The organism is Acinetobacter sp. ANC 4636, assembly GCF_054454555.1.
Genome location: NZ_JBTKVD010000005.1, coordinates 1 through 115343 on the forward strand (window position 1 = coordinate 1; position 115343 = coordinate 115343).

101 protein-coding genes, 4 tRNA genes and 2 riboswitches (1 of these 107 running past the window's edge) are annotated in these 115343 nt (G+C 42.8%); of the genes, 34 read left to right on the plus strand and 71 right to left on the minus strand.

The features are described 5' to 3' along the window. Window positions 1-207: 207 nt before the first annotated feature. From ACX1N5_RS06670 to ACX1N5_RS06755, 18 genes are all read right to left on the minus strand, one after another. Window positions 208-282 (minus strand) — tRNA-Thr (locus tag ACX1N5_RS06670). A 12-nt stretch (window positions 283-294) separates the two neighbouring features. Further along, window positions 295-370: transfer RNA gene (locus ACX1N5_RS06675), tRNA-Gly, on the minus strand. 37 nt (window positions 371-407) lie between these two features. Beyond that, window positions 408-491 (minus strand) — tRNA-Tyr (locus ACX1N5_RS06680). Window positions 492-545: 54 nt separating this feature from the next. Continuing rightward, window positions 546-621 (minus strand) — tRNA-Thr (locus ACX1N5_RS06685). A gap of 98 nt (window positions 622-719) precedes the next feature. Next, on the minus strand, window positions 720-2213 hold the full coding sequence (trpE, locus tag ACX1N5_RS06690) for an anthranilate synthase component I (RefSeq protein WP_458801313.1): 1494 nt from the start codon (window positions 2211-2213) through the stop codon (window positions 720-722). A 129-nt stretch (window positions 2214-2342) separates the two neighbouring features. After that, entirely contained in the window at window positions 2343-3014 is a 672-nt protein-coding gene (locus ACX1N5_RS06695; RefSeq protein WP_458801312.1) for a phosphoglycolate phosphatase, read from the minus strand. Between the two features lie 50 nt (window positions 3015-3064). Continuing rightward, window positions 3065-3709, minus strand: coding sequence for an FHA domain-containing protein (locus ACX1N5_RS06700; protein ID WP_458801310.1), 645 nt, complete (start codon window positions 3707-3709; stop codon window positions 3065-3067). Window positions 3710-3994: 285 nt separating this feature from the next. After that, window positions 3995-4429, minus strand: coding sequence for a RidA family protein (locus tag ACX1N5_RS06705; protein ID WP_458801308.1), 435 nt, complete (start codon window positions 4427-4429; stop codon window positions 3995-3997). A 55-nt stretch (window positions 4430-4484) separates the two neighbouring features. Further along, on the minus strand, window positions 4485-5984 hold the full coding sequence (locus ACX1N5_RS06710) for an efflux transporter outer membrane subunit (protein ID WP_458801306.1): 1500 nt from the start codon (window positions 5982-5984) through the stop codon (window positions 4485-4487). Next, a complete protein-coding gene (locus tag ACX1N5_RS06715; RefSeq protein WP_458801305.1) occupies window positions 5984-9079 on the minus strand; it encodes an efflux RND transporter permease subunit in 3096 nt (1031 codons plus the stop codon). The genes ACX1N5_RS06710 and ACX1N5_RS06715 overlap by 1 nt, the downstream gene beginning before the upstream one ends. Then, window positions 9072-10151 (minus strand): efflux RND transporter periplasmic adaptor subunit, encoded by a 1080-nt coding sequence (locus ACX1N5_RS06720; protein WP_458801303.1) that lies wholly within the window; start codon window positions 10149-10151, stop codon window positions 9072-9074. Before ACX1N5_RS06720 ends, ACX1N5_RS06715 begins: the two co-directional genes overlap by 8 nt. A gap of 620 nt (window positions 10152-10771) precedes the next feature. After that, complete coding sequence (locus ACX1N5_RS06725) at window positions 10772-11095, minus strand: H-NS histone family protein (protein WP_004902511.1); 324 nt, start codon at window positions 11093-11095, stop codon at window positions 10772-10774. Between the two features lie 203 nt (window positions 11096-11298). Beyond that, entirely contained in the window at window positions 11299-12495 is a 1197-nt protein-coding gene (locus ACX1N5_RS06730) for a heme biosynthesis protein HemY (protein ID WP_458801301.1), read from the minus strand. 9 nt (window positions 12496-12504) lie between these two features. Then, the gene (locus ACX1N5_RS06735; protein ID WP_458801299.1) at window positions 12505-13341 is read right to left on the minus strand and encodes a hypothetical protein; all 837 of its coding nucleotides are present in this window, start codon (window positions 13339-13341) and stop codon (window positions 12505-12507) included. After that, window positions 13338-14102 carry a uroporphyrinogen-III synthase gene (locus ACX1N5_RS06740; RefSeq protein ID WP_458801297.1) on the minus strand — a complete coding sequence of 255 codons (765 nt, stop codon included), beginning with the start codon at window positions 14100-14102 and terminating at the stop codon, window positions 13338-13340. The genes ACX1N5_RS06735 and ACX1N5_RS06740 overlap by 4 nt, the downstream gene beginning before the upstream one ends. Window position 14103: 1 nt before the next feature. Further along, window positions 14104-15024 carry a hydroxymethylbilane synthase gene (gene hemC / locus ACX1N5_RS06745; protein ID WP_458801295.1) on the minus strand — a complete coding sequence of 307 codons (921 nt, stop codon included), beginning with the start codon at window positions 15022-15024 and terminating at the stop codon, window positions 14104-14106. Between the two features lie 84 nt (window positions 15025-15108). After that, on the minus strand, window positions 15109-15846 hold the full coding sequence (locus ACX1N5_RS06750; RefSeq protein ID WP_004749903.1) for a LytR/AlgR family response regulator transcription factor: 738 nt from the start codon (window positions 15844-15846) through the stop codon (window positions 15109-15111). Between the two features lie 44 nt (window positions 15847-15890). Beyond that, entirely contained in the window at window positions 15891-17033 is a 1143-nt protein-coding gene (locus ACX1N5_RS06755) for a sensor histidine kinase (RefSeq protein ID WP_458801293.1), read from the minus strand. Here ACX1N5_RS06755 and argH point away from each other — a divergent pair. Continuing rightward, on the plus strand, window positions 17024-18457 hold the full coding sequence (gene argH, locus ACX1N5_RS06760) for an argininosuccinate lyase (RefSeq protein WP_116728011.1): 1434 nt from the start codon (window positions 17024-17026) through the stop codon (window positions 18455-18457). The two genes, ACX1N5_RS06755 and argH, sit on opposite strands and share 10 nt — an antisense overlap. Window positions 18458-18470: 13 nt before the next feature. Beyond that, window positions 18471-18743, plus strand: coding sequence for an oxidative damage protection protein (locus ACX1N5_RS06765; RefSeq protein ID WP_004749906.1), 273 nt, complete (start codon window positions 18471-18473; stop codon window positions 18741-18743). A 332-nt stretch (window positions 18744-19075) separates the two neighbouring features. Here the strand turns inward: ACX1N5_RS06765 and phoU are convergent, their stop codons facing one another. After that, a complete protein-coding gene (phoU, locus tag ACX1N5_RS06770) occupies window positions 19076-19798 on the minus strand; it encodes a phosphate signaling complex protein PhoU (protein WP_131388405.1) in 723 nt (240 codons plus the stop codon). 307 nt (window positions 19799-20105) lie between these two features. Between phoU and ACX1N5_RS06775 the strand changes: the two genes are divergently transcribed. From ACX1N5_RS06775 to gluQRS, 7 genes are all read left to right on the plus strand, one after another. Continuing rightward, on the plus strand, window positions 20106-21200 hold the full coding sequence (locus ACX1N5_RS06775) for a hypothetical protein (protein WP_458801290.1): 1095 nt from the start codon (window positions 20106-20108) through the stop codon (window positions 21198-21200). 76 nt (window positions 21201-21276) lie between these two features. After that, window positions 21277-22152: a DMT family transporter gene (locus ACX1N5_RS06780; protein WP_458801288.1), complete on the plus strand. Its 876-nt coding sequence runs from the start codon at window positions 21277-21279 to the stop codon at window positions 22150-22152. A gap of 83 nt (window positions 22153-22235) precedes the next feature. Further along, window positions 22236-22356: riboswitch (TPP riboswitch) on the plus strand. Window positions 22357-22450: 94 nt separating this feature from the next. Then, window positions 22451-24346 carry a phosphomethylpyrimidine synthase ThiC gene (gene thiC, locus ACX1N5_RS06785; RefSeq protein ID WP_458801286.1) on the plus strand — a complete coding sequence of 632 codons (1896 nt, stop codon included), beginning with the start codon at window positions 22451-22453 and terminating at the stop codon, window positions 24344-24346. Between the two features lie 76 nt (window positions 24347-24422). Then, a complete protein-coding gene (locus tag ACX1N5_RS06790; RefSeq protein WP_458801333.1) occupies window positions 24423-25031 on the plus strand; it encodes an NUDIX domain-containing protein in 609 nt (202 codons plus the stop codon). A gap of 25 nt (window positions 25032-25056) precedes the next feature. Next, window positions 25057-25845: a metallophosphoesterase gene (locus ACX1N5_RS06795; protein WP_458801284.1), complete on the plus strand. Its 789-nt coding sequence runs from the start codon at window positions 25057-25059 to the stop codon at window positions 25843-25845. 206 nt (window positions 25846-26051) lie between these two features. Continuing rightward, the gene (gene dksA, locus ACX1N5_RS06800) at window positions 26052-26567 is read left to right on the plus strand and encodes an RNA polymerase-binding protein DksA (protein WP_131382003.1); all 516 of its coding nucleotides are present in this window, start codon (window positions 26052-26054) and stop codon (window positions 26565-26567) included. A gap of 4 nt (window positions 26568-26571) precedes the next feature. Continuing rightward, window positions 26572-27459 (plus strand): tRNA glutamyl-Q(34) synthetase GluQRS, encoded by an 888-nt coding sequence (gene gluQRS / locus ACX1N5_RS06805; RefSeq protein WP_458801282.1) that lies wholly within the window; start codon window positions 26572-26574, stop codon window positions 27457-27459. Between the two features lie 28 nt (window positions 27460-27487). Here gluQRS and ftsW read toward each other — a convergent pair whose 3' ends face one another. The 5 genes from ftsW to ACX1N5_RS06830 all read right to left on the minus strand — a co-directional run bounded on the left by ftsW (window position 27488) and on the right by ACX1N5_RS06830 (window position 32588). After that, entirely contained in the window at window positions 27488-28660 is a 1173-nt protein-coding gene (gene ftsW / locus ACX1N5_RS06810; protein ID WP_458801331.1) for a putative lipid II flippase FtsW, read from the minus strand. 41 nt (window positions 28661-28701) lie between these two features. After that, complete coding sequence (gene murD, locus ACX1N5_RS06815; protein WP_458801280.1) at window positions 28702-30051, minus strand: UDP-N-acetylmuramoyl-L-alanine--D-glutamate ligase; 1350 nt, start codon at window positions 30049-30051, stop codon at window positions 28702-28704. Window positions 30052-30204: 153 nt separating this feature from the next. Beyond that, window positions 30205-30459, minus strand: coding sequence for a DUF6587 family protein (locus ACX1N5_RS06820; protein WP_458801279.1), 255 nt, complete (start codon window positions 30457-30459; stop codon window positions 30205-30207). Window positions 30460-30477: 18 nt separating this feature from the next. Continuing rightward, window positions 30478-32331, minus strand: a complete 1854-nt coding sequence (gene feoB / locus ACX1N5_RS06825) for a ferrous iron transporter B (RefSeq protein ID WP_131382006.1) — start codon at window positions 32329-32331, stop codon at window positions 30478-30480. Continuing rightward, a complete protein-coding gene (locus ACX1N5_RS06830) occupies window positions 32328-32588 on the minus strand; it encodes a FeoA family protein (RefSeq protein WP_004749922.1) in 261 nt (86 codons plus the stop codon). The genes feoB and ACX1N5_RS06830 overlap by 4 nt, the downstream gene beginning before the upstream one ends. 153 nt (window positions 32589-32741) lie before the next feature. Here ACX1N5_RS06830 and xerD point away from each other — a divergent pair, with 153 nt between their 5' ends. From xerD to thrC, 4 genes are all read left to right on the plus strand, one after another. After that, window positions 32742-33659: a site-specific tyrosine recombinase XerD gene (xerD, locus tag ACX1N5_RS06835; RefSeq protein ID WP_458801277.1), complete on the plus strand. Its 918-nt coding sequence runs from the start codon at window positions 32742-32744 to the stop codon at window positions 33657-33659. Between the two features lie 114 nt (window positions 33660-33773). After that, window positions 33774-34589 carry a DsbC family protein gene (locus tag ACX1N5_RS06840; RefSeq protein ID WP_458801275.1) on the plus strand — a complete coding sequence of 272 codons (816 nt, stop codon included), beginning with the start codon at window positions 33774-33776 and terminating at the stop codon, window positions 34587-34589. Between the two features lie 98 nt (window positions 34590-34687). Further along, complete coding sequence (locus tag ACX1N5_RS06845; protein ID WP_004749925.1) at window positions 34688-35989, plus strand: homoserine dehydrogenase; 1302 nt, start codon at window positions 34688-34690, stop codon at window positions 35987-35989. 56 nt (window positions 35990-36045) lie between these two features. Continuing rightward, window positions 36046-37185, plus strand: coding sequence for a threonine synthase (thrC, locus tag ACX1N5_RS06850; protein ID WP_131382009.1), 1140 nt, complete (start codon window positions 36046-36048; stop codon window positions 37183-37185). Window positions 37186-37406: 221 nt separating this feature from the next. On the opposite strand, the gene ACX1N5_RS06855 is transcribed toward thrC, so the two are convergent. Continuing rightward, on the minus strand, window positions 37407-38411 hold the full coding sequence (locus ACX1N5_RS06855; RefSeq protein WP_458801329.1) for a D-alanyl-D-alanine carboxypeptidase family protein: 1005 nt from the start codon (window positions 38409-38411) through the stop codon (window positions 37407-37409). Between the two features lie 214 nt (window positions 38412-38625). Between ACX1N5_RS06855 and gacA the strand changes: the two genes are divergently transcribed. The 3 genes from gacA to ACX1N5_RS06870 are packed head-to-tail and all read left to right on the plus strand — an operon-like array spanning window position 38626 to window position 42322. Continuing rightward, the gene (gene gacA / locus ACX1N5_RS06860) at window positions 38626-39261 is read left to right on the plus strand and encodes a response regulator transcription factor GacA (RefSeq protein ID WP_004749929.1); all 636 of its coding nucleotides are present in this window, start codon (window positions 38626-38628) and stop codon (window positions 39259-39261) included. A gap of 13 nt (window positions 39262-39274) precedes the next feature. After that, window positions 39275-40849, plus strand: coding sequence for a sensor histidine kinase (locus ACX1N5_RS06865; RefSeq protein WP_458801272.1), 1575 nt, complete (start codon window positions 39275-39277; stop codon window positions 40847-40849). Window positions 40850-40867: 18 nt separating this feature from the next. Beyond that, entirely contained in the window at window positions 40868-42322 is a 1455-nt protein-coding gene (locus ACX1N5_RS06870; RefSeq protein ID WP_458801270.1) for a sigma-54-dependent transcriptional regulator, read from the plus strand. A gap of 31 nt (window positions 42323-42353) precedes the next feature. Here ACX1N5_RS06870 and ACX1N5_RS06875 read toward each other — a convergent pair whose 3' ends face one another. From ACX1N5_RS06875 to lptF, 4 genes are all read right to left on the minus strand, one after another. Then, entirely contained in the window at window positions 42354-43547 is a 1194-nt protein-coding gene (locus ACX1N5_RS06875) for a S41 family peptidase (RefSeq protein ID WP_458801268.1), read from the minus strand. Window positions 43548-43561: 14 nt separating this feature from the next. Next, a complete protein-coding gene (gene gpmI, locus ACX1N5_RS06880; protein WP_131382013.1) occupies window positions 43562-45109 on the minus strand; it encodes a 2,3-bisphosphoglycerate-independent phosphoglycerate mutase in 1548 nt (515 codons plus the stop codon). A 100-nt stretch (window positions 45110-45209) separates the two neighbouring features. Next, window positions 45210-46283, minus strand: coding sequence for an LPS export ABC transporter permease LptG (lptG, locus tag ACX1N5_RS06885; protein WP_458801266.1), 1074 nt, complete (start codon window positions 46281-46283; stop codon window positions 45210-45212). A gap of 10 nt (window positions 46284-46293) precedes the next feature. Continuing rightward, complete coding sequence (lptF, locus tag ACX1N5_RS06890) at window positions 46294-47385, minus strand: LPS export ABC transporter permease LptF (protein WP_458801264.1); 1092 nt, start codon at window positions 47383-47385, stop codon at window positions 46294-46296. Window positions 47386-47541: 156 nt separating this feature from the next. Between lptF and ACX1N5_RS06895 the strand changes: the two genes are divergently transcribed. The 3 genes from ACX1N5_RS06895 to ACX1N5_RS06905 are packed head-to-tail and all read left to right on the plus strand — an operon-like array spanning window position 47542 to window position 50029. Beyond that, window positions 47542-48975 (plus strand): leucyl aminopeptidase, encoded by a 1434-nt coding sequence (locus ACX1N5_RS06895; protein ID WP_458801262.1) that lies wholly within the window; start codon window positions 47542-47544, stop codon window positions 48973-48975. Then, the gene (locus ACX1N5_RS06900; protein WP_458801260.1) at window positions 48968-49375 is read left to right on the plus strand and encodes a DNA polymerase III subunit chi; all 408 of its coding nucleotides are present in this window, start codon (window positions 48968-48970) and stop codon (window positions 49373-49375) included. The genes ACX1N5_RS06895 and ACX1N5_RS06900 overlap by 8 nt, the downstream gene beginning before the upstream one ends. Window positions 49376-49408: 33 nt before the next feature. Further along, window positions 49409-50029: a hypothetical protein gene (locus tag ACX1N5_RS06905; protein ID WP_458801258.1), complete on the plus strand. Its 621-nt coding sequence runs from the start codon at window positions 49409-49411 to the stop codon at window positions 50027-50029. A 28-nt stretch (window positions 50030-50057) separates the two neighbouring features. Here the strand turns inward: ACX1N5_RS06905 and ACX1N5_RS06910 are convergent, their stop codons facing one another. The 6 genes from ACX1N5_RS06910 to glnK all read right to left on the minus strand — a co-directional run bounded on the left by ACX1N5_RS06910 (window position 50058) and on the right by glnK (window position 55510). Continuing rightward, window positions 50058-50717, minus strand: coding sequence for a riboflavin synthase (locus tag ACX1N5_RS06910; protein ID WP_004749940.1), 660 nt, complete (start codon window positions 50715-50717; stop codon window positions 50058-50060). 21 nt (window positions 50718-50738) lie between these two features. Then, window positions 50739-52031: a DNA adenine methylase gene (locus ACX1N5_RS06915; RefSeq protein WP_004749941.1), complete on the minus strand. Its 1293-nt coding sequence runs from the start codon at window positions 52029-52031 to the stop codon at window positions 50739-50741. A gap of 2 nt (window positions 52032-52033) precedes the next feature. Then, window positions 52034-53113, minus strand: coding sequence for a bifunctional diaminohydroxyphosphoribosylaminopyrimidine deaminase/5-amino-6-(5-phosphoribosylamino)uracil reductase RibD (ribD, locus tag ACX1N5_RS06920; RefSeq protein WP_458801327.1), 1080 nt, complete (start codon window positions 53111-53113; stop codon window positions 52034-52036). A 6-nt stretch (window positions 53114-53119) separates the two neighbouring features. Next, entirely contained in the window at window positions 53120-53578 is a 459-nt protein-coding gene (nrdR, locus tag ACX1N5_RS06925) for a transcriptional regulator NrdR (RefSeq protein WP_004749945.1), read from the minus strand. Between the two features lie 123 nt (window positions 53579-53701). Further along, on the minus strand, window positions 53702-55105 hold the full coding sequence (locus tag ACX1N5_RS06930) for an ammonium transporter (protein ID WP_458801255.1): 1404 nt from the start codon (window positions 55103-55105) through the stop codon (window positions 53702-53704). Window positions 55106-55171: 66 nt separating this feature from the next. Then, window positions 55172-55510 carry a P-II family nitrogen regulator gene (gene glnK, locus ACX1N5_RS06935; protein ID WP_004749947.1) on the minus strand — a complete coding sequence of 113 codons (339 nt, stop codon included), beginning with the start codon at window positions 55508-55510 and terminating at the stop codon, window positions 55172-55174. A gap of 243 nt (window positions 55511-55753) precedes the next feature. Between glnK and ACX1N5_RS06940 the strand changes: the two genes are divergently transcribed. Both ACX1N5_RS06940 and ACX1N5_RS06945 read left to right on the plus strand, forming a co-directional pair. Beyond that, complete coding sequence (locus ACX1N5_RS06940) at window positions 55754-55981, plus strand: accessory factor UbiK family protein (protein WP_004749948.1); 228 nt, start codon at window positions 55754-55756, stop codon at window positions 55979-55981. A 68-nt stretch (window positions 55982-56049) separates the two neighbouring features. Continuing rightward, the gene (locus tag ACX1N5_RS06945) at window positions 56050-57540 is read left to right on the plus strand and encodes a YifB family Mg chelatase-like AAA ATPase (protein WP_458801253.1); all 1491 of its coding nucleotides are present in this window, start codon (window positions 56050-56052) and stop codon (window positions 57538-57540) included. A gap of 60 nt (window positions 57541-57600) precedes the next feature. Here the strand turns inward: ACX1N5_RS06945 and ACX1N5_RS06950 are convergent, their stop codons facing one another. Beyond that, the gene (locus ACX1N5_RS06950; RefSeq protein ID WP_458801251.1) at window positions 57601-58380 is read right to left on the minus strand and encodes a TorF family putative porin; all 780 of its coding nucleotides are present in this window, start codon (window positions 58378-58380) and stop codon (window positions 57601-57603) included. Between the two features lie 498 nt (window positions 58381-58878). Between ACX1N5_RS06950 and ACX1N5_RS06955 the strand changes: the two genes are divergently transcribed. Then, the gene (locus ACX1N5_RS06955; RefSeq protein WP_458801249.1) at window positions 58879-60165 is read left to right on the plus strand and encodes an OprD family outer membrane porin; all 1287 of its coding nucleotides are present in this window, start codon (window positions 58879-58881) and stop codon (window positions 60163-60165) included. Between the two features lie 98 nt (window positions 60166-60263). Here the strand turns inward: ACX1N5_RS06955 and ppa are convergent, their stop codons facing one another. After that, window positions 60264-60791, minus strand: coding sequence for an inorganic diphosphatase (ppa, locus tag ACX1N5_RS06960; RefSeq protein WP_004902608.1), 528 nt, complete (start codon window positions 60789-60791; stop codon window positions 60264-60266). A gap of 114 nt (window positions 60792-60905) precedes the next feature. After that, the gene (locus ACX1N5_RS06965; protein ID WP_004749953.1) at window positions 60906-61304 is read right to left on the minus strand and encodes an MAPEG family protein; all 399 of its coding nucleotides are present in this window, start codon (window positions 61302-61304) and stop codon (window positions 60906-60908) included. A gap of 108 nt (window positions 61305-61412) precedes the next feature. On the opposite strand from ACX1N5_RS06965, the gene ACX1N5_RS06970 reads away from it, so the two are divergent. Beyond that, a complete protein-coding gene (locus tag ACX1N5_RS06970; protein WP_131382025.1) occupies window positions 61413-61799 on the plus strand; it encodes a hypothetical protein in 387 nt (128 codons plus the stop codon). A gap of 37 nt (window positions 61800-61836) precedes the next feature. Here the strand turns inward: ACX1N5_RS06970 and ACX1N5_RS06975 are convergent, their stop codons facing one another. Both ACX1N5_RS06975 and parC read right to left on the minus strand, forming a co-directional pair. Beyond that, the gene (locus ACX1N5_RS06975; protein WP_458801247.1) at window positions 61837-63516 is read right to left on the minus strand and encodes an AMP-binding protein; all 1680 of its coding nucleotides are present in this window, start codon (window positions 63514-63516) and stop codon (window positions 61837-61839) included. A 132-nt stretch (window positions 63517-63648) separates the two neighbouring features. Then, complete coding sequence (gene parC, locus ACX1N5_RS06980) at window positions 63649-65874, minus strand: DNA topoisomerase IV subunit A (RefSeq protein WP_458801245.1); 2226 nt, start codon at window positions 65872-65874, stop codon at window positions 63649-63651. 276 nt (window positions 65875-66150) lie between these two features. Between parC and ACX1N5_RS06985 the strand changes: the two genes are divergently transcribed. Genes ACX1N5_RS06985 through ACX1N5_RS06995 form a run of 3 tightly spaced genes read left to right on the plus strand, consistent with a single transcriptional unit; the run spans window position 66151 to window position 67862 of the window. Further along, window positions 66151-66816 (plus strand): CsgG/HfaB family protein, encoded by a 666-nt coding sequence (locus ACX1N5_RS06985; RefSeq protein ID WP_458801325.1) that lies wholly within the window; start codon window positions 66151-66153, stop codon window positions 66814-66816. 18 nt (window positions 66817-66834) lie between these two features. Then, window positions 66835-67188 (plus strand): DUF4810 domain-containing protein, encoded by a 354-nt coding sequence (locus tag ACX1N5_RS06990; RefSeq protein ID WP_458801243.1) that lies wholly within the window; start codon window positions 66835-66837, stop codon window positions 67186-67188. An 8-nt stretch (window positions 67189-67196) separates the two neighbouring features. Further along, window positions 67197-67862, plus strand: coding sequence for a DUF799 domain-containing protein (locus tag ACX1N5_RS06995; RefSeq protein ID WP_458801323.1), 666 nt, complete (start codon window positions 67197-67199; stop codon window positions 67860-67862). A 44-nt stretch (window positions 67863-67906) separates the two neighbouring features. Here ACX1N5_RS06995 and niaP read toward each other — a convergent pair whose 3' ends face one another. From niaP to ACX1N5_RS07015, 4 genes are read right to left on the minus strand one after another with little or no spacing between them, the layout of a single operon-like run. Next, window positions 67907-69226 carry a niacin transporter NiaP gene (gene niaP, locus ACX1N5_RS07000; protein ID WP_458801241.1) on the minus strand — a complete coding sequence of 440 codons (1320 nt, stop codon included), beginning with the start codon at window positions 69224-69226 and terminating at the stop codon, window positions 67907-67909. Window positions 69227-69286: 60 nt separating this feature from the next. Then, a complete protein-coding gene (locus ACX1N5_RS07005; protein WP_116727969.1) occupies window positions 69287-69928 on the minus strand; it encodes a trimeric intracellular cation channel family protein in 642 nt (213 codons plus the stop codon). A gap of 41 nt (window positions 69929-69969) precedes the next feature. After that, entirely contained in the window at window positions 69970-70437 is a 468-nt protein-coding gene (locus ACX1N5_RS07010) for a YchJ family protein (protein ID WP_458801239.1), read from the minus strand. Window positions 70438-70478: 41 nt separating this feature from the next. Further along, window positions 70479-72065 (minus strand): TerC family protein, encoded by a 1587-nt coding sequence (locus tag ACX1N5_RS07015; RefSeq protein WP_458801237.1) that lies wholly within the window; start codon window positions 72063-72065, stop codon window positions 70479-70481. Window positions 72066-72447: 382 nt separating this feature from the next. Here ACX1N5_RS07015 and ACX1N5_RS07020 point away from each other — a divergent pair, with 382 nt between their 5' ends. Then, on the plus strand, window positions 72448-73059 hold the full coding sequence (locus tag ACX1N5_RS07020) for an LOG family protein (protein WP_458801235.1): 612 nt from the start codon (window positions 72448-72450) through the stop codon (window positions 73057-73059). Between the two features lie 126 nt (window positions 73060-73185). On the opposite strand, the gene guaA is transcribed toward ACX1N5_RS07020, so the two are convergent. From guaA to ACX1N5_RS07035, 3 genes are all read right to left on the minus strand, one after another. After that, window positions 73186-74754, minus strand: a complete 1569-nt coding sequence (guaA, locus tag ACX1N5_RS07025) for a glutamine-hydrolyzing GMP synthase (protein WP_131382035.1) — start codon at window positions 74752-74754, stop codon at window positions 73186-73188. A 138-nt stretch (window positions 74755-74892) separates the two neighbouring features. After that, a complete protein-coding gene (locus ACX1N5_RS07030; protein ID WP_458801233.1) occupies window positions 74893-76608 on the minus strand; it encodes a cation acetate symporter in 1716 nt (571 codons plus the stop codon). A gap of 10 nt (window positions 76609-76618) precedes the next feature. Beyond that, on the minus strand, window positions 76619-76975 hold the full coding sequence (locus ACX1N5_RS07035) for a DUF485 domain-containing protein (RefSeq protein ID WP_004749970.1): 357 nt from the start codon (window positions 76973-76975) through the stop codon (window positions 76619-76621). Window positions 76976-77159: 184 nt separating this feature from the next. Between ACX1N5_RS07035 and ACX1N5_RS07040 the strand changes: the two genes are divergently transcribed. After that, complete coding sequence (locus ACX1N5_RS07040; protein ID WP_131382037.1) at window positions 77160-80648, plus strand: hybrid sensor histidine kinase/response regulator; 3489 nt, start codon at window positions 77160-77162, stop codon at window positions 80646-80648. Between the two features lie 60 nt (window positions 80649-80708). On the opposite strand, the gene ACX1N5_RS07045 is transcribed toward ACX1N5_RS07040, so the two are convergent. Both ACX1N5_RS07045 and acs read right to left on the minus strand, forming a co-directional pair. Continuing rightward, window positions 80709-81359: a response regulator gene (locus tag ACX1N5_RS07045; RefSeq protein ID WP_004749972.1), complete on the minus strand. Its 651-nt coding sequence runs from the start codon at window positions 81357-81359 to the stop codon at window positions 80709-80711. A 361-nt stretch (window positions 81360-81720) separates the two neighbouring features. Beyond that, window positions 81721-83670 (minus strand): acetate--CoA ligase, encoded by a 1950-nt coding sequence (gene acs / locus ACX1N5_RS07050; RefSeq protein WP_458801230.1) that lies wholly within the window; start codon window positions 83668-83670, stop codon window positions 81721-81723. 164 nt (window positions 83671-83834) lie between these two features. Between acs and ACX1N5_RS07055 the strand changes: the two genes are divergently transcribed. Both ACX1N5_RS07055 and ACX1N5_RS07060 read left to right on the plus strand, forming a co-directional pair. Beyond that, a complete protein-coding gene (locus ACX1N5_RS07055) occupies window positions 83835-84416 on the plus strand; it encodes a DUF805 domain-containing protein (protein ID WP_458801228.1) in 582 nt (193 codons plus the stop codon). Window positions 84417-84518: 102 nt separating this feature from the next. Further along, complete coding sequence (locus ACX1N5_RS07060) at window positions 84519-85478, plus strand: mechanosensitive ion channel family protein (RefSeq protein ID WP_416201879.1); 960 nt, start codon at window positions 84519-84521, stop codon at window positions 85476-85478. Here ACX1N5_RS07060 and ACX1N5_RS07065 read toward each other — a convergent pair. The 3 genes from ACX1N5_RS07065 to prfB form a co-directional block, all read right to left on the minus strand. Then, complete coding sequence (locus tag ACX1N5_RS07065; protein ID WP_458801227.1) at window positions 85467-86171, minus strand: 16S rRNA (uracil(1498)-N(3))-methyltransferase; 705 nt, start codon at window positions 86169-86171, stop codon at window positions 85467-85469. The two genes, ACX1N5_RS07060 and ACX1N5_RS07065, sit on opposite strands and share 12 nt — an antisense overlap. Further along, the gene (locus ACX1N5_RS07070) at window positions 86168-87475 is read right to left on the minus strand and encodes a 3-deoxy-D-manno-octulosonic acid transferase (protein ID WP_458801225.1); all 1308 of its coding nucleotides are present in this window, start codon (window positions 87473-87475) and stop codon (window positions 86168-86170) included. The genes ACX1N5_RS07065 and ACX1N5_RS07070 overlap by 4 nt, the downstream gene beginning before the upstream one ends. A gap of 131 nt (window positions 87476-87606) precedes the next feature. After that, window positions 87607-88702, minus strand: a protein-coding gene (gene prfB / locus ACX1N5_RS07075) for a peptide chain release factor 2 (RefSeq protein ID WP_165493023.1) whose coding sequence is annotated in 2 segments (ribosomal slippage) — window positions 87607-88629 and window positions 88631-88702 — 1095 coding nt in all. Because the reading frame shifts where the segments join, the coding sequence is not laid out codon by codon here. A gap of 370 nt (window positions 88703-89072) precedes the next feature. On the opposite strand from prfB, the gene ACX1N5_RS07080 reads away from it, so the two are divergent. Further along, entirely contained in the window at window positions 89073-89849 is a 777-nt protein-coding gene (locus ACX1N5_RS07080) for a putative porin (protein ID WP_131388455.1), read from the plus strand. A gap of 40 nt (window positions 89850-89889) precedes the next feature. On the opposite strand, the gene recJ is transcribed toward ACX1N5_RS07080, so the two are convergent. The 10 genes from recJ to ACX1N5_RS07130 all read right to left on the minus strand — a co-directional run bounded on the left by recJ (window position 89890) and on the right by ACX1N5_RS07130 (window position 103325). Beyond that, window positions 89890-91593 (minus strand): single-stranded-DNA-specific exonuclease RecJ, encoded by a 1704-nt coding sequence (gene recJ, locus ACX1N5_RS07085; RefSeq protein ID WP_458801223.1) that lies wholly within the window; start codon window positions 91591-91593, stop codon window positions 89890-89892. After that, window positions 91594-92250, minus strand: coding sequence for a pyridoxamine 5'-phosphate oxidase (pdxH, locus tag ACX1N5_RS07090; protein ID WP_034425661.1), 657 nt, complete (start codon window positions 92248-92250; stop codon window positions 91594-91596). A gap of 11 nt (window positions 92251-92261) precedes the next feature. Continuing rightward, window positions 92262-93590, minus strand: a complete 1329-nt coding sequence (gene glmM, locus ACX1N5_RS07095) for a phosphoglucosamine mutase (RefSeq protein WP_458801221.1) — start codon at window positions 93588-93590, stop codon at window positions 92262-92264. A gap of 138 nt (window positions 93591-93728) precedes the next feature. Continuing rightward, the gene (gene guaB, locus ACX1N5_RS07100; protein ID WP_004749984.1) at window positions 93729-95195 is read right to left on the minus strand and encodes an IMP dehydrogenase; all 1467 of its coding nucleotides are present in this window, start codon (window positions 95193-95195) and stop codon (window positions 93729-93731) included. A 124-nt stretch (window positions 95196-95319) separates the two neighbouring features. Further along, window positions 95320-96114, minus strand: coding sequence for an oxygen-binding di-iron domain-containing protein (locus ACX1N5_RS07105; RefSeq protein WP_458801218.1), 795 nt, complete (start codon window positions 96112-96114; stop codon window positions 95320-95322). 151 nt (window positions 96115-96265) lie between these two features. After that, on the minus strand, window positions 96266-96850 hold the full coding sequence (locus tag ACX1N5_RS07110) for a TMEM165/GDT1 family protein (protein ID WP_131382046.1): 585 nt from the start codon (window positions 96848-96850) through the stop codon (window positions 96266-96268). A gap of 82 nt (window positions 96851-96932) precedes the next feature. Continuing rightward, window positions 96933-97077: riboswitch (yybP-ykoY riboswitch) on the minus strand. Window positions 97078-97272: 195 nt separating this feature from the next. Then, window positions 97273-97581 (minus strand): hypothetical protein, encoded by a 309-nt coding sequence (locus ACX1N5_RS07115; protein ID WP_458801216.1) that lies wholly within the window; start codon window positions 97579-97581, stop codon window positions 97273-97275. Between the two features lie 142 nt (window positions 97582-97723). Beyond that, window positions 97724-99685 carry a 2-oxo acid dehydrogenase subunit E2 gene (locus ACX1N5_RS07120; RefSeq protein ID WP_458801214.1) on the minus strand — a complete coding sequence of 654 codons (1962 nt, stop codon included), beginning with the start codon at window positions 99683-99685 and terminating at the stop codon, window positions 97724-97726. 2 nt (window positions 99686-99687) lie between these two features. Then, on the minus strand, window positions 99688-102390 hold the full coding sequence (aceE, locus tag ACX1N5_RS07125) for a pyruvate dehydrogenase (acetyl-transferring), homodimeric type (protein WP_458801213.1): 2703 nt from the start codon (window positions 102388-102390) through the stop codon (window positions 99688-99690). A gap of 248 nt (window positions 102391-102638) precedes the next feature. Further along, window positions 102639-103325, minus strand: coding sequence for a M23 family metallopeptidase (locus tag ACX1N5_RS07130; RefSeq protein WP_458801211.1), 687 nt, complete (start codon window positions 103323-103325; stop codon window positions 102639-102641). A 114-nt stretch (window positions 103326-103439) separates the two neighbouring features. On the opposite strand from ACX1N5_RS07130, the gene ACX1N5_RS07135 reads away from it, so the two are divergent. After that, window positions 103440-103877, plus strand: coding sequence for a DUF721 domain-containing protein (locus tag ACX1N5_RS07135; RefSeq protein WP_458801209.1), 438 nt, complete (start codon window positions 103440-103442; stop codon window positions 103875-103877). Window positions 103878-103974: 97 nt separating this feature from the next. On the opposite strand, the gene lpxC is transcribed toward ACX1N5_RS07135, so the two are convergent. The 8 genes from lpxC to gshB all read right to left on the minus strand — a co-directional run bounded on the left by lpxC (window position 103975) and on the right by gshB (window position 113418). Then, window positions 103975-104877 (minus strand): UDP-3-O-acyl-N-acetylglucosamine deacetylase, encoded by a 903-nt coding sequence (gene lpxC / locus ACX1N5_RS07140; protein ID WP_131388460.1) that lies wholly within the window; start codon window positions 104875-104877, stop codon window positions 103975-103977. A 123-nt stretch (window positions 104878-105000) separates the two neighbouring features. Continuing rightward, entirely contained in the window at window positions 105001-106197 is a 1197-nt protein-coding gene (ftsZ, locus tag ACX1N5_RS07145) for a cell division protein FtsZ (protein WP_004749994.1), read from the minus strand. Window positions 106198-106363: 166 nt separating this feature from the next. Next, a complete protein-coding gene (ftsA, locus tag ACX1N5_RS07150) occupies window positions 106364-107626 on the minus strand; it encodes a cell division protein FtsA (protein WP_004749995.1) in 1263 nt (420 codons plus the stop codon). Window positions 107627-107692: 66 nt separating this feature from the next. Beyond that, on the minus strand, window positions 107693-108553 hold the full coding sequence (locus ACX1N5_RS07155) for a cell division protein FtsQ/DivIB (RefSeq protein ID WP_458801206.1): 861 nt from the start codon (window positions 108551-108553) through the stop codon (window positions 107693-107695). Window positions 108554-108556: 3 nt separating this feature from the next. Next, entirely contained in the window at window positions 108557-109486 is a 930-nt protein-coding gene (locus ACX1N5_RS07160) for a D-alanine--D-alanine ligase (RefSeq protein ID WP_131382053.1), read from the minus strand. A gap of 40 nt (window positions 109487-109526) precedes the next feature. Next, window positions 109527-110975, minus strand: coding sequence for a UDP-N-acetylmuramate--L-alanine ligase (gene murC, locus ACX1N5_RS07165; RefSeq protein ID WP_458801204.1), 1449 nt, complete (start codon window positions 110973-110975; stop codon window positions 109527-109529). A gap of 12 nt (window positions 110976-110987) precedes the next feature. Continuing rightward, window positions 110988-112085 (minus strand): undecaprenyldiphospho-muramoylpentapeptide beta-N-acetylglucosaminyltransferase, encoded by a 1098-nt coding sequence (gene murG / locus ACX1N5_RS07170; RefSeq protein ID WP_131382055.1) that lies wholly within the window; start codon window positions 112083-112085, stop codon window positions 110988-110990. Between the two features lie 394 nt (window positions 112086-112479). Beyond that, complete coding sequence (gene gshB / locus ACX1N5_RS07175) at window positions 112480-113418, minus strand: glutathione synthase (RefSeq protein WP_458801202.1); 939 nt, start codon at window positions 113416-113418, stop codon at window positions 112480-112482. 117 nt (window positions 113419-113535) lie between these two features. Here gshB and ACX1N5_RS07180 point away from each other — a divergent pair, with 117 nt between their 5' ends. Both ACX1N5_RS07180 and ACX1N5_RS07185 read left to right on the plus strand, forming a co-directional pair. Next, entirely contained in the window at window positions 113536-113733 is a 198-nt protein-coding gene (locus ACX1N5_RS07180; protein WP_458801200.1) for a DUF3565 domain-containing protein, read from the plus strand. Between the two features lie 209 nt (window positions 113734-113942). Further along, window positions 113943-114464, plus strand: a complete 522-nt coding sequence (locus ACX1N5_RS07185; RefSeq protein WP_458801198.1) for an SMI1/KNR4 family protein — start codon at window positions 113943-113945, stop codon at window positions 114462-114464. A 233-nt stretch (window positions 114465-114697) separates the two neighbouring features. On the opposite strand, the gene pyrE is transcribed toward ACX1N5_RS07185, so the two are convergent. Then, window positions 114698-115343: the 3' portion of an orotate phosphoribosyltransferase gene (gene pyrE, locus ACX1N5_RS07190; protein WP_458801196.1), read on the minus strand. The gene runs 5 nt beyond the window's last position; 646 of the gene's 651 nt are visible here — the last part of the coding sequence; its start codon lies beyond the right edge, outside the window — the gene reads right to left on this strand; the stop codon is at window positions 114698-114700.

Sequence of the window (115343 nt, forward strand, 5' to 3'; positions counted from 1 at the left end):
GTGTGGCTTATTACGTTCAAACTTGGCTTTAGCCATGATGATCTTCCTCGTTTACGTCGAAAGCAAGCTACAAGAGGCTACAAAAGACACCGAAGCTACACAACACATCGACATATAGTCAAAAAAAACAGACGCCCAATACTTTAAAAGCAGACTAATAAGCCTGCTTCTTTAAAAATTTGTAGATATTTCTACTAAACTGTAATCTGGAGCTCTTATCGAGATTTGAACTCGAGACCTCTCCCTTACCAAGGGAGTGCTCTACCACTGAGCTATAAGAGCGATAAGCTTCGATGGAGCGGGAGACGAGGGTCGAACTCGCGACATGCAGCTTGGAAGGCTGCCGCTCTACCAACTGAGCTACTCCCGCGTGTTGGTATTTATACCACCTCATTCGAAGTTAAATATGGTGGTGAGAGAAGGATTCGAACCTTCGAAGCTTTCGCGACAGAGTTACAGTCTGTTCCCTTTGACCGCTCGGGAATCTCACCAGATCACACTTATTTCAGTGCTGTTCTTACTCAACTAAACTTCACACTTTTAAATGGTGCCGGCACACGGATTCGAACTGTGGACCTACTGATTACAAGTCAGTTGCTCTACCAACTGAGCTATGCCGGCGTTTCTTAGTGTTTCGTACGTTTCGTATCGGAACGGTGTGCAGTTTAGCAAAACTCAGAAATGATGCAAGCGGTTTTTTTAAAAAAACCGCGAAAAACTCATAAAATCAATCCATTTGATGATAATTCAACCGCTTTGATCACTGCGCGAGCTTTTATTTGGGTTTCATTCCATTCAGATTCAGGATTTGAGTCTGCAACCAGCCCTGCTCCAGCCTGTACATAGACTTTATTATCACGAATAACACAGGTACGAATCGCAATCGACATGTCCATTTCACCATGCCAACCCAAATATCCGACTGCACCACCAAAAATACCGCGTTTTACTGGCTCTACTTCATCAATAATTTCCATTGCACGGATTTTTGGCGCACCAGATAGCGTTCCCGCCGGGAATGTTGCTTTAAAAACATCCAAAGCATCGACATCATCCCGTACTTCACCTTGTACATTCGAAACAATATGCATTACGTGCGAGTAACGTTCGATTACCATGCGGTCAGTCACTTGCACTTTTCCAATTTTAGACACGCGCCCAACATCATTACGCCCCAGATCGATCAGCATAAGATGCTCAGCAATTTCTTTTTCATCAGAAAGTAGGTCTTTTTCCAGTGCCAAGTCTTCTTCTTTAGTTTTACCACGTGGGCGCGTACCAGCAAGTGGGCGCACAGTGGCTATTCCATTTTCTAAACGGGAAAGAATTTCAGGCGATGAACCCACAATATGAAATGGTTTGTGATCGGTTAAGGTATGCCCTTGCACCAAGAATAGATACGGCGATGGGTTGAGATGGCGTAGCGCACGATACACTTGCAAAGGTTCACCATCGAAATCTGACACCATGCGATGCCCAGGCACCACCTGCATCACATCGCCCGCACGAATGTATTCTTTGACTTTCTCAACCGTTTGTAAAAACTTCTCTTTACCTGTAAGCGATTCAAAATGTGGTGCTGTATGCGGTTTGGCTTCTAGGCTAATTGGTGTATTGAGCTGTTTTTCAATCTCATCAAGTTGCTGCTGTGCTTTTTGGTAAGCATCGGCATCTTGTGTATCTGCATGCACAATAATAAATAAGGTATCTTTCAAGTTATCAAAAACAATCACGGTTTTTGACAACATCATCCAGATATCAGGTAAGCCAACAGGGTCTTGATTTGGAATATGGTTCAGACGCGGCTCAATATAACGCACAGCATCATAACCAAAGTAACCTACTAGACCACCTGTAAAACTCGGTAGCTCTGGTAATTGTTGCTGTGTCGGGACTTTAAACTGAGCCTGAAAGTCACGAATATATTGAAATGGGTCACTACATGACTGTTGAGTGATCTGCCCATCAGGTTGTTGAATCGTAAGCTGACCTTCATTACAAGAAAAGATCGTTGATTCACCCAATCCAATAATTGAATAACGCGCCCAGTTTTCCCCACCCTCTACCGACTCAAATAAATAAGCTTGTGCATGCTGTTTCAGGCGAGCAAACACCGACAACGGCGTATCGGTATCTGCCAGACGGCGACGGTAAACGGGAATGGTGTTAAAACCTTGTTGTTGCAGTTGTTGAAAGCGTTCAGGAGTCATCATTTGTGGAATGCCTTTTATTTTAAAAATAGGGTTGATCAGTCAAAACTCGGTTAAGCGTGGTTATGAGCGACGCCATCGAAAAAAGGTGATCATATTCATTCCAAGATTCCTGTACTTATTAAACAAACATTAAACGATTAAGGTTTCGAGAGTATCAATCACTTGCTGCGGTTGGCAAGCAGAAATATCTTCACCATGATTATAGCCATAACTCATTACCACACAGTCAATCCCTGCACGACGTGCAGCCTCAACATCATTGCTTGAGTCGCCAATCATCAGGGTCTTTTCAGGTTGTACCTGAAAGAAATCCATAGCATGCAACAGTGGCATCGGGTCAGGTTTACGTTTCGGCAAACTATCCCCTCCAACAACCAAACTAAAGAAGTTCCCGACTTCAAGTTTATTGAGCAGGATTTTTGCCAGATGCTCAGGTTTGTTGGTCACACATGCCATATTTAACTGCTGTGACTGGCAATACTGTAGAAAAGGCAACACCCCTTCAAATAACTGGCTTTCTACACACAATTCAAGTTCATAAACTTCGAGATATTTTTCCAATAGCTGCCGATGTTGCTCAGGGTCAATCTGCCCTTGTAAATGCATCAGCACCCGATCACAGAGCTTGGACGTCCCCTGCCCAACCCATTCACGGATTTGCGCTTCAGTGACAAGTGAATAGCCAAGCTGTTGCAGGGTCAGATTCATGGCGCGAAACATATCTGCTGCGGTATCGATTAAGGTGCCATCTAAATCAAATAAAATGACATTTCGCTGCTGTAATCGGCTGACCGATGACATGGATTTCTCCTTTTAAGTATGAGGTTGTGTTGCAACCTCACCACTTCGTCTTATTTAAAGAATACAAATGCCAAAACAACCAAAATAATAATCGCAATGATGGTCATCAACCCAACTGATACATTTTTCTGTTGTTCAACTTCCTGTTCAACACGAGATGCAGGCGGTTCAATCGGCACTGGAGTAGGTTCAACTTTGGCATGAAGGTCAATACCTTCAGGAATTGGTGCAGGTTTTGGTACAGAAACCTGTTGCGGCATGCCTTCACGGCTGACAGTCGTTTCTGCTGCACGCTCTGTTAAGCTTGGCATACCCTGCTCACTCATTTTCTGAGCATGATTGTCTAATTCTATTTGGCTCGCTGCTTTAGGTAATTCAAGATTTTCATCAATGGCCAAATCTGCATTTTCAGCCAACAGCGCGAATTTTAAATTCGCAAATTGAACAATATCACCTTGCGTTAACAGCGTCTCTTGAGCAATACGCAAATCATTCACAAACGTGCCATTGGATGAATTTAAATCAGTTAACCACAATTGATCATCACGAACGTTCAATGCTGCATGGCGGCGGGAAATCGCCGAAGATTGCAAAACCAGGTCACAGTCTTGATGACGTCCAACCAGCATATCTTGTTTTACTTCGATTTCCTGACCCTGTAATTCATCAGAAATCGCCTGTAGTGTCCAACTCATATTGATTTCCCATTTTCTCGTTTCACATAGAATAACATGTTTAGCCGATCATGCTGCCCCTGTCAGCCCAATGATTCAATTCACTTTATCTTTGAACAGAGCTGTATTACACGAACCTGCCTAGATGGTTTATTGAACAATATCCATGATCTGAATTGTATTTCCAGCAGCATCATATGAAGTGTGATTCAATTTTTAAATACGTCCCAATAAAATCACCAAGATTTAAATTCAAAAAAAACCTGCTATTAAGCAGGCTTGTTGATTCATCATCACATTCATTTTTTAACGCTTATGCTCAGATTGATGCTTTAAACTCGCACCCGTTAAACAATTTTCATCTTCAAGAACATGTTGTTCTGCAACTGCTTGAACTTCAATTTCAATTTTATATTCCGAGTCAATCAGTTTCACGCCTAAAGCCGCACGAGCAGGTGGGCAGCCTTCTGGCACCCAATCCTCCCAGACAGCATTCATTTGTGCATAATCCCCCACAGAAGCTAAATAAATTCGGGCGCAAACAATATCTTTTTTGCTGGCACCCGCATGTGCAAGCAAGCGATCTATAAATTTCAGAACTTCCTTGGTCTGGCCTTCAACATCTAAAATTGTATTTTCAGCCACCTGCCCTGAAATATAAATAAAATTTGCTGAACCTACATGAGCAATGGTCATTTCACTAAATCGTGGACCGATTTCATGCCGTGTAATTGTCACCATTTGAATTCTCCTTATTCTTTATTTCACAATATCTAATTACATGGCGCAGATGTTGTTATTTTGTTATCTCTTGATTTTGCTGAGTTGACCACCATCCCCCGCCTAAAGCTTGAAATAATGCAGCCGTATCTTGTAAGCGATTGCCTTGAGCCTGTGCTAATGCCAATTGCATTTGTAAATCATTTTGCTCAAGTGGTAGTAAAGCTATACGACTAATATCACCTAAACGGTATTGTTTGCGTGCCAAATTTAAACTTTTTGAACTGGCCTGTGTAGCCTGTAAAGCTGTGCCATAGGCATTTTGATCTGACTGGATCGATTGCATCACGTCACCAACATTTTGAAATGCAGCAATAATCGTGCTTTTATATTGTGCGACTGCACCATCATAAGCAGCACGTGCTAGTTTTTCTTTATGTTTTAATGCACCACCATCAAAAATAGGGGCAGTTATGTTTGCGCCAAGCCCCCAAAAACTTGAACCCGATGCAAATAAGTTTGAGATTTTATCGGCAGATGACCCCAAATCCGCACTTAAGGCAATATTTGGCAATCTATTTGCAACTGCAACGCCGATATTGGCGCTCGCAGAATGTAACATGGCTTCAGATAAGCGAATATCGGGACGGCGTTGCAATAAACTTGAAGGTAGTGCTGCTGGTAGTTCATATGGCAACTTAAAGTGAGTTAAATTAAACTCGGCAGCCAAACGATCACTCGGGTATTCACCTGCTAAAGCCTTGATTAAATCACGTTGAATTGCCAGTTGTTTTTGTAAAGGAGGTAACGTCGCTTCCACCGCCAATTGCGCCGATTCTTGTGTCATCACATCTGCATCTGACACCTGTCCGAGTACTCTCGCTTTATGCAGAATCGAGGTTAATTCACGTTGTTTTTGAATTGCATTTTGCGTAATTCGAATTTGATCACGAATAATCGCTTCTTGAATTGCCGCATTGACAACATTGCTAATCAAAGTGAGATAAGTCACTTCTACATTGTAGCGACTTGCATCTGCTTCAGCTTTGAGCATTTCAACCTGACGTTTATTTGCTCCCCATACATCTAGGCTATAGGACGCATTTAATTGTGCTGTATGCAAATTATAGATATAGCTGTTCGAAGCTAAGGGGCTAGCCAATGACTTCGCAACTCTTTGTCTAGTTGGGTTAAAGTTTGCAGATACGGAAGGGAAAAATGCAGCCTGCTGGATTTTCACATTTTCCAAAGCCTGATTTAGATTCGCTTGGGCAATTGCCACAGAAGGATTATTTTTCAGGCACTTTTCGATCAGTAAATTCAGTTCTTGTGAATGAAAGGCTTGCCACCATGCTGTAGGAATATCTTGTAAAACATATTTCTGTGCTGTTGAAGGAGCCTGAGATAATGCCAAATTAGGTTGCTCAACGAGCGCCTTAGGTAAATGAACATCGGGCCGTTGATAATTGGGGCCAACCGTACATCCTGATAGGATTGCCAGCAAACCTATCCCGCTCCAGAATGTGCCTTTTCTTAAAACATTTACCGACAAAGTATATGGTCTCAAGTTTTTCATTAACGATGACTCCGACGTCCAGGCATATTCCATTTTTTATTTTCAGCAAATCTTTCAATCACATAATAAAATACTGGAACAATAAATAAGGTCAATAAAGTCGATACAATGAGACCACCGACCACAACTGTAGCCAAATTACGCTGTACATCTGTGCCGACTCCTGTTGCCAGTGCTGCTGGTAGCATCCCAATAGAAGCCACCGTAGCCGTCATTAAAACAGGGCGTAAACGTTCACTTGCTGCGGTAATGATACTTTGATCTAGATCAAGCCCATCCCCGCGCGCACGCCTGAAATTGGCGACCATAATGATCCCGTTCTGGACAGAAACACCGAACAACGCAATAAAGCCGACTGCACTCGCGACATTTAAGGTATTCCCCGTCACATTCAGCGCAATAAGCCCCCCTAAAGTCGCCAGTGGCACAACACCTAAAATCAGTAATACCTGACGGAAGCGTCCAAACTGGAAAAATAACAAAGCGCCCATCATGCCGATCACTAAAATCATAATAAACCCTAGGCGTTTTTCGGCACGATCTTGGCTTTGGAACTGTCCTGCCCACTCCATATGATATTTACTTGGATCGAGTTTGACTTGAGCATTAATTTTTTGCTGCGCCTCAGCCAAATATGATGTTAAATCACGACCACGGTTATCAATACGAACGGTAATTTGTCGTTCGCCCTGCTCATGCGAAATGGTGCTTTCACCTGTTTTGAGTGAAATATTTGCCACCTGAGCCAATGGAATTTTTGCACCACTTGCGCTGTTTAATTGCAAAGCACCCAATTCGGCAGGGCTATTCTTCGCATTTTTAGGGAAACTGACTGTCACGTTATATTGGCGGGCATCAACGTACACAGGAATAATCGGCGTGCTTCCGACACCTGTTTGGATCAGCGCAGAAATATCGGCAATGCTAATACCATATCTTGCTGCCGCTTCACGATTCACCTTGATCATAACTTGCGGGATAGGCGGCTCCTGAAATAATGAAGCTGAAGCTGTTCCTCGGATTCCTTTTAAAATATCGACCACTTGATCACCAATACGGCGACCTTCTTTTAAATCTGGCCCATAAATACGTAAAACCAATGGGCTGTGCGCACCACCTACCGCATCGTTTACGCCATCAATAATCGGCTGGCTAATCCCGATATCGTAACCCGGCATTTGGCTAAATTCTTGCCCCAACTTTTTAATAAATTGAGCCTTGGTTTCGCCATTTGGCCACTCACTATAAGGTTTCAACCCAACTGGCATTTCGATATGCGAGGGTGTCCACGGGTCTGTGCCGTCATCACTGCGTCCAACCTGACTCACCGCATAAGACACTTCAGGGTGCTTGAGTAAAACACGGCGCAGATTTGTGGCCATTTCACTGGATTTATCTAGTGAAATACCTGTTGGCAACTGCACTTGTAGCCACAATGCACCTTCATCCAACTCAGGCAAGAATTCACGCCCTGTACGCGCGCCAAGTAAGACCACAGCCACTAAAGACAAAATCGTAATGCTATAAACAATCACTGGGCGGAATAATAAAGTGGTTAAAACCTTTCTATATTTTTCAGTAAGCCAGATTAAGGGTTTATTTTCAAAAACCTTTCTGGGCTTTTTCAAAGCGACGTAAGCCAATCCCGGAATCAATGCGATCGCACAGACTAAAGCACCGAGTAATGCATAGCTCACTGTAATCGCCATCGGTGTAAACAACTTACCTTCAGCACGTTCAAAGGCAAATAATGGTAAATAGGCAGTAATAATAATCAGTGTTGCAAAGAAAATCGGACGACCAACATAACTTAAAGTTTCCAAGATATCTTGCTCGCCTAAAACCACATCTGGTTCTTCTTCTCGCCGTCTTAAAATGGCCTCCATGACCACAATTGCCCCATCGACAATAATCCCGAAGTCGATTGCCCCAAGCGAAAATAAATTGGCAGGCATATTGGTAAAATTCATCAGAATAAATACCGTCACCAACGCCGCTGGAATGGCAACCGCCGCAATAATGGCACTGCGCGGGCTTCCCAAAAACAAGATCAGAACAATCAAGACAAGCCCGACGCCTTCCATTACCGTATGTGTCACTTTATCGACAGTGAGTTTGACCAAGCTATCTCGGTCGATATAAGGCACAATTTTAACCCCTTGCGGAGCAAGTTGTTTATTCAGTTGATCAACTTTGGCATGTACACCATCTAGAACGGTTGAAGGGTTTTGATATTTTGTCATCAAAACAATCCCTTCTAGCGTGTCTGGGTTATAGTCTTTACCTACAATCCCTTCACGCTCTTGATGCCCAATCACCAGCTTGCCTAAATCTTTTAAATAAATAGGCATGCCATTTTTTTGCGTCACAACAACTGAAGATAAATCTTCAAGGGAATGAACCTGACCAACGCCACGCACGACATAGCTTTGTTCACCTCGGGTAATACGCCCACCGCCGGCATCTGAACTGCTGGAGTTAATTGCTGTGGTCACATCATTAAGAACCACGCCATATTGCTGCATTTTTGCAGGGTCTAATTCCATACGGAATTCTTTGGTTAAACCACCAAAGTTATTGACATCAGCAACCCCTGCAACCTGCTTAAATGCAGGCATCACAACCCAGCGCTGGATCTCTGAAAGCTGCATCAAATTTTTATTTTCAGATTCGAGGGTATAACGATAAATTTCACCGCCTGAACCACTTAGCGGGCCTAAACTAGGTTGAGCACCAGCTGGTAAGGTGACACTACTTAAACGCTCCATCACCCGTTGACGAGCAAAGTAATCATCTTTACTGTCAAAAACTAGTGTAATCAGAGAAAGTGCAAAAGTACTACTAGAACGAATGGTTGTGACGCCTGGCGTACTATATAGACTACGTTCTAATGGTGTTGTAATTTGTTGCTCAACATCTTCAGCAGACAGCCCAGGAACTTGTGTTGTGACCTGCACAGTGACATCATCAAGTTCTGGATACGCTTCTACTTTCATCACTTTCCATGAGTACATGCCATAAATTGCGAGAATAATGGCAATCGCCCAAACCAAGTGACGGCGACGGAAAAATAAGGCAATCAGACGATTAATCATTGAGTAGCACTCCACCACTAACAATCACGCGATCTGATGGATTTAAGCCAGAGATAATCTGCACATCAGTATCATTTTCACTGCCCAATTCCACAATTTTCCGTACATAGGTATGTGGTTTTATTTCTACAAAAACGGTGATTTGCTCATTATTCATCAGCAACGCAGACTGCGGCACAGTAATTTTCTGTTGGTTATTATTTTTAATTTGCACCGTTGCAAACATATTTGGCTTCAATTTCATATTGGTGTTATCAAATAAAATACGAGCCTTGGTGCGGCGGGTGTCGCTATCTAAAACATTACTGATATTCCCAATACGCCCATGGAACACTTGGTTTGGGTATGCGGGGAAAGTTACATCTACCTCTAGCCCTGTATGCACCTGATTCAGCTGTGCTTCTGGAATATTTGCAGTTACCCAGATCTGATCAAAATTTGCAATGGTCAAAATCGCATTGGTATTGTCATTGATAAATGAGCCAAGGCCTACATTTAAAGCCGTGACATCACCATTGATTGGAGAAACGATCGGCAAAAAGGCTTCGGAGCCTGACCGTTTTGCGCCATGCCCTGCCAGGGTTTTTAAACGTTGCGTTGCACGTTCATATTCGTCTTTGGCTTGAATTTGTGTACTTTGAGCCGCTTCCAAATCTTTATTGGCATTCGCACCAATCGCATTGACTTCACGCGCACGTTTTAAGCTGGCATTGGCTAAACTCAAACTATCTTTGGCTTTACTCACATCTGCATACGCTTGGGCTAAATCTCCAGAGCTCATGATCGCAAGCACTTGCCCTTTGTGAACATGATCGCCAATTTTTACATTGAGTTGAACGATACGACCTGTCAGTGGAGGCTCAATATTGGCAGATGCTGCCGTATTAGCCTCAACCATGCCAGGGAAGCTGGTCACTTGAGCCGAACCACCTGAACTCACAGGCATGACTTTGAGATGGCTGATTAAAGGTGAATGATTCGGTACAATATATTCATCCCCTTGATGTTTAAACATTTCAGGTGGAGGGCTAGGGTTTTTAGCTTCAGCAGGTTCATTTTTATGAAATGACACGATCCAAATGATGCCTATCAGCAAACATCCTCCGAATGCAATAGCCAACTTTGAACCGACAGATAGTTTTGAAGCATTATGATTGGTTGAAGGCATAGTCTGGCTACCTTAAATCGTATTGGATTCGTGATTTTTTTAAAAATCGACCTGCTTAAAGCGCATACATCATATAAATTAAAAATTAAACAAAAATTAAAAAGACTCTAAAAAAAGAATTTAAATAGTTGAAATATATTTAAAAATTAAACCAAATACTCCAGATTATAATTCTCTAAAATGACAAGTTAATGATATAAAATTGTAATATTTATGATTATTTTAATCTGATTAAACATAGCAGCGTTATACCAAACGACTCATGATGATTTATTCAACAATACTATTCACAAATATGTAGCATTCATCCACTCAAATCTACTACATCGTGAATTTAACTGTAAAACTTCACTTCTTTTATTGATCTATTTTCTGCACCTATGAACCAAATATAAAAAGAGTTGAAACAATCATGAAAGTGACCCAATTGTTAGAATGTCGTCAAACAATAAAACCTGCAACAGCACACATAAAAAAAGCTGAATCTAAAATAAATTCAGCTTTTTTCATCTTATTCATCTCGATTAGATCAAGAAGTCTTCCAAGCTTGCGCCTTTTTCCAACTCAGTCACTAACCAGCGAGGTTGTTTACCACGACCAGTCCAAGTTTCTTCTGGGTTGTTTTTATTACGGTAGCGTGGCTCAACAGTTTTACGCGTTGGGCTTTTACGTTTTTGAGCGCCATATTCAAGTAGTTGCTCAATTGTTAAATCAAGACCTGAAGCAATTTCAATTACTTGATTATAAGCATCTTGAATTGCCTGTTCTTTTTTAGAAGCAATTAAAACTTCCGCTTCACGTTGTAAGCGTTTTAACTCTTCAACAGATAAAGTACTAATGTCTTGCACAGTTTTTCTCCAAATTCAGATTGAAATCTATTTAAAATAAACTTCCATGTCAAATATATTAATCTAATCATGATTATTAAGTATAGAGAAAAGCCAAAGAAATAACTTATTTTTACAACATCAACCGCTTTTTATTTTTAAATCATAAAACCTCTAGTTTCATATTTTAAATATCCTGATATTCGAATTGCAAAATTATTCAGCTATAGATTTACTTTTAAAAAGTTCGTATTACTCTCAAACAGTAAATTAAGCTGTTGTACCAGAACTTCATTATCCTTTAACTGGTTTTTAATTCTTAAATAACTCATTAATATATTATCTGGATATAATTCTAATAATTTTTCTGCTTCAGAAAAACGACCTGTTTCCTGATAAACAAACCATCTTGCAAAACTAAATATAGGAATATTTGGGTATTTTTCTTCCCACATATTTAACTGTTGTTCAATTTTCTCATATGCAGGTGTTTGTTTTAACAATTGTTTTTCAAACCACAAATAAAAAACTTCCTGATCAAACAATTCATCCAGTAATGTTTCAGCCAACATTTCATGCGCCAGACTCATCTCTGGTAACCGCGCTAAGACCTTCAACCACAACACTTTATTTTCACGGGTTGTGTCATGCAGCTTCGTCTCTTTAAACTCTTCATAACGCTGCTGTAAATGATTTAAATCTTCTGGGCTGGCCTGATCAAAGGCAATTAAAATCTGCTGCAACCAACGGGTTTTATCAAGATCATTGAGCTGCCCAAACTGACTACTTTGTACATACAGCCACGGAAATTGCACCGCAAACTGTCCCCAAAGCAAGGTTAAACGCTGCAGATATCCCTGCTGAATGTCTTTTAGCCAAGGAGATAATTCATGCTGAGATAAAAATTCCAAATGGGTTAATGCATGATTAGGGTTTTGTTCAGATAAATAAATTTCAATTCGCTGCAATTCTGCCAATTCAAACGCCATAGCAGGACTATGTTCAAGCATATTTAATGCTGATTTTGCATCACCCTGCTTCCAGAGGAAAAATGCATGAATCACTTCATTTAATAAATTAGATTGTTTAAAAATCCCTTCAACCATGTCCCTTTTTTCTTGATTGGCATCTAATAACCACAATACCGCCATTTTTTCATAAGGGTGCAAATGTTCAAAATTAAATACTTTCTGTTTTCTTTGTTCAAGTCGGGAAAAATAACGTTTAAATAGCAACCATAATACCTGTCCAATCAGGCTCAGTATGACCAGCGAAATTAATAATGCCCAAACATTACTCTGAATTTGCCAATGTCGAAAATAAACATAGACATAACCTGCGCCATACCCATAACTCAGGATACTCACTAGCGCAATTAAAAGCAGCAGCACAAATGCATAAGAATATAAAATCTGTTTCATGCCTGACCTCTAATTCAATATTGCCAGTGCAGTGAGTTTCGGCATAGTCACAGCAGGCAGCTGCTTGGCTTTTTCAAGTAATACACTTAAAGCATGGCGATTAAATGTCGGTGCTTGACGCAATAACTGATTTACATCTAACAATGTTTGCTGATATTCATCATATTGGCCAGATTCAAGCAATTGTTTTGCGAGTACCAGACGTATTTGCATTTCTTTTAATACCAGCCGTTGATTCATTAATTCAGTTTGTGGCTGGTCTGTTGATTCAACTTTAAACCAGCGATTCCAAAAATGCTTTTGCTGCACAGGCTGATATTGTTGGGTCTGGCTCAATAATAATTGATTTAATTGCTGATCCATTTGGCGAAATATTAAATGTAACTGATCTAGCTGATTTTGATGGTTATCGTGATATTGCTGAATATTTTGTAAATCTTGAGTAATTGCCTGATATAAACTTTGTTGCAGAGCGGGTGATAAATCATAAGCTGCAATCTCCTGATTGAGCTTTTGCAATTGTTGAAATGCATAAACGTCCTGTTGCTGCCGTAAAGCAAACTGTACCAGTTGCAACTGCTGTTTTACCAAAATAATCGGATTAAGCACATGTACAGCAGCACTTTCACTACTGGCAACATCTGAAGCAGTAGCCTCTGACGTATCGGGTGCAAGTTGACGTTGTAATGCCACTAACTGGTCATTGGCATTGGCATTGGCTTGTTCGCTATGCAAAATCCGCGTTTGTAGCTCTTGTAATTGCTTGGAGTTTTGCATCAGATCGTAATTGAGTTTTACCATCCAAGTGACAATCAATAGACTTAAAGCCACAAATAACTTTCTCATGCTGTGCCTTTTTGTTTTAACAGAAAGTTGCGTATGCTCTCTGGGTCTAAACTTTCAAGCTGCTGCACAGCGAGAATGTGCTGCTGAAGCAACAATTGCGTTAAGCGTTGCCCTAAAGTGAGATACTGACATTTAGATAAAATTTCAGGGGTATTTTGACATAGTTTGACCCAGTTCAACCAACTGGCTTCACTACTTATACAAACAAAGATAGGCTGTGTCATGGTCAGCAAGCGTGGGGATAATTGCTGAAACTGTGTCGTGGTCTGTGCGGGACACTGGCGCTGATACAGCACAAAATTCAAAATATTGACACCGCGCTGCTGTAAGGCATCCATCATGAACTGTCGTCCACCACGCCCCCGCCAAAACGCCACGCGCTGAAGATGCAAGCCCTGCAACACAGGAAGTTGTAACATACCTTCGGAGTTCTCAACATCTGGAACACTGGCAGTAATGCCATAGTGCTGCAAACTGCGTGCCGTTGCCTGCCCCACTGCAATCCACTGCACCTGATTTAAAGCGGACAGTTCGATTTGGCTTGCCTGTAAATACTGCATCCCCACATCAACCGCCGTAGGGCTAACGGCTACAATCACCTGAGCGCACAGCAATTGCTGATAGAGTGCTGCAAGCTCTGCGGAATAGGGCATTGCCTTTAATTCCAGTAAAGGCAATTCCACTACTTCAATCTGGTCTTGTTGTAGAATTTGCGTCAGGGCTTGCGCACGCTCAATTGGGCGAGTATTCAGCAGAAGCATTTTAGTGGTGCAGCGCCTTGAGTAATTCACCTGCACCTTGAGCCAACAATTGCTGCGCTAATTGCACACCCAACTGCTCAGCTTGCTCCACAGTACCTGTCACCTCATCTTTCAACAACACGACACCATCGATACTCCCTACCCGACCTTCTAGATGTAATTGCTGATCTTGCAAAGTGGCAAAACCTGCAATCGGCACTTGGCATCCCCCTTCCAAATACGCATTAAATGCCCGTTCAGCACGTACACAATATTGAGTTTCAGCATGTGCCAAAGGTGCAATCAAATCCAGAACTACCTGATCCTGATCACGACATTCCAGACCTAAAGCACCTTGTCCAACTGCAGGTAAACTCATGTCTGCGCTAACATGATGACGAATACGTTGCTCCAGACCCAAACGCTTTAATCCTGCGCTGGCTAAAATAATGGCATCGTACTGACCTTCATCCAGTTTTCCAAGGCGAGTGCCTACATTGCCACGCAAATCTTTAATCACCAAATCGGGACGCTGCTGCAAAATCTGACACTTACGGCGCAAACTAGATGTCCCAACCACTGCACCTTGTGGCAATTCATCAAAATGTGCGTAATGATTGGAAACAAAAGCATCAAACGGGTTTTCACGCTCGCAAATAACCGCCAGCGTTAAGCCTTCAGGCAGTTGCATTGGAACATCTTTCATGGAATGAACGGCTAAATCGGCACGACCATTGAGCAAGGCACTTTCTAGCTCTTTGACAAATAAACCTTTTCCACCAATTTTTGCTAAAGGTGTATCAAGGATTTTGTCCCCTTGAGTGACAAAAGTCACCAATTCTACGGTTAACTGAGGGTAAAGCTGCTCAAGACGACTTTTTATATGCTCGGCTTGCCATAATGCAAGAGGGCTTTGACGGGTCGCAATTTTCAAAATATTCATAATGGATGAAGCCTGAGCATCGAGATGATGCACTAAACTTAACCTGATCTAATAAAAATGCAAGTCCCAAGCCTAAAAAACTGTTTAGAGTTGCTGTATAGACTCGCGAAGCTGAGGCAAATGCCGTCGGCTAATCACCAAACGCTCAGCGACATCACGTAACCGCACCTGATACTGTCCAGAACAAATACTTTCAATTCCATCTAAAAATTTGATGGATACCAAGGCATTGCGATGAATTCGAATAAACTGGTCAGCAAACTCCAGTTCCAGATCTTTTAATGTTTCATCAATCAAGACACTACCCTTTTGATGACGAATGGTGACATATTTCTGATCTGCCAGAAAATAATACACCTGCTCAATCGGAATCAGTTCAACCCCCCGATGAGACTTTGCGGTAATGTGCTGGCGCTGTTTTTTGGATATTTGACTGGATGATTGCTGAAATTGGCTGACTTGTGCCTGATTGGGTTTACAGACTTGATCGAGGACTTCACACAATTCATTTTTGGCAATCGGTTTGAGTAAATAAGCTTGTGCCTGCGACTGAAAAGCCTGCAAAGCATGCTGATCATACGCTGTACAGAAAATGATGGCGGGTTTGATCTCAAGATGCGCCAATTGGCGGGCACAGCTTAACCCATCTATTTCGGGCATCTGAATATCGAGCAATACCACATCAGGCTCATACTCTAGAACCAAATCGTAGACTTGCCCACCATGTTCAGCTGTTGCCACCACCTGATGCCCCAAATCACTGACCAAACGCACCAATCGTTCAACAGCGAGCGGCTCATCATCACAAATTAAAATATCCATACGCGCTTTATATTCCCCGATTTGCTGTGTATGTCATCCGCTTGTTATTGATACGGATAGGTTAAGATTGTGGTAAAGATGCCCTGCCCTGCAAAACATTGAATATAGGCAGCATCGCCATAATAGGCACGTAGCCGTTGTTTAACATTTTCTAATGCAATGCCATTGCCTTGGCGTTGCCCTTGTTGTTCTTGTAAATATGGATTAGTAATCACAATATTAACTTGTCGGTCGAGAATCTCTACCAATAAACTGATCTTACACGGACTGCTTATTTTTTCAACACCATGAAAAATACTATTTTCAAGTAAAGGCTGCAAACTCAGGACTGGAATCTGAATATATTGCAGTGCCTGAATATCAGGCAAGCGCCAATCCATCTGCAAACGATCCCGTAGGCGAATCTGTTCAATCGCAATATATTGCCGGCAAATCTGTAGTTCTTCTGCCAAGCTCACCAATTTGAGTTCCTGAAAGCTCACCCGAAACAAACGCGACAGATTAATCAGCATCTCTTCTGCTTTATCGGGATCAACCGCAATCAAACTGACCACGCTGTTGAGGCTATTAAACAAGAAATGCGGCTGAATCCGTGCCTGCATGGCCTGAATTCGCGCCTGCAATTCGCTATGTTGCTGCTTAAGCCACTGATCGCGAATGTACAGATAGCGTAGCGAAAATGCCCCCATGAGTACGCCATAGCTGAGATGTAACCCGGCATGATCAAATAACTGCTGCCAATCACCAAGCTGTCGCCATCCAAAATGCATCATCAACAGCAATGCATTTAAGAAAATCGTGGTCAGAAGCACGATCCCTTGTAACAAGAAAAATGCTAACGTAAATACAACAACATGATTTAAATGGTTTATTTTTGGCTGTATTTTCTGAATCACCACAATAAAAGCCAGAATGACCCAATAAATGTAGAGCAAATATTGCAGGACATGCCCCCAGTTCATGGCTTGCCAAGCCCCTGCTTCAGCCAGCATCAATACCACCGCCAAAATACTGCTGGCTGCAAATAATTCGATTAAGTGTTGCCAACGACCTATTTTCGTAAAAAAATAGGCTGACTGATTGTTCAGCACATCGCTACTCTGGGCTGAATGATGATCTTGAGCATCGGCAAGTTGCTGAGCTTTTGTTATACTGCTTTTTATTTTACTGAGCCGCCATGACCACATCTTCTCATTCCTCTAATACTCCGCAAACCAATGAAACTTCAGGTATGTGGGGAGGTCGCTTTACCGAAGCTACTGATGCTTTTGTTGCTGAATTTACTGCATCTGTGCAATTTGACCAACGTTTTTATCAACAAGATATCGCAGGTTCGATTGCACATGCCACCATGCTTGCCAAAGTCGGTGTTCTGACTGAAGCTGAACGTGATGATATTATTCAAGGCTTGACTGAAATTCGTCAGGAAATCGAAGCAGGTACTTTCGAATGGCGTATTGACCTTGAAGATGTTCACATGAACATCGAATCACGCCTGACCAACCGCATCGGCATCACAGGTAAAAAACTACATACGGGTCGTAGCCGTAATGACCAGGTTGCAACGGATATCCGTTTATATGTACGTGACGAGATTGACGACATTCTCAAACTGCTCGAACGCCTACAAAAAGGAATTTTGGGTTTAGCTGCCAAAAATACTGCTACAATTATGCCAGGCTTCACCCATTTACAAACAGCACAGCCGGTGACTTTTGGTCATCACCTTATGGCGTGGTTTGAAATGCTGGTACGTGACAGCGAACGTCTGATCGACTGCCGTAAACGTGTTAACCGTATGCCACTAGGTTCAGCAGCGCTTGCAGGCACAACCTATCCAATCGACCGTGCTTATACAGCCGAGTTGTTAGGTTTTGAAGCAGTCAGCGAAAATTCACTGGATGCGGTTTCTGACCGTGATTTCGGCATTGAATTTAATGCCGCTGCATCATTAATCATGATGCACTTGTCACGTATGTCTGAAGAAATGATTTTGTGGACATCGGCACAGTTCAAGTTTGTGAACATTCCTGACCGCTTCTGCACAGGGTCATCGATCATGCCACAAAAGAAAAACCCTGATGTTCCTGAGTTAATTCGTGGTAAAACAGGTCGCGTGTATGGTGACCTCATGAGCCTGTTAACCCTCATGAAAGGTCAACCGTTGGCGTATAACAAAGACAACCAAGAAGATAAAGAACCTTTGTTTGATGCGATTGATACCGTTCGCGGCTCACTCATGGCATTTGCCGACATGATTCCTGCACTGGTTCCAAATATCGAAATTATGCGTGAAGCGGCACTACGTGGCTTCTCTACCGCAACTGACTTGGCCGATTATTTGGTGAAAAAAGGCGTGGCATTCCGTGACGCACATGAAATTGTAGGTAAAGCGGTTGCGCTTGGCGTACAGGAATCAAAAGATTTGTCTGAACTCAGCCTTGAACAATTACAACAGTTCTCTGACCTGATCAGTGCAGATGTATTTGAAAAAGCCTTAACCCTTGAGGCTTCTGTCAGCGCACGTAACCACATCGGTGGTACTGCCCCTGTACAGGTTGCTGCAGCAATTGAGCGTGCTTATGCGCGTTTAGAAAAACTTTACGCTTAAGGATCAATAAGATATGACTCGACAAGTTTTTTGCCGTAAATATCAAACCGAGATGGAAGGCTTGGACTTTGCACCATTTCCTGGTGCCAAAGGACAAGAACTATTTGAAACAGTCTCGAAACAGGCATGGCAAGAATGGTTAAAACACCAAACCACACTGATCAATGAAAAACGCTTAAACGTGTTTGAAGCAGAAGCGAAAAAGTTTCTGGAAGAACAGCGTGAAAAATTCTTGAGCAATGATGAAAGCGTAGAGAAAGCTGAAGGCTGGACTGCTGAGAAATAATATTTTACCTATAAATATTATCGCTCTGTATTTAACACCCAATAAAAAGCAACGACCCGTTCGTTGCTTTTTATTTCAACAAAACTTACATGCTGCTTACAAACAGGCATACAAAATAACAAGCCCTCACAGGACTACACATGATTGTTGCTTAGACTCTGGTTATTATACTTTTAACAAGACAAGGTTTTTTCTTGATTATTGTGACCGATACTCCTTTTATATATCCCAGATCACCCCCAACTCTGGGATTTTTTTTATTCTGGATTTGAGCCAGCAATAAAAAAAGGGCGAAATTCCTTCGCCCTTTCAAAAATATAAGAGTCAGCTCATTAGCGACTGTGTACCCGTTGCTCAATTTCATCTACGCTGGTATGACGAACATCCAGACCTTTAACAATATAAATCACCTGCTCGGCAATATTACGCGCATGATCACCTACGCGTTCCAAAGAGCGTAGTACCCAGAGAACATTCAATACACGCGAAATATAGCGAGGATCTTCAATCATATACGTCATGAGTGTGCGTGTCGCAGACTGGTATTCACGGTCAATATCGACATCGGCACGCAGTACTTCTAAAGCTTGCTCGGCATCAAGGCGTGCAAAAGCATCCAGTGCCTCATGAATCATGACACGGACTTGGTTGCCAATATGACGGGTTTCCATAAAACCGCGTGGCGAACCACCTTCTTCACATAAAGTTTGTGCAATATTGGCAATTTTTAAGGCTTCATCCCCAATACGTTCCATATCGGTATTGGCTTTGCTCATCGCAATCACCATCCGAAGGTCAATTGCAGCAGGATGTCGACGCGCTAAAATCAGGGTTAAGCCTTCATCAATTTCCAGCTCAAGACGATTTACATTTTTTTCTTGGTACTGAACATCGAGTGACATATTCACATCGGTATCGAGCAGTGCATGAATAGCATTGGTCACTTGCTGTTCGACTATCCCTCCCATTGCCATAAATTTAGCATTCACTTCTTGTAAATCTTCATTAAATTGTGAAGAAATATGATGTGCTAAGACTGGATTTTTTAGGGTCAAGAGAGATCTCCAAAATCGAGAAATGAATTTTTTTATTTAAACATAATTCACATGACGGTTTGATGACAAAACCAACAATTTGATACGATGGTGATTTTTTGATTTTCAATATCTTATTCTTGGAATTCCCAAAAATCATCGAATTTTACAGAGTATGGACATATTTCGTTTTTCTTTGACACTTCACTAAATTTGTTAACCAAAATTTGCAACTTTACAACAGCTTTCTTTGCATACTTACTTTAAAAATATCATCCATAAATTCGCAATGTTAGCAATTGACGATTTAAATTTTTGAGGTTGATTTATGCCAGTTAAACTAGGGCGTTCCATGCTAATGCTCGTACTCTTGATAGCAGGCTGCCATCAACCTACCAATGAACAACATCAGGAAGAATCGCAACACCACGGAATACAAAAAACGGTCATTTCTTTGTGTAGTTTGCTCGGTCAGCAAATGCAGAACATCACCAATACCAGCTCAGTACAAGATTTGCAGTATGTTAATCAACGATTGGAACAATGTTTACCACAACTTCCAGCGAATGAGCGCCAACAATTACTCTATGCCTCAACGAGCATGTATCAGCGCTTTCTCGCCAGCGACCGTACGACAGAACAACAGCGTGCTTTTGATCAATACGCGATGAGTGACAATACATACAACACCAGTTATCTATCCGAGTTTTCACCGCGTGACCGCTATTTACTACAGCATCAGGGCAATGCAGCCTATTATGAGGTGTATGATTCTGGCGATACAGGGATTATGTATCGCCGTCAGCCCAAATATTTGCTGCATATTTTTGCGCCTTATCTTCCCAAACCCGAGCAGATTTTTATTGAAACACTGGCAGCGCAAAATGAATTTCCAGTCTTGTCTAGCAATGGTTTTAATATTTCATGGGCTGAAATTTCCAAACGGGCATTATTTTGGCAAAATTATGTCCAGACGTATCCTGACAGCGCTCTGATTGATGATGCACAACGCCTGAAATTCAAATATACCCAGTTTCTCTTTCACGGGGTAAGTAATATGCCCGTGTCCAGCAACTATGTCGGTGAAGACAGTATCTATCCTGAAGCACTCGAAGAAATTAAGTATTTAGCAGTACAAGATCACTCTGAGCTGGGACAACAGGCAAAAAAATTCCTGCATTTTATTCAGATTACCCCGCACAACCGTGATGAGACTATTCCAATTGAACTCAGTCCAAGTGAACAGCGTTCACAGCGAAGTGAGACGATCAAAGCCATAAAACAGCTGGATCATTACATGGGACTCTATGATCCACTGGCGCTAGACAGCACACATATCAACAGGGATTGTTTAAGTGATTCTATTTGTATTACCCATGCAGGTAAGGTGGCAAATAGCCTGGTGAGTAAGCAGCAATTTTAGGATCTGTGCCGAAAAAGTAGCCCATTCATGCTATCTTAGGCGATTATTCTGACTTTATTTTCTCACTCTCCAAACCATGACTTCGAACTCCTCCGATATATTGAAAGCAATTGGCTTTTTGATTATTTCTGCCTTTTTATTTTCAATTATGGGGGTTTGTATTCGCTATGCTTCACATACTGTAGACAACGCGACTATTGTTTTTTTCCGCAATTTTATCGGGTTATTTATTTTTATTCCGATGCTTTTACAAAAAGGGCCACAGTTTTTTAAAACTACAAAACTATGGATGCATTTGTGGCGCAGCATTGTCGGATTATCTGCAATGTATGGTTTTTTCTATGCGATTGCCCATCTTAAGCTCTCCAATGCCATGGTGTTTACTTATTCTTCCCCGATTTTTATTCCTGTAATTGCGTGGTTGTTTTTAAAAGAACGGATTACCAAATCCATGCTGATTGCGGCGCTAATTGGTTTAACAGGCGTTCTGTGTGTTGCCAAACCTGACTCAGGTATGTTTAACAGTATTTCGCTGATTGGGCTTGCCGCCAGTTTTCTAGCCGCAATGGCTTTTGTCACAGTACGGGCGCTGACCGATACCGAACCTGCTGAACGAATTGTGTTTTATTTCTGCGCTTTTGGTTCACTGGTGTCGGCAATTCCAATGTTTTGGCTGATTCGCCCTTATCACTGGCAGGAGCTGGCATTTTTAATTAGTGCAGGTTTACTGGCCAATATCAGTCAGATTTTTATGTCCAAAGCCTACAGCTTGGCACCTGCAGGGCAGATTGGGCCTGTCAATTATATGGCGATTATTTTTGCAGGTATTTGGGGTTATTTCTTTTGGAAAGAATTGCCAGACCATGCCAGCTTAATTGGGTTTATCCTCATTTTTTCCTCCATTTTACTGTGCAACCCGATTGTCTTAGCCAAGTTAAAATTTAAAAAATAATTAAAAATCTATAGCTTAAAAACTCTGGTATCTCAAAATAATGACAGAGACTTTTTTCTCAATAAAAACATGCTAAGCTGTTGCCATGCTTGACGGAGCGCGAGTAATCCCTCGCTGAGATTGTGTAAATGTTCGCATTTAAACACAAGTACCGTTGAACCTGATCAGGTTAAAACCTGCGTAGGAATCAAGCCATCTAAAAACTACAGCCCGAGATTTATCCATTCTACAACAAGATAAATCCGACAGGTTTTTGGTCGAGCTTGATTCGTTGATGTCATTCATAAGGATCATGACCATGAACCAATTAACGAATCCGTCCCCTGCTGATATCTCAGCACAACATGAACAAGATGCAAAAGATCTGACCCGTATTTTGCCTGCATCGCGTAAAGTCTATGTTCAAGGCTCTCGCCCAGACATTCAAGTGCCCTTCCGTGAGATCTCACTAACTGAAACACCTACAGGTTTGGGTGGTGAGCATAACCCACCTGTCATGGTCTATGACACTTCAGGCGTGTATACTGACCCGAATACGCAAATTGACCTCAATCAAGGTTTGCCATCAGTTCGTGGCACTTGGATTGAAGAACGTGCCGATACCGATGTACTCGACACTCTAACTTCGAAATTCGGTCAAGAACGCCTCAAAGATATTCGTACCGCAGAAATCCGTTTCGCCCATATTCAAAACCCGCGCCGTGCCAAGGCAGGCAAAAACGTTACGCAAATGCATTATGCCAAGCAAGGTATTATTACACCTGAAATGGAATATATCGCAATTCGCGAAAACCAGCGTCAGCGTGAAGATGTCGATATGCGCCAGCACGCTGGGCAAAACTTTGGTGCGCAAAACCTGAAAGAAATCACCCCTGAATTTGTGCGTCAGGAAGTGGCTGCGGGACGTGCTATTATCCCTGCCAATATTAACCACCCTGAACTTGAGCCAATGATTATCGGGCGCAATTTCTTGGTGAAAATCAATGCCAATATTGGTAACTCGGCGCTTGGTTCTTCGATTGATGAAGAAGTGGCGAAAATGACCTGGGCAACCCGTTGGGGCGCTGACACCATCATGGACTTGTCAACAGGGAAAAATATTCACGAAACCCGTGAATGGATTATCCGCAACTCTCCAGTGCCAATCGGTACCGTGCCGATCTACCAAGCACTAGAAAAAGTCGATGGCGTAGCCGAAGACCTGACTTGGGAAATCTTTAAAGACACCCTGATCGAACAGGCTGAGCAAGGCGTAGATTACTTCACCATTCATGCAGGTGTATTGCTGCGTTATGTACCAATGACGGCAAACCGCCTAACAGGCATCGTGTCACGTGGTGGTTCGATCATGGCGCAGTGGTGTCTGGCGCATCATGAAGAAAACTTTCTGTATACGCACTTCGATGAAATCTGTGAAATCATGAAAGCCTATGACGTGTCATTCAGCTTAGGTGATGGTTTACGCCCAGGCTGTATTCAGGATGCCAATGACGAAGCACAGTTCAGTGAACTTAAAACACTGGGTGAGCTGACCCACCGTGCATGGGAACATGATGTTCAGGTCATGATCGAAGGTCCTGGACACGTGCCAATGCACATGATCAAGGAAAATATGGACTTACAGCTTGAAGTCTGTAAAGAAGCGCCATTCTATACTCTTGGGCCGCTAACGACCGATATCGCACCGGGTTATGACCACATCACTTCCGCGATTGGTGCAGCCATGATTGGTTGGTACGGGACAGCCATGCTGTGCTATGTAACACCAAAAGAACACTTGGGTCTGCCAAACAAGAAAGATGTGAAAGATGGCATTATTACCTACAAGATTGCTGCGCATGCTGCTGACCTTGCCAAAGGGCATCCGGGTGCACAAGTGCGTGACAATGCGCTGTCAAAAGCACGTTTTGAGTTCCGTTGGGATGATCAGTTCAACTTGAGTCTGGACCCAGATACAGCGCGTAGCATGCATGACGAAACCTTGCCGAAAGAAGCGCATAAATCAGCACACTTCTGCTCAATGTGCGGTCCTAAATTCTGCTCGATGAAAATCACGCAAAACGTGAGAGATTATGCAGAAAATCAAAAAAATGCAAATCGGCCAGATATTCAAAATCAAGAAGTTGAACAAGGCTTACAAAGCATGAAGGAAACCTACCAGCAGACAGGGCAAAAGTTATACCACAAGGTCTAATTTTCCCATAAAAAAGAGTTGCCTTAATTCATAGCTCAGTTAGGATGAAATGAAATATTTCATCCTAATTTTACTTATGAATATCGTTGAGCATGCAAGCTATAACAAACAAGATGTTGAAGTGACTTCTCGCGAAACATTATTTAAAGGTTTCTTGCAAGTTGAGAAAGTCAGTTTACGTCATCGTTTATTTAAAAAAACAGGCTATACCTCTGTTTTGCAACGTGAATTAATTCACCGACCAGAAGCGGCAGGTGTACTCATTTATAATGATCAGCAACAACGCTTTGCCCTGATTGAGCAATTCCGTGTTGGTGCACTCGATGATCAGCAATCACCATGGCAATTGGAAATTATTGCAGGCGTCCTCGATGGGGATGAATCACCAGAAACCTGTATTCGCCGTGAAAGCCTAGAAGAGTCAGGTTGTCAGCTTGACCAACTCCAGCATTTATTCAGTTTTTACCCTTCCGCAGGCGCATGTTCCGAGTTATTTCATCTGTATGCCGCACAAGCCGACTTGCCTGAACAGGGTGGAATTTTTGGGGTCGCCGACGAAGGCGAAAATATTCAATTACATCTTTTTGATTATGCTGACCTAGCCCGATTGCTGACGAGCGGACGACTTGCCAATGCGCCTGTAATTATGGCATTGCAATGGTTACAGCAACATCTTCAAAAATAAATGGCACTCAAGTGTGATAGATGCGATGACACAACAGGCTCAAACTATTATTCAAATTAGCGATACCCACTTGATGGAGCATGCCGGTGCGACATTTGTGGAAATGTGTCCAGAACATAATTTTCATGGAATTATGCAACATATTGTTGCCACACATCCCCAGATTCAAGCCATTGTACACACGGGAGATGTCGCGCAAGACGCAACGCCAACCACTTATGCACGCTATATGCAATATATGCAGAGCTTAGGCATTCCATTTTATCAAACACCTGGCAATCATGACGATCTGCGCTATTTTCCATATTCACAACCTGCGCCCATTACAGTGATCAATTTGATGCCGTGGACGATCATTTTATTGACAACCACAGTCACGGGAAAAATTGATGGACATATTGATCAAGATCAATTAGATCAATTAGATCAATTGTTACAGCAATTGAATGATCGTTTTGTGCTTATTGGCTGTCATCATCATCCACTGCATATGCAATCAACCTGGATCGATCATCACCGTCTTAAAAATAGTGCTGACCTGTGCTCTGTGCTTCGCAAATTTTCTCAAGTTAAAGCTGTCATTCATGGACACGTCCACCAAGAATTTTCACAGATTCAAGACAATATCGAATTTTTAGCTGTTCCATCGACCTGTGTTCAGTTTGAACCCCAAAGCCATGATTTCGCTCTGGGACATAGCGATGCACCAGGTTATCGTGTACTGGATTTGTATAATGACGGACGTATAGACAGTAGGGTTTACCGTGTCAATCACCTCATTCCAAAAATAAATAATGAGATTTCAGGTTATTAACTTTTCATTTGGTGCAATTTCGATTAAGTTAACCGTCTTGAAAAAGGATCGCTTGGGTAGAATTTAAGACTATTCAAGTATGCAAAAAGTCTTTATGATGACGACCCCTTGAGCATGAATTCACTTGAGGGTGAAATAACAAAAAACTTGCATATCACCATAGCGATTACGTCGATCTCGATGTATATGATGAGGAATGCCCTATTATGGCGAATGACAACCTAAACCAAGTCTTAGATGACCACACAGATGCACCGAAACGTGCACCACGTAAGACCAAGCCTAAGGCTTCTGAAGGCAGCTCAACAGCAAGCTTATTCGGTATCGCTCCTTATGAACCGAAGAAAAATGAAGAGTATATGTCTGAAGGTCAGCTTAAGCACTTCCGTCAAATTCTTGAAGCTTGGAAAGCCGAGCTTATGTCTGAGGTTGATCGTACACTCAACACCATGCAAGACGAATCAACCGCATTGCCAGATGTAAATGACCGTGCAACCCAGGAAGAAGAGTTTGCCATTGAACTGCGTACACGTGACCGTGAACGTAAACTGATTCGTAAGATTGAACAATCTCTTACTGCAATCAAAGATGAAGATTATGGCTTCTGTGAAACTTGCGGTATTGAAATTGGTTTACGCCGCCTAGAAGCTCGTCCAACAGCGACTTTATGTATCGACTGTAAGACCTTGGCAGAAATCAAAGAGAAGCAAAACAACGGTTAAAACCATGAGTGAATTGCAGTCCATGCAGTCTGCTTACGTGGGTCGGTTTGCGCCATCGCCAACCGGCCCGTTGCATTTTGGTTCACTGCTCACTGCTGTTGCCAGCTATTGCGATGCCAAATCGCAAAATGGTACATGGCTGGTTCGGATTGAAGACACCGACATTCCCCGCATTTATTCTGGCAGTGAAACACATATTTTACAGTGCCTAGATGCCTTTGCCTTTGAACCTGATTCTGACATTATTTTTCAAAAAGACCGCCTAGATCTATATCAAGACGTACTCAATCAACTCCAGCAACAAGACCTTGTCTATGCCTGCCAGTGTACCCGTAAAATGCTCGGTTCCAATGCCATTTATGCAGGGACTTGCCGCAAGCTCAAATTACCATTTGAACATCAGGCTATTCGGGTCAAAGTCAGTGATCAGCTCATCTGTTTTGATGACCGCCTACAAGATCGACATTGCTCCAATCTTGCCCATGAGCTCGGTGATTTTGTCTTGAAACGCCGTGATGGCATTATTAACTATCAACTGGCTGTCGTAGTCGATGACTATTTACAAGGCATGACCCATGTGGTGCGTGGCGCAGACCTGCTGGATAATACTGAACGGCAAATCTGGCTCGGGCAATTACTCGGCTATCCGCACCTCAGCTATATGCATTTGCCTCTTGCCATGAATGCTCAGGGGCAAAAACTCTCCAAGCAAAATCTGGCACAGGCACTTGACCCGACACAAGCACCACAGCTCTTACAACAAGCGATTGCTGCCTTACATCAGTTACCTGTTGAACTCGATCACCCTGCACGCATGCTTACACAGGCAGTTGCGCAGTGGGATGTTTCACGAATTCCGCGAACCACGCAACTTACCCAGATTTATCAATAAAAAACCACGCGATTGCGTGGTTTTATTTTTAGAAGTTGGAGACTTCCTGATTGGGGTTGGTCTGCCTGGTCGATGCATCAATTTTCAATACAAAAGCAATCATCACCGCACACATCATCAGCGATGTCCCGCCGTAACTAATAAACGGCAAGGTCAAACCTTTGGTTGGCAGCATGCCCATGTTCATGCCTGCATTCACCAGAATCTGCATCAGGAAAATCATGCTAATACCGTAAGCTAGATAACCTGCGCGCAAGTAGTTATTTTTTAAGGCGCGTTGTCCAATCCGCACACAACATGCCAGCATCACGAACTCAAGCCCTAACACCGTGGTAATACCAATAAAACCAAACTCTTCACCCAAGATCGCCAGCATGAAGTCGGTATGTGCTTCAGGTAAATACGACATTTTTTGCATACTGTGCCCGAGTCCGACACCAAACCATTCACCACGCCCAAAGGCCATCAAGGCATTCGACAACTGATAACCTGAACCCAGTGGATCTGCCCACGGGTTACTGAAAGACACCAGACGTTCATAACGATACGGTTCAAATACGATCAGGAACACCAAGGCGATCAGAATCGCGCCAATATAAAACAGGAACTGGATGATCGGTGCACCTGCCAAAAAGAACACCCCAAACATCATCATCACAATAACAACGGTTGCCCCAAGGTCAGGTTCAGCCAAAATCAAGCCAACCGTAATCGACATGATCCCACCTAAACGCACCAAGCCCATCCAGCTATTACGGACTTCATGGGCACGACGCACCACATAATCTGCGGTAAAGATTGCCATCATCAATTTGGCAACTTCCGTTGGCTGCAAGGTAAAACCTGCAATACGAATCCAGCGCGTTGAACCATTGACCTCGGTTCCCACACCAAGTGCGACGACTAACAGACCAATCGTAACTAACCAGAACAAAAAGGTATTTTTAAACCAGTAATCCAGCGGAAATTTGGACGTAACAAATGCTGCAATGGCAGCAATCACAATCGAAATGGCATGTCGTTCCAAGAAATAAAATGGATCATGTTGCTTGGCATCGGCATAAGGCATAGATGCCGATCCCACCATCACTGTCCCGATCACCAGTAAACTCACCACACAGAAAATCAAAATATTACGTGCGGTGATTTCGCTCGGAAATTTCGGGGCAATGCTGGTATAGAGACTTTGCAGTTTGCTCATACCTTGAGTAATTACAGCCATACGTGCTCCCTGATTCTTGCTTATGCAGACAAGGCTTGTACACAAGCCACAAACTGATGTCCTCGGTCAGCGTAACCTTTGAACATGTCAAAGCTTGCACAGGCAGGCGACAATAACACCACATCATGTGCTTGGGTGTGCTGTTGGCATAACGCGACTGCCTGCTGCAAACTATCGGCATGTAGTAACTTGGTTGTACCTGCGATTGCCTGCTCAATGAGTGGAGCATCCTCACCAATCAACACGGCAACTTTGACATATTTTTGTAGCGAATCACGCAAGGCTTTGAAATCTTGTCCTTTGCCCTGACCACCCAAAATCACAGCCACTTTGCCATGCTGAGCTTCGATTGCCGCACCCAAGCCATCAATCGCCGCTAAAGTCGCACCAATGTTTGTTCCTTTAGAATCATTGTAATAACGTACGTCTTGTACCGTTGCCACGTATTCACAGCGATGTTCCAAACCTTTAAACCGCTTTAAAGTTTCCAGCATAGAATCTATTGGTAAACCGATCGCTTCACCGAGTGCCAAACATGCCAAGGCATTGGCAACATTGTGCGTGCCCTGAATATACATGTCGGAACTTTTCAGCAAACGCTCACGTCCACGTGCGAGCCAGATTGTGCCATCCAGATCTTTTAAAATACCGTACTGCTGAATGTCTGGGGCATTTAAACCGAAACTCTGCATCGGAGTGGTGTCTGGAACTAAAGGGCGGGTTAAATTATCATCGCGGTTAAACACCACTTTTTTCACGCCTTGGAAAATGCGGTGCTTGGCCTGATGGTACCCCCACATATCGCCATGACGGTCAAGATGGTCTTCACTCATGTTCAGCACCACTGCAACTTCGGCATTGAGATGCGACGTGGTTTCAAGTTGAAAACTAGATAATTCCAAAACCAGTAATTCAGGATCATCTTTGAGCAAGTCCAGTGCTGGGCGACCCAAGTTCCCGCCTACAGCCACTTTTTTACCTGCATCTTTTGCCATTAAGCCGACCAAAGTGGTGACGGTGCTTTTGGCATTGGAACCTGTAATTGCGACAATCGGTGCATCGGTTGCACGGCGCAACAATTGCACATCACCCACAACAGAAATGCCTTGGGCAATGGCTTGCTGAATTTCAGGTAATTGTGGCGCAAGTCCTGGGCTTAAAATAATTTCTTCGGCTTGCAAGAGCAAATCAACATCCAGTTTACCAAAACTGGTCTGCACATGACTTGGAATCTGATCATGTCCAGGCGGTGTCGCACGCGAATCGGTCACCGCAACCTGATAACCCTGTTCCACCAAAAAATTGACAGCTGAAACACCAGAAATACCAAGCCCTGCAACGACTTTCAATCCACCGCGTTGTATTAACATATTTGCCCCATCGCATTTATTTTTAAACTTGGCAAATGTTAGCACTTTGCTTTTTGGAAAGCTTTTCCTGATCGTGGCTTATCGCATTTTTTTTGTATATTCACGTAAAAAAACCGCCAGTATTTGGCGGTTTTACAGATCGGTTCAATGCTGTTATTTCCACTTCACCGCTTGGACTGTAACTTTATTTTTGCTCTGCGCAGCACTGTCAGCACTACAACCGCAGCCTCCCGAACAGCCTGCCGACATCGTCGGACGTAGCCATTTTGCTAAAGTCATCCAGCCGCGCTGCTCACAACCACGTGCCAGAGCAGAAAACACAGTATATGCCGATTGAGGGAAAATCTTTTTAAAGGTATAGATGGCACTCCAAAGTACCAATACCACAATAATCAGATAACTCACCATACTCACCTCCGCTTGCAATTAGCCCAGATAATGGGACGCAATTTGATAGGTTAAAAATGCTGCAAAATAAGCCAATGCAAATAGATAGCCTGTCATCCACGCCACCATTTTCCATGAACCTGTTTCACGGCGTACCGTTGCCAATGTTGATAAACAATGTGGTGCGTAGATGTACCACACCAAAAGCGATAACCCTGTTGCCAGACTCCAGCCGCTACCTGGTGCACTAATTAAATGACTTAAACCCTGTGCCATCGCATCATCGTTGGCAGCAGATAATGCATACACTGTTCCTAGAGATGCCACCATCACTTCACGGGCTGCCATCCCTGGAATGAGGGCAATACAGATTTGCCAGTTAAAGCCAACTGGTGCAAAAAATGGTTGCATGAAATGCCCAATATACCCTGCAAAGCTGTAATTAATTGGCGATAAAGCAGCATGTTCTGGTGCTTGTGGAAAACTACACAAAAACCAAAGCAAAATAGATAAAGCGAAGATAATCCCACCAACACGCTTCAAGAAGATTTTGGCGCGATCCAGTAACCCAATCCCGATACTTTTCATATTCGGAAAACGATAACTTGGCAGTTCCATGAGTAAAGCGTACTGGGATTTATCTTTCTGGAAAAACTTCAGGACAAATGCCACGATTAACGCGCTGATAATGCCTGCCATATACAACGCAAATAGCACCAGACCCTGCAAATTGAAAATGCCCCACACCATTTTGCTGGGAATAAAAGCAGAGATCAGCAAGGCATACACGGGCAAGCGTGCCGAACAGGTCATGAGTGGTGCAACAAAAATTGTGGTTAAACGGTCACGCGGGTCCTGAATGGTTCGGGTCGCCATAATCCCAGGCACGGCACAAGCAAAGCTCGACAATAACGGAATAAATGCACGCCCACTTAAGCCCGCTTTATACATGAGTTTGTCCAGCAAAAATGCGGCACGAGGCAAATAACCCGTTTCTTCCAGAAGTAAAATAAAAAAGAATAAAATCAGAATCTGTGGCAAGAACACCACAACGCCGCCCGCACCAGCAATCACACCATCAACCACCAAACTGTGTAGAAGTGGCTGCGTCACTAATGTGCCCATCTCGGTGCCCAACCAAGAGAATGCTTTGGTAATGGCTTCCTGAAAAGGCGCTGCCCAAGTAAAGACCGCCTGAAACACTACAAACATCAGCAGGGCTAGAACGACAAAACCCAATACAGGATGTAAAAAAATGCTGTCTAAAAATTCGGTACGTTTATCTTCATGATCTGAAAAGACCACGACATCTGCCAGAATCTGTGCAACTTTTTGATGCTGATCCCCCACTACACCGTTCATTTCTGTCTGTGGCAAGGCAAATTTTTTCTGACTCAAAGCATCAATTAGATTCATAACCCCTGACGAGGTTTTGGCAACAGTTTCAACAACAGGAATACCAAGGCGTTCAGACAATTTCTGTGAGTTAATCTGAATACCACGGCGACGTGCTTCATCCATCATGTTCAAAACCAGCAGCACAGGTCGTCCAAGCTCAATCACTTCTAAAACCAAACCCAAATGCAACCGCAAGTTAGTGGCATCTACCACACACAAAAATGCATCCTGCTGGCTTTCATCTTTGATTTTGCCAAGACAGACATCACGAGTCACGGCTTCATCAGGGCTAGTCGCCTCGAGACTATAAGTTCCAGGCAAATCCAGTACCCGCACCTGATTGCCAGAAGGTAACTGAAAAAAGCCGATTTTACGTTCAACCGTGACGCCAGCATAGTTGCCAACTTTTTGACGGGTTCCCGTCAGTTGGTTAAAAACCGAGGTTTTACCACAGTTTGGATTGCCGACTAGAGCAACACGCAAAGTTTCGCTCATGTTACAGCTCCCTGTGCGGAAATTTCAATTTTCTGAGCTTCTGCTTTTCGCAAGGCAAAACGAGTAAAGCCGATCTGAATCAGCAGTGGATCACCACCAAAGACCCCTTTGGCAACAACTTTCACAGGTGTCCCTGGAATAAAGCCCAAGGTTTCCAATCGACTTGCTATTAAATCCGCCTTGCCATCATCAACAGTTTGACGGTTGACTTTGGTAATGACAGCGGCTTGTTTTACCTTTAAATCTGATAACCGCACAGCGTTCTACTCACAGACATTTAATTTATTATAAACATAAATGAGAATAATTTACATACACTACTTGCATCTGGCTTAGCTTTACAATTCGACTTTTACAGAAATTTATTCTAGAGTGAAATAGCACTTTTTATACTGATTCATATCTGATAGATGATCAACAAGAAACCCCGTATTCCAACCGCGATTAATATTCCAAAAAATTTAGAATTTTTATTGGGTTACAGAGACTATCTGGTTGCTCAAACCGTCAGCCCACACACCCGAAATGCTTATTTGTCTGACCTGATCCAGTGTAGCCAGTATCAAGAAAAACCGTTATTAGACTGGTCAAGTGAAGATATTACCGATGTATTGATTGCGTTAACGCAACAAGGTAAAAGTCCGCGTTCAATTGCCCGTCTTTTGTCTGCGCTACGTTCTTTTTTCAAGTTTTTACGAGAACAGCAACTACGCACCGACAATCCGCTGAGTACCCATAAGACCCCAAAACTTGGGCGTGCCCTGCCTCAAGATTTATCTGAAAGCCAAGTTGATGCCCTGATTCAAGCACCCAATACCGAAACTGCGCTCGGTTTACGGGATCGAACCATGTTAGAAGTACTCTATGCTTGTGGCTTGCGGGTTTCAGAGCTCATCACGCTGCGCCTAGAATTACTCAATCTTAAACAAGGCTATGTACGAATTGTCGGGAAAGGCAATAAAGAGCGTCTAGTTCCATTGGGACAAATTGCTTGTGAATGGCTGGAACGCTATCTCAGTGAATCACGTTCACAACTGCTAAAATCAAGCAGCGACTATGTGTTTTTAACCCAGCAAGGTGGCATTATGAGTCGGCAGAATTTTTGGTATATGATCAAACGCTATGCCCTACAGGCGGGCATCGACTTTGAAATTTCACCGCACACTTTACGGCACGCCTTTGCTACACATTTACTCAATCATGGTGCCGACCTGCGCGTAGTACAAATGCTCTTGGGGCATAGTGACCTATCCACCACGCAAATTTATACCCATGTCGCACAAATCCGCATGCAGCAACTACATCAGCAATACCACCCTCGCGCATAACCTTTGACTGTGTTATCGAAGAATTACACAGAATAATGAAAATTCACGAAGCACCACACATTTTTTGTTATGCTAACGGTGTTTTCTTTTTATTGACCAGTCAAAGGGTTATTTATGTCCTTGCACCGTTCCAAAATTTTCCTAGCATGTACACTTGCCGTTGCGGGTATGCTCAGTGCGTGCTCTAAAGATAAAAATACTGAACAAAAAACTGACTCTCTGACTGCAACGGCGCCTGCAACAGGACAAGCTTCACCAATTTTAGAACGTAATGCCAAACAGCGCTTAATCAATACCCTGCAAGAAAGTTTAAAGAAAGCCAACATCAACGTTAAAATTATTGATATTAAAACCACTGAAATTCCCAATATTTACTGGGTCAACCTAGAAGGCATGCCATCGGTTTATGCCACGGCTGACGGTAAATACTTGATTCAGGGTGATGTACTGCGTTTAGGCGACACGAAACTGAAAAATGTCAGCCAAGCCTTACAAGCCACCGAAAACAAAAAACTGTTTGCTGCACTCAATCCAAAAGATTTAATCGTTTACCCTGCTCAAGGTGTGACAAAACACATTGTCTATGTGTTTACAGATGCCAACTGTCCATACTGCCATAAACTGCACGAACATATCCCTGAGCTCAATGCCAAAGGCATTGAAGTCCGCTATATTGCCTGGCCACGTGGCGAGCAGTTCTTCCCGACTATGGAAGCCATTTGGTGTAATAATGACCGCAAAGCAGCCTTTAATGCGGTGGTACAAGGTCAGCAAATTCCTGCCGTGCAGTGTAACAGCCCTGTAAAAGCCCAATATCAACTCGGCATTAAAATTGGCGTCAACGGTACACCTGCAATTTACTCACAAGATGGTTTATACCTTGGCGGCTACCTCAGCCCTGAAGAATTAGAGCAAAGTTTGGAAAAATAATCTGAAATAAGGTGAAGATATTGTGATCTTCACCCTAGAGTCTGTGCATTTTTTTAGCTATGATCAACCTCAATCGCAATAAATACTTGGAGTGTGACGTGAAACCAGTTCGCCTGGCTATATTAGGTCTTGGTACCGTAGGTGGTGGTGCCCTTAAATTATTACAAGAAAACGCCGCTGAAATTAAACGTCGCACAGGTCGAGAAATTCAAATTACCTACGTTGGTACCCGCCGTCCTCGCCCAGACCTCAATTTAGAAGGGATTAAACAAAGCGCTGACTTGCTCGAAATCGTTCGCCAACCCGATGTCGATGTTGTGGTTGAAGTCATGGGCGGTATTCACCCTGCTTATGAAATTATTTATGAAGCGATTAAACATGGCAAGCATGTTGTTACTGCCAACAAAGCCCTTATGGCTGAACATGGCAATGAACTGTTTAAAGCTGCTGAAGATCACAAAGTTCAGATTGCTTATGAAGCTGCTGTTGCGGGTGGAATTCCAATTATTAAAGTCATCCGTGAAGGTCTGGCAGCCAATAAAATTGATTGGTTAGCAGGTATCATCAACGGTACAGGTAACTTCATTCTGACTGAAATGCGTGACAAAGGTCGTGCTTTTGCCGATGTATTAAAAGAAGCTCAAGAGCTTGGCTATGCAGAAGCCGATCCAACTTTTGACGTTGAAGGCATTGATGCTGCACACAAACTCACCATTTTAGCCTCTTGTGCATTTGGTATTCCTTTACAGTTCAATAAAGTCTATACCGAAGGCATCAGCAAAATTACTGCGCAAGATGTGAAATATGCTGAAGAACTTGGCTTTCGCATCAAGCACTTGGGGATCGCCCGTCGCACTGACAAAGGCATTGAACTGCGTGTTCACCCAACCCTGATTCCTGCTGAAGAACTGCTGGCCAATGTCAATGGCGTGAAAAATGCCGTTCTGGTTCAAGCCAATGCAGTTGGTCCAACTTTATATTATGGTGCGGGCGCAGGTGCAGGTCCGACTGCTTCAGCCGTGGTTGCCGATATCGTAGATATCGTACGTGACATTTCCTATACTGAAGATGGGGCAGGAACCATTCCTCAATTGGCCTTTGAAGCATTGGCCGATACGCCTATCTTGAGCCGCGAAGAAATGACTACGGGTTATTATATTCGCCTCAATGCTGAAGACCAAACTGGTGTGCTTGCTGATGTGACAACCATTCTCAGCCGTGCAGGGATTAGTATTGATGCCATCATGCAACAATCCCGTTTAAAAGATCTTATTCCTATTGTGATTCTGACCGATCCGATCGTGGAATCCAAAATGGATGAAGCGCTTGCTCAAATTCAAGCGCTTCCTGCCATTCATGGCGAAATTGTGCGAATTCGTTTAGAATCGCTGGATAACTAATCAGGTCGAGGGGAACTCTCCCCTCTACGTGCTTCTTCTTTCATTGGAACATCATCATGTCGAATGCCAATCGTTATACTGGTCTTGTAGATCGTTATCGTGATCGTTTACCTGTATCTGCAACTACACGTGCAATTTCTTTAGGTGAAGGTAACACCCCTCTCATTAAACTGGAGAATATTCCACGTATTATTGGCAAAGATGTTGAAATCTATGTGAAATATGAAGGTCTTAATCCAACAGGTTCATTTAAAGACCGTGGGATGACCATGGCAGTAACCAAAGCGGTTGAAGCAGGTTCAAAAGCGATTATCTGTGCATCAACAGGTAACACTTCTGCTGCTGCTGCTGCTTATGCAGCACGTGCAGGCATTAAAGCTTTCGTTTTAATTCCAGAAGGCAAAATTGCCATGGGTAAAATGGCGCAAGCGATGATGTACGGTGCGGTCACCATGCAAATCCGTGGTAACTTCGACGATGGTATGCGCCTTGTAAAAGAAGTTGCAGACCAAGCACCTGTAACGATTGTAAACTCAATCAACCCTTACCGTTTACAAGGTCAAAAAACCATTGCTTACGAAATCGTCGAAGCGTTGGGTCGTGCACCAGATTACCACTGCTTGCCTGTCGGTAATGCAGGTAACATCACTGCACACTGGATGGGTTATACCGAAGCGGTTGCCAATCAGCCTGCTGACCAGTTTGAGCAAGTGATTTATGATGCTGAAACTGATCAATTCACAGGGCCAAAACCTGAAGGCTTACCAACAATGGTCGGTTATCAGGCGGCGGGTGCTGCACCTTTCCTTCGTGGTGCGCCTGTTGCTAATCCTGAAACTGTTGCAACAGCAATCCGTATTGGTAATCCACAAAGCTGGAACCATGCTAAAGCTGTAGTACGTGACTCTAAAGGCTGGTTCGATGAACTACAAGATGCTGAAATCCTAGAAGCACAGCGCTTGCTTTCGATGTATGAAGGCGTCTTTGTTGAGCCTGCTTCAGCAGCGTCTATTGGTGGTGCTATCCGTGACATTAAAGCGGGTAAAATTGCTGAGGGTTCTGTGATCGTATGTACCGTGACAGGTAATGGTTTGAAAGACCCAGACACAGCAATCAAGCAATGTGCTGATGCTGTTATGTTGTCAATTGATGCCACAATGAGCCAAGTGAAAGATTCTATTCTTTCTAACATGTAAGTATTTCGCTTAAGTATAAAAAAACCAGTTGTTTGCAACTGGTTTTTTATTTGCATCTTCTAGCGTGCATTATCGAATACAAACCTAAAGGTATTTAGTTTTTACACATTTTCCAGTTCAACCAAGCATCTGTAAAATGCCAACAAACCCTATTTGTTAGAGATAAAAAAAGCCTTTCATCTTAGAAAAGCTTTTTTTGAAAAGTCATTCATTCTAAAGATTTAGATTTGTTTTGGTAATTGATTCACCCAACTCAACAAATTCGTTGCATCACTATTGCGTGACTGTGTTGTTGGTTCACCCAATAAGACTACAACGGTTGGGCGCGAATTGACAGTTGCATGCATAACAACACAACGTCCTGCTTCATTAATATAGCCTGTTTTAGACAGATTAATATTCCAACCACCATTACGTACCAAAGCATTGGTGTTATTTGATTTCAATACGCGATAACCTAAATCGAAATCATAATGTGGTGTTGATGAAAACTGACGAATTACGCCATAACGTGAAGCTTCAGCCACTAAAATTCCCAGATCACGTGCCGATGATACATTACGAGCATCTAAACCCGTTGATTCATAATAATGGGTTGAGCTCATACCAAGCTGACGTGCTTTGGTATTCATTGCTGAAACAAAAGCAGGTTTTCCTCCTGGATAAGTACGTGCCAACGCTGCCGCTGCAGGGTTTTCTGACTTCATTAAAGCCACCAACAAAACTTCTGCACGGTTCATCTTGTCACCAGGCTTTAAAGTAGAGCTGGCGTGTTTGGGACCTTCAAAATCACTTTGCTGTAAGGTAATCTGCTCAGACATATTTAAATGCGCATCGGCAGTGACTACAGCTGTCATCAATTTGGTAATCGATGCGATCGGGCGTGACGCATTACTATTTTTACTATACAGTACTTCACCAGTATGAGCATCCATAACCAGTGCCGAACCTGCTGCTACAGCTGGGCTGCTAGTTGCAAAGCGAGTATCCGTCACATGCGGTGCACGGAATGTAGTGGTAGTGACACCTCTGCGTACAGAAGTTTCAGCATTATTTCGGTCTTGGCTCAGGAGCTGTTTTGCTTCATCGGTTGACCAGTTTAGTTTTGCTTGGGAAGCCGCCCCCGAGCCACTGTTCACGATGAGTTCAGCAAAACTATTGGCACTCAACCCTATTAGCATCGACATGCTTACAGCACGTACTAAAGATTTTTTTAAACTTTTCATCATATTACACTCAACTCAGGGGTGGTAAGATACATTTGTGTATGACCACAAAAATGCCTTACATTTACACAATAGACTCGCTCTTTTAAAGTTCAGTAATTGTGCATAACTTTTAGGTTATATTTTAAGATAGCATTGCTAATTTTGTCGTTTCATTGCAAGCTTAATTTGCTTTATGTAACAAAAAAATCATTTAGATTGGGAGGTGTTGCTCGTGATTTCGGTTTTAGTTGTGGATGATCATGAATTAGTACGCACAGGGATTTGTCGTATGTTGGCAGACCATGCGGATGTTGAAGTCATCGGTCAAGCCGAATCAGGAGAAGAAGCCTTGACTCTCGCACGCCAGTATCGCCCGAATGTGGTGTTACTCGATGTCAATATGCCTGGTATCGGTGGTGTAGAAACAACACGGCGTTTATTGCAGATTACACCTGAAACTAAAGTTATCGCTGTGAGCGGCTTGGCCGAAGAACCTTATCCGTCTTTGTTGCTCAAGGCAGGTGCGAAGGGTTATATCACCAAAGGTGCGCCCATTCAGGAAATGCTCCGTGCCATCAACAAGGTCATGCAAGGTGGTAAATACTTTAGTGCTGACATTGCTGAACAGTTGGCAAGCTCGTATTTATCTGAAACGCAGAAATCTCCTTTTGACCAACTCTCCGAGCGTGAAATGCAAGTCGCCATGATGGTGGTCAACTGCCATAGCGCACAAGCCATTGCAGATAAGTTATTTGTGAGCGTAAAAACCGTCAATACCTACCGCTACCGTATTTTTGAGAAACTGGAAATTGACAGTGACGTGAAGCTGACCCATTTGGCAATTCGTTATGGTTTAATCAAACCTTAATCAGGTTCTGTATATGCATACCGCACTTCTGAGCTCCAATCCCAGTACATTATATCGTCTCGGGGTGTGGTACGGTGTTTATCGACTGATTATCTCCTTTAGCCTGATTATCATTTTTTTCTTAACTTTTCAACAATTTAAAAGCGACTATCAACATCTCGGGGTGTATCTTTTCACCCTGTTGGCTTATTCATTTTTAGGCACTTTACAGTTACTTGCTCTTAAGCTTTTTCCGATTGCACTGCCTAGACAGCTGCTCTTGATCAGCCTGATCGATGTGGGATGTTTCTCTAGCCTGACTTTTGCAATGGGTGGCCCGACCCTACATATCGGCTTACTGTTTGTTATTACCATTTTCGTTACTAATCTACTCATTAGCCGGAGTCAGGCGTTCAGTATTACGCTACTTTCAGTGATCTCTGTACTCTACCTGCAACTTTTTGGTAGCTGGTTCATGACCTCCGACCTGAGTAAAATCGGGAATAGTACGTTACTTGCCTTCTTATTTTTTGTGGTCTATTTGACTGGGCAATTTGCAGTACAACGCTTTCAGTTACTCGAAAATATCAGCATTTCCCAGTCATTAGAATTATTACAATTACAAAATATTAATCGCTATATCCTCGAACAAATTGATATGGGGTATCTGGCCATTGATGAAAAAATGCAAGTGGTGCTGAGTAACCCTGCGGCTTATACGCTGCTTGGTATTCCAGCACTGATGGTTTTTCGCTCTGCTCCTTTACAAGAAATTCAGCCTGATTTGTATCAGTATTTACAGCTAAATTCGGCTAAACAAGGTGAGCGCTTTATTTTTGAAACAATGCAATCCCGCTATAGCAGCATTCATATTCGGGTACAAAAGCTGGAACTGCCACAGCAGACCCTAACCCTGTTTGTCATGCAGGACGCACAGAAAATCAACCAGCAAGTCCAGCAACTTAAACTGGCTGCGCTTGGACAACTTTCCGCGAGTATTGCCCACGAAATTCGTAATCCGCTTGCCAGTATTGTACAAGCCAATAACCTGTTGACTGATGCTGATAGCGAGCAACACTCAATGCTGATCAATATGATCCAGAAACAGGCTCAACGTATTGATCATATTATTCAGTCAACCCTGAATATGGCGCATAATCAGGCGACATTGCCGATTGATATTCAGCTCAAACAATTTTTACCGCAACTGGTGCTTGAAGATCTATATGAAGTTCATCATAAAATTATTGTTGAAGTTCGAGATGCTGTACTCATTTCATTTGATGAAGCACAGCTTCGCCAAGTGCTAATCAACCTGATTCGCAACGCATTACGTCACACTGCGCCAGAAAAACCTCAGATCTATGTGTATGCCTATCAACAAGATGGCTATGCTTTTATTGATGTGGTTGATTTTGGAGAAGGAATTACTGCAGATAAGGTACATAGCCTATTCCATCCATTTTTTACTACACAAATTGATGGAACAGGTTTAGGGTTATATCTTTCACGTAGTTTTTGTGAAGCAAATCAGGCAAAATTAAGTTATGTCAAATTACAAGACGGTACTTGTTTCCGCATTGAATGTCCTGCCATTCAAATACAATAAATAAGTCATTGGAGCATTATGACAACCCAGCAACCCCGCGTGCTTCTGGTCGATGATGAAAAAGATTTATGCATGCTCATGCAGATGAGTCTAAAGCGTATCGGGATTCAAGCCGAAGTAGCCTATAACATTACACAAGCCAAACAACAGCTAAAGGCTCAACGTTTTGATGCCTGCTTAACCGATTTAAACCTTCCAGATGGTGATGGTATCCAACTGGTACGACATGTCACTGAATATTATCCCAATACACCGATTGCGGTGATTACGGCGTATGGCAATATGGAAATTGCAATTGCAGCACTCAAAGCAGGCGCTTTTGACTTCGTGAGCAAACCTGTCCGCTCTGAAGATTTACAACAACTCTTAGAAAAAGCAATTATTCCAAATGAAGACAATAGTCACTTAACAGCCTCCTCTGCTATTGAAGAGCGTATGTTAATTGGCAGCTCTGAAGTGATTCAACAGCTCAAACATACCATTCGCAAAATCTCAAAAACTCAGGCGCCTGTATTTATTACAGGTGAATCAGGCACAGGGAAAGAAGTCGTAGCTAACCTGATTCATTCTCTGAGCAACCGCAAGAATGGCCCCTTTGTCCCGATTAACTGCGGTGCAATTCCTGTTGAGCTGATGGAAAGTGAACTGTTTGGACATAAAAAAGGCAGCTTTACCAATGCAACCCAAGACAAGCAGGGACTGATTCAGGCTGCACATGGTGGCAGTCTATTTCTCGATGAGATTGCCGAGTTACCCATGAACATGCAGGTCAAACTGTTACGCGCTGTTCAGGAAAAGAAGATTCGCCCCATTGGTAGCGATGTCGAAATTGCTGTAGATTTTCGCATTATCAGTGCAACCCACCAAAATTTGGAAGCGCTGATTCAACAAGGAAAGTTCCGCCAAGACTTATTTTTCCGCTTACATGTGATGGACATTCGTCTGCCACCTTTGCGGGAGCGCGGACAAGATATTTTAGAACTTGCCCATTATTTTATTCAGAAAATCTGTCAAGAATGGCAAATTCCAAATAAACAGCTTACGCTTACAGCTCAACAATTTTTACTTGAACAGACATTTTCAGGTAATGTCCGTGAGCTACGCAATATTATTGAACGGGCATTAACACTCAGCGATTCCACTGTGATTGATATTCAACATATCCGATATCATTCTGAGTCGAGGTTAAGCTCACAAACGAGCAACCCAGCACCAGTCAAAGTTCCTGAACCCGAAGTAAAACCTATTGCTCTTCAGAGTGAAATCCTTACTCCGCGTCAGCGTTTCAAATTACCTGAAGAGGGCTTAGAAGCCTATTTGGAAAATATTGAAAAAAATATTTTACTGAATGCTTTAGAAATGACTCACTGGAACCGCACGATGGCAGCCAAAAAGCTACAAATGTCATTTCGTTCATTACGCTATCGCCTGAAAAAATTTGGGCTAGATATCGAAGGCGATGAAGACAGCTAAATGCTGTCTTTATTTTTATTATCGTGGTCTGTTAACGATGCTTGAGTAAAATCTCGGCGACATTCTCGATATACAAATCATCACGCATATCGATTGGCAATGCATAAAGCTGGTTGGGCTGAATACCCTGCCCATCAATCATACTGCCTTTCGGCGTATAGTAATGAGAAACCGTCATTTGTAATGCTGCGCCACTTGGCAATGGGAATAGCTTTTGTACAACCCCTTTTCCATAGCTTTTCTCACCAATCACCCAAGCACGTCCATGATCCTTTAAAGCCGCGCTAAAAACTTCTGCGGCTGATGCCGAGCGACCATTAATCAACAGCCCCAATTTAATATTGCTAAATTTATTACCAGGGAGTGCCTGAAAGGTCTGATCACCTTCTGAACGGCTTTTGGTCGTGACAATAATGCCATTATTTAAAAACAGGTCAGCCGTTTCAACCGCAGCAGACAGTAATCCACCGGGGTTATTTCTGAGGTCAATTAAAATCGCTTTTAAACGGCTGGACGGGTATTGCTCGATAATATTTTTGATTTCGCTCGCAGTTTCCTGTTGAAATACAGGAACTTTAATCACCAAAACCTGATTGTGTAAAAGTGTCGATGACACTGCAACATCTACTTTTTTATTACGAACAATCGTGACAGGCTGCCCAACAGGCGCTGTCTGCACCGTTAGAACTGTCCCGATTGAACCATATAACAAGTTACGAACTTGCTCATGGTTAAGGTCTTTTAATTCCTGATTATCAATTTTATAGACTGTCATACCATTATGCAGTCCAAGTTTGACTGAATCTGAACTCTCTTTCAGCCCTTGAATCAGCCACTGACGGCGCAATTTATCAAAAATTAAATCAAAGTCAACAGAAGCAACATCGCCCTCAGTATATTGCATTAATTGGCGATAATCTTCAGGAGACAAGTAGCGAGAATAGCGATCTAACCCACCTACCAAACCCTTGATGGCTTGTTCAAATAGCGCATCATCTGATTTTTCAGTGACGTAGTTATCTTTGACAATACTGTAAATCTGCACAAATTTCTGAATCGAATCTACAGGAATCTCCTCAGTAGAAGAGGATTCTGAGCCATCAGTGTCATAGTCAAGACTGGCATCAGCTTCTGATGAAGCTGAATTTGCGGCATAAACAGGATGATTCAAATAGCAGAGTGTTAAACTGGTCGCTAAAAATACCTGCCTGATTTTTTGAATCATCCATTCACCTTTTTTTATGCCTGTAATGTAATTAAATTGCGACCTTGCATTTCCATCGGAACAGGAATATTCATTAAATGCAATAATGTCGGCGCAACATCTGCCAAAACACCACCTTCAGCAATCACTGCTTGAGTTGGACCAACGTAGATAAATGGTACAAGCTCAGTGGTATGTTGGGTATGCACCTGACCACTTTCGTAGTCTTGCATTTGCTCAACATTCCCATGATCGGCAGTAATCAGCATGTGTCCATGATTTGCCATGACCGCATCATAAACACGACCTAAGCAGGTATCTACAGCTTCAACAGCTTTCACTGCAGCGTTAAAAATACCTGTATGCCCAACCATATCACCATTGGCATAGTTCACAACCAACAAGTCATATTCACCTGAATTAATCGCTTTCACCAGCTCATCAGTCACTTCATAAGCGCTCATTTCTGGTTTAAGGTCATAGGTTGCAACATTTGGCGATGGAATCAAGATACGCTTTTCACCAGGGTATTCATCTTCACGACCACCACTGAAGAAGAATGTTACATGGGCGTATTTTTCAGTTTCCGCAATACGTAGCTGGGTTTTGCCCAAGTTGGATAAGTATTCGCCAATTGAATTGTGCAAGGCTTCAGGCATATAGGCAACGGGTGCATCAATGCTGGCTTGGTAACGGGTCAGCATTACGTATTTTGCCAGTTGTGGCACAACTTTCCGTTGGAATCCTGTGAAGTCTTTTTCAACAAATGCACGGGTCAACTCTCGCGCACGGTCAGCACGGAAGTTCATGAATACGATGCTGTCGCCATCTTGAATGGCAGCCACATCGCCCACTCGGGTTGCTTTAACAAACTCATCGCTTTCTTCGGCAGCATAAGCTTGTGCCAAGCCTTCAGTTGCTGTCGCAACCACACGGACTGCTTCACCTTCGGTCAGTAAACGATACGCCTGTTCAACACGATCCCAGCGATTGTCGCGATCCATAGCGAAGTAACGACCAATCATTGTCGCAATACGACCTTGATTTGGGTATTGGGCAAAGACTGCATCGAGTTTTTGTAAAGAGGGTTCAGCACTGCGTGGTGGCGTATCACGACCATCTAAAAATGCATGTAGATAAACTTTTGCACCGCGTTTTAGCGCCAGCTCACACATCGCCACGATATGGTCTTCATGAGAATGCACGCCACCTTCTGACAAAAGTCCCATGATGTGGACTGCACCGCCTGTTGCTTTGGCTTTCTCAACAGCATCGACCAAAACTTCATGCTCAAAGAATGCCCCAGTACGGATATCTTTGGTGATACGGGTAAAGTCCTGATACAACACACGACCTGCACCCAAGTTCATATGTCCAACTTCAGAGTTACCCATTTGCCCATCTGGTAAACCGACATCTTCGCCAGAACCTGAAATTAAGCTATGCGGATGCTTGGCTTGCATTGCAGTCAAATTAGGTGTTTTTGCTGCCAAGAAAGCATTGTCTTGAATCGCTTCACGATGCCCCACACCATCCATAATCACCAAGACATGAGGAATCTTAGCTGCCTTCGCATCCGTCATTTTGAACTCTCTTTCAGTTGTCAATTGCGTGCGCGCATTTTACCTAATTTTTAAGCAATTCTCCATCGACTAAAAATTGATGATCCTTCTCACATCAATATTATTTGGCGCGATTGAGTAAGTATCCACCTGCGATAAAGATCAGGATAATCGGAACAAATACAAACCATGCAGGCGACGGCGAATAAACCAGACTCGCATAACCCAAAAAGTCCTGCATATAATAAAAGCCGAGACCAATAAACAAGGCAATCACCAAGCGAAAGCCCATCGACTGTTGGCGCAGTGGTCCAAAAATAAATGAACAGGCAATCACCACCAGCGCAATCAAGGAAAATGGCATAGCGACTTTTTTCCAGAATGCCAACTGATAAGTTTTTGGCACTTGGCTATATACTGACAAATAATTTATAAAGGAAACTAACTGACTTGGAGCTAACTCTTCTGGGTCAATCGTCACCATATGCACATATTTAGGCTGTAACGCCAAAGACAGTGGTAACTGCGCCGATTCAATTAAATTTGCATCGCCATTTGGCTGAACCTGCATTTGCTGGCTTTGCTTCAAATCCCATTGTCTGGTACTGCTGCTATATTGACCCTGCTCAGCATTCAACACACTTTTTAAGCGATAATTAGCATCAAAATCCAGAACCTGAATATTGCGTAAAACACCTTGTGAATTGGCATAGTTAATATAAATAAAACGCTGCCCTTCACGTGTCCAATACCCTTTTACTTCACCTAAGGCCGCAACTGATTGGTGTTTCTTGATACTGTCCGCTTTTTCGCTACTATAGGGAATCGCCCACTGACTCAGTGCAAATGCCAAAATGACCAGTAGCATGGCTGAACGCACCACCCATCCCACAATCCGCCATAAGCTAATCCCAACAGAACGCATCACAATCAGTTCACTGTTTGATGCCAGTGTACCTAAACCAATCACTGAGCCAATCAGTGCAGAAATTGGTAAAATCTGATACAGGTAATAAGGTGTATTCCAAAAGACATATTGAACAGCCTGCCAAGCGTTATAATCACTTTTGAGTTCACTCAGCTCCGCCAAATAGGTAAACAGAAACTGTAACAAGGTCAGTATAGCCGTAGCCCCTAACATGGCTAAAGTGGAGGTTTTCGTCACATGCTTAGCGACTAGACGACGTGCGAACATTAGCTTAACCTCACTTGCTCAATTTAAGTTTTAACTTCGGCGCAAGGTTCGGTTTGCGCAAAAATAATATCGTGACTAAAGCATATCCAAATATCACAGCGGGATACGCCCAAATACTTAACTGATCTTTGGTAATACGGGTTTTGACTGCCATCAATGCCACAATCAAACTGGCAAAAATCAAAATAGCAGGCAATAAACGATAGTAACGTCCCTGACGTGGGTTCACTTCAGACAATGCCGTTGCCAGCAGTAATGCCACAACAATTGCAAATGGCACACACAAACGCCAACCGAGTTCACTTTGTACAACAGGGTTTTGACGTTTCGCCCAAAGCTGTTCTAAACGCATCGACTCTGCTTTATCACCCGAAATATCGGCTTCTTTATTATTTTCAATTCTTAAACGATAACTTTTAAATTCAGCCTGCGTATAACGTGGCTGTCCTGGATAAATTTCATAACGGCGACCGTCAATCAAATCCACCACACTGGCCGTGTCATTGGGAATCTCTACGCGAGTTGCTTCACGCGCCAAAATGACCACATCAGGTTTACCTTCTTTGGTTGCACGTTGATAAAACACAATATCGCGCAAATTTTTACGGTCTTCTGACAGATCACTGGCATAAATCGTATAAGCACCAGAAGAAACAAATTCTTTGGGGCGCACCAGATCAAAGCCTGTACGTACAGCCTGTGTGCTCGACAGCTGTTCAAATTTACGTAGTCCCCACGGCGACACCCACACCATCATGACAAGCTGCACGATCAGAAAAACAATCGTAAGCGGTGCAAGCAAACGTGCCAATTGGTTGCGACTCACGCCGCTGGCATTTAGCACGGCCATCTCATGATCAATATACAAACGCCCAAACACCAGCATCAAGCCAATAAAAAAGCCCAATGGCATAATCAGGGTTAAAAATTCAGGTAATCGATAGCCAATAATGCTAAATAAGATATTGGCATCTATACGACCTTGAGCAGCAATACCAAAATATTTGATTAAGCGACCGCCCATCATGATTAATGTGAGTAAGGCGATGACGACCAAAGAAGTCTCCATAACCTGCTTAACAAGATAACGTCGAATAATCAAAGGAAGCTTCCGTTAAAAATGAAAACATGACTGATGAATAGTTTAACCCAATAGCCAGCAGAAAAAACCCATACTTGTATTGCACATTGCAACCTGATCCAGTGTAATGTTGCAATCGTTTAAATTCCGCAAACATCAATAGGCATCTAAAACCATATGAAACTGTCTTTAAAACACACTCAAGACACTGGCTCTGCCCTGTTTGTCTTGGTGGATGCTGAACAAATCCAACATCCAACAGCACAGCATATTAAAAATTACCAGCAACTGATTGCGACCACACAATTTAAAGCAAGCTTGAATGAAAGTGTAACCTTAATTACACAGCACGATCATTATCCATTTTGTAGCTTGCTTGGTCTAGGTAATGCAGCACAAATTCAGGCAGCACAACTCGGCAAGTTAGCACAAAGCATTATTAAAGAATCACAAAAAAAATATAGTCGCATTGATATTGACCTATCCGCGTTACCTGAACAGCTACATACACTGTTTGTGATGAGCTTGACCCAAGCCAATTATGCCTTCGATGAATTCAAATCCAAGAAAAATGAATTTATTTTAGAAGAAGTTCATTTTATTACAGAAAAATCACCGCTCAATGCAGAACAGCTTCAGTTACTGCAAGCGATTAATGCTGGACAAGATCTGGCACGTGATCTGGGCAATCGTCCAGGCAATATCTGTTTCCCTGAATACCTTGCCGAGCAAGCACTCGCATTGGCAGCAGAATATCCTGAACTGCTGAAAGTGACTGTACTCGATGAACAGCAAATCGCCGATTTGGGCATGCATGCTTTCTTGGCTGTCAGCAAAGGTTCAGCACGTGCAGGTCGGGTGATCACGCTCGAATACAAAGCCGAATTAGAGCAAGCTCCGATTGTCTTGGTTGGTAAAGGCGTGACTTTTGATACTGGCGGCATTTCACTCAAACCTGGCTTAGGTATGGATGAAATGAAATTTGACATGTGTGGTGCAGCATCAGTTTTGGGAACCATGCGTGCTTTGTGTGAAGCTAAACTGCCGATTCATGTGGTGGGTGCGGTTGCCGCAGCAGAAAACATGCCATCTGACCATGCGACACGCCCAGGGGATATTGTCACCACCATGAGTGGGCAAACCGTGGAAATTCTCAATACCGATGCGGAAGGTCGATTGGTTCTTTGCGATACCTTAACGTATATCCAGCGTTTCAACCCTGCAGTCGTGATTGATATTGCGACTTTAACAGGTGCCTGTGTGGTGGCTTTAGGTAAAGTGCTTAGTGGCTTGTTCTCGCCAGATGACGCTTTGGCGCAAGAGTTGACTCAGGCAGGTGAACAAAGCTTTGACCGCGTCTGGCGCATGCCTGTGTTAGATGATTATCAAGAACTACTCGATTCACCATTTGCAGATATTGCCAATATTGGCGGGCCACACGGCGGTGCGATTACAGCGGCATGCTTCTTGCAACGCTTTACCCGTGACTACCTCTGGGCACATCTGGATGTTGCAGGGACTGCGTGGCTGTCTGGTAGCAATAAAGGCGCAACAGGTCGTCCTGTACCATTACTCATGCAATTTATTGCGAACCGTGTTCAGCATGACTAAAGTCAGTTTTTATTTGTTTGAAAATAGCGTAGAGCGGCAAGTCGACAGTGCTTGCCGTTTATCGCGCAAACTGTTGCGCCAGCCCGTACATATTTGGTGGTATTGCTGCCAAGCCGAGCAGCAACAGTTACTCGATGAGGCTTTGTGGACTTTTGATCCGCAAAGTTTTATTCCCCATGGCATTGATCAGCCGCAAGCCAGTGTCTGTATTTCAGCACAACTGCCTGATCAGGGTTCTTGGCTGGTCTTTAACTTTGAACAGCAGGCACTCGAACCTCAAGACACGTTTGAACACATTATTGAAATTGTCGAAAATCAAGAATCGACTAAAATAATAGGACGCAACAAGTTTAGACAGTATCGCGATTGGGGCATAAGCCCACGTACTTTTAAATTATAATATAAACCAATGTGTTATTTTGAGGAGTAAAATGTGGCGTTAGATGTTGGAGCAGATTTTGAAAAGCGTTGGCTCAATGCACCACAAGCTGTTCGCCAAACTTATATCGATGATCTGACTCGTATTTGTGAATTATTTTCGAACGATGTGCGTTTAGAAGACTGGCTGTCTAAAAATAAACAAGCCCAGCTCCAGTCCTATGAAACCATCGAAAATGCCTACGCCGAACTCAAGGCACAGCTCCTTGAGGAAGCACGTATTCGCCGTCAACATGCCTTGGAACAATCTTTGGCAAAGAAGCGCGCCCAGCAACAGGCGTATATTGATGACCTGCAACTGGATGAACGCTTGCAACAACAGGCGCAAACTCAACAATTACAAGCATTGCAACAACAACTTGGTCAGGAAAGTCTGGCATATAGTGAACGTTATACCACGACACCAAAACTACGTTTTGAAGCGACCAGAAACAGTGTAATTAGCCCTGAAATCCAGCATGCGCTAGATAACTTAAAAATTCGGTTAGAACTTGAAGCTGAAAGTTTAATTGAGCAGATTCAGCAAAGCGTAAATCACCTCAATCAAAAAATTCAGCAAGCCGCCGATGAAGAAATCCGCTACTTGCTGGAACAGCATCCTTCTTCAGATATTTAAAAAAATCTCGGCAAATGCCGAGATTTTTTTATTTTAGAAAGCCATTTTCAGCTAGAAATGACATGCTAATGTTGGACTGTGTCTTTTGTTCAGCAGCTTTATCACCCAACAATAAACGTTCGATATAACGCGCCAGCACATCTACTTCGAGATTGACTTTTGAGCCTTGTTTCCATGTGCCAATATTGGTACGTTCCGCAGTATGTGGAATCAGATTCAGACTTAAAATATTGCCACGTAAATGGTTAATCGTCAGGCTAATACCATCGACCGTAACCGAACCTTTTTCAGCCAGATACTTGGCAAGCTCGGCAGGTGCTGTCACTTCAAAATACAGAGAACGGGCATCTTCACGTACCAAAGTAATTTCACCAATGCCATCGACATGTCCACTGACAATATGCCCGCCAAAACGGGTCGTTGGCAACATGGCTTTCTCGACATTGACCGCTTGCCCAACTTGCCATGTCCCTAATGTAGTACGGTTGAGACTTTCACGAGAAACATCCGCAGCATACCAGTTGTCACCCCACTCAATCACAGTCAGGCAAATACCATTGGTCGCAATCGAATCGCCCAAATGTACATCCGACATGTCTAAATCGGTCTGAATCCGTAACCGTACATCACCACCCACATTTTGCAGGCTGGACACTTTACCTAGGCTTTCAATAATTCCTGTAAACATAGTCTATTCTCTTTATTTTGCTTACCACAATGCAAGCTGGGTACTGGTACCAAAGGTATCTACCCCACCCAATTCAGCACAATGATAAAGTTGTCCCAATAACTGACGCAATGGCGGCCCAGACTTGGCATGGGTATCAGTAATCACGATAAATTCCAGTACACGCGCACGCTCAGACTGACGTTGTTTGCTCACGCGATAACGTGGCACATCTTGTGTTAATAAGGTCACTCGCCCGCGTTCCAAGTTAGCTTTAAGCAAATCTTTGGCGGCAATATTGCCATCGGTTGAATAACTGGTCAGGATGTAGCGAGCATTGATCGTTGACAGCAAGGTTTCATAGGCATCCTTGGCATGTTTCGATGAATTATAGGGGCTTGGACGCTCTTTACGCCATGCACGATCAATCCCGCTTTTAAAGCCTTTGGTGTCTGGTGAAGGTAAATCCGCCTGATCCCACAAGGTGAGTGAATTCAAGACATGATAGTTACTGCTATACGCGTGCTGATTGTATGGTGGATCCAAATAGGCAACATCGACCTCAAAACCACTCATTTGGTTTGCCAAATGCTGAGCATCGACACACCACATTTCTGCTATCGGATTTTTGACATCACCGATTTCACAAAAACGGCTTGGCGTTAACCACAATAACGACTCAATACGCTCCAGCGCAGTCTGGGTTTTACCGCCCCAACCATGATGGAAGCTTTTGAATACACCACTAGTATTGCTGACAAAACTGGCAGAATACAGTAACGGTGCCAGCAAGGCGCTCATTTCAACATCATCAATCGCGCCTTCTGCCTGCCAGGTGGCAATTTGCTGGCGAATGGCATCAATCCGCATACCATTACGGCGCTTAAAAAACAAACGATCACGTGCAGGATCATATTCTTCATCTTTTCGCGGGCAAAGATTATGCGTCACCCAACCTTTTGCCAGTGGCAAGCGGTTAAGATAATCAATCGCTTTCTGATAACCGCCCAGCTCTTTAAACTTTGGCGCATCAATACACGACAAGACCGCATGATTTAAAGCGTGGCTATACGGCTCCCAGTCATTGGCAATCACCCGATAACCATTCTGACGCGCCAAACGGGATACCACACCACTGCCTGCAAAAAAGTCAGCAAAAATAGGGGCACGCTTGCTTTTGTGATTCAGTGTTCCTGTTTCTTCCAGCGCTTCTAAAATCAGATGCAGCAATCGACGCTTATTACCCAAATATGGCACCAACTGATGAAACAAGTATTCATCAGTGGTACGGGCAGCATGACGGCGTTTATGATAAAGCGTTGTTTCTGAACTCATAATCACTCTTGCAATGGCGTTAAGTTAAGGCGGATATCATCCCCAACTTGGGCAATTTCTTGAATATGCAAACGATATTGCTGGTTAAGACTCTGCAAATCGGCTTGGAACATAGCACGAGCCGAATGCCCCAATAAAGTTGGTGCAATATAATGAATATATTCATCAACCAAGTGCTGTTGAATAAATGCTGAAGTCAAAGTTGCGCCCGCTTCAACCAATACATCATAAATCTGATAATCGCGTACCAATTGCTTGAGCAATTGATCTAAAGGCTGTACTTCAATCTGTATCACCCCTAAATCTGCCAGTTCCTGACGAAAGGGCCCCATGACCATTAGGGTTTCAGGTTGTTGCAAGATCTTGGCTGTGAGTGGCAAATGCCCCTGACGATCCAGCACCACACGTTTCGGCTGGACAACACTACTCAGATCGACATCGGCGAGTTCACGTACATTAAGCTGGCAATCATCAGCTAGAACTGTCCCGATTCCCGTAATCACAGCACTTGAAATAGCTCGCCAGTGCTGTACATCTTGACGCGCTGCGCTGCCAGTAATCCATTTTGACTCACCCGAGGCCATTGCAGTTCGACCGTCAAGGCTCGCTGCGACTTTTAAGCGAACATACGGCATTTGAGTTGCCATCGCCTTTAAAAAGCCTTTGTTCAATGCAGCAGCTTCAGCGTTACAAATGCCTGATTCAACCTCAATACCTGCGGCTTTTAAAATCCCGATACCTTTACCTGCCACCAGAGGATTTGGATCCAAACAGGCAATGACCACTTTTTTAACTTGCGCTTTGACCAATGCTTCAGCACAAGGCGGTGTCCGACCATAATGCGCACATGGCTCAAGCGTGACATAAGCGGTTGCACCCTGCGCCTGCTCGGCGGCCTGACGCAAGGCAAACACTTCAGCATGAGGCTGCCCCGCACGCGGGTGAAACCCTTGACCAATGACCTGACCATCTTTAACAATGACACAGCCCACATTCGGATTTGGCTTGGTACTGTAACAACCTTGCTTGGCAAGCCCAATTGCCTGCTGCATATAACGTTCATCAAGAGAATAATTCGACATCATGTGTTAGTGTTCTCGTTGTTGCATCAGTTCAATATGTTGGCGAAAAGCTTCTACATCCTGGAAATCCTGATAAACCGAAGCGAAACGCACATACGCAACATGATCTAAACCAAACAAAGCCTGCATCACAATTTCACCAATGGTACGTGAGCTGACATCACGCTCACCTAAGCGACGAATCTTAATTTGAATATCACTGAGTACTGTTTCTATTTGTTCTTGTGTTACGGGACGTTTCTGCAAAGCATGCATCAGTGAGCGGCGTAATTTAGCTTCATCAAATGGTTCATTTTTACCATTCGATTTAATCACACGTGGCATAACCACTTCATAACTTTCAAATGTCGTAAACCGCTCGCCACAACCCGGACATTCACGACGACGACGAATCTGACTTCCTTCCGCAGCTAAACGTGAGTCAATCACTTTGCTATCGGCAACATTACAAAACGGACAATGCATTACACAATGAATCAAGCAAAACGGTAATTCTAGTGTATCAAAAATCTTCCAGATACTAAATGTTGTGTTTGAAATAAAAAACAGCCCCGATTGGAGCTGTTTTTTCAATCTAAAAGCGAGAGCTTATTCGATACGTTCGCCGTGTTGGCTAAGGTCAAGACCCATACGTTCATCGTCATTGCTCGCACGTAGACCAATGACCACATCGATCACTTTCAAGATCACGAAAGTCAAAATACCACTGTAGGCAATTGTTGCAAGTACACCTTCAACTTGCACCCAAACTTGGTGTGCAATATCTGTTGGCGCTTTGCTTCCCATGATGAATGAACTAGCAAATACGCCTGTCAAGATTGCACCCACAATACCACCTACGGCATGTAAACCAAAAGCATCGAGTGAATCATCGACTTTAAGTAAGCGTTTCAGACCAGTTGTTCCCCAGAAGCATACTACGCCTCCGATCAAGCCCATGATTAAAGCACCACTTACAGTCACATAACCCGCTGCTGGTGTAATCACAACAAGGCCTGCAACCGCACCAGAGGCTACGCCCAATACAGAACCTTTGCCACGAATCATTTTTTCAACAAACAACCAAGAAATAGCGGCTGCTGCTGCGGCAACTTGTGTGGTTAGCACGGCATAACCTGCGGCGCCGTTTGCACCCAAAGCCGAACCACCATTGAAACCAAACCAACCCACCCATAACATGCTTGCGCCGATAACCGTCAAGACAAGGTTATGTGGTGCCATAGATTCTTTACCAAGGCCAATACGTTTACCCAAGAGGTATGCAGCAACCAGACCTGCAACACCAGAGTTAATATGCACCACTGTACCACCAGCAAAGTCAAGCGCACCATCTGTGCCTAACCAGCCACCACCCCAAACCCAGTGAGTAATTGGTGCATACACTGCAATCACCCAAATGGTAATAAATGCCACGAATGCGCCAAACTTCATGCGCTCAGCTACAGAACCACTAATAATCGCGACTGTAATAATTGCAAAAGTCATTTGGAAGATAACGAAAAGAATTTCAGGAATCGTTCCCTGCAAAGTATCCGTGTTAATACCAGCCAGCATGGTTTTACTAAAACCACCAATAAAAGCATTGCCTGTATCAAATGCCAGAGTATAACCAATCACCACCCAAACAATACTCACAATCACGGCTGCCATGAAGCTATGCGCCATGGTTCCCAATACGTTCTTTTTACGAACCATACCACCATAAAATAAAGCCAATCCTGGAATGGTCATCAGAAGGACTAATGCGGTAGAGATGAGAATCCATGCCGTGTCACCAGTATCCAATTTTGGTTTGGCTGCTGGCGCAGGCGTTGTTGCTGCGGGTGCTAATGCTGGTGTTGCTGTGGCGGCAGATGCTGCCGTGGTTGTTGCTGCGTCCGATGCAGCAACTACTGTTTGTTTAGGTGCAGAAGACGTTGCTTCTTCTGCCCAAGCAGCAGAACCACCGAATAATGCGCCAGATAAACTAAGCGCCATGATTATTTTTTTCATGTGTATCCCCCAACCTTAATCTTTTGCGAGCTAAACTCTACTGAGCAAACTTCGTGCCAAAATTACTTACACAGCATCTGGACCTGTTTCGCCTGTACGAATACGGATAACTTGCTCAAGGTTGGTCACAAAAATTTTACCATCACCAATTTTACCAGTGCTTGCGACACGCGTAATGGATTCAATCACTGAATCCACCATTTCATCACTAATGGCAATTTCAATTTTAACTTTTGGTAGGAAATCAACGACATACTCAGCACCACGGTACAATTCCGTATGACCTTTTTGGCGACCGAAACCTTTAACTTCGGTTACGGTGATCCCTTGAACACCAATTTCAGAGAGTGCTTCACGCACATCATCCAATTTGAATGGTTTTACAATTGCAGTTACGAGCTTCATGTTTGTTTTCCTTCGGCTTGTTGTTCAGCTGTAAGGTTTTATGTTCAATTTTCATGCCAATATCCCTGCGGTTAGGGGAATACAGAAATATCCGACATGAATCCACTTTATACCCTATTTTAACGCTTTACGTGCATAGATCAGAAAAAAAAGAAGTTTTTTTCAATTTATGATGCTCTAAACACATCATGCTAGAATACTGCAGATTTTTAACATTTTCTGCACATTTATGAGGATCTTATAATGATCGAAACCTTATTAGAGGCAATATTAGAGCAAATTGATCAACCCAAAAAGGACTTGGAGCACAATTTAAGGGCGCTTCTCAATGAAGCTGTCAGTCGTATGGATTTGGTCTCTCAAGAGGAAATTCAGCGCCAAAAAAATGCACTATTTATTGCAAATCAACGCCTAGAAATTTTAGATGAAAAAATTAAACAACTTGAAAACAGCCTACAATCACAAAAATAAGCACCATAGTTGTGCAAAAAAATAGAATTTTGACTAAATAATAAGCACCAAAACGGAACTAAAATAACATGTCGTTTGCCAAAATTTATACGCGGGGAGTATTGGGACTCCATGCTCCCCTTATTGAAGTTGAAGTTCATGTCAGTCAAGGATTACCTTCTTTAACAATCGTCGGTTTGGCAGAAGCTGCGGTACGCGAAAGTAAAGATCGAGTCCGTTCAGCCATCATTAATAGTGGTTTTCAGTTCCCGACCAAACGCCTCACCATTAATTTGGCGCCCGCCGACTTACCCAAAGATGGTTCACGGCTTGATCTGCCAATTGCTTTGGGAATTTTAATTGCTTCTGGGCAAATTCCTGACCAGAAAATTACAGACTATGAATTGATCGGTGAACTGGCTCTGGATGGGCAATTACGTGCTGTTTCAAGTACGTTAAGTATTGCGTTGGCTTGTCAGAAAGCCCAGCATAAACTGTTATTGCCAACAGACAATGCCAATGAGGCCGCCCAGTTACAGCAGCTTGACGTCTATGCAGCCAGCTCCCTTCAACAAGTTTGCCAGCATTTTTTAGAACAGCAACCGATTCAGGTCACGCATCCCTCGCAAAACCTTACCATCTCACAACAATTACTGGATCTGGCAGATATTAAAGGTCAACTTCGACCACGTCGTGCCTTAGAAATTGCGGCTGCAGGCGGACATTCTATTTTATTTCGTGGCCCGCCTGGCACAGGTAAAACCTTACTGGCATCACGACTCCCTGGTATTCTTCCCGCACTCGATCAAGAAGATAGCCTCACCGTTGCCAGTATTTATTCGGCTGCCAATCAATCTTATCAATTCGGACAACGCCCCTTTCGTGCGCCACATCATACAGCGTCAGCAATTGCTCTGGTTGGCGGAGGCTCACAGCCTAAACCAGGTGAAATTACGCTTGCCCATTTAGGGGTATTATTTTTAGATGAACTGCCAGAATTTGATCGTAAGGTTTTAGAAGTTCTACGCCAACCCTTAGAAAGTCAGGAAATTGTGATTTCACGAGCGGCTCGGCAGATGACGTTCCCCGCACAGTTTCAACTGGTTGCAGCCATGAATCCCTGCCCTTGTGGTTATGCTTTTAATCAGGACAGTCGTTGCCAATGTTCTGTTGAAGCGATTAAACGCTATCAAAACCGAATTTCAGGGCCATTGCTGGATCGTATTGATTTACATATTGATGTGCCGCCACTCTCGGCGCAAGATCTACAAACCCAGCTCCCAAGTGAAACTTCTACAACAGTTCGTGCTCGGGTCTTAGCGGCTTATAAATTTCAGCTCTCCCGCCAAGGGTTTAGTAATCAGCAGTTATCCCCTCAGCAACTTGAACAATATGCTGTGCTGTCTAGTGACTCTCAAAAAATGCTGGCGCTTGCACAACAACGCCTCAACCTTTCTGCTCGAGCCTATCATCGGGTACTGCGAGTTGCGCGCAGTATTGCTGATCTGGCACAAAGTGAGTCTATTTCCACAGCTCATCTTTCCGAAGCATTATCTTATCGTAGCCCATTTCAAGGCTAATTTTTCGACATAAAAAAACCGCATGTTTTACATGCGGTTTTTTGAGTAGACCTGCTATTTTTAGAAGGTTTTAGTCAAACTAAAAACCGCACCTGTATCGGTTTCGCGTTTAACAGCATTTGGCAAACCACTGGTATTGTAATTATTACCAATCGCATCCAGCTCGGCAGTTAAACCAGATACTGATTTAAAGCTATAGGTGATGCCAGCCTTCCAGTCCGTAAAGTTGTCATGTTTTTTATCACCATAACCAAAGATGTCTTTATCCGCTTTGGTATAGCCAGCACCCACGACGCCACCAAAACCTTTGGCGATTGGGAATGAGTAGCTCGCATTGACATTCCAAGAATTACTGCCTGTATAGCCACCCCAGTCATTGGTGTAGTTCACATTGGTAAATAGACTATCACCATTGGTAATTAAGCTTGCAAATGTTAACTTGGCGTAAAATTCTGTCCAGTCCCAATCTTTGCTATGGCTTGGATAGTTATATTCCACAACCCCGACATCCAGCGTTGGCTTAATTTTATTGGACAATGGCAAGGTGGTTGTAAAACCAATCGATGGGTCAAGCTCTAAATGTGGAACATTCCCACCATCAAAGTCGACATTTGAAGCAAAGGCAGAAACATAAAGCCCACTTGAATGTGCAAGTGTAAATGATCCCTGAATCGCAGGATCATTTAAAGTTTGACTGATACCACGGAAACGATAGTCTGAAGTTAATGCAACATTGCCACTAAATGTTAATCCATATTGTGCCAATGTATTGTCTTCCGCAGCCATTGCTCCTGTTGACAATGTCGATGCAAATAATGCTGTTGTGAGTAGTTTCTTCATTTTGTGATTTCTCCCCAAACCGTGAATTCGATGTTTTGGTTATTTCTTGCAACCCACCTAGTATTAGCAATAGTTATGCCAACTTTCCTTGCCAGCAAATGATTATTCGTCTCATAATTTTTAGAAAATTGATCACTTTTAGTTCATTTCAGCAATTTATTTGTATAAAAAAAGTGCATATGCTTCAAAAAATATTCGCTGAAGCCAAGCAACCGAAAATACATATAATATATTATGTTTTATTTAAAAAATTATTATAAAGGTCATTTTAAGATGAAAATAAATCTCATTTATATTCAAAAAAAGTATAAATGATCTATCCCATCATCAACTTTTAAATTTAAAAATACAGATATATTAAAACCATATGAAATTTTCGTGAAAAAATCATGAAATAATATTGATAGTTGTAATCTTTTTATTATAGATTAAAGCCCACTTTGTAACTTTCTGTATCAAACAGCGTTACGGGTTTTATTTTATTTTTAGGGGCAACCAATGCTAAAAGCACAGAAGCTAACCTTAGCAGTTTTAATTCAGGCTACTTTACTCTCTCCCGCGTTTGCAAGTGAACAAAGCGAATCTAAAGGCTTTGTTGAAGATGCAACCGCATCAGTTTTATTACGTACAGGTTTTATCGACCGTGATAAAAAAAATGTTGAACCAGGTGTAGACACTCGCTCTACCGTTCAATCTGTTATGTTGAATGCTGAATCTGGCTTCACTCAAGGTACTGTCGGCGTTGCTGTCGGTGTCATTGGTGATTTCTCATTCAAACTCGGTGACAATAAGCACTCTGGCAACCAAATGATCCCTTGGAAAAATGATAATCGCAATGATCCATATGACCAATGGACTCGTGGTGGCGGTTATGTCAAAGTGCGTGCTTCAAATACAACTTTAACTTATGGTACACAAGTTCTTGATATTCCTGTACTTGCAAGTAATACCATACGTATGGTTCCTGAATACTTTACAGGAACATTGATCACAAGCCATGAAATCAAAAATTTAGAAGTGATCGCTGGTGAATTTACCAAAGATCAAATGTCTGACCAGATTGCTACAGATCAAAATCATTTAAAACGTGCTTATGTTTGGGGCACAAAATATAAATTTAATGACAAATTCAATGCGTCTTACTACGGTTTAGACAGCAAAGATGCGCTTACACGCCATTATGCTGATTTGAACTTTAAACAACCGCTAAGCGATAAAAGTTCATTAACATATGACTTGAGTGGTTATCACACCGAGTGGGATAAAGGTGCATCTGTATCTTCAGCAAAACCAGGTGTTGATCCTTCAGACCGTTCAAACAATATTTGGGCGTTCTCAACAACTTATAATCATGGCCCTCATAGTGTAATGCTTGCTTACCAACAAAGCACAGGTAACTCAGGTTATGCTTATAACGAAAATGCGGATGGTTTCCAAAGTATTTATCTGCCAAACTCTTACCTTTCAGACTTTAACGGTCGTGGTGAAAAGTCTGCACAAGTTCAATATAATGTTGATTTAGGTGCTTTCGGTGTTCCTGGCTTATCATTTACAACTGCGTATGTCTATGGTTGGGATATCAACACCAAAACAACGCAAAATGCGAAAGAAAGCGAATTCTTCAACCAGCTTAAATACACCGTTCAATCTGGTTTTGCAAAAGGTGTAAACTTGCGTCTACGTGAATCTATTTATCGTAATAGCCAAGCTTATGCAAACGACTACTACATGCCTGATACCAACGAAACACGTATCTTCCTAGATATCCCTATTAAATTCTTTTAATCATGACTGATTAATACGAATGAAAAAAAACCTACACTTTGCAGTGTAGGTTTTTTTATATAAATAAATTCTGCTCACAAGCATGAGCAAAAAATTACTTATTTTTTAGCAGCTTCAATTGCTTTAACAACTTCAGCTTTTGCAACATCAGCACCTTCCCAACCAGAGATTTTCACCCATTTGCCAGGTTCTAAATCTTTGTAGTGTGCGAAGAAATGTTCAATTTGGCTGATCAATAATTTTGGCAAATCTGTGTATTCCTGTACATCTTTGTACAATGGAGTCAATTTGTCATGTGGTACAGCAACCAATTTCGCATCGATACCACCGTCATCTTCCATGTTCAATTTACCAACAGGGCGGCAACGAATCACAGAACCCGCAGCGATTGGATGTGGAGTCACAACCAACACGTCTAATGGATCACCATCTTCAGACAAGGTATTTGGCACATAACCATAGTTTGCAGGGTAGAACATTGCTGTACCCATGAAACGGTCTACAAATAATGCATCTGAATCTTTATCGATTTCGTACTTAATTGGTGCAGCATTCGCAGGAATTTCAATGATCACATAGATATCATTTGGTGCATCTTTACCCGCAGGGATATTGTTGTAGCTCATGACAATACTCTTTAAATGGAAACAAATTGAAAAAATTGAGTTGAGAGACTCAAGTTTTACCATGTGCCCAATTATACATGGCACATGATTTGATTGGAAAAATATTCAGATGCCTTAAAGCAGGCGCAAGGTAAATACCAACAATAAAATCGGGCATGCCATCGAAAATGCCCAAATGATTGAACGTAGCGTTGCCCAGTTTACCAAGTAGCAAATACCATACAAAACACGCAGCACAATATAAGCAATACCGAGCGTCATAATCATGCTCTGATTCATGACCATATACTCAGCCATCAGCACAGATGCTAAAAATAACGGTAAACTTTCAAAACTATTTTGTTGCACTGCATTAGCTCTGGCGGCTAGACCTGTGGTTTTCGCCAAAAATTCACGTGGATTTTGATTATCTTTTAATTTATATCCACCTGCTATTTTAGCGATAAAGGTAAATACATAAGGCAATAAACATGCAGTCAAAATCAGATAAATAATCCCGCTTATGCTTTGCATGAATGTTTTCTCTTATTGAAATTAGACAGGCACTCATCATAACATGGCTTTTCTGTGATTTTTTTTGTTAAATATAGGGCTTTCTATTATGCAAATGTGGATACCCGAATGATCGATCAAGATCAACAAACTTTGTTAGATGCCCTGTCACAACAAATGCTTGCTCAAAAGCGCGTCGATCGTATCTTAAAAATTGTATTACCAATCTCAGCCTTACTGATTACCACCATTTGCGCCAATATGACATGGCAGTCAACTCTTGGCACATTCATCATGTTAACCGTTGCATTTTATGCTGTTGGCATTAAACGCTGGTCAATCTGGTTATGGCTGATTCTGTGTATTGTATATAGCTTGATCGACAACTACCTCACTTTTGCAACATTACAACTTAAACCATTACGTTTACAATTGGTTGGAATGTTACCTTTTCTGATTATTATCTATATCGCACGCCCTTATTTAGACAAACTGATGCAACAACCAAAAAAATAAGACCGAAATTTCGGTCTTATTTTGTCAAACTCAAAACTTATTTGGTTTTATTACGTAAATCCTTACGCAAGATTTTACCGACATTGGATTTTGGCAATTCATCCATAAATTCCACATAACGTGGACGTTTATAGCCTGTCAAATTATCTTTTGCATAAGCCAACAGTTCTTCTGTGGTCAGGCTTGGGTCTTTTTTCACCACAAAAAGTTTTGGCACTTCTCCCGATTTTTCATCAGGCACACCAATGGCTGCAACTTCCAGAACTTTTGGATGCTTCGCAACGACTTCTTCAATTTCGGCAGGATAAACATTAAAACCCGATACCAAAATCATGTCTTTTTTACGATCAACGATTTTAATAAAACCACGATCATTCATGACCCCAATATCGCCTGTACGGAAAAAGCCATCTGCAGTCATGGTTTTTTCTGTTTCATCTGGGCGGTTCCAGTAGCCTTTCATGACCTGAGGGCCACGAATCGAGATTTCACCCTGCTCACCCAACGCCACTTCTTTACCATCGTCATCTAACATGGCAACTTCAGTTGCAGGCAATGGAATTCCAATCGAGCCACTAAATTCAGAGGAAGCTGGCGGGTTAAATGTTGCAACTGGTGAGGTTTCTGACAAGCCATAACCTTCATGGATAATAATACCTGTCAGCTCTTTCCATGCCGCGGCAGTCGATGGCAAAACAGCCATGCCTCCGCCAAGTGCCAACTTCATTTGGCTGTGATCTAGCTGACGGAAACCCTCATTATTGACCAAAGCATTAAATAAGGTATTGACTGCAGGGAAAATCGTTGGCTTGAATTTAGCAAGTTCTTTGGTCAATGCGGTTAAATCACGAGGGTTAGGAATCAGTAAGTTACTGAAACCTTTATACATACCGTACAGCTCGCATACCGTAAATGCAAAAATATGATACAGCGGCAAAGCACATACCAAGCGCTCGATTTCCTGCGAGTCTTTACCAAATTTGCTTTGGAACATGGTGTCACATTGCAGCATATTGGCAATCAGGTTGCGATGCGTCAATTCCGCACCTTTGGATACGCCTGTAGTTCCGCCTGTATATTGCAACACTGCGGTATCACTCATGGTGACAATTGGGCGTTTATATTGGCTCGGGCTGATTTTATGCAGTGCAGTATTAAAACGGATATGCCCAGGAATATCCCAGTCAGGAATCTGTTTACGTACTTTACGCAAGACAAAATTAACCAGATTGCCTTTCACAAAACCCAACATGTCGCCAACCGATGCAACCACCACATGTTTAACAGGCGTATGCCCAATGATTTTTTGATATACCGAAGCAAAGTTTTCAATAATCACTAAAACTTCTGCACCTGCATCATTGAGCTGATGTTCAAGTTCGCGTGCAGTATAAAGCGGGTTAACATTGACCAGAATCAAACCCGCCCGAAAAATCCCCAAACTGACAATCGGATATTGAAATACGTTTGGCATCATCACTGCAACGCGTGAGCCTTTTGCTAAACCTAAACTTTGCAAATAACAGGCAAATTTCTTACTTTCACGATCAACGTCAGCATAAGAAATGGTTTTATCCATGAAAATAAAAGCATCTCGAGAAGCATATTTTTGAAAATTGCGTTCAAAAATATCAATTAAGGAAGTATTTTCGGATGGCAGCTCGACTATTTCGGGAATACCTGTTTTTTTGTATTCATTAATCCAAATTTTTTCCATAATGCCTTTAATCTCCAATCTATAATCCGATCTGATCGCGTTGTATACTATGTAGCTGGTTGTTGAGTTTCTTATGCCCAACGCGCTTTTGTTTCCACAATAACATATATAACGTATTTCAAAATTGGCTTACTAGATCAATGTCTGAACTATGAGTTTATTTGCTTTTTGATAACCACGTGGTAAAAGTTGTCCTTTTGCTGCACGTTTTCCAAGATATTTTTGTAAGTCATCGCCTTTTAATTTCAATTGTTGTTGCCCTGCAACCACCTGAATCACATCAGATAAATTCAATAATTGCATATCCACAACACTTTCATTGTCCTGAAGTTGTATCAATTTGTTGCCTTTACCTTTGTTTAAAACAGGTAATTCTTGCAAGTCAACAATCAAGACGCGCCCACTAGAGCTTAACAGTGCAACATGACTTTTTTGTTGAATTGGCATTAAAGGTAACGCTTGAGCCTGATCAGGTATGCTCAGGAATGCTTTACCTGCTTTGGCATTGGTGTCGAGGGCATTGGCTTGGGTTTTAAAGCCATAACCAGCACTGCTCGCAGCCAGTAATTCTTGTTGATCGTCTTCAATCAGCACTTGAGTAAATGCTACGCCATTGGCAGGTGAAAGTTTCGAGCTTAATGGTTCACCCAAACCACGTGCTGATGGCAAGCTATTGATTGGCAAGGCATAACTTCGCCCTGTCTGATCTATCACATAAACCCGCTGATTACTCTTACCAACGGCATGGCTCAAATACTGATCGCCCGCACGGTAATTGAGGTTTTCAGCATCGACCTCAGCACCTTTTGCAGCACGAATCCAGCCTGCTTCAGAAAGTACTACCGTTACAGCTTCGGCTGGCATCAAATCCTGTTCTTTAATTTGTACCGCTTCAGCGCGTTGTACAATCGCTGAACGGCGCTCATCGCCAAACTTTTTCGCATCTTCCTTGAGTTCATTAATCACCAGATTTTTCAATGACTCAGGATTTGCCAATTGCTCACGGATAATTGTTGCCTTGGCTGAAAGCTCATCCTGCTCTTGACGAATTTGCATTTCTTCAAGCTTAGCCAGTTGACGCAATTTCAGTTCCAGAATCGCTTCGGCCTGTATCTCATCGATCTGCAATTTTTCCATCAATGCCTGTTTCGGCTGATCTTCTTCACGAATAATTTGAATAACCGTATCGATATCCAAATATGCAATTAACAAACCCGCCAGAATATGCAGGCGTTTTTCAATTTTATTTAAATGATATTGCAAACGACGAGTGACGGTTGCTTTACGAATTTCGATCCATTCCAGCAAGATTTTACGAATCGATTTAACCTGTGGGCGACCATCTGCCCCAATCATGTTTAAGTTAACCCGATAGCTAGACTCTAAATCAGTGGTCGCAAACAAGTGACTCATCACCTGCTCCGCATCAACACGGTTGGAGCGCAGCACAATCACCAAGCGAGTTGGGTTTTTGTGATCCGATTCGTCACGAATGTCAGAGACTAAAGGTAATTTCTTCGCCAACATCTGATCTGCGATTTGAGTGACCACTTTTGAGCCAGACACCTGATACGGCAAATCACTGATTACAATTTCATTTTTTTCAACCGTATACACTGCACGCATACGGTAGCTGCCACGCCCAGTCGTCTGAATTTTTAACAGTTCATCTGGCGGCGTAATAATTTCCGCTTTGGTCGGTAAGTCTGGACCTGGAATATATTCTGCGACTTTTTCATCGCTCAAATTCGGGTTACGAATCAGAGCAATAGTTCCTTTAATGACTTCACGTAGATTATGTGGCGGAATGTCGGTTGCCATCCCCACAGCAATGCCTGTCGTACCATTCAACAGGATATTTGGCACACGTGCAGGCAAGTTAATCGGTTCTTTTAACGAACCATCAAAGTTGTCCTGCCAGTCACACGTGCCTTGCCCAAGCTCAGACAGTAACAGCTCACTAAACTGGGATAATTTTGCTTCAGTATAACGCATTGCCGCAAAAGACTTCGGATCATCGGGTGAACCCCAGTTACCTTGCCCTTCAATAAACGGATAACGATAACTAAATGGTTGCGCCATGAGCACCATGGCTTCATAACATGCAGAGTCACCATGTGGGTGGTATTTACCCAGCACGTCACCGACAGTACGCGCTGACTTTTTTGGTTTGCCACTGTGCTTTAACCCTAGCTCACTCATGGCATAGACGATACGGCGCTGTACAGGTTTTAAACCATCACTAATATGGGGCAATGCACGATCCATAATGACGTACATGGCATAGTTTAAGTAGGCTTGTTCAGTAAACTCTGCTACGGAGCGGTTTTCTGTCGCATGATGCGCAAGATTGGTCATAAAAGAATTGAACCTATCTGAATGCTAAGGGAAAGAAACAATGAATATGGCTATTTAACAAGATCGGGACTCAAACGTAAATTAAAACTCTATGATCTCGCTGATTTTTTCTACTTTCTTAAACTATTGCATACAATTCACACTTTCCTTTGGGTTTTATACCCTGCTTCTTTATAATATATAGGCTATGTAATGTGGTTGATTTATAATATTTATTAGATTACATAAGCTTGATTATAACCAGATTGGAAAAAATAATTTATGAAAATTCATTATATGGGTTGCTCTTTACTCGCACTCGGTGTTTTGGTCAGTGGCTGTGCGCCTGTTGAAAAATCAACGGTTCTACAATCTCCTCAAGTAAACGCTGCACTGAGCGCAAATAAATACACAGGTACAAAAACCAGTATTTCGATTGGGAAATTTGATAACCGCTCAAGCTATATGCGTGGCATTTTCTCAGACAATGTCGACCGTTTGGGTGGACAAGCCAAAACTATTTTAGAAACGCACTTACAGCAAACAGGCTATTTTACCGTCTTAAACCGCGACAACTTATCCGAACTAAAACAGGAAACAGGGTTTAGTGGCTCAGCTCAGAAAATTCAGGGCGCACGTTATGTCATTACAGGTGATGTTTCTGAATTTGGGCGCAAAGAAGTGGGCGATGTGCAGTTATTTGGCTTGCTTGGGCGTGGCAAAGCACAAGTTGCGTATGCCAAAGTCAATTTAAATATTGTCGATGTACAAACCTCAGCAATTGTACATTCTGTGCAAGGCAGTGGTGAATACTCACTCAGCCAACGCGAAGTTTTAGGCTTTGGCAGTGATGCTTCTTATGACTCAACCTTAAATGGCAAAGTGCTGGATTTGGCCATTCGTGAAGCAGTCAATCATCTGGTCAACGATATTCAAAACAATCAGTGGAATATCCAGAAGTAAGCCAGAGAATAACATCACATGAAAAAAATTTTACCATGGGTAAGTCTTGGACTTGCCATTGGCTTGACAGGTTGTGCTTCGCAACCCAATATGCTTTACCATTGGGGCAATTATCCTCAGCAAGTTTATTTAGGATTTAATCAACCTGAGAAAGCTTCTCCAGCCAAGCAAATCAGCGTATTAGAAGCTGATGTTGAAAAAGCGCGCGCTAAAAATCAAGCCATTCCACCAGGCTTATATGCTCATTTGGGACTACTGTATAGCAATAGTGACACTCAAAAAGCAGCTCAATATTTTGAACTGGAAAAACAAAGTTACCCTGAAGCCAGCGTATTGATGAATCGCTTATTGGCTCAATTGAAAGCCAATTAAGGAACAATATCATGAAAAATATGACGTTATTGCTTCTGGCTTGTTTCGGAATCAGCTTAACAGGCTGTGCAACCCACCAAGCCATCAAACCTCAATACGATGCAACGGTATATAAACAACATATGCCGCATTCGATCTTGGTTTTGCCACCTGTCAATGACAGCCCTGAGCCGCGTGCAACTTACAGCTTTTGGTCAACCACCACCGTGCCTGTTGCAGAAGCAGGTTACTATGTTTTTCCCTTAAGCATTGTGGATCAGATGTTTAAGCAAAATGGTGTAACCAACGGACATGATGCTCAGTCCATTCCTGCAGCAAAACTCAAAGAGATTTTTGGGGCAGATGCTGCTTTATATATTCACTTAAAAGAATATGGCTCGAAGTATCAAGTCATTCAAACCACAACCACTGTCTCGGCAGATGCCAAACTGGTTGATTTGAACACAGGTACTGTTTTATGGACAGGTTCGAAACGCATCGTTCTATCCAATAGTGACAATAATAACAACTTGATCTCGATGCTGGTCATTTCTGTTGTAGATCAGGTGATCAATCAAAAGTCTGATTCGGGTTATAAAGCTGCTGCAATTGTCAGCTCTCAAATGCTTACTCCGACTCAACAGGGCGGTATTGGTCTACTTTATGGGCCACGTTCGCCTAAATATCAGCCTTAATGAATGGGCGATCCTAGCGATGATAAATCGTTAGGATCTCTTTCTTACAAACCAATCGACTCAAGCGTTTTGCCCTGAGTTTCCTCTCCAAGAATAAGAATGACCGCAGCAACAGCTAAAAGCACCACCGTAAACATCATAAAAACATGATGAAAAGCTTCTGGCGCAACCATTAAATGGGTAACCACCATGGGTGCCGCAATACCACCAATCCGTCCAATCGCTGCCGCCCAACCTGAACCAAAGGCACGGATATTGGCTGGATATTGCTCTGGCGTATAAGTATATAAAACACCCCACGCCCCCAGATTAAAGAAGGACATTAAACAGCCCCACAGCATAATTTCACTGGTGCTGCTAGCTTGACCAAAAAAGTACGCCGACACCGCACAAAATCCGATAAAACCTGCCAATGTCCCTTTACGACCCAGTTTTTCCACCAGCCAAGATGCCGCAACATAGCCTGGAAGCTGTGCCAAAATCATAAACAGCACATATTCAAAAGATTTAACAATATCATAGCCCTGCTTCACCAACAGGCTCGGCAACCAGGTAAAAATTCCATAATAAGAAAATACAATGCCAAACCAGATCAGCCATAGCATGAGGGTTCTACGCACAAACGGCTTTTGCCATAACTGCTGAAATGATACTTGTTGCTGATGTGCGACAGGCTGCACTTCAATCTCTTGAATAACCTCAACCCCTGCCTGCCGCTCCAGTTTCTGGATCAGCATATGCGCTTCTTCAATGCGATTTCGGTTAATTAAATAAGGAACAGATTCGGGTACTTTGCTAAAAATTACCCAAACATAAAATAGGGGTAAACCACCAATTAAAAAGGCAATATGCCAGCCAAAATGCGGAATCAGAAAATAAGAGATCAGGGCAGCAACCAACCAGCCTAGCCCCCAGAAACTTTCCAGCAATACAATAAAACGCCCACGTACTTGTGCGGGCACATATTCACTGACCAGAGTCACAGCTACAGGCAATTGCCCACCCAAGCCCAACCCCACAATAAAACGACAGACCAGAAGCACAGTCAAATTTGGGGCAAACGCACATAATCCAGTTGCAATACTATAAATGACCAAGGTGCTGGCAAAGGTATTCTTGCGTCCGAAACGATCAGCCAATGCACCTGAAAACACCGCACCAATTGCCATACCGACAAAACCGATACTGACAATCCAGCCACTTTCTACAGGTGTCAAACTCCAGTCATGCACCAGCTTGGTCATAATAAATGCGATGATGCCAGTATCCATCGCATCGAACATCCAACCCAAACCAACCATCCACAACAGATTATAATGAAAGCGACCAATCGGTAAGCGCTGCACGCGGGATACAAGATCCATAAGCTGTTCTCAAATCAATAGGTTATTTAAAAGGCATTGAAAAGTGTTCTACACAATGTCTTATTCATCAATCGATGATGCCGAGTGTCCATCATCTTCTTTATAGATAAATTTCGGCATTTCCAGACCAAAATAAATCGCAATCACCCGTAAGGTAAAACCAAACAACAAGGTAATAACGCTGGTGACTTCAAGTGTTAAATCAAGCATGCTGCACAACCAGTAACAGATGACAGCCACAAAGGAAATGCTGGCATAGAGTTCACGGCGAAACACCAGTGGAATATCATTACACAAAATATCGCGCAAAATTCCGCCAGATACACCCGTCAATACGCCTGCCACCGCCGCCACCACAAAACCATGCCCCATTTTGATCGCGACCTGACAACCAATAATGGTAAAGGCAATCAACCCCAAAGCATCAAGCAGCAAAAAGATAGAGCGTAAATGCTTCATCCATTTGGCAATAAAAATTGTGACCAGCGCTGCAAAAGACGTCAGCATCAGATATTCAGGGTGCTTCACCCACCCTAAAGGATAATGCCCCAACAAAACATCACGCACTGAACCACCACCGAGTGCAGTGACACAGGCAATCAGAATCACACCGAACCAGTCCATGCTGCGTCGACCCGCAGACAAGGCACCTGTCATGGCTTCAGCGGTAATCGCCACAATATAAATGACCGTTAACAGCATTCCCTGAAACCTTTTTTAGGTAGCTAAAAACAAACGTTATTCTAAAGAAAACTCGCACAACAATGTTTAAATTTTTTCCCAGAACCGCATAGGCAGACTTGCTTCATACCGAATGTTTTTGGCAATGTCGGATCCAGAAAAAACCATTGATCGGCATGATATACAAAATAAGATTTTTCTTGATGAATTTGATTTTCCTGACCATCAAAATAGTAAGCTTTAAATTCCACCATGGCGTGTGATTTATCTAGCTTAGGCAAACTGTTTAGAATCTCCAGTTGCTGCCATTGATTATGTCGGCTCCATGCCTCTAGCGCAGCATGGTCTAATTGCTCCTGCTGCCCTAAAGCCGTAGTTTTAACAATATAATCAATCTCATGTTTAGCAAATGCACTATAACGTGAACGCATGAGCTGTTCTGCAGTTTGCGCGCTGGCTATGCCTTGATGTAAAGGTTGACAGCATGTAGCGTATTGCCCATGACCACATGGGCAGGTTTGTTCATTCATAAAAAAGCCCTATTTAAAGGGCTATTTTAGCAAAACCAGACTTAGGATGTTTGTTCAGGTTTTTCTTTGGGTACAATATGGACTTTCTCAATTTTATGCCCATCCATGGTAACAATTTCGAAGCGATAATCATCAACTTCAACCACATCACCACTTTCGGGTAAGCGTCCCAAATGCAACAATAAATATCCTGACAGTGTTGAATACTCTTCACTTTCATCAACCAAGTCACGTCCAAGTAGCAAAGAAATATGACGAATGTCGGTTGAACCATCAATCATGAGTGAACCATCTTCCAGACTTTCCGCAGCGGCCTGCATTTCATCTTCATCAGGGAACTCCCCTGCGATGGCTTCTAAAATATCAATTGGGGTAACAATCCCTTCGATTGAACCATATTCATTTAGCACAATCGCCATTTGTAATGGTGCCTGACGTAGCTGCTCCATCACCATGAGTACCTGAGCATTTTCATGCACAATCATCGGTTCACGCAGATGTCCCTTAAAGTTCAGCTTACCTGTTTCAATATACTCATTCAGGATTTTATGCGTCAGGGCAATCCCCGCCAGATTATCCAATTCACCATGTGCAAATATCAAACGTGAATGGGTCATTTGCGTCATATGTTCACGAATCTGCTCAGGCTGATTATCAAGATCAATCCATTCCAGCTCAGGTCGTGGCGTCATAACCGATTTAACAGGGCGTTCTGCCAAGCCTAAAACACCTTGCACCATCACACTATGATATGCGCTATTTGCACCATCAAACATTTCTTCAGCAAAAGCATGTGTTGCCAAAACATCGTTCTCAGATGTAGTTTCATTGCTGGTATTGCTTGGTCGACCACCCAGCATGCGCATGACTGCCGAAGCCGTCCGATAACGCAAATCAGTTGTAGTGATTGTACGTGCCTGATTACGGCGGGTCACCTGATTAATCGCTTCAATCAAGACCGAGAAGCCAATTGCTGCATATAAGTAACCTTTTGGAATATGGAAATTGAAGCCTTCCACCACCAAAGAGAAACCAATCATCATCAAAAAGCCAAGACATAGAATCACGACCGTTGGATGCTTGTTGACAAAATCCATCAGCGGTTTGGATGCCCAAAGCATAATGCCGACAGCGATGACCACGGCAATCATCATCACAGGCAGATGTTTCACCATCCCGACAGCAGTAATCACACTGTCGAGCGAAAACACAGCATCGAGGACTACAATTTGGGCAATCACCACCCAAAAAGCCGCATGGACTGGGTTTTCATCTTTTAAATGCAGGTTACCTTCAATACGTTCGTGCAGTTCCATGGTGCCTTTAAATAACAGGAATACACCACCAAACAGTAAAATCAGATTATGCCCAGAAAAAGGGTGTCCCAAAATATGAAATAAAGGCTGATCTAAAGTGACAATCCATGCTATGGATGCCAATAAAACCATACGCATACACAATGCCAGCAATAAGCCAACGACACGTGCTTTACCTCGTTGCTCTAATGGCAACTTTTCTGACAAAACGGCAATAAACACCAAGTTATCGATTCCGAGAACGACCTCAAGAATCACCAGTGTTGCTAAGCCTACCCATGCTGAGGGATCAGACATCCATTCGAAAATCATTGATCACACTCCCCGAGGAAAGCTTTAACTGGAAACTGAACTTGCGTCAAAAAGAAAGAATGAACTGAAATGTCGTTCAAAATTTGAGTTGTTGAAAAATCGTGCGAGCGCCTACAACCACTACTCATGTTGATCTATATGTTGTGAATCGAATTTTCAGTATAGGCAAGATTTTTTAGAAATTCACCATTTTTATCCTCTTTTCATGAGAGTTTTTCAAAAAATCGGGCTTTTTCGAGGCAGTTCTTTCAAGCTGATTCAAGACCATCATACTGATGATAACGTTTACAAAATACGCTAGGAATACAATAACTTTCGCATCAAATTGTCATATTTCTTGCTTAATCTAAAACAAGAAAACATGATAAGGTGAGAATAAAAGATGAATAGTGTTGTAAATATGAATAAAGATCACAAAGTAAAAACGACGCAAGCACTGATTGCATTATATTGTGGCTCCCGTGTAGGTAATAAAGCAGTTTATTTGGAAAGTGCGATTCAATTGGCGCAAGGTTTAGCCGAACATGGATTTGGAATTGTTTATGGTGGTGCAAGTATTGGCTTGATGGGTCAGGTCGCAGATACTGTGCTTGAACATGGTGGCGAAGTTGTGGGAGTCATTCCTGAATTTATGCTGGACTATGAAATCGCCAATGAGCGGCTCACCGAGTTGCATATTGTAAAAAGTATGCATGAACGTAAAGCCATGATGGCTGAACGTGCCAGTGCCTTTATTGCCCTGCCAGGCGGCTTAGGTACATTTGAAGAAATTCTGGAAATTGCCACTTGGGGACAATTAGATCAGCATCAAAAACCCATGATCCTTTATAATGTCAACGGTTTTTATAACGCGTTAATTGCCCAACTTGATCATGCAGTTGCAGAAGGCTTTTTACCACCACAACACCGTGCCAAACTGATTATTTGCCAGAATATTTCTGAGATTTACACTGCCATTAATAATCTCAAAACACCTACAAATTTTGTGATTTAAATCAGATATTTTTCATCCACTGGCGTCACTGCCAGCTTTTTTTATTTCAAAAATCAAAGAATAAAATATATAACTGCATAAAAAAGGACGCTTACGCGTCCTTTTTCCTAGCAACTATGTGGAAAATTATTCCCATTCAATCGTTGCAGGTGGCTTAGATGACACGTCATAGACAACACGTGATACATCTTTGATTTCATTCATGATACGAGTTGAGATTTTGTCTACCAACTCATACGGTAAGTGTGCAAAACGCGCTGTCATGAAGTCCACAGTTTCAACTGCACGAAGTGCAATCACCCATGCATAACGACGACCATCACCTACTACACCAACGGACTTAACAGGCTGGAACACGGCAAAGGCTTGAGCAGTTTTGTCATACCAGCCGCTGTCGCGAAGTTCTTGCATGAAAATATCGTCGGCAAGGCGAAGAATATCCGCATATTCTTTCTTCACTTCACCCAAAATACGCACACCCAAACCTGGACCTGGGAATGGATGACGGTAAATCATGCTATGTGGCAAGCCTAAGGTTGTACCCAATTTACGCACTTCGTCTTTAAACAAGTCGCGTAATGGTTCAACTAATTCAAAAGCCAAATCTTCTGGCAAACCACCCACGTTATGGTGTGATTTAATCACATGTGCTTTGCCTTGTTTGCTTGCAGCAGATTCAATCACGTCTGGGTAAATTGTACCTTGTGCCAAGAATTTCACGCCATCAAGTTTACGTGCTTCTTCGGCAAAAACTTCAATGAACTCACGACCAATGATTTTACGTTTTTTCTCAGGATCAACTTCACCCGCCAAAGCCGTCAAGAAGCGCTCTTCTGCATCGGCACGGATGACACGAATTCCCATGTTGTCTGCAAACATTTGCATGACTTGTTCACCTTCGTTTAAACGAAGCAAGCCATTGTCTACAAATACGCAAGTTAACTGATCGCCAATGGCTTTATGTAAAAGTGCAGCCACAACAGATGAATCCACACCACCTGACAAACCAAGAAGAACTTTTTCATCACCAATTTGGGCACGAAGCTGTTCTACACGTAAGTCAATGATATGTTCTGGTGTCCAAAGACCACGGCAACCACAGATTTTATGCACAAAGTTCGCGAGAAGTTCTGCACCTTTTGCAGTATGTGTGACTTCTGGGTGGAACTGTACACCGTAGAAGCGACGTTTTTCATCACTCACCGCAGCAAATGGGCAGCTTGGTGTGCTTGCAGTTACCACAAAACCTTCTGGAATCTGGCTGACTTTATCGCCATGACTCATCCAAACATGAAGTTGGTTTTCTTTGTCTTGTAATTTACCAATCAGTTGGTCACGTACCAAAATATCGACTTCGGCATAACCAAATTCATGCACAGTACCTGGTTCAACTTTACCACCAAGCTGCTCAGACATGGTCTGTAAACCATAGCAGATACCAAGAACAGGTACGCCAAGTTCGAACACAACTTGCGGTGCACGTGGACTACCTTCTTCATGCACACTTTCAGGACCACCTGACAAGATAATGCCGTTTGGTTTAAATGCACGAATGTCTTCCTCAGACATATCAAACGCATACATTTCAGAATATACGCCTGCTTCACGTACACGACGTGCAATCAATTGGCTATATTGCGAACCGAAATCCAGAATCAGGATACGATCTTCAGTAATTTGGGTATTGGTAGTCATGAGAAACAACTATAGATAGCTAAAGAAGATAGGCGCGTTATTCTAGCAGTTTTTCTGTATGAAGCACATTGTCTAATATGTTTATTCATTAAGCATAAAAAAAAGCCCCTGACGGAGCTTTTTTTATCGCTTCAAAGATTAGTGATCAGATGCACCTGATGCGCCAATCCCTGTCATTGAGCGAACATACTGAGCATCGAATGCTTTACGTTCTTTTTGTGCACGCGCTGAGTTATCAGTAATTGAGAAGAACCAGCAGCAGATGAACGATAATGGCATTGCAATGATTGCTGGACCATTCAATGGGTTAACTGGAGACTCAGAGATTTTAAGCGTATCTACCCAAACTGCTTTAGACAATACAATCATAATCACTGCTGTTGCTAAGCCAACAACGCCACCAATTACTGCACCACGAGTGGTTAAACCTTTCCAGAACATTGACAATACGAGTACTGGGAAGTTTGCACAAGAAGCAACAGAGAATGCTAAACCTACCATGAATGCAACGTTTTGTTTTTCAAACAAGATACCTAAGATCATCGCAAAGATTGCAAGGCCAAGTGTTGCAATTTTTGACATACGAAGTTCAGATTCAGGTGTTGTTTGACCTTTTTTGAACACGTTTGCATACAAGTCATGAGAAATTGCAGATGCACCTGACAAGGTCAAGCCTGCAACAACCGCAAGAATTGTTGCGAATGCTACTGCTGAAATAAAGCCCATGAACATGTCGCCGCCTACAGCATCACTTAGATGCACAGCTGCCATGTTGTTACCGCCAATCAACTCCAATTTGCCAGTCATTGCCATTTTTGCAGCATCAAGGAATTGAGGGTTGTTCGATACGAACAAGATCGCACCAAAACCGATAATGAAGGTTAATAGGTAGAAGTAACCAATAAAACCTGTTGCAACAACTACTGACTTACGTGCTTCTTTCGCATCTTTTACTGTGAAGAAACGCATCAAGATATGTGGCAGACCTGCTGTACCAAACATCAATGCCAAGCCAAGAGACAGTGCATCAATCGGGTTTGCTGCAAGTTTACCAGGCCCCATGATTTTAGATGCATCACTGAAGCTGATATGACGTACGTCACCAAACACTTGGATAGATTTAGTAAACATTTCACTGAAGCTGAAACCGACAGAGTTCATTACCATGAACGCCATGAAGGTTGCACCGCTCAGTAACATGACCGCTTTAATAATCTGTACCCAAGTTGTTGCCAACATGCCGCCGAAGATTACATAAGCCATCATCAGTAAGCCAACGACAACAACTGCAATGTTATAGTTCAAACCGAATAGAAGTTTGATCAACTGACCTGCACCTACCATTTGTGCAATCAGATAGAATGCTACAACAACCAACGAACTAAATGCAGCAAGTGTACGTACTGGTTTTTCTTCCAAGCGGAAAGATACTACGTCAGACAGGTTATATTTACCCAAGTTACGTAAACGTTCAGCAATCAAGAACAATACAACTGGCCAGCCCACCATAAAACCAAGTGAGTACAGTAAACCGTCAAAACCCGAACTAAACACCAGTGCCGAAATACCAAGGAACGATGCAGCCGACATGTAGTCACCTGCAATGGCCAAGCCATTTTGGAAACCACTGATACCACCACCTGCGGTATAGAAGTCTTTAGTACTTGTAGTTTGTTTAGCCGCCCATTTGGTAATGAACAAAGTTAAACCAACAAAAATCACGAACATGATAATGGCGTGCCAGTTGGTTGCCTGTTGTTCGGTTGCACCAAGATCTGGGCTTGCCATCGCAACAGTTGAACAAAGTGCTGTTGATGCAAGCAGAGCTTTAGTTTTTAGAGAAGTCCAATTCATCCGCGTATCCTCATCCTTGATTTGCATTTGATTGTGAAGCAGAAGTTTTTTGATGCGTGATCGCTTCAACTTCTTTCATTGCTTCTGCACTCAACTGGTCAAATGTATTGTTGGCGATGTACGAATACACACCACATAAAACAAAAGACAAGACAATGATACCGAGACCGAGAGGAATTCCCCAAGTCGTTACGCCTCCACTAAAAGAACTCATTAAGAATTCTTTGTTGTAACCGACAAGAAGCATGAAGCTAACATAGATCACCAACATGATGATGGTTAATGTCCAACTTAACTTACTTTTGCGGCTAACCATTTCTTTGAATTTTGGATTTTGTAGAATTCGTTCTACTTGAACCTCATCCATAGCATTACTCCGTGTGTACAACCAGCCTTGGTCGCAATTTTTAATTGTTTTTTCTGTGTTCTAACGGTATCAATATTTAAGGCTTTTAGTCAGTTAGACTTTGGTCGCTAAATTTTTAAGCAGAATTTTTGTTCAGGCACGACCTTCAGGTATCATAACAACAGATTTTTAATAAGCCATCAATATGAATAACTGGGTAATCATTGGGGTATTAACCCTTTACATTCTGATTTTATTTGTCTGTGCTTTCTTTGGAGAGAAATATGCAAGCCGGCTAAATGCACGTGGTCGCATGTTACTCTTTAGTCTAACCCTCGGTGTGTATTGCTCTTCATGGACATTTTACGGGGCAACGGGTGCAGCTGTCCGCCAGGGTATCATCTTCCTACCGATTTATCTCGGTCCCCTGTTATTTATTTGGCTGGGTTATGATATTTGGCGCAGGATTGGGCGAGTGCGCCAGCATCATGCGATTGCGTCAATTGCCGATTTTATCGCAGCCCGTTATGGCAAAAGTGGGACGTTAGCCTCTTTAGTCACAGTCCTCGCAGTCGTTGCGATTGTGCCTTATTTGGCATTACAACTCCGTGCAATTGCGCTTAGTATTTCAGTAATACTTCCAGAAAACAATGATTTACACTTAACAACCAATACCGTATTGGTGCTCACTGCAATTTTAGCCATGCTCTCAATGGTCTTTGGAACACGCCAAATGGCAAATACTGAACAGCATGGTGGTTTAATGCTGGCAGTGGCTTTTGAATCATTTGTAAAACTGTTTGCGTTAGTTTGTGTTGCAATTTTCTTTATCGCCGATCAGCCAAGTAACATTGCACAAATCAGTCGTGATATCCAAGAACAATACCATGAAGTACAAATGGCTGGCGTTCCTGATACTTTTTGGGTACAGACTTTACTAGCTGGACTTGCGATTATTTGCTTGCCGCGCCAATTTCATGTTGCTGTTGTTGAACTTCGCGATGAAAAACATATTCGCGGTGCGCGCAAATGGTTTTCACTCTATTTGATTCTGACCACGCTGACCATTTTTCCAATTGCCAGCTGGGCACTGCATGCAAACCCCAATTTACTCAAAATTCCAGATCTGGCGGTACTCAGCCTGCCAATGAGCTATAACCACGAATGGTTAACCATTTTGGCCTTTCTTGGCGGCTTTTCTGCATCAACGGGTATGTTACTGGTTTCGTCGGTGGCTTTATCGATTATGCTGAGTAATGACCTGATTATGCCTGCGTTATGGCGTTTCAACATGCTATCGCGTCATGATCGTCGTTTACCGCTGGTGCTTAAAACCACACGCCGCATTTGTATTGTAGCCGTCATGCTGATGGGTTTTTTATTCTTCCATTTCTTCAATGATATTAATCAGCTTTCTGTTTTTGGCTTATTGGCATTTAGTGCTGTTGCCCAGTTTGCACCTGCGCTCATCGGAGGCTTGTACTGGCGTGGTGGTAGTCAGCAAGGTGTGTATGCAGGCTTGCTGGTTGGCTTTTTAATGTGGGCATACACCCTGCTCTTTCCAACTATTTTACGCAGCCTGCCACGCGAATACGCCGAGCTCAGTTTTCAGGTTTTACATGGTGGTTTATTTGGTATTAATGGCTTGCGTCCTGAAGCTTTATTTGGTTTTGAATCACTCGCCCCTCTCACGCATGGCGTAATCTGGTCGTTAGGACTTAATACGATTTTATATATCTGGATTTCCAAGGCCTACCGCCCAAGTGTTGCAGAACAGATTCAGGCTGAAAGTTTCTTTTACTATGAAACCAAGCCTTTACCTTCTCAAAACTCCAATCATGAAATGGGCTACTTCCATCCCGATAGCCCACGCTTAAAAGTCAGTGACCTCATGGCACTGGCAAAACGAATTACAGGAGAAGGACCAACTACCCATGCTTTTCAACAATTTTGTGATCAGAATTATTTGGTGCTCAATACCAATAGCGTTGCCAATGGCATGTGGTGGCGTTTTACCGAGCAATATCTGGCAGGCACGATTGGCGCAGCCTCGGCACGTACCCTACTCACGACTGCACTTGCCAATAACGGTTTAGGCATAGCACAGGTTGCCAATATTCTCGATCAGGCTTCGCAGTGGCAGCGCTTTAACCAAAACTTACTCATGACCATGATTGACCATATGACCCAAGGGGTGAGTGTGGTCGATGACAACATGTGTCTGGTCGCATGGAACAACCAGTATCTAAAACTTTTTGATTATCCAAAAGATCTGGTTTATGTTGGCTGCCCGATTTCCGACCTGATCCGTTACAATGCCGAACGGGGTGAATGTGGCCCAGGTTCAATTGAGGAACATGTCCGCAAGCGGATTCACTGGATGAAAGTGGGTAGCGCACATGAATTTGAACGCATTCGTAAAGATGGGCGCGTCATCCAGATGCGTGGTAATCCAATTGAAGGCGGTGGTTTTGTTACAACTTTTGCTGATATTACCGCTTTCCGTGAAAATGAAGCCGCACTTGAAGCGCGGGTCAAAGAACGTACCCAACAATTGGCAAATGCCCTAGAAGAACAACAGCTCGCGCGTGAACAAGCCGATACTGCCAATATGTCAAAAAGCCGCTTTATTGCCGCTGCCAGTCATGACCTGTTGCAACCGATGCATGCAGCGCGCCTGTTTAGTACCGCCCTTGAGCAAAGCATCCAGTCCGACGAAGATCGACAAACCTTGCAGCAACTGGATCGTGCCTTACATGGTGCGGAAAGTATGCTGTCTGCGCTTTTGGATATTGCACGTTTAGAAGGCGGTACTATTCAACCAAAACGTCAGGCCTATCCATTACACGATTTGTTAAGCGATTTAAAATTACAGTTTAAATCCATTGCCGCGCAGCGTGGAATTGAGTTTCATGTTCATGATGCCCAGTTTTGGATTGATACTGATCCACAGTGGATTCGTCGCATTATCCAGAACTTTGTCAGTAACGCGCTACGTTACACTGCCAAAGGGCGTATTGTGGTGGGTGTTTTACGGTCAGCATCACAACCGCAACATATCCGAATTGGCGTTTGGGATACAGGGCCTGGGATTGCTGAAGAGCAGCGTATTAAACTGTTCCAAGAGTTTGAGCGCTGCGGGCATACCTCACCGTGGGGCGAGCAAGGCTTAGGTTTAGGGCTTGCGATCGTACAACGTATGACCAGTTTGCTGAATTACCCCGTGCATGTTTATTCGGAGTTGCAGCGTGGTTCATGCTTCATGATTGAAGCCCCTGTCGTCGCTGCACCGAAAATTACTGCTGCGCCCATCCAGATGATGCCACTCAGAAACAACACCTATAAAATTTTGTGTTTGGATAATGATGAAAACATTTTGGAAGGGATGAATACCTTACTCAGCAAATGGGGACATCAGGTCTTTAAAGCACGTGAACCTGAGGAAGCAAAACGCCTGATTGAACAGGAAAATATCCAGATCTGGCTAATTGACCAACATTTAAATCAGGAACAACGTGGTTTAGACTTTATTTTGCAGTATCGTCAGGACAATACTCCTGTCGCCCTCATTACCGCAGACTCCGATCCAGAACTGCCAGAACGTTTAAAACAACTGAACATTATGTTGCTGAAAAAACCACTCAAACCCGCATCGATGCGCGCATGGTTATCGGGCTTAAAAATTCCGAGTTAGGCATAAAAAAAACACCCTCTATTGAGGGTGTTTTTAATTCGGTGGAATATGCTGTAAAAATTAGATTTTCTTTTCATCAATATTGAGTGCACTGATAGCTAACACTGCCTGAGTACGGTTTTGTACCCCAAGTTTTCTAAAAATTGCAGTGACATGTGCCTTAATCGTCGCTTCAGAAACATCAAGCTCATAGGCAATCTGTTTATTCAGCAAACCTTCAGCCACCATCATCAAGACGCGGAACTGTTGTGGGGTTAATGACTGAATTCGCTCTGCCAATGCAGTTTCATCTGCCGCACGCGGGTCAAAACTGATGTTGGCGGGTAGATTGGGTGGTAACCAGATTTCACCCTCAAGCACTTGGCGAATTGCTTCACCAATATGGCTTGGGTGAGCCGATTTTGGAATGTAGCCCATTGCGCCATGTGCAATTGCACGCTGAATAATACTGGCTTCTTCATGTGCTGAAACCACAATAATCGGAATGGATGGATATTGAGCACGAACGTGTACCAGTGCCGAAAAACCCGATGCGCCTGGCAAGTTCAAGTCCAATAGGACAAGATCTGGTTCAGTTCCATTTTCAAGGCGTGCGTAAAACTCGTTTACCGCTGCTGTTTCATGAATTTGAGCTTGCGGAAAGCTATAACGCACTGCTTGAATCAGTGCGTGACGAAACAGAGGATGATCATCAACGATTAGTATATTCATAAGCAATTTGGCTATATATTTGGCGTAGCCTAGCCTTCCACTCTATGCTACAACTTTATGTATGTATACAAATATTACCGAATTTTTACCAACTTTGTTGTGTGATTCGATAGGTTTCTGCATTTTTTACTATCTGCTCAAAAAAAATTAACAATATATGATGATCTAAAGATCAGGTTATTTTTCTTAAGCACAATGCTAACATACTGCATTTTTATAGATAAATCAAAAAGATGTTTACATAGTCTGCGCATCTTTTATTTATTTTTGGTTCATCATGGCATGATAAACAAAAGCTCTCAATGCCACATCAAAGTGGCATTTATTTAAGCTATATTCGCTATTTCGCCTCAAAAATTGGCTATTTTTGCGGTTTCCCGATCACAGTTACAATTAATTGCTCGACCACCTGCGGATCTGCAAGCGTAGACGTATCTCCTAGACTATCGAGTTCACCCATCACAATTTTACGCAAAATACGCCGCATGATTTTGCCTGAACGAGTTTTTGGTAAAGCACTCGCCCAATAAATGGCATCAGGCGTTGCAATCGGCCCCAAGACCTTACGTACCCATCGAACCAAGGCTTCTCGTAATTGCTCCGACTCGACATAATCAGCTTGTAAGGTGACAAAAGCACAAATTCCCTGTCCTTTAACCTCATGCGGCATTCCCACCACGGCGGCTTCTGCAACTGCTTCGTGCGCAACCAGTGCACTCTCAATTTCAGCAGTTCCCAAACGATGCCCCGATACATTCAAAACATCATCGACCCGCCCCGTAATCCAGTAGTAACCGTCTTCATCACGACGCGCACCATCTCCTGTAAAATAATAGCCTTTATAGGTCAAGAAATAGGTTTCTATAAAACGCTGCTGATTGCCCCAAATACTGCGCATTTGCCCCGGCCATGAATCCTTAATCACCAAATTGCCTTCACCTATACCCTCTATTTCACGGCCTTCAGCATCCAGTAATGCGGGCTGAACCCCATAAAATGGACGGGTCGCTGAACCCGGTTTCAATGCGGTTGCGCCAGGCAAAGGGGTTATCATCATGCCGCCTGTTTCAGTTTGCCACCATGTATCCAAGATTGGACAGCGTCTCTCACCCACAACATCATAAAACCAGTGCCATGCTTCAGGATTAATCGGTTCACCTGCGGTTGCCAGCAAACGTAAGGTGCTACGATTACTTTCCCGCACATAGGCATCGCCTTCACGCATCATCGCGCGAATCGCGGTGGGGGCTGTATATAAAATCGTGACTTTATGTTTATCAATAATATGTCCGATGCGTGCCCATGTTGGATATTGTGGAATTCCCTCAAACATCAATGTGGTTGTGCCTGTTGCCAGTGGCGCATAAACAGCATAGGAATGTCCCGTAATCCAGCCAATATCAGCGGTACACCAGTAAACATCATCTTGTTTTAAATCAAAAACCTCTCGAAAGGTGGTCACGGCATAGACCAGATAACCCCCTGTTGTATGCAGTACGCCTTTAGGCTTGCCTGTCGAACCTGATGTATACAAAATAAATAGCGGGTCTTCCGCATGCATCGGTTCAGGCGGGCAAATTTCATCGACCTCCATTTGCAGCATGTGATACCACAAGTCGCGTTCAGGATAAAAATTGATGGGGTTGCCTGTACGATGTACCACAATCACATGCTCAACGGTTGCTGTACCTGATTGTTCCAAGGCCAGATCAACATTCTGTTTGAGTGGTAACAGCTTGCCTCCTCGCATCCCCGCATCGGCAGTAATCACCATTTTGGCTTGGCTATCTTCAATTCGGCTCGCTAGCGCATCGGGAGAAAACCCGCCAAATACCACGCAATGCACCGCGCCAATTCTCGCGCAGGCCAACATGGCAATGGTGGCTTCACTGACCATCGGCATATACAAAATCACCCGATCACCCTTGGAAATACCATATTTTTTCAAGGCATTGGCAAAACGGCAGACTTCACTATACAACTCTTTATAAGAAATAATTTTATGTCGGGAAGGATGATCCCCCTCCCAGATAATCGCAGGTTTATGTGGGTGTTCTTTTAAATGTCGGTCTAAACAATTGGCACAGACATTAAGCTGACCATCGGCAAACCACTCGATTTTAAAATGCTTAGGGTCATAACTGGTATTTTTGACTTGTGTAAATGGCTTGATCCAGTCGATATGCCGAGCCTGCTCTGCCCAAAAATGATCTGGATCATCAATCGATTGTTGATAGCGCTGAAAGTATTCGTGCTCCAGCGTCCGCGCAGTTTTTTTGAATTCTTCGGGAACGGGATAAATTTCTTGCATAGACTGACTTCCTTGAGTAGATGGCGCAGTTTCATCATGAAATGCATGTTGTTTTTGTTTGTTATTTTTCCACCATAGAAATTTATTTAAGTACAATATTTCAACACAAGGCACTCTAGTATCGTATAATTTTTGTACATGACTTTATTCTAGGGAAAGACCATATGCCATCTCAAAATCCAGCGTCTTTTTTTGGTAAGGCCACTCCCCCACATGCTCACACACTTTTGTCTTGTGAAGGTCGGCTTGGTCGCCTGAGCTATATTGCCCGTTTTGGATTTTTGCATTTCCTGCTTATTGGCATGCTTTCTGTGGCAGCGCAAGGAATGCATTTGATCAACTGGAATACGATGATGCTCCGCACGTCCCATCTGCCACAGCCTTCATTTTTCATGTTGTCTGGTGGATTCATTTTATTCTTGTTGTACAGTTATCTCATGATTGTCTTTATGATTCGGCGTTTACATGACCTGAATCAAAGCGGCTGGATGAGTCTATTACTCCTCATTCCCATGCTCAATCTCCTGTTTAGCCTGTATCTGGTGTTGGCACGAGGAACACCTCATGCAAACAATTATGGGATAGTTCCTCACACTGCTTTTTGGGAGAAACTCTGTGCGTGGCTGATGATCCTGTTATTCCTGATTAGCCTTGCCACAAGCAGTATGCGTATTTCCTATATGATGGGTACAGGTGAACTGGACAGCCCACATCAAATAATGAAACAGGGTATGCAATATTTCTAAGATTACTCTACGTTTCTTTACTCAACTTTATACTTTTTAAGGCAGAATATAGCGCTTTGAAGTTTGGAACAAATCAACGTGGCAGAGCATCAATCCTCAACCATACAAAATGTGGCGCAAGATACCACTCAACTGCTACAAGAAGCAGGTAAAAAAACCACGCAAACGGTATTAGAACATAGTAGCAAGTACCATGATGCTTATACGACCATCGACAAGATCATGGACAGTTTTTGGGAACGCGTTCCTTATATCTGTATTGCAATTGTGGTCTTTATCATTTTCTGGTTATTGACCAAACTGTTTAAATTCTTTGTTCGTAAAACGCTGGAAAATCGTTCTTATACGCGCCAAAATCTGGTTTTAGTACTCAACCGAGTCGGCACATCTGCCATTTTATTCTTTGGTTTTCTGATTGCGCTCGTGATTTCAATTCCTGGCTTTACTCCTGGGCAACTGATGAGTGCTTTGGGAATTGGTTCGGTCGCCATCGGTTTTGCATTTAAAGATATTTTTCAGAACCTGCTGTCAGGGCTTTTAATTTTGCTCAGCGAACCTTTCCGTATTGGCGATGACATTATCTGTAATGGTCTGGAAGGAACCGTTGAAGATATTCAGATTCGTGCCACTTTTTTACGTTCTTATGATGGTCGCCGCATTGTGATTCCAAATGCCACGGTGTATACCAGCGCGATTACCGTCAATACAGCCTATCAGCGCCGCCGCTGTGAGTTTATGGTCGGCATTGGTTATGAAGATGATGTGAAAAAAGCCAAAGAGATTATTTTAAAAATTCTGGATGAGAACCGTAATGTGTTGAGCCAGCCTGCTTTCTCGGTCAATGTCACGGCTTTAGCAGATTTCTCGGTCAATCTGACGGTACGCTGGTGGGTAGATACGACTGAAACCACGATTGCTGCATCGGCCAGTGAAATTCAGGAACATGTGATGCTAGCTTTTGAAGAACAGCAGATTTCGATTCCATACCCAATCCGTGAAGTCAAAGTCCATCGTGCCGAGCCACATACCGATGAAATTGCCGTGAAGGCATCAGGCAGTTAAACGTCCCAAAATATATGAGACTGCCGTTTCTGTTCTTAAAATCCGGTTGCCTAAGCTAAAACTTTGGCAACCGTTTTTTTCGAGTAAATCAATCTCATAAGGAATAAAGCCGCCTTCAGGACCAATCAAAAGCTGACAATGCTGTGCCTGCAAACCAGATATGCCCTGCTGGGCATAAGGATGTGCTACAAAACTTGGACGCTCTGCTGTTGTCCACTCTGACAAGACATCTTCCACGAATGGTTTAAAACGGCGATACAGCTCAATTTTAGGCGCGATCGTATCCCCCGCTTGCTCTAAACCGAGTGTAACGTAATCATCCAGTTGCTGTAAAAATGGCGTTTGCCAGTAACTTTTATCGACACGATAACTATGGATCAGTACTAGCTTTTCCACACCCAAAGTTACACTGTCCATCACTAGACGACGCAACACCTTCGGACGGGGCAAAGCCACAATTAACGTTACGGGTAATTTTTCAGGAATTTCCAATTCATGTACAGGTTTGACCAGTACCTGTTCTGCTGAAACTGATTGTACTTCAGCCAGGTAGCGTTTACCCTGCAGAATCCCGACCTTGAGCGGATCACCTACTTTGAGATCCAGATGTTGCTGCAAATGCTGTAACTGACGAGGTTCACGAATTGCCCAAACATCATTTTCAGGTGGCTGAGCCAATAACACCAGATTCATACGCTTGCCAAGAACTGATCAATCAGCTGGATATGACGCAGCACCGAACCTTGGTTGCTGTGCAAAATTGTGGTGGCATGTTGCAGCATGTGGTGGCGCTGTTCGGTATTTTCGAGCAGAGCAAGGAGTTGCTGCTGTGCTTGCACCGCATCTTGTACAATGTTGACTGCATCTTGTTTTACAAACTCATCCACGATCACTTGGAAATTAAAATAATTTTTACCCAATACCGTCGCAATGCCCAGTGCCACAGGTTCCAAGATATTATGCCCGCCCCCAGGTTCATTCAGCGAACCACCGACATAGGCCACCTGACTCAAGGCATACCATAACCATAACTCACCCATACTATCTGCCAGATAGACTTGCGTATTGGCATCAACAGCCTGCTGTAAACTACGACGCTTGGTATTCAGACCCAATTGCTGTGTGATCTGAAAAACTTCATCAAAACGCTCAGGATGGCGAGGGACAACAATACACAGTAAATTTTGGTCTGCCTGTAATGCTGCTTTCAGTTCAGTTAACAGTTGCAGTTCTTCAGGGGCATGGGTACTAGCAAGTACCATAATTTTGCGGTTGCTTAACTGCCAATCTTGCTTTAGTTGTGCTGCTTTTATCACGACCCAGTCAGGTGCAGTAATGTCAAATTTGACATTGCCCACCACACTCATCTCAGTCACAGATTTCCCTAAATCGGCGAAACGCTGCAAGGTGGCCTGATCCTGTGCAGCAATCCAGTTTAACTGACTCAGCATCGGATACGTCAGGCGTTTAAATTTGGCATAGCCTTTGGCAGATTTTTCAGACAGACGAGCATTGAGCAAAAGCTGTGGAATCCCACGCTGTGTCACACATTGCAGCAGATTTGGCCACAACTCAGTTTCCATGAGCAGTAAAATTTTCGGTTGGTAGCAATCAATAAAAGCATCCAATAATGGTTGCTGATCGACTGGTAAAAATACGGCTTGAAACAGTTCAGGATAACGCTGTGCAAACAAGGCTTTTGCCCGTGCCTGACCTGTGCGAGTGGTATTGGTGATCAGAACAGCCTGACCTTGCTGTAAATAATGCTCAACCAAAGGTTGTGCAGCGTTGGTTTCGCCCACAGAAACGGCATGAAACCAAATTACCTGACGGTTTTTCGGGGGTTGAAAAGGGCCAAAACGTTCCGTTAGCTCATCTTGAAAATCGGCAAGATGCCCTGAGCGTTTATTTAAACGCCAACGATAAATTGGCTTAATACATGCCAAAAGCCAATTGTACCAAAAGGGAGTTTTGAAAAAAGGAACGGGCTGGATCATCCAAATCTGAAGTCACAAAAAATTTGTGCCTATTATGCGTAAATTTTCTCAAAAGAACAGATGCAATCTGCAACAAGAAAAAAGCCAATGTAAATTGCTACATTGGCTTTTTAGACACCCGCAAGAAACAATTACAACCCTTGTTTCAAGCTCGCTTCAATAAATTTGTCCAGATCGCCATCTAGAACAGCACCTGTGTTCGAGTTTTCAACACCTGTACGCAAATCTTTAATCCGAGAGTCATCAAGGACATAAGAACGAATCTGACTACCCCAACCAATATCAGATTTTGAATCTTCAAGCGCTTGAGCAGCTTCGTTACGCTTACTCATTTCCAGTTCGTACAATTTGGCACGTAACTGTTTCCACGCATGGTCACGGTTGGCATGTTGTGAACGCTGGTTCTGACACGCCACCACAGTCCCAGTTGGAATATGGGTTAAACGTACCGCAGAGTCAGTTTTGTTAATGTGCTGACCACCTGCACCCGAAGCACGATAAGTATCGGTACGGACATCGGATGGATTGATATCGATTTCGATATTGTCATCTACTTCAGGAGAAACAAACACCGCAGAGAACGATGTATGGCGACGGTTACCCGAGTCAAATGGCGACTTACGCACTAAACGGTGCACGCCAGATTCGGTACGCAACCAGCCATAGGCATACTCACCTTCCACACGAATGGTTGCAGATTTAATCCCCGCAACGTCGCCATCTGATTCTTCCATCAGTTCAGCTTTAAAGCCATGACGCTCGATCCAGCGCATATACATACGTAATAGCATCGAAGCCCAGTCTTGTGCTTCTGTACCACCCGAACCTGCCTGAATTTCCACATAACATGGATTTGGATCCATCGGATTGCTAAACATACGGCGGAATTCAAGTTTTGCCAGTTCTTCTTCGGCAGAAGTGAGTTCAGCCTGTACATCTTCTAGCAAACCTTCATCATCGGCTTCCACAGCCAAATCCAGCATAGCCTGAGCATCTTCAAGTTGTGTTGCCAAACCATCAAGGACATTTAAGACGTTTTCCAGTTCACCTTTTTCTTTAGCCATCGCTTGTGCACGGCTTTGATCATTCCAGATCGCAGGGTCTTCAAGTTCACGTAGGACTTCTTCTAAACGTTCTTTTTTCAGATCGTAGTCAAAGATACCCCCGTAGTGTTTGACTACGATCAGTTAAATCTTTTAGTTGGTTTAGATACGGATTGATTTCCACGTGAAATTTCTCTCTACAGCCATAAAATTTTTGGCATTTTAACATAGAGTCTGATCTGACGATATGCTGGTATTTTTGAAAAAGAACATGATGATTCGAGGCTAAACAGCCTACTTGCAAAACCAGATTACATACTCTGTAACAAAAAAATTGCTGTTTATTTAAGCTAAAAACACAAAGTCACAACACTATTAATAAACGGCTACATTTTATTTTTTAAATAATTATCAAATATTTAGTTTTATTTTTTTACATAGACTTACGTTTGTACTGTTCAATTACTTTCAGATGATTGACCCACCAGTATTTTTTAATAGACTTAAAGATGTAACAAAAAATGAAAAATCAGGCTTTCTAAGGAGAAAGTGATATGAAAAAAATACTGATTGCAACGACAGCACTTTTTGCAGGATTAAGTGTAACTAGCGTGGCAAATGCCTACCAAGCTGAAGTTGGCGGTTCTTATAACTACTTAGACCCAGATCATGCCAGCGGTGTCAGTCAGTTTGGCGTCAATGGTACTTATTATTTTAATCCTGTAGAAACCCGTAACGCACCTTTGGCAGAAGCTGCATTTTTAGACCGTGCCAGCAACGTACACGCCAATGCCAGCTATGGTGATAACAGTGGTACAAAAAACACTACCTACAGTGGTGGTGTTGAATATTACATTCCAAACTCTGACTTTTACTTAGGTGGTAATGTTGGACGGAACGAATACAAAGTCGACAATACAAATATTGATCTCAAAACAACATTGTATAACGCTGAAGTTGGCTACTTACCTGCACCAGGTTTATTGGTTGCAGTAGGTGCACAAGGTTATGACACCCGACATGGTAGCAATGGAGTCGATCCAACCTTACGTGCCAAATATGTGACTCAAGTCGGTCAACACGACATTAACCTCGAAGCCCGTGGTGTATTCGGCGACAAGGAAAATAAACAGTACTATGTTGCAGGCGATTACTACATCGATAAAACGTTAAGTGTTGGCGCAGACTACAGTAAAGATAAATCCATTAATCAAGATCAATGGGGCTTAACTGCGAAAAAATACTTTAACAACAACGTCAGTGTCGATGGCCGTTTAGGCTTCGGTAATGACTACAATACCTATAGCGTAGGTGCATCTTACCGTTTCTAAAATCACACATATAAAAAACCGCTCATGATAGAGCGGTTTTTTACTGTTCTAAATGAATGATATGCAACTGCAAGTTGGTTGCACCATTGAACGTATTTTTTTCTAATCGATAAACCAAACGTAGCTGCATTTGCATCGGGTCAAACTCAAAACGATCAATCGCATTAAAGGCAATTGCATCAAGGCTTTGCCCACTTTCCATCCCTAGGCGAAGCTTTAAATGCCGCTCTTTAAGCCAACGATAGTCTAAAATGGCAAACGTCCCTTCAAAAGTCGGCAACGGAAATTTTTGCCCCCAAGGTCCAAGCTGCTCCAACACATCTAAGGTTTGTAGCTGCAAAGCATCATCTGGCAATTCACCATCTGTCCACAGTACTTCTTCAAATAACTGTGCATCCATATCTGCAATCAGCGCAGTAAATACCTGCTGAAATTCAGCAAAATATTGTTTTTCAATGGTTAAGCCTGCTGCCGCCGCATGCCCGCCAAAATAACGTACCAAGTGCGGATGACGCTCGGCAACCAATTCAATCGCATCGCGGATATGAATACCATCAATGGAACGTGCTGAACCTTTGAGATGAATCCCATCTTGATCTGCCGCAAAAATAATACTGGGGCGATGAAACTGTTCTTTAAGACGACCCGCAACAATCCCAATAACACCTTGATGCCAATGTGGCTCAAACATTACCAGTGCCGCAGGTAAATGTTCCTGATCTAAACGAATCTGCTCTAAAGTTTGCAGAGCATCTTGTTTGATTTGCGATTCAACCTGACGGCGCTCTTGGTTGAGCTGATGCAGTTGCTGTGCCAATTGGTACGCTTGCTGAGCATCTTGTGCCAAGAGGCATTCAATGCCTATGTCCATGGTTTCCATACGCCCTGCAGCATTGATTCGGGGGCCAAGTACAAAACCCAAATCTTGTGCCTGTAGTTGCATAGGATCACGCCCAGCAATATCCAGTAGTGCCAATATGCCTAAACGACATTGCTGCTGACGTATACGTTGTACACCAGCATCCACCAAAATACGGTTGTTATAGTCAAGACTCGCCACATCGGCATAAGTGCCCAATGCTACCAAATCCAGATATTGAGTCAGTTGGCTACTACGCTTACCCTGCTGGCGGCGAAAACTGGCAAGATTCGCCAGTACATAAAAGGCAACACCTACACCTGCGAGTGACTTACTCTGAAAGTCACAGCCAAGCTGATTCGGGTTGACCACAGCATCAGCATTCGGTGTCGGCTTAGTCGTTAAGTGATGGTCAGTAATAATCACTTGCATACCGTGTTGCTGAGCTTGCTCCACTCCTGCATGACTGGAAATGCCGTTATCAACGGTAATCATCAGTTTTGGCTGATATTTTTCCTGAACCAAATCTGCAATTTTCGGGGTCAGACCATAACCATACTTGAAACGATCAGGCACAACATAATCAACTTTTGCGCCCATGTCACGCAAGGCTAATAACATCAATGCGGTACTGGTTGCGCCATCGGCATCATAATCTCCGACAATCACAATTTGTTGCTGTTGATCGATCGCAGTATCGATGAGTTGAATCGCTGTTTGCAATCCTTTGAGCTGTGGCGGCAGTAAATGCTTGAGTTTAAGATCTAACTCTTGCACCGAAGCCACGCCACGACGCGCCAGAATTTGGGCGATAAAAGGCAACATGCCCTGAAAATCTTCAGGGCGTGTTAGCAAAGGTCTTTGTTTAATTTGTATTTTTTTCATTTATGGCATTAAACGTTGCAGAATCCACTGTCCATCTTGCAATTCATAACGCAAACGGTCATGTAGACGGTTTGGGCGACCTTGCCAAAATTCATAGCTTTCAGGCTGTAAACGATAACCGCCCCAGAACTCAGGTTTTTTCAACTCAGTTTCTTCAGCCACAGCATCATGCAAAGTTTCAAAACGTTGTTGTAACTCTTTACGCCCTACAATGACTCCACTTTGTGGGGTGCTGATATGCGCGGCAATTTGGCTATCACGCGGACGCTTATGATAATAGTCCGTAGATTCTGCCTCAGAGATTTTACTCACCCGCCCATGAATACGCACTTGACGCTCTAGACTTGGCCAGTAAAATAAAAACTCTGCATAAGGATTGGCAGCCAAGTCCAAACCTTTCTGACTGTCATAATTGGTATAAAAGTCATAGCCTGTTTCAGTTGCCCCGCGCAATAACAGGGTACGTACATGTGGTCGCCCTTGAGCATCTGCAGTTGCCACAGACATCGCATATGGTTCATGTAAATTGGCAGCCAGTGAAAAATTAAACCAGTCTAAAAACTGTTGGTGCGGATGAGGCTGCACCTGAGTTTCAAGCAGCTCGCCTTGCTCATAGCTTAAACGTAGTTCACTTAAATCTTTAATTACATCTTTCATCATTGCTTCCCCTAAGCATGTTGACGAATAATATCTGCCAAGTGATTCGCCAGATCGGTCACTTCTTGTAATTGATCCCCTTCAACCATGACTCGAATCAAAGGTTCAGTGCCTGACTTACGGATCAAAATCCGTCCTCGCCCTTGCAATTGCTGCTCAGCTTTCTCGAATTCAGCCACCAAAGCAGGGATTGAAAACGGATCAATCATCTGTTCCAAACGGACATTGACCAACACTTGCGGGAACAGGTGAAAACCTTCCACTAATTCATGCAGTGCTTTGTTTTGTTCAACCATCACGGTTAACACTTGCAGTGCAGAAATAATCGCATCACCTGTAGTGCTTTTATCAAGGGTCAAAATATGCCCTGAAGGTTCACCACCAATCACCCATTGATTATCTTCAAGTGCTTGTAAAACATAGCGGTCACCGACTTTGGCGCGGACAAATGGTACATTGGCTTTTTGTAATGCCAACTCCAGTGCCATATTACTCATCACAGTACCCACAATACCTTTGGGCTTTTGCTTGGCTTGAGTCGCTAGAATATACAGAATGTGATCGCCATCAATCAGGTTACCGAACTTATCAACCAAGATGACACGGTCAGCATCACCATCAAAAGCAATCCCGATATCGGCTTCATGCTCAAGAACCGCTTTTTGTAAATTGCCTGGATGGGTTGAGCCACAGTCTTCATTAATATTTAAACCGTTTGGCTCATTATAAATCGCAACGACTTTAGCGCCTAATTCTAAAAATACAGCGGGTCCAACGTTATAGCCAGCGCCATTGGCACAGTCCACCACAATCCGTAAATTACGTAAATTGAAATGATAAGGGAACGTTGATTTACAAAATTCGATATAACGTCCGTTGGCATCTTTAACACGGACACTTTTTCCAAGCTGTGCACTGTCAGCAATCACGATATCTTTTTGTAATTCTTGGTTAATCGCATTTTGTAGTTCATCAGGCAGTTTTTTACCTTCGCCTGAGAAAAATTTAATTCCATTGTCATAATATGGATTATGTGAAGCTGAGATGACAATGCCTGCATCAGCATGCAAAGCACGTGTCAGATGCGCAATTGCAGGTGTTGGCAGTGGCCCAAGCAAATGCACATAGACACCTGCGGCGTTGAGGCCTGCTTGTAATGCTGACTCTAAAATATAACCGGATAAACGGGTATCTTTCCCCATTACTACCACAGGTTTATGCGTTGGATCTTGTTTTTTAAGAACTTTTCCTGCTGCAAAACCCAGTTTCAATGCAAATTCTGGCGTAATTGGAAGCTGACCAAATTTTCCACGAATTCCGTCTGTGCCAAAATAACTCATGCTGTTCTCACTGGTGTTCTTAGGTTTGTTGAACAAACCCTGTTTCGTCATACATAATTTGTAATACTTTACACCATATCAAAAAAGCCGTCAGTTTATGACGGCTTTTTACATATTTTTTTTACTAAAAACGTCTTATTAACCTACACGGTAATTTGGCGCTTCTTTAGTAATGGTCACATCATGTACGTGAGACTCTTGCATACCTGCTGAGGTAATTTTTACAAATTTAGCATTTTCACGTAAATCCTGAATGCTCGCAGAACCTGTATAACCCATTGAAGAACGTAAACCGCCCATCATTTGATGTACGATCGCACTCATTGGACCTTTATAAGGCACACGACCTTCAATACCTTCTGGAACCAGTTTCTCAGCACCCGCTTTGGCATCCTGGAAATAACGATCCGCAGAACCCGAAGAACCTGCCATTGCTCCCAAAGACCCCATACCACGGTAAGCTTTGTAGTAACGACCTTGGAAGAATTCAACTTCACCAGGTGCTTCTTCAGTACCTGCCATGAGTGAACCCACCATAATCGTACTTGCACCTGCAGCAATCGCTTTCGCCATATCACCAGAGAAACGAATACCACCATCAGCAATCAATGGAATCTGATCTTTCAACGCACTGGCAACATTGTCAATCGCTGAAATTTGTGGAACCCCAATACCTGCAACAATACGTGTCGTACAGATTGAGCCAGGACCAATCCCCACTTTCACTGCATCCGCACCCGCATCAAGCAATGCTAAAGCAGCATCGCCAGTAGCAATGTTACCGCCGATGACTTGAACTTGTGGATAGTTTTGTTTAACCCAACGTACACGTTCAATCACACCTGCTGAATGACCATGTGCTGTATCTACAACAATCACGTCAGCACCCGCATCAACAAGAGCTTCAACACGTGCAGGCGTTTCAACACCTGTACCGACTGCTGCGCCTACGCGTAAGCGACCCAAATCATCTTTACATGAATTCGGGAAAGATTCCGCTTTACGGAAATCCGTTACGGTGATTAAGCCTTTTAAAGCATGGCTATCATCAATAACCAAAACTTTTTCAATGCGATGCTTTTGTAGCAAGGCTTGAATTTCTTCTTTAGATGCACCTTCTTTAACTGTTACCAAACGCTCTTGTGGCGTCATAATATTGCTAACAGGTTGTTCAAGATTGGTTTCAAAGCGTACATCACGACCTGTTACGATCCCGACAACTTTGCCATCCTGCACTACAGGCACACCACTGATGTTGTTTGCTTTGGTAATTTCGATCAATTCACGCACGGTTGTAGCTGGTGTAACCGTAATCGGGTCTTTCACCATACCTGCTTCGAATTTTTTCACACGGCGTACTTCAGCGGCTTGTGCTGCAATATCCATGTTTTTATGAAGAATACCAATACCACCATTTTGCGCCATAGCAATTGCCATACGTGACTCAGTCACTGTATCCATAGCAGCAGAAACGAGAGGAATATTGAGCTGAATGCCACGAGTTAGGCGTGACTTAAGAGAAACATCTTTTGGGAGGACAGTAGAATAGGCAGGGACTAATAAGACATCATCGAAGGTTAGCGCTTCTTGAACGATGGTCAGCATAACAAACTCACTGGTAAATTCCGTGAGCTATTATAAACAAATTTCTCTTAAAAATGCATGTTCGGAGAAATGAAAATCTGCAAAAAACCCAAATGCCTTGGGTTTTTTGCAATTTAGACACAACTTAAAGCGGTACGCTGAAAATTCGGTCATTCATGAGGTCCATACCACATTGCAGATTTTCAATCCAATCCAGAAATTGATTGACCTGCTCTTTACCCACAAATGCTGTTCCATGTTGCGGCACGATCATCTCTAGATCCAGCTGACGGACCATCTTGACCCATAAGCGGATAATTGAATTGCTTCCCATATAACGCTGGTGGAAACCCTTCATTTTTGGAATATGATCGCTAAAGTTCTCAATTGGCAGATTAGCATCATCCACCATTGATGCACCCATATCGCCAGAAAACAAGATCTTAGCGACTGGATCATAAAACTGGAAATTCCCCACAGAATGCAGAAAATGCGCAGGAATCGCAACAAGAACACTGTTACCCAATGGAATACGCTGACCTTGGTCAGGAAGCTCAATCAGACGCTCTTCCCAACTGCCTTTCATACGGTCACTCATAAATGACGAATTCAAGTGAGGTAAAAAGCGTGCCCAAAGTTTAGAAGCCACAATTTTTGCATCGGTATACACCAACCAGCGCGGCATAGAAGTAATAATGTCAGGATCCTGATGCGATGCCATGACATAGTCTAAGTTCTTCAGTTTGGTATATTTATTGAGTTCCATCGTCAGTGGGACGTAGGTTAAATCTCCACCTGGATCTAGGACTGCTGCACGTTCATGGTCAATGATTAAAAACTGGTTGGCTTGTACCCCTTCGCCTTTAACTAGACTTGTGAAGCTAATGCATTTATGTGTACCGTTATCAAACAGTACCTGCGATGTTGTACGTTCAAACATCTTCCCTAGGCCCCAAAAAAATGACTAAATTATTATCACGTATAAGTTATATGGATTTTGGTTTACATACAATCACAGATGATTAAAAATCTTTAACAAAATTTGCTAAATAGTCAAAAAGACTCAAAAAAATTGAGTCTTTTTTATCAAATTAAAAGATTGCTGACCAATAGTGCTGTGCCAGTGTGACCACACCGACTGCAAGAAAAATAAATGCACCAATCTTATGAATCAGCGCGATTGGCAGTCTGTCCGCCAGTTTATTACCAATAAAGACAGCAGGCCCATCGGCAAGCATCATCCCCACAGTAGTGCCCATCATTACCAGAATAACACTATGGAATTGTGCAGCCAAAGCAACCGTTGCGATTTGGGTTTTATCCCCAATTTCTGCCAAAAAGAACAGAATAAAGGTTGCACCAAAGACGCCCAGATGTTGCCATTTTGCAATTCCATCAGATTCTTCTTCAATAGAATCTGGGATGAGCATCCATACAGCCATCGCAATAAAGCCGAGTGCCAAAATCCAGATCATGACGTCTTGAGGAATAACTTGAGTGAGCCACTGACCTAAAACAGCAGACAAACCATGGTTCAGCGTGGTGGCTGCCAAAATTGCAATTAAAATCGGAATGGGTTTACGAAAACGTGCAGCAAGCAGAAGAGCGAGAAGTTGTGTTTTATCACCAATTTCTGAGATAAACACGGCTCCAAGAGAGAACAGGAAAGTTAACATAAATTTTCTCTGGCTAGCAAAATTTGCCTATGACTTACCCCTCCTGCTAGCCATGATCAGATAATCTGATCGCAGAGTGATAAATCAAAGGTCTTGCCAACAAAAGAAAGCTTGGTGAAAAGCTCATTTGGTTCTTTGCTATGATGACCATGTTCGGTTCAGAACAAGTATGTTGACCATCATCTATTTACAAACGTAAATAGCGGCTACTCCCCAATGAAGTGTGCAGTTATTATATAAATCTAAATTTATTTTTCAAAACATTTCTTTGATGACCCAATAAAAAATACATTTAATCTGATCAGTTCAATCGAGTCACTTCATCTTTATCTTTCATTCATCCCATTTTCTCTCCAAAAAAGACATACAACGAGATAACTCTTACAAAGCAACTGAACGATGCCAATGCCCTAAAAATCGAATCAGGAAATAAATTTAAAATAGCACCATACTATTAAGCGTATTAGCCCCAATAAAAATGCAAAATATAAACTTAACCCAACAAAACCAAAGCTGGTCCAACCCGCTGCACCCTGTACTTTCATCCCACCATATTCAATGATTAAGACAAAAATTGCAGCAACCGCCTCAATCCCTAACACGCTATAAATGACCCACGTCCAAGGAAAACTCAAGAGACTCACCCACAAAAACATCAGCAGCAAGACAAGCAGCACAAATGGCAGCATCATCTTTAAATATCCCCAAAGATCAGGTACTTTATCTTTCATATTAATGACCAAATTGCTTTTATTTTCAGCTATTTTATGTGTTTTTCAGCCTTTGAGAAGACACCATTAAATGTATTTTTTAAATAATGTACATAAAAAAACCCCGCCGTGGCGAGGTTTTAAATTCTAGTTTAGCTACAAATTAGAGCAACAAACTACGAATATCAGCCAATAGTTTGGTCAACTTGTTGCTAAAGCGCGCAGCATCTGCACCATTAATCACGCGGTGGTCATAAGACAATGACAATGGCAACATCAAGCGTGGCTCAAATTCTTTACCATTCCATACAGGTTGCATGGTTGCAGGAGAAATACCCAAAATCGCGACTTGTGGCCAGTTCACCAACGGAGTAAATGCTGTACCACCGATTGCGCCCAAGCTTGTAATGGTAAAGTTCGCACCTTGTAAGTCTTTTGGTGATAATTTTTTATCACGTGCTTTCTTACTCAGCTCACCTAACTCAACTGCAATTTGCTTAATCGTTTTTTGGTCTGGGTTACGCAGTACAGGAACAGTCAACCCATCTGGTGTTGCAACTGCAATACCCATATGGATTTCGTTACGCAACAACACAGATTTGCCATCATCCGCCAAGTGGCCTGCAAATTCGCGCTCTTCTTTGAGTAAGTGCGCAACCGCTTTGATGATGAATGCCATAATAGTCAGGCTAATGCCTTCTTTCTTAAAGTTGCCTTTAAGATCATTACGCCATGTTTCAAGCTCAGTAATATCGGCAAGGTCAAATTGCGTCACTTGTGGAATAAAGTTATTCAATGACAATTGCGGAATTGATACTTGTTGTAAGCGAGTCAGAAATTTCTCTTCAACACCACCAAATGCACTGAAGTCTGGTAATGATGGCAAGCCTGACGCAACTGCTGCGGCAACCGTTTTTGGTGCTTCAACAGGTGCTGTCAAACGCTGTTTTACATAGGCATAAACATCGTCTTTCATGACACGGCCATGCTCGCCAGATGTTTTCACCTGTGCCAAGACCACACCAAGCTCACGTGCTAGCTTACGAACCGCAGGACCTGCATAGACTTTCGCATTTGCAGCTTGCTGTTCTTTGGTCAGTTTATCTGCACCTTGAGTTTCTGCTACTGGAGCTTCAACTTTGGCTGCTGATGCTGCCTCTGGTGCAGCTTCTGCTTTTGTTGCAGCAGGTGTTGCCGCTGTCACTGGTGCAGTCGCCTGACCTTCTACTGCAATCGTTGCAAGCAAAACACCTTGTGATACGCTTTGACCAGACTGTAAATGAATGGCTTTCACCACACCTGCAACAGTGCTTGGCACTTCAACAGTCGCCTTGTCAGACTCAACTACAACTAGGCTTTGATCCACTTCAACTTTGTCGCCAACCTGAATCAAGATTTCAGCCACAACAGCTTTATCTACACCCAGATCAGGCACTTGAATTTCAACATCGCCTGCAGGTTGTGCTTGTTGTACTGGAGCAGCAGCTTGAGCAACCGGCGCAGCAGGTGCTGGTGTTGCTACTGATGGTGCAACAGGGGCTGGTGTAGCAGCAGAAGTTGTTTTAACTTTAATTAAAACTACGCCTTCTTTAACGCTGTCACCTTGTTTAACTTCAATGCTTTCAATCGTACCAGACACTGTACTTGGCACTTCAACAGAGGCTTTATCAGACTCAAGCAAAACAAGACTGTCATTTTCAGCAATGCTGTCGCCGACTTTTACCAAGATTTCAGCAACAAGGGCTTTTTCTACGCCAATGTCAGGCACTTGAACTTCAACCACTTGACTGCTGGTTACTGCTGGTTGAGCAACGGCTTGTGGTGCTGCAACAGGGGCTGCTGTTTCAGCCACTGGAGCAGATTTTGCCACTTCTTCTACTTTGGCAGCAGGCGCTGCACCTGCTGTTTCAAGCTCAAGCAATACCGTACCTTCAGTAACGCTATCACCTTCTTTGATCAAAATACTTTTTACCACGCCTGCTGAAGTGCTAGGCACTTCAACAGAGGCTTTATCTGATTCAAGCAAAACCAAACTGTCATTTTCAGCAATGCTGTCACCAACTTTAACTAAAATTTCAGCAACTGTTGCTTTATCTACACCAATATCAGGAGTCGTAATTTGCATGATTAGTTCTCCTCTTTATAGTCTGCAACAGCATGTAGTTCAGGTGTTGCTTGTGGTGCCCATGCTACTGGACGGTCTGTATCCAACTCAAAGTTAGAAATCGCATCTTTCACTAAACGTGCATCAACTTCGCCTTCATCAGCCAACTTTTTCAAAGTTGCAACTACGATATGCGCAGCATCTACACCGAAGTAACTACGTAAGTTCGCACGAGTATCTGAACGACCAAAACCGTCAGTACCCAATGCCACAAATGGACGACCATCTGGAAGATAGGCGCGGATTTGTTCGCTATATGCACGCACGTGATCTGTTGCAGAAACCACAATACCTTCTGTACCACGCAACTGTTGAGATACCCAAGATTCTTTCACTTCTTCAACAACAGGATGTAGGCGATTGTATTCTTCACATGCCATACCATCACGTGCCAATTCGTTGAAGCTTGTTACGCTCCATACGTTTGAATGAATTTGATATTCATCACGTAAGATTTTCGCAGCTTTAATCACTTCACGAAGAATCACACCAGAACCCATCAACTGAACTGTTGCTTTTTCATCTTTTTCGAACAAGTACATACCACGTTTAATGCCTTCCTCAGCGCCATCTGGCATTTCAGGATGCTCGTAGTTTTCGTTCATTACAGTTAAATAATAAAACACGCGCTCTTGGTTGACATACATACGTTTTAAACCGTCATGTACGATCACAGCGAGTTCATAACCAAAGCATGGATCATACGAGATACAGTTTGGAATAGTATTTGCCAAGATATGTGAATGACCATCTTGGTGCTGTAAGCCTTCACCGTTTAGTGTGGTGCGGCCAGCGGTTGCACCCAACAAGAAACCTTGTGCTTGTGCATCACCTGCTGCCCATGCAATATCACCAATACGCTGGAAACCAAACATTGAGTAGTACATGTACATTGGAATCATTGGCAAGTTATTGGTTGAATAACTGGTTCCCAACGCAGCCCATGCGCTCATCGCACCTGCTTCGTTAATCCCTTCTTGTAACATGTGACCGTCTTTTGCTTCACGGTAATGCATCAACTGTTCTTGGTCTTCTGGGGTATATTTTTGACCGTGAGCGGCATAAATACCGAGCTGACGGAACATCCCTTCTAGACCAAAAGTACGCGCTTCATCTGGAACGATTGGCACAACGCGGTCTTTAATGGCTTTCTCTTTCAATAATGCAGCAATTAAACGAACCATCACCATGGTAGTTGATTGCTCTTTACCACCTGAACCACTCAACACTGAGTCAAATACAGATAGTTCAGGAATCGCCAAAGATTCACTTTCACGACGACGTGCAGGCAGATAACCACCCAAAGACTCACGACGTGCTTTCATGTATTTCATCTCTGGTGAATTTTCACTAGGACGATAGAATGGAAGCTCTTCGAGTTGCTCATCTGTAAATGGCAAGTTGAAACGGTTACGTACGTATTTCAACGATTCAATCTGCATTTTCTTGATTTGGTGCGTTTTATTGACCGCTTCAATTTCTTCAGACAAACCATAACCTTTAACAGTTTTTGCCAAGATTACAGTAGGTTGACCTTTGGCTTTGGTCGCTTCTGCATATGCAGCAAAAACTTTGTACGGGTCGTGACCACCACGGTTCAGGTTATCAATATCTTCATCGCTTAGGTTTTTCACCAAAGCTTCAGCTTCTGGATATTTACCAAAGAAGTGCGCACGTGTATATGCACCACCTTTTACTTGGTAGCGTTGAAAATCACCATCAACAGCTTCTTCCATGACTGCTTTTAAAGCACCTGATTCATCTTTGTCGAGTAGTGGATCCCAATGACGACCCCAAACTACTTTAATTACGCGCCAGCCTGCACCACGGAACAGTGATTCGAGTTCTTGGATAATTTTACCGTTACCACGTACAGGACCATCGAGACGCTGTAAGTTACAGTTGACTACCCAAATCAGGTTATCCAGTTTTTCACGACCAGCCAGTGAAATTGCACCCAAGCTCTCTGGCTCGTCCATTTCACCATCGCCAAGGTATGCCCAGACTTTACGGTCTTCTTCTTTAATCAAGCCACGGTTCATCAAGTATTTTTGAATATGCGCTTGGTAAATCGACATGATTGGACCAAGACCCATTGAAACCGTTGGGAACTGCCAGTAATCAGGCATTAAATATGGGTGTGGATACGATGGTAGACCGATACCTGCAACCTCACGACGGAAGTTACTCAAATGTTCTTCAGTCAAACGACCTTCCAAGAACGAACGCGCATAAATACCAGGAGCACAGTGACCTTGATAATAGATCATGTCACCGCCAAAGTTATCATTGCTTGCACGGAAGAAATGGTTAAAACCTACATCATACAAGGTTGCTGAAGATGCAAAACTTGCTAAGTGACCACCTAAATCATCGCCTGTTTTGTTGGCACGTAACACCATCGCCAACGCATTCCAACGAATCAAAGCACGGATACGGCGTTCCATGTCTTGGTCACCTGGCATTGCAGGTTGTTCTTCTACAGAAATGGTATTGAGATATGGAGTATTTAGGCGCTGAATAGGAACGTGTTTAGCAATTGCACGCTGATAGAGCTTTTCTAATAAGAATGCTGCTCGCTCTGTTCCCATATGCTGTAACACTGAATCAAAAGCATCTTCCCATTCCAGGGTTTCTTGCGCGTCAGAATCGCCATAATACGCCATGTTTCACCTTTCCTTAATCATTTTAGACAACCCGTTATTTTTAACATGTTTTAGATTAAAAAGTTATGGCTACTTTTAAATACAACTAGATACCAACATTCATAAAATAAATAATCGTTATCTTTAAAATCCTTATTGACAAAAAAATCGCCCATAAGGACGATTTTTATAAAATAAAAACAAATCAGCAGGAAGATTTAGAGGTTTTTACTGCTGATCTGTCATATTACAAATTTAAATATTCAAATTTATGGCAGCATCGCAAGATAAGTGCTTGGGTTCTTACGTTGACCATCTTGTACGATTTCATAATGCAAATGTGCACCTGTACAACGACCTGTACAACCGACTTTGGCAATTTCTTCACCCGCCTGTACGCGCTCACCTACGCTCACTAACAAACGTGATGCATGTGCATAACGAGTGATATAACCATTACCATGGTTAATTTCAATCATTTGACCATAACCATTGACCCAGCCTGAACGAGTCACGACACCAGAACCAGAAGCATAAATTGGAGTGCCATTTGGTGCAGCTAAATCTACGCCTGGGTGATATTCAGATTTACCCGCAAAATAACGCGTTCCATACTGTGAACTTACACGTACCATACCTGGTAAAGGATTGGCTTTTAACCAAGACAGGACACTTGAACCAGAACTGGTATTTGCAGCAGAAAGGTTTGAGCTACCGTATTTTTTAGTTACTGACGCATTGTTAAATTCAACTGATTTATGACCACGAAGTCTCACATTAACATGTGGTGTCGCATCTTCATCATCAACATCATTGCTTTCTACTGAGTATGAACCTTGTGCAACTGCACGGCTTAATTGTTCAAGGCGATCTGTTGAAGATGGAGTCTCTATTAAATCTGCAAATGCCAGTGGCGTCGAAACCAGTAAAGATAACGCTAATAAAATACGTCGCATAAAAACCTCTAAAAACTGCTTAACTTAAGCATCATGAAAAACAACCTTTGTGCTTCTTGTTTAGACTAAAACAACACTCTAAGATGAATGTCATAGCAAAAATCGGACCCTGCCATGTCACAACCTCGGAATCTATTTCAGTCCAATCACCCCCAAACAAAGGCTGCAAATATTCAGCAACTCACCAAACAAGTACAATATTGGCAGATGCTGACAAAAATCATTCAACCGCTTTTACCACAGCCTGAACAATGGCAAGTGGTATGCTATCAACATGGTGTCTTAATTATCACAGGGGAAAATCAAGCCATGATTAGCCAACTGGGATACTTACAAAAACATTATGTTGCAGAATTATCTCAAAAAGATGAATTCAAAGATTTACAAAAAATTCAAGTTCGTCTGCGTGCAAAAAGCATTCAAAAAAGACCAGTAAACAAAGTTCAACCTATCTCTGCAGAAACACAACAAATGTTACAAAGCGCAGCGCAGTTTGTGAACGACCCTAAGCTTAGCCAAGCTCTACGCAATTTGGCAAGCGTTATAAAGTAACAAGCTAATTTTGACAGGCTATTTCTCGATATTTCGCTATTTTTCACACAATTTATATTTTTGTATAATCAATGAGCCTGCCTGAAATTTTAAGGGTTTAGCTCACATTTACATACGGAATTGGGCAATCCTTAATGTCATTAAATGTTACAATTTCATAGTTACTCGGATCGCTCTTCACCTGATGCAACAACTGATTGTTCAATGCATGCCCAGACTTGTAAGCATCGAATTTTGCAATAATTTGGTGACCTAGCAAATATAAATCACCAACCGCATCCAGAATTTTGTGACGAACAAATTCATCATCATAGCGTAGCCCTTCTTCATTCACTACGCCTGTTTCATCGACACCAATCGCATTTTCTAGGCTTGCACCTAATGCCAGGTTATTAGCTTTTAAGAAATCCAGATCTTTCATAAAACCAAAAGTACGCGCATCGCTGACTTCATACACAAAGGTTTCAGTTGAAAAATCAATTGTTGCTGACTGATATTCTTTAGCAAATGCAGGATGGTCAAAATCAATGGTAAAGTTAAGCTGAAAACCATTATGTGGCGTAAACGCTGCACGTTTATCGGCAATGGTTGCTTCAACAGGTTTTAAAATTTTAATAAATTTCTTTGGAGCATCTTGTTCAACAAGTCCGCCTTGCATCAGCAAGTAAATAAATGGACCTGCGCTGCCATCCATAATCGGGACTTCAGAGGCAGAAACTTCTACAATTAAATTATCAATACCCAGTGCCGCAATCGCACTCATGACATGTTCAATTGTGCCTACTTTAATTTCGTCTTGTACCAAGTTAGAGCACATAAATGCTTCTTGGATCAACATGGCATCTGCGGGTAGGTCTACAGGTGGGTTTAAGTCAATACGACGAAACACAATACCCGAGTCAACCGTATGCGGCACAAAGTTAATCATGACTTTTTGCCCACTGTGTAAACCAATACCACTGGCCTTGACCACACGCTTGAGGGTACGCTGTTTCAACATCTGTTATTGTCTTCTACCTTTACAAACTGCTCAAGATTAGCATAATTAACCATTGATAAAAAACAAAAAAGGTAGGCCAATTGCCTACCTTTTCTCATTTTAGTAAATTAATTACTAAAATAATCACTTACCTTGCTGTTTTTTCAAGTAATCTTGAATACTCATCGGGTTTGGACGTGAACCGCCTGTTGATGTTGCTGCCGGGCGTGCAGGTGCACTATTTGGCTGATACTGGCGTTGGATCGCCGGAACATCATCATCTTCGACGATTTGCTGAGGTTGCTGCTGAGCCACAGCTGCCGCAACGTGCGATGCTGCCTTAGCACGCGCTTCTGCGTTATTTGAATTACGAGTTAAGCCTGTTGCAATCACAGTAACGCGAATTTCATCACGTGCATCTGGATCAAATACTGTACCAAAGAAGACTTCACCTTCGTCGAGGTCAACAATTTGGTTCACCACATCAGTAATGATCTGGGTTTCACGCAAAGTTACATCGTTACCACCTGTAATGTTAATCAACACGCCCTTCGCGTTCATGATATTTACATTATCAAGTAATGGACTACGAATAGCTAAACGTGCAGCTTCTTCTGCGCGGTCTGGACCTGAACTTTTACCTTCACCCATCATTGCATAACCACGAGTACTCATCGCTGTTTTCAAGTCGGCAAAGTCAAGGTTAATGTGACCAGGACGTACCACCAGATCAAAAATACTACGTACAGCATTCAACAATACGTCGTCTGCTTTACGATAAGCATCTTGCATAGAAATGTCACCATAGACATTTAACAAGCGTTCGTTTGGAATAATAATGAGTGAGTCAACAAACTGCTCAAGTGCCTCAATACCTTTCTCAGCGGATTTTTGACGGCGACGACCTTCAAAATTAAATGGCGTCGTAACAACACCAACCGTTAAAATTCCCATTTCTTTGGCAATTTCTGCAACAACAGGAGCAGCACCTGTACCTGTTCCACCACCCATTCCTGCGGTGACAAAGACCATGTCTGCACCTTCTAGATGCTGGCGGATCAATTCACGGCTTTCTTCCGCTGCAATTTGCCCGACTTCTGGATTAGCACCCGCACCCAAACCACGTGTGCTTTGTTCACCAAGCTGGATTTTAAATGGCGCATTCATGCGGTCTAAGGCTTGTTTGTCAGTATTCGCACAAACAAATTTTACGCCTTTAATATCAGACTGCACCATATGCTGCACAGCGTTACCGCCACCACCACCTACACCAAATACAGTAAAACGGGCTTGACCGTTACCATCGGTTTGTTCGTCGTCTAAAAATTCAAATGAGGCCATGACCTTGAGTGTTCCTAATGCTTATTGGCAGCCACTTGAGCCCGTATACTGCCTTGAACGTCTATATAAAATACAATTTTTTTAGGATGCTGTGCTAAAGCCATCTTTGTCAAGTATAGAACTTTTTGCTTACAACTTCCCAACAATATGCGCCATCAAAACGGACTTAGAAAATCGATTTTAGTTTATTGTTTAACGAATTCCATCCATTTTTTAAACGATTCATCATCGTTTTATCTCTATTTTCGTCGGCAACTTCAATTGCATCAGGTATTTCACTTTGACTATACATCAATAACCCCGCAGCAGTAATATATTGCGAACGACGTAAAGCGGCTAAATATGCATCATCTGCACCGACCTGTAAAGGTGGATTACCTAAATGAGCTGAAACCCCAAAGATTCTACGCGCCAAACTTACCATACCTTCAATCTGGCAAGCATCACCTGTAAGCACAACGCCATGATATAGCCCGTGGATTGCGCCCGTTTCATCAAGATCATTACGAATAGTATTTAAAATTTGTTCGTAACGCGCAATGATAATTTCGCTCAATTCAATACGACTAATGGTCTGTGGCCCTTCAATCCCCTGCACATGCAACATGTGATCTGGTTTAACCACATTCATATCGACACAGCCATGCAGAATTTTTATTCGCTCAGCTTCTTCAGTTGTGGTTTGCAAGACAGCCGCTATATCACGGGTCACATGTTCACCGCCCACTGCATAGGTCTTGGTCAATGCTAAACGGCCATCGAGGTAAACCGCAAGATTGGTTGTACCCGCACCAATATCGAGTAAGCATACGCCATAATCTTTTTCATCCTGCAACAAGCTCGCTTCGGCCGTTGCTAAACATGAAATGACCATGCGTTCAACACCAATATTGGCACCTTTCATCGCACGATCAAGGTTCTGCATGGTACTAATTGGCAACATCATCAACTGATAGTGCCCTGTCATACTATGTGCTGACATGTTAATTGGGTTAATCACCCATTGCTGTGAATCATCAAGCTCAAAACCCAATGGTACAGCACTAGCAAGATAATGATCTGGCGTAATATGACTGGCCTTAGCAAGTTCTAGTGCGCGCACAACTTCATTGGTGGTAATGGTATGATCAGGATTGGCAATCGGGGTACGCCCTGCTGCATAAAAGCTTTTTAAATCAGCACTTGGAATCGAAATCCAGGCGGAATGCACACGGCACTCTGCCATATTTTCAGCTTCTGCAACCGCATTTTTAATCGCAGAAATCACTTTATCCAGACTAACTATTTTACCTTTGTTCATACCGCGATTGCGTGCAGTTGCCATACCAACAACCTGAATATTGTCGGGTGCATGAACTTTACCTATCAAGACTGAAACTTTATGCGTCCCGATGTCTATTGCTACAACTGAGGGAACCGCTTCACTCATTACCTACTACCATTGATTTATGATTTATGATTAATTATTGGCATAGCGCCCGCCAGTATTCCAATATTAATGCGCTTGCGCCGTATTTGGCTCACTCGCTGGTGTACTGGCAACATTATTGCTCGCTATAAATTGTCCATGCGAAACAGGTGTTTCACCTCTCCACTGGATTGCCAGCCCATTTCTGTAACGCAAATCTACAGTGGCGATTTGAGACCAAATCGGCTTTAAATCTGTTCCTGCAAGTACACTTAAACGCTGTAGTTTGCTCATGGTTTGATCCTGATCCACAATAATTCGTAATCCTGAATCAAACTGCATAAACCAAGTCATGCGTTCAGTTAAATACAACTCTTTTAAATGAACATTAAAAGGTTGAAATAGTTGATTTATCTCATTATAACGTCGCATCATCAACTGTGACTGGCTAATCGGCCCATGTAACAATGGTAAATTATTGTGTGGCTGCGGTGCAGCTTCACTATACACATCGCCATTGTCACTCAGTAAACGTCCTGTTCCCCAGCGTGCAATCGGGTGGCGAGGAAAAACTCGCACACGAATTGCATTTGGCCATGCACGAGAAATGACAACCCGATCAACCCATGAAATTTCTAAAGTCCGATCACGGATTTTTTCCAAATCCGAAGTAAAATAATTATCTCGTATAATCGGTTTAACATACGCGTCAACTTGCTGAGCTTCTAGAGCAGAATCATTACCGACCACTTGCAAATCTGCAACACGCGCATCTGTAATAATCTTATATAACCCATAAGCCCCAGCAATAAAAACAGTTGTTGCAATTATTAACAATATCCATCCACCCCAATTTACCATTTTCTCGGCACGTGTGGGCGGCTTTTCATGAATAGAGGTGACTGCTGCGCGTGGTTTGCGACGCATTGAAGCTGGTAATTGCGCCATAAATTAGCGAACCGTTTCCGTCAAGGTTTGTTCTAAAATAGCCACGCAAAGAGTGTCAAAATCATAACCAACTGCTTTAGCCGCTTTCGGCACCAGCGAATGGCTGGTCATACCTGGAACTGTATTCACTTCCAGCAACCAGAAATTGTTCTGTTCATCCTGCATAGCATCAATACGCCCCCAGCCACTTGCACCAACCGCTTGGAAAGCGCGCAAGCATAATGCCTGTAAGCGTTGCTCATCTGACTCACTCAAGCCACAAGGGATGCCATATTGCACGTCATTACGCTGATATTTGGCTTCATAATCATAAAAAGCCACATCTGCGGGTGGTTGCAAACGAATCACAGGCAACGGCTGACCATTCAAAAATGAAATGGTGAACTCACGTCCAGTAATCCATTTTTCTGCCATAACGACAGCATCGTGCTGAGTGGCTTTGGCAATCGCAGCAGCAAGGTCTTCCGCTTTTTCGACCTTACTCATACCAACGCTTGAACCTTCATGCACAGGCTTGATAATTAAAGGTAAACCAAGGCTTTCAATCACTTCGTTCAAATCAGTGTCTTTACCAATAATACGGTAAGGTGCTGTTGGTAAATCTGAACCTTGCCAAACTTGCTTGGTTTTGACTTTATCCATACCAATCGCCGAGCCTTGAACGCCCGTACCTGTGTATGGAATATTTAACCATTCAAGCACACCTTGAATCTGGCCATCTTCACCACCACGACCATGCAAAACAATAAAAGCACGATCATAGCCAACCAGTTCAGTCACGCTACGTTCTTGTGGATCAAATGCTTCTGCATTGACACCTGAACGCAACAACGCTTCAAGAACCGCTCGACCACTATCTAAGGAAACTTCACGCTCTGCTGAACGTCCACCCAATAACACTGCAACCTTGCCGAATTTTGAAGCATTTGACACGTTTTTTATCCTTAAATCTAAGCAAACCACCCAAGCGGGATTATTTTATAAATAAGCGTTTTTGCGCTAACTCAACCGAAATTGCACCCACGTTACCCGCACCTTGTGTTAATAACAAGTCATTTGGTTGTAACACTTTTTGAATGACATTTTCGAGATTTCCATCAACTGGATCAATCAAAATCGGTTCAACTTCACCACGTAAGCGAATGCTGCGCGCCAATGAACGGCTATCTGCCCCAACAATTGGTTTTTCACCTGCTGGATAAACCTCAAGTAACAGTAACTGATCTACCTGTGACAGCACGTCAACAAAGTCATCAAAACAATCGCGGGTACGGCTAAAGCGGTGTGGCTGGAACAACATGACCAAACGGCGATCAGGATGGCTCTGACGAGCTGCCTTAATGGTCGCTTCAACTTCTTTTGGATGATGACCATAATCATCAACCAATTTGACATTGCCTTCACCCAGTGGATATTCACCTTGTACTTGAAAACGGCGACCTACACCACTAAAACCTTCCAAAGCACGGCAGATTGCAGCATCAGAAACCCCTTCATCGGTTGCGACACCAATCGCTGCCAAAGCATTTAAGATATTGTGCAAACCTGGTTGATTGATGGTGACACGTAGTGGCTCACGATCTTTACGTAAAACGGTAAAGTGCGAACGCATACCATCTTGGTCAACCTCAACCGCACGAATGTCATTATCTTCATTGAAACCATAAGTGACCGTTGGGCGACCAAAACGCGGCATGATTTCACGCACATTGGCATCATCACCACAAACTACAGCCAAGCCGTAGAAAGGTAAGCGGTGAATAAACTCAATAAAGGTATCTTTTAATTTGTCAAAGCTACCACCATAGGTGTCCATGTGATCCGCATCGACATTGGTAATAATGGCAGCCATTGGCTGTAAAAACAAAAATGAAGCGTCAGATTCATCTGCTTCAGCCACAATATAACGGCTCGCGCCCAGCGCAGCATTGACACCTGTACGGTTCAGTAAGCCACCGATCACATAAGTTGGATCGAGATTTTCTTCTGCCAGCATGGTCGTCAATAAACTGGTGGTCGTGGTTTTACCATGTGTACCTGCAACTGCAATCCCGTGGCGATAACGCATTAACTCGCCTAGCATTTCTGCACGACGCACTACAGGAATACGCTTTTCAAGTGCTGCTTTGACTTCAGGGTTTTCATGATCAATTGCAGTTGAAACCACCAAGACATTGGCATCTTGCACATTTTCAGCTGCATGCCCGATATACACCTGAATGCCTTTTTCTTCCAAATGTGCTGTGGTTTTAGAGGCTTTGATGTCTGAACCAGAAACGCAATAACCTTGGTTTTTTAAAACTTCAGCGATACCACACATCCCTGCACCACCAATTCCCACAAAATGAATGTGTTTAATACGGCGCATTTCAGGCACTTTGATAAGTTTGTTGACTTGATCTACTGGGGTTGTCGATGACATACGATGCTCTAACTATAATGCTTGGATTAAATCCACCACATGTTGTGTGGCTTCTGGTTGTGCGTGTTGACGCGCTTTAGTTGCCATTTCAGAGAGTAACTGGCGATTCATCAGCGGAGTCAATAATTGCTGTAAACTTTCAGGGGTCATGCTGGCTTGCGGGCAGATTTTTGCTGCACCAATACCCTCAAGAAAACGGGCATTGGCGGTTTGATGATCATCGACCGCACTTGGCAGTGGAATAAAAACGGCGGCAACGCCTGCGGTTGCAACTTCCGTCACTGTCAATGCACCTGCCCGACAAATAATAAGATCGGCATCGCTATAAGCTTTTGCCATATCTTCAATAAAGGGAACCACTTGCACTTGTAACTGCTGCGGCGCATTCGCATAGCGAGTTTGCGTTTCAGCAAGCTGTTTTTGCCCGCACTGATGGGTAATATGCAATTCAACATCGAGTTGTTTAAATGCTTCTGGCAATTTTTCATTCAGTGCTTGTGCGCCAAGTGAGCCACCGACCACCAAAATATTCAGCGGTTGATGGGCTTGTTCACGGGTTTCGTAACGCCATTTCGGTGTTAATGTCTCGGTAATTTCTTTACGTACAGGGTTGCCCGTCGTCACAACCTTGCTCGATGCAGGAAACGTATTTGGAAATGCCTGACAAATTTTACTTGCCACACGTGCCAATTGTACATTGGTAAAGCCTGCAACGGCATTTTGCTCATGAATCAGTACAGGAATTCCAAGCGCGCGTGCAGCCAAACCACCTGGGCCTGCAACATAACCACCAAAACCTGCAACCACATCGACCTGTTGCTGTTTCATGAAGCGCATCGCAGCTAAAGTTGCGCCCAAAATTTTAAATGGTGCAACCAGTTTACGTAGTAAACCATTACCACGCACACCCTGAATATCAATCTGATAAATCGGAATGTTTTGGTCTTTTAACAAACGGTTTTCCATGCCTGCTGGAGTTGCCAGCCAAGAGACACGATGACCTTGTTGTTGTAATAATTTTGCCACGGCTAATGCAGGGAAAACGTGTCCACCCGTACCAGCAGCCATCATCATGACATGTTTCGGTTTTTGTAATTGAGAATTGGTCACGGTTAAATACTTCAGCTGTGCAAGTTACGTAAATTTCTTGGCTTATTTTAATCATAAAGTCTTATTGGCGTGAATGATTTTCACGTCATTTAAACAAATATTGATTAATTAAAGTGATACTGATCTTGTTATCTCACATTCTTGCTAAATCATGCTTAATCTGTTTGTTCAAATCACGACAAGTTTGGTATTTTTCTCTCACGGTAAGCACGCAAATCAACTCAGTCGATACACAACCCTTCATCAGGCAGTTTTTTTAGATCATAAGAAATCGATATAATTTATGTTCAATATGTTATTGATGCTGATCTTAAAAATTGATGAGCGTACCTTGATACGCTCATATTATCGGATTTTGAATATTTTTACTGAATAAACAGCTCACAGGAGTGAATTAACGCCCCCGCTCTAGCACATCAAATAATGTATCAGCAATCGAAGTTCCAAACTGAGCATCGATTTCACGGATACAGGTTGGGCTGGTCACATTAATTTCAGTAACATAGTTACCAATCACATCTAACCCTACAAACACCAAACCTTTTTCACGTAAGAATGGACCGACTTTTTCAGCAATTCGCTTGTCATTTTCACTCAATGGTCGAGCCTGCCCTAAACCACCCGCTGCCAAGTTGCCACGCACTTCACCATTTTGAGGAATCCGTGCCAAGCAGTAAGGAATCGCTTCGCCATTGACCATCAAAATACGTTTATCCCCTTCCACAATTTCAGGAATATAGCGCTGTGCCATGATCGGTTGCTGACCATTCTGGGTTAATAGCTCAAGCGTCGACCCAATATTCACGCCGTCTTGGAATAAACGGAAAATTCCCATTCCACCCATACCATCCAGTGGTTTAACAATCACATCACCGTGTTCAGTAATAAACTCGCGCATCAAACTTTCTTGTGATGTAACCAGAGTTGGAACTTGAAGCTCAGGGAACTGGGTTGCAAATAGTTTTTCATTGCAGTCACGCAATGACTGTGGTTTGTTGATAATCCACGCACCTTCGCGTTCTGCCTGTTCCAAAATATAGGTGGTATAGACAAAATTCATATCGAACGGTGGGTCTTTACGCATTAAGATCACATCGTAATCCGCCAGTGATTGTTTTTGTTTTTCACCCAGTTCGTAATAATGCTGATAATCTTCAAAAACTTTCAGTGGTGCAATCAAGCCAAAGGCTTTACCCTGATCAATATATAAATCTTGTTGTAAAACATACCCCAAATCATGTCCACGGCGACTCGCAGTCCATAGCATTGCCATGGTCGAGTCTTTCTTCAAATTGACATTTTCAATGGGATCCATCACAACCAATACACGCATGATTTTTTACTCTAGCTATTTTTTGATGAGAAAAAGTATAGCGGAGATTGTAGCGGTCTTTTTCTGAATTTCAGTAAAGCCTCATATATTATTTGCAAGAAAATAAAGGAGGAACTCATGCAGCAGGCGATTATTGGGTTTCATTTAGATGAAGAACAACACTGGGTTGCAGATCTGGCCTGCGGACATACGCAACATGTACGGCATATACCCCCTTGGCAAAACCGCCCTTGGGTCATGACTGAGCAAGGACGTCAGAAAAAATTGGGGATGATGCTCGAATGTAAGAAGTGTGATGAGGAAAATTTCGAATAAGTAATTTTATTGGCAAAAAAATCAGAGATTTACTTCATAAAACGCCGACTTGTTGCAGAATTGGCGTTTTGTGCATTTTTTAGCATGTTGTAAAATTTTAAGCTACTAATATTTAACGTAGTATTAAAAAAATCGTATAAACACGATTATGTTAGATGAATGTATTAGTCTGTAATTTATAATGTTGAAAATTAAATTGGATGGGTAACATGGATATTGCTGTTTTTAGCGATTATGGTGAAATAGATACAAAAATTATTGAAAATTATGCTGAAACATTGGGCTTTAAATTTCCCAAATCTTATGTTCAATTATTAAGTAAACACAATGGATTAACGCCTGAAAATAACTATTTTCAATTTTTAGATCATAATAATGAGATCACAGATAGAGATGTATATTTTTACAGCTATGGTTATAAAGAAATAGAGATTTGGGATGAAGAAGATCGTATAAAGTATCAGAACGCTATTAAAAGTTATGATGCTATAGAGTTGAATCAACCAGATGAATATATGTATGAAAATATGATTATTTTTGCAAGCTGTGCAGGCGGTGACTTTATTGCTTTCGATTATAGAAATGATCCCAATACAGATAATCCCTCAATCACTCTAATTTACCATGATGATCTTATTGAAATATCACCGAATGGGGATAAGTTGAGAGCCATAAAAATAGCTAACAGCTTTAATTCTTTTATGACCGAGTTAAAGAAAGATGATTTTTAAAAATAGCTAAAATTAACATAAACAGCTTATGCGAAATGCTTAAAATTTCTTATTAAGCATCAATATCTTAATCAAAGCCGCTTCAGGGTTCAGCACACTACAACGGCTTTTTCATGATTTTCACATTTCACGACTATTATTTAATCGTTTAAATTAGATCTACTCAACAATTTACTTAAATAATCAATAAAAAAGGAAGCCTTAGCCTCCTTTTTATTCAAGTAAATATAGACTTAAATACCATATTTCTCACGGTACGCCTGCATATTGGCTAAAGCTTCTTTCTCACCTTTGACATCTAGATAATCCATCAAATCTTTCATGGTAATCAGTGCATGTACAGGAATCTCAAGTTCTTTTTGTACTTCCTGAATTGCAGAGAGTTGACCCTGACCGCGTTCCTGACGATCTAACGCAACCAACACACCCGCGATGCTCGCACCTGCATTTTTCAAAATGGTGACCACTTCACGAATCGCTGTACCAGCGGTAATCACATCATCAATAATCCAGACTTTTTTACCTTCAACAGCAGCACCGACTAAAACACCACCTTCGCCATGATCTTTAGCTTCTTTACGGTTAAAGCCCCAAGGCACACTTTTACCATGAATTTGTGACAATGCCACAGCCGTTGCAGCAACAAATGGAATCCCTTTATATGCAGGCCCAAAAATAACTTCAACATTGTCACACTGAATCAATTGATCCGCATAACCTTGTGCAAGCAGTGATAATGCTTCACCATCGTTGAGTAAGCCTGCATTGAAAAAATAAGGGCTAACACGACCCGATTTTAAAGTAAACTCACCAAACTTCAGCACACCTCGTGATAAAGCAAGGTCAATAAAAGCCTGTGGGTTAAATTGAGATGGCGTT

Excerpts from the sequence above, each read along its gene's own strand:
- trpE (WP_458801313.1), bottom strand. The coding sequence starts at position 2,213 with ATGATGACTCCTGAACGCTTTCAACAACTGCAACAACAAGGTTTTAAC.
- ACX1N5_RS06695 (WP_458801312.1), bottom strand. The coding sequence starts at position 3,014 with ATGTCATCGGTCAGCCGATTACAGCAGCGAAATGTCATTTTATTTGAT.
- ACX1N5_RS06700 (WP_458801310.1), bottom strand. The coding sequence starts at position 3,709 with ATGAGTTGGACACTACAGGCGATTTCTGATGAATTACAGGGTCAGGAA.
- ACX1N5_RS06705 (WP_458801308.1), bottom strand. The coding sequence starts at position 4,429 with ATGGTGACAATTACACGGCATGAAATCGGTCCACGATTTAGTGAAATG.
- ACX1N5_RS06710 (WP_458801306.1), bottom strand. The coding sequence starts at position 5,984 with ATGAAAAACTTGAGACCATATACTTTGTCGGTAAATGTTTTAAGAAAA.
- ACX1N5_RS06715 (WP_458801305.1), bottom strand. The coding sequence starts at position 9,079 with ATGATTAATCGTCTGATTGCCTTATTTTTCCGTCGCCGTCACTTGGTT.
- ACX1N5_RS06730 (WP_458801301.1), bottom strand. The coding sequence starts at position 12,495 with ATGAAACAGATTTTATATTCTTATGCATTTGTGCTGCTGCTTTTAATT.
- ACX1N5_RS06735 (WP_458801299.1), bottom strand. The coding sequence starts at position 13,341 with ATGAGAAAGTTATTTGTGGCTTTAAGTCTATTGATTGTCACTTGGATG.
- ACX1N5_RS06740 (WP_458801297.1), bottom strand. The coding sequence starts at position 14,102 with ATGCTTCTGCTGAATACTCGCCCAATTGAGCGTGCGCAAGCCCTGACG.
- hemC (WP_458801295.1), bottom strand. The coding sequence starts at position 15,024 with ATGAATATTTTGAAAATTGCGACCCGTCAAAGCCCTCTTGCATTATGG.
- ACX1N5_RS06750 (WP_004749903.1), bottom strand. The coding sequence starts at position 15,846 with ATGGATATTTTAATTTGTGATGATGAGCCGCTCGCTGTTGAACGATTG.
- argH (WP_116728011.1), top strand. The coding sequence starts at position 17,024 with ATGACCACATCTTCTCATTCCTCTAATACTCCGCAAACCAATGAAACT.
- ACX1N5_RS06755 (WP_458801293.1), bottom strand. The coding sequence starts at position 17,033 with ATGTGGTCATGGCGGCTCAGTAAAATAAAAAGCAGTATAACAAAAGCT.
- ACX1N5_RS06765 (WP_004749906.1), top strand. The coding sequence starts at position 18,471 with ATGACTCGACAAGTTTTTTGCCGTAAATATCAAACCGAGATGGAAGGC.
- ACX1N5_RS06775 (WP_458801290.1), top strand. The coding sequence starts at position 20,106 with ATGCCAGTTAAACTAGGGCGTTCCATGCTAATGCTCGTACTCTTGATA.
- ACX1N5_RS06780 (WP_458801288.1), top strand. The coding sequence starts at position 21,277 with ATGACTTCGAACTCCTCCGATATATTGAAAGCAATTGGCTTTTTGATT.
- thiC (WP_458801286.1), top strand. The coding sequence starts at position 22,451 with ATGAACCAATTAACGAATCCGTCCCCTGCTGATATCTCAGCACAACAT.
- ACX1N5_RS06790 (WP_458801333.1), top strand. The coding sequence starts at position 24,423 with ATGAATATCGTTGAGCATGCAAGCTATAACAAACAAGATGTTGAAGTG.
- ACX1N5_RS06795 (WP_458801284.1), top strand. The coding sequence starts at position 25,057 with ATGACACAACAGGCTCAAACTATTATTCAAATTAGCGATACCCACTTG.
- dksA (WP_131382003.1), top strand. The coding sequence starts at position 26,052 with ATGGCGAATGACAACCTAAACCAAGTCTTAGATGACCACACAGATGCA.
- gluQRS (WP_458801282.1), top strand. The coding sequence starts at position 26,572 with ATGAGTGAATTGCAGTCCATGCAGTCTGCTTACGTGGGTCGGTTTGCG.
- ftsW (WP_458801331.1), bottom strand. The coding sequence starts at position 28,660 with ATGAGCAAACTGCAAAGTCTCTATACCAGCATTGCCCCGAAATTTCCG.
- murD (WP_458801280.1), bottom strand. The coding sequence starts at position 30,051 with ATGTTAATACAACGCGGTGGATTGAAAGTCGTTGCAGGGCTTGGTATT.
- ACX1N5_RS06820 (WP_458801279.1), bottom strand. The coding sequence starts at position 30,459 with ATGGTGAGTTATCTGATTATTGTGGTATTGGTACTTTGGAGTGCCATC.
- feoB (WP_131382006.1), bottom strand. The coding sequence starts at position 32,331 with ATGAGCGAAACTTTGCGTGTTGCTCTAGTCGGCAATCCAAACTGTGGT.
- xerD (WP_458801277.1), top strand. The coding sequence starts at position 32,742 with ATGATCAACAAGAAACCCCGTATTCCAACCGCGATTAATATTCCAAAA.
- ACX1N5_RS06840 (WP_458801275.1), top strand. The coding sequence starts at position 33,774 with ATGTCCTTGCACCGTTCCAAAATTTTCCTAGCATGTACACTTGCCGTT.
- thrC (WP_131382009.1), top strand. The coding sequence starts at position 36,046 with ATGTCGAATGCCAATCGTTATACTGGTCTTGTAGATCGTTATCGTGAT.
- ACX1N5_RS06855 (WP_458801329.1), bottom strand. The coding sequence starts at position 38,411 with ATGAAAAGTTTAAAAAAATCTTTAGTACGTGCTGTAAGCATGTCGATG.
- ACX1N5_RS06865 (WP_458801272.1), top strand. The coding sequence starts at position 39,275 with ATGCATACCGCACTTCTGAGCTCCAATCCCAGTACATTATATCGTCTC.
- ACX1N5_RS06870 (WP_458801270.1), top strand. The coding sequence starts at position 40,868 with ATGACAACCCAGCAACCCCGCGTGCTTCTGGTCGATGATGAAAAAGAT.
- ACX1N5_RS06875 (WP_458801268.1), bottom strand. The coding sequence starts at position 43,547 with ATGATTCAAAAAATCAGGCAGGTATTTTTAGCGACCAGTTTAACACTC.
- gpmI (WP_131382013.1), bottom strand. The coding sequence starts at position 45,109 with ATGACGGATGCGAAGGCAGCTAAGATTCCTCATGTCTTGGTGATTATG.
- lptG (WP_458801266.1), bottom strand. The coding sequence starts at position 46,283 with ATGTTCGCACGTCGTCTAGTCGCTAAGCATGTGACGAAAACCTCCACT.
- ACX1N5_RS06895 (WP_458801262.1), top strand. The coding sequence starts at position 47,542 with ATGAAACTGTCTTTAAAACACACTCAAGACACTGGCTCTGCCCTGTTT.
- ACX1N5_RS06900 (WP_458801260.1), top strand. The coding sequence starts at position 48,968 with ATGACTAAAGTCAGTTTTTATTTGTTTGAAAATAGCGTAGAGCGGCAA.
- ACX1N5_RS06910 (WP_004749940.1), bottom strand. The coding sequence starts at position 50,717 with ATGTTTACAGGAATTATTGAAAGCCTAGGTAAAGTGTCCAGCCTGCAA.
- ACX1N5_RS06915 (WP_004749941.1), bottom strand. The coding sequence starts at position 52,031 with ATGAGTTCAGAAACAACGCTTTATCATAAACGCCGTCATGCTGCCCGT.
- ribD (WP_458801327.1), bottom strand. The coding sequence starts at position 53,113 with ATGTCGAATTATTCTCTTGATGAACGTTATATGCAGCAGGCAATTGGG.
- nrdR (WP_004749945.1), bottom strand. The coding sequence starts at position 53,578 with ATGCATTGTCCGTTTTGTAATGTTGCCGATAGCAAAGTGATTGACTCA.
- ACX1N5_RS06930 (WP_458801255.1), bottom strand. The coding sequence starts at position 55,105 with ATGAAAAAAATAATCATGGCGCTTAGTTTATCTGGCGCATTATTCGGT.
- glnK (WP_004749947.1), bottom strand. The coding sequence starts at position 55,510 with ATGAAGCTCGTAACTGCAATTGTAAAACCATTCAAATTGGATGATGTG.
- ACX1N5_RS06940 (WP_004749948.1), top strand. The coding sequence starts at position 55,754 with ATGATCGAAACCTTATTAGAGGCAATATTAGAGCAAATTGATCAACCC.
- ACX1N5_RS06945 (WP_458801253.1), top strand. The coding sequence starts at position 56,050 with ATGTCGTTTGCCAAAATTTATACGCGGGGAGTATTGGGACTCCATGCT.
- ACX1N5_RS06950 (WP_458801251.1), bottom strand. The coding sequence starts at position 58,380 with ATGAAGAAACTACTCACAACAGCATTATTTGCATCGACATTGTCAACA.
- ACX1N5_RS06955 (WP_458801249.1), top strand. The coding sequence starts at position 58,879 with ATGCTAAAAGCACAGAAGCTAACCTTAGCAGTTTTAATTCAGGCTACT.
- ppa (WP_004902608.1), bottom strand. The coding sequence starts at position 60,791 with ATGAGCTACAACAATATCCCTGCGGGTAAAGATGCACCAAATGATATC.
- ACX1N5_RS06965 (WP_004749953.1), bottom strand. The coding sequence starts at position 61,304 with ATGCAAAGCATAAGCGGGATTATTTATCTGATTTTGACTGCATGTTTA.
- ACX1N5_RS06970 (WP_131382025.1), top strand. The coding sequence starts at position 61,413 with ATGATCGATCAAGATCAACAAACTTTGTTAGATGCCCTGTCACAACAA.
- ACX1N5_RS06975 (WP_458801247.1), bottom strand. The coding sequence starts at position 63,516 with ATGGAAAAAATTTGGATTAATGAATACAAAAAAACAGGTATTCCCGAA.
- parC (WP_458801245.1), bottom strand. The coding sequence starts at position 65,874 with ATGACCAATCTTGCGCATCATGCGACAGAAAACCGCTCCGTAGCAGAG.
- ACX1N5_RS06985 (WP_458801325.1), top strand. The coding sequence starts at position 66,151 with ATGGGTTGCTCTTTACTCGCACTCGGTGTTTTGGTCAGTGGCTGTGCG.
- ACX1N5_RS06990 (WP_458801243.1), top strand. The coding sequence starts at position 66,835 with ATGAAAAAAATTTTACCATGGGTAAGTCTTGGACTTGCCATTGGCTTG.
- niaP (WP_458801241.1), bottom strand. The coding sequence starts at position 69,226 with ATGGATCTTGTATCCCGCGTGCAGCGCTTACCGATTGGTCGCTTTCAT.
- ACX1N5_RS07005 (WP_116727969.1), bottom strand. The coding sequence starts at position 69,928 with ATGCTGTTAACGGTCATTTATATTGTGGCGATTACCGCTGAAGCCATG.
- ACX1N5_RS07010 (WP_458801239.1), bottom strand. The coding sequence starts at position 70,437 with ATGAATGAACAAACCTGCCCATGTGGTCATGGGCAATACGCTACATGC.
- ACX1N5_RS07015 (WP_458801237.1), bottom strand. The coding sequence starts at position 72,065 with ATGATTTTCGAATGGATGTCTGATCCCTCAGCATGGGTAGGCTTAGCA.
- ACX1N5_RS07020 (WP_458801235.1), top strand. The coding sequence starts at position 72,448 with ATGAATAGTGTTGTAAATATGAATAAAGATCACAAAGTAAAAACGACG.
- guaA (WP_131382035.1), bottom strand. The coding sequence starts at position 74,754 with ATGACTACCAATACCCAAATTACTGAAGATCGTATCCTGATTCTGGAT.
- ACX1N5_RS07030 (WP_458801233.1), bottom strand. The coding sequence starts at position 76,608 with ATGAATTGGACTTCTCTAAAAACTAAAGCTCTGCTTGCATCAACAGCA.
- ACX1N5_RS07035 (WP_004749970.1), bottom strand. The coding sequence starts at position 76,975 with ATGGATGAGGTTCAAGTAGAACGAATTCTACAAAATCCAAAATTCAAA.
- ACX1N5_RS07040 (WP_131382037.1), top strand. The coding sequence starts at position 77,160 with ATGAATAACTGGGTAATCATTGGGGTATTAACCCTTTACATTCTGATT.
- ACX1N5_RS07045 (WP_004749972.1), bottom strand. The coding sequence starts at position 81,359 with ATGAATATACTAATCGTTGATGATCATCCTCTGTTTCGTCACGCACTG.
- acs (WP_458801230.1), bottom strand. The coding sequence starts at position 83,670 with ATGCAAGAAATTTATCCCGTTCCCGAAGAATTCAAAAAAACTGCGCGG.
- ACX1N5_RS07055 (WP_458801228.1), top strand. The coding sequence starts at position 83,835 with ATGCCATCTCAAAATCCAGCGTCTTTTTTTGGTAAGGCCACTCCCCCA.
- ACX1N5_RS07065 (WP_458801227.1), bottom strand. The coding sequence starts at position 86,171 with ATGAATCTGGTGTTATTGGCTCAGCCACCTGAAAATGATGTTTGGGCA.
- ACX1N5_RS07070 (WP_458801225.1), bottom strand. The coding sequence starts at position 87,475 with ATGATCCAGCCCGTTCCTTTTTTCAAAACTCCCTTTTGGTACAATTGG.
- ACX1N5_RS07080 (WP_131388455.1), top strand. The coding sequence starts at position 89,073 with ATGAAAAAAATACTGATTGCAACGACAGCACTTTTTGCAGGATTAAGT.
- recJ (WP_458801223.1), bottom strand. The coding sequence starts at position 91,593 with ATGAAAAAAATACAAATTAAACAAAGACCTTTGCTAACACGCCCTGAA.
- pdxH (WP_034425661.1), bottom strand. The coding sequence starts at position 92,250 with ATGAAAGATGTAATTAAAGATTTAAGTGAACTACGTTTAAGCTATGAG.
- glmM (WP_458801221.1), bottom strand. The coding sequence starts at position 93,590 with ATGAGTTATTTTGGCACAGACGGAATTCGTGGAAAATTTGGTCAGCTT.
- guaB (WP_004749984.1), bottom strand. The coding sequence starts at position 95,195 with ATGCTGACCATCGTTCAAGAAGCGCTAACCTTCGATGATGTCTTATTA.
- ACX1N5_RS07105 (WP_458801218.1), bottom strand. The coding sequence starts at position 96,114 with ATGTTTGAACGTACAACATCGCAGGTACTGTTTGATAACGGTACACAT.
- ACX1N5_RS07110 (WP_131382046.1), bottom strand. The coding sequence starts at position 96,850 with ATGTTAACTTTCCTGTTCTCTCTTGGAGCCGTGTTTATCTCAGAAATT.
- ACX1N5_RS07115 (WP_458801216.1), bottom strand. The coding sequence starts at position 97,581 with ATGAAAGATAAAGTACCTGATCTTTGGGGATATTTAAAGATGATGCTG.
- ACX1N5_RS07120 (WP_458801214.1), bottom strand. The coding sequence starts at position 99,685 with ATGCAAATTACGACTCCTGATATTGGTGTAGATAAAGCAACAGTTGCT.
- aceE (WP_458801213.1), bottom strand. The coding sequence starts at position 102,390 with ATGGCGTATTATGGCGATTCTGACGCGCAAGAAACCCTGGAATGGGAA.
- ACX1N5_RS07130 (WP_458801211.1), bottom strand. The coding sequence starts at position 103,325 with ATGCGACGTATTTTATTAGCGTTATCTTTACTGGTTTCGACGCCACTG.
- ACX1N5_RS07135 (WP_458801209.1), top strand. The coding sequence starts at position 103,440 with ATGTCACAACCTCGGAATCTATTTCAGTCCAATCACCCCCAAACAAAG.
- lpxC (WP_131388460.1), bottom strand. The coding sequence starts at position 104,877 with ATGTTGAAACAGCGTACCCTCAAGCGTGTGGTCAAGGCCAGTGGTATT.
- ftsZ (WP_004749994.1), bottom strand. The coding sequence starts at position 106,197 with ATGGCCTCATTTGAATTTTTAGACGACGAACAAACCGATGGTAACGGT.
- ftsA (WP_004749995.1), bottom strand. The coding sequence starts at position 107,626 with ATGAGTGAAGCGGTTCCCTCAGTTGTAGCAATAGACATCGGGACGCAT.
- ACX1N5_RS07155 (WP_458801206.1), bottom strand. The coding sequence starts at position 108,553 with ATGGCGCAATTACCAGCTTCAATGCGTCGCAAACCACGCGCAGCAGTC.
- murC (WP_458801204.1), bottom strand. The coding sequence starts at position 110,975 with ATGTCATCGACAACCCCAGTAGATCAAGTCAACAAACTTATCAAAGTG.
- gshB (WP_458801202.1), bottom strand. The coding sequence starts at position 113,418 with ATGCGTGTATTGGTTGTGATGGATCCCATTGAAAATGTCAATTTGAAG.
- ACX1N5_RS07180 (WP_458801200.1), top strand. The coding sequence starts at position 113,536 with ATGCAGCAGGCGATTATTGGGTTTCATTTAGATGAAGAACAACACTGG.
- ACX1N5_RS07185 (WP_458801198.1), top strand. The coding sequence starts at position 113,943 with ATGGATATTGCTGTTTTTAGCGATTATGGTGAAATAGATACAAAAATT.